Annotated in this window: 58 protein-coding genes and 2 tRNA genes; 31 read left to right on the forward strand and 29 right to left on the reverse strand. The window is 49.3% G+C overall.

The annotated features are described in order from the left end of the window. Positions 1–219: 219 nt before the first annotated feature. From RDO88_RS09970 to hisB, 7 genes are all read left to right on the forward strand, one after another. Complete coding sequence (locus RDO88_RS09970) at positions 220–591, forward strand: winged helix-turn-helix transcriptional regulator (RefSeq protein ID WP_307759225.1); 372 nt, start codon at positions 220–222, stop codon at positions 589–591. A 163-nt stretch (positions 592–754) separates the two neighbouring features. Further along, positions 755–1,372, forward strand: coding sequence for a DUF2490 domain-containing protein (locus tag RDO88_RS09975; protein ID WP_307759278.1), 618 nt, complete (start codon positions 755–757; stop codon positions 1,370–1,372). Between the two features lie 44 nt (positions 1,373–1,416). Then, a complete protein-coding gene (locus tag RDO88_RS09980; RefSeq protein WP_307759226.1) occupies positions 1,417–1,938 on the forward strand; it encodes a hotdog domain-containing protein in 522 nt (173 codons plus the stop codon). A 313-nt stretch (positions 1,939–2,251) separates the two neighbouring features. After that, on the forward strand, positions 2,252–3,103 hold the full coding sequence (hisG, locus tag RDO88_RS09985; protein WP_307759227.1) for an ATP phosphoribosyltransferase: 852 nt from the start codon (positions 2,252–2,254) through the stop codon (positions 3,101–3,103). A gap of 24 nt (positions 3,104–3,127) precedes the next feature. Next, on the forward strand, positions 3,128–4,420 hold the full coding sequence (gene hisD / locus RDO88_RS09990; RefSeq protein ID WP_307759228.1) for a histidinol dehydrogenase: 1,293 nt from the start codon (positions 3,128–3,130) through the stop codon (positions 4,418–4,420). Positions 4,421–4,452: 32 nt separating this feature from the next. Further along, positions 4,453–5,502 (forward strand): histidinol-phosphate transaminase, encoded by a 1,050-nt coding sequence (gene hisC / locus RDO88_RS09995; protein WP_307759279.1) that lies wholly within the window; start codon positions 4,453–4,455, stop codon positions 5,500–5,502. An 8-nt stretch (positions 5,503–5,510) separates the two neighbouring features. Next, positions 5,511–6,662 (forward strand): bifunctional histidinol-phosphatase/imidazoleglycerol-phosphate dehydratase HisB, encoded by a 1,152-nt coding sequence (hisB, locus tag RDO88_RS10000; RefSeq protein WP_307759229.1) that lies wholly within the window; start codon positions 5,511–5,513, stop codon positions 6,660–6,662. A gap of 16 nt (positions 6,663–6,678) precedes the next feature. Here hisB and RDO88_RS10005 read toward each other — a convergent pair whose 3' ends face one another. From RDO88_RS10005 to RDO88_RS10020, 4 genes are all read right to left on the reverse strand, one after another. Further along, positions 6,679–7,077, reverse strand: a complete 399-nt coding sequence (locus RDO88_RS10005) for an FKBP-type peptidyl-prolyl cis-trans isomerase (RefSeq protein WP_307759230.1) — start codon at positions 7,075–7,077, stop codon at positions 6,679–6,681. Positions 7,078–7,222: 145 nt separating this feature from the next. After that, positions 7,223–7,807, reverse strand: coding sequence for a hypothetical protein (locus tag RDO88_RS10010; protein ID WP_307759231.1), 585 nt, complete (start codon positions 7,805–7,807; stop codon positions 7,223–7,225). A gap of 12 nt (positions 7,808–7,819) precedes the next feature. Beyond that, positions 7,820–8,299, reverse strand: a complete 480-nt coding sequence (locus tag RDO88_RS10015) for a sigma-70 family RNA polymerase sigma factor (protein ID WP_307759232.1) — start codon at positions 8,297–8,299, stop codon at positions 7,820–7,822. 225 nt (positions 8,300–8,524) lie between these two features. Continuing rightward, the gene (locus tag RDO88_RS10020; protein WP_307759233.1) at positions 8,525–9,349 is read right to left on the reverse strand and encodes a DUF4377 domain-containing protein; all 825 of its coding nucleotides are present in this window, start codon (positions 9,347–9,349) and stop codon (positions 8,525–8,527) included. A 285-nt stretch (positions 9,350–9,634) separates the two neighbouring features. Here RDO88_RS10020 and RDO88_RS10025 point away from each other — a divergent pair, with 285 nt between their 5' ends. The 5 genes from RDO88_RS10025 (at position 9,635) to RDO88_RS10045 (ending at position 15,457) form a co-directional block, all read left to right on the forward strand. Beyond that, positions 9,635–10,414: a DUF5694 domain-containing protein gene (locus RDO88_RS10025; RefSeq protein ID WP_307759234.1), complete on the forward strand. Its 780-nt coding sequence runs from the start codon at positions 9,635–9,637 to the stop codon at positions 10,412–10,414. Positions 10,415–10,452: 38 nt separating this feature from the next. Continuing rightward, a complete protein-coding gene (locus RDO88_RS10030) occupies positions 10,453–11,778 on the forward strand; it encodes a DEAD/DEAH box helicase (protein ID WP_307759235.1) in 1,326 nt (441 codons plus the stop codon). A gap of 281 nt (positions 11,779–12,059) precedes the next feature. After that, positions 12,060–13,127 carry a 3-phosphoserine/phosphohydroxythreonine transaminase gene (gene serC / locus RDO88_RS10035; protein WP_307759236.1) on the forward strand — a complete coding sequence of 356 codons (1,068 nt, stop codon included), beginning with the start codon at positions 12,060–12,062 and terminating at the stop codon, positions 13,125–13,127. A gap of 129 nt (positions 13,128–13,256) precedes the next feature. Further along, positions 13,257–14,180, forward strand: a complete 924-nt coding sequence (locus RDO88_RS10040; RefSeq protein ID WP_307759237.1) for an NAD(P)-dependent oxidoreductase — start codon at positions 13,257–13,259, stop codon at positions 14,178–14,180. 29 nt (positions 14,181–14,209) lie between these two features. Then, positions 14,210–15,457: a DUF1015 family protein gene (locus tag RDO88_RS10045; protein ID WP_307759238.1), complete on the forward strand. Its 1,248-nt coding sequence runs from the start codon at positions 14,210–14,212 to the stop codon at positions 15,455–15,457. Positions 15,458–15,493: 36 nt separating this feature from the next. On the opposite strand, the gene RDO88_RS10050 is transcribed toward RDO88_RS10045, so the two are convergent. Both RDO88_RS10050 and RDO88_RS10055 read right to left on the reverse strand, forming a co-directional pair. After that, positions 15,494–15,991, reverse strand: a complete 498-nt coding sequence (locus RDO88_RS10050; protein WP_307759239.1) for a GNAT family N-acetyltransferase — start codon at positions 15,989–15,991, stop codon at positions 15,494–15,496. Between the two features lie 40 nt (positions 15,992–16,031). Next, positions 16,032–17,390, reverse strand: a complete 1,359-nt coding sequence (locus tag RDO88_RS10055) for a hypothetical protein (protein WP_307759280.1) — start codon at positions 17,388–17,390, stop codon at positions 16,032–16,034. A gap of 298 nt (positions 17,391–17,688) precedes the next feature. On the opposite strand from RDO88_RS10055, the gene RDO88_RS10060 reads away from it, so the two are divergent. Continuing rightward, positions 17,689–18,042, forward strand: coding sequence for a helix-turn-helix transcriptional regulator (locus RDO88_RS10060; RefSeq protein WP_307759240.1), 354 nt, complete (start codon positions 17,689–17,691; stop codon positions 18,040–18,042). A 13-nt stretch (positions 18,043–18,055) separates the two neighbouring features. Then, positions 18,056–19,168, forward strand: a complete 1,113-nt coding sequence (locus RDO88_RS10065) for a PspC domain-containing protein (RefSeq protein WP_307759241.1) — start codon at positions 18,056–18,058, stop codon at positions 19,166–19,168. 65 nt (positions 19,169–19,233) lie between these two features. Here RDO88_RS10065 and RDO88_RS10070 read toward each other — a convergent pair whose 3' ends face one another. From RDO88_RS10070 to RDO88_RS10090, 5 genes are all read right to left on the reverse strand, one after another. Next, positions 19,234–21,348: a prolyl oligopeptidase family serine peptidase gene (locus tag RDO88_RS10070; protein ID WP_307759242.1), complete on the reverse strand. Its 2,115-nt coding sequence runs from the start codon at positions 21,346–21,348 to the stop codon at positions 19,234–19,236. 78 nt (positions 21,349–21,426) lie between these two features. Next, positions 21,427–22,188 (reverse strand): LytTR family transcriptional regulator DNA-binding domain-containing protein, encoded by a 762-nt coding sequence (locus RDO88_RS10075; protein WP_307759243.1) that lies wholly within the window; start codon positions 22,186–22,188, stop codon positions 21,427–21,429. Continuing rightward, entirely contained in the window at positions 22,185–23,228 is a 1,044-nt protein-coding gene (locus tag RDO88_RS10080) for a histidine kinase (protein ID WP_307759244.1), read from the reverse strand. Before RDO88_RS10080 ends, RDO88_RS10075 begins: the two co-directional genes overlap by 4 nt. A 9-nt stretch (positions 23,229–23,237) precedes the next feature. Continuing rightward, entirely contained in the window at positions 23,238–24,161 is a 924-nt protein-coding gene (locus tag RDO88_RS10085) for an efflux RND transporter periplasmic adaptor subunit (RefSeq protein WP_307759245.1), read from the reverse strand. A gap of 37 nt (positions 24,162–24,198) precedes the next feature. After that, on the reverse strand, positions 24,199–28,533 hold the full coding sequence (locus RDO88_RS10090) for a CusA/CzcA family heavy metal efflux RND transporter (protein WP_307759246.1): 4,335 nt from the start codon (positions 28,531–28,533) through the stop codon (positions 24,199–24,201). Positions 28,534–28,718: 185 nt separating this feature from the next. On the opposite strand from RDO88_RS10090, the gene RDO88_RS10095 reads away from it, so the two are divergent. Beyond that, entirely contained in the window at positions 28,719–29,300 is a 582-nt protein-coding gene (locus tag RDO88_RS10095; RefSeq protein ID WP_307759247.1) for a hypothetical protein, read from the forward strand. After that, entirely contained in the window at positions 29,293–30,327 is a 1,035-nt protein-coding gene (locus RDO88_RS10100) for a protein kinase (protein ID WP_307759248.1), read from the forward strand. The genes RDO88_RS10095 and RDO88_RS10100 overlap by 8 nt, the downstream gene beginning before the upstream one ends. A 203-nt stretch (positions 30,328–30,530) precedes the next feature. Here RDO88_RS10100 and RDO88_RS10105 read toward each other — a convergent pair whose 3' ends face one another. Beyond that, positions 30,531–33,467: a response regulator gene (locus RDO88_RS10105; protein ID WP_307759249.1), complete on the reverse strand. Its 2,937-nt coding sequence runs from the start codon at positions 33,465–33,467 to the stop codon at positions 30,531–30,533. A gap of 1,274 nt (positions 33,468–34,741) precedes the next feature. On the opposite strand from RDO88_RS10105, the gene RDO88_RS10110 reads away from it, so the two are divergent. From RDO88_RS10110 to RDO88_RS10160, 11 genes are all read left to right on the forward strand, one after another. Further along, complete coding sequence (locus RDO88_RS10110; protein ID WP_307759250.1) at positions 34,742–37,420, forward strand: glycoside hydrolase family 2 TIM barrel-domain containing protein; 2,679 nt, start codon at positions 34,742–34,744, stop codon at positions 37,418–37,420. A gap of 9 nt (positions 37,421–37,429) precedes the next feature. Next, on the forward strand, positions 37,430–40,684 hold the full coding sequence (locus RDO88_RS10115; RefSeq protein WP_307759251.1) for a SusC/RagA family TonB-linked outer membrane protein: 3,255 nt from the start codon (positions 37,430–37,432) through the stop codon (positions 40,682–40,684). Between the two features lie 11 nt (positions 40,685–40,695). Continuing rightward, positions 40,696–42,747 carry a RagB/SusD family nutrient uptake outer membrane protein gene (locus RDO88_RS10120; protein WP_307759252.1) on the forward strand — a complete coding sequence of 684 codons (2,052 nt, stop codon included), beginning with the start codon at positions 40,696–40,698 and terminating at the stop codon, positions 42,745–42,747. Between the two features lie 266 nt (positions 42,748–43,013). Next, positions 43,014–44,582 carry an arylsulfatase gene (locus RDO88_RS10125; protein WP_374043936.1) on the forward strand — a complete coding sequence of 523 codons (1,569 nt, stop codon included), beginning with the start codon at positions 43,014–43,016 and terminating at the stop codon, positions 44,580–44,582. Between the two features lie 44 nt (positions 44,583–44,626). Further along, positions 44,627–46,189, forward strand: coding sequence for a sulfatase-like hydrolase/transferase (locus tag RDO88_RS10130; RefSeq protein ID WP_307759254.1), 1,563 nt, complete (start codon positions 44,627–44,629; stop codon positions 46,187–46,189). Between the two features lie 33 nt (positions 46,190–46,222). Next, on the forward strand, positions 46,223–48,790 hold the full coding sequence (locus RDO88_RS10135; RefSeq protein ID WP_374043935.1) for a beta-N-acetylglucosaminidase domain-containing protein: 2,568 nt from the start codon (positions 46,223–46,225) through the stop codon (positions 48,788–48,790). Positions 48,791–48,993: 203 nt separating this feature from the next. Beyond that, the gene (locus RDO88_RS10140) at positions 48,994–51,054 is read left to right on the forward strand and encodes a family 20 glycosylhydrolase (RefSeq protein WP_307759256.1); all 2,061 of its coding nucleotides are present in this window, start codon (positions 48,994–48,996) and stop codon (positions 51,052–51,054) included. Between the two features lie 98 nt (positions 51,055–51,152). After that, positions 51,153–52,553, forward strand: a complete 1,401-nt coding sequence (locus RDO88_RS10145) for a glycoside hydrolase family 125 protein (RefSeq protein ID WP_374043937.1) — start codon at positions 51,153–51,155, stop codon at positions 52,551–52,553. Between the two features lie 81 nt (positions 52,554–52,634). After that, entirely contained in the window at positions 52,635–54,851 is a 2,217-nt protein-coding gene (locus tag RDO88_RS10150) for a GH92 family glycosyl hydrolase (RefSeq protein ID WP_374043938.1), read from the forward strand. Between the two features lie 295 nt (positions 54,852–55,146). After that, positions 55,147–58,758: a sugar-binding domain-containing protein gene (locus tag RDO88_RS10155; RefSeq protein WP_307759257.1), complete on the forward strand. Its 3,612-nt coding sequence runs from the start codon at positions 55,147–55,149 to the stop codon at positions 58,756–58,758. Positions 58,759–58,762: 4 nt separating this feature from the next. Then, positions 58,763–60,070 (forward strand): anaerobic C4-dicarboxylate transporter family protein, encoded by a 1,308-nt coding sequence (locus RDO88_RS10160; protein ID WP_307759258.1) that lies wholly within the window; start codon positions 58,763–58,765, stop codon positions 60,068–60,070. Between the two features lie 14 nt (positions 60,071–60,084). Here the strand turns inward: RDO88_RS10160 and RDO88_RS10165 are convergent, their stop codons facing one another. From RDO88_RS10165 to RDO88_RS10195, 7 genes are all read right to left on the reverse strand, one after another. Beyond that, positions 60,085–61,728 (reverse strand): leucine-rich repeat protein, encoded by a 1,644-nt coding sequence (locus RDO88_RS10165; RefSeq protein WP_307759259.1) that lies wholly within the window; start codon positions 61,726–61,728, stop codon positions 60,085–60,087. Between the two features lie 12 nt (positions 61,729–61,740). Then, on the reverse strand, positions 61,741–62,730 hold the full coding sequence (locus RDO88_RS10170; protein ID WP_307759260.1) for a hypothetical protein: 990 nt from the start codon (positions 62,728–62,730) through the stop codon (positions 61,741–61,743). Then, a complete protein-coding gene (locus RDO88_RS10175; protein WP_307759261.1) occupies positions 62,727–64,568 on the reverse strand; it encodes a WG repeat-containing protein in 1,842 nt (613 codons plus the stop codon). Before RDO88_RS10175 ends, RDO88_RS10170 begins: the two co-directional genes overlap by 4 nt. A 300-nt stretch (positions 64,569–64,868) precedes the next feature. Further along, entirely contained in the window at positions 64,869–65,759 is an 891-nt protein-coding gene (locus tag RDO88_RS10180; RefSeq protein WP_307759262.1) for a fimbrillin family protein, read from the reverse strand. 25 nt (positions 65,760–65,784) lie between these two features. Then, complete coding sequence (locus RDO88_RS10185; RefSeq protein WP_307759263.1) at positions 65,785–69,285, reverse strand: leucine-rich repeat protein; 3,501 nt, start codon at positions 69,283–69,285, stop codon at positions 65,785–65,787. A 40-nt stretch (positions 69,286–69,325) separates the two neighbouring features. Then, on the reverse strand, positions 69,326–70,228 hold the full coding sequence (locus tag RDO88_RS10190) for a fimbrillin family protein (protein ID WP_307759264.1): 903 nt from the start codon (positions 70,226–70,228) through the stop codon (positions 69,326–69,328). A 254-nt stretch (positions 70,229–70,482) separates the two neighbouring features. Continuing rightward, positions 70,483–71,040, reverse strand: a complete 558-nt coding sequence (locus RDO88_RS10195; protein WP_307759265.1) for a DUF3332 family protein — start codon at positions 71,038–71,040, stop codon at positions 70,483–70,485. Between the two features lie 247 nt (positions 71,041–71,287). Between RDO88_RS10195 and RDO88_RS10200 the strand changes: the two genes are divergently transcribed. The 4 genes from RDO88_RS10200 (at position 71,288) to RDO88_RS10215 (ending at position 73,756) form a co-directional block, all read left to right on the forward strand. Further along, the gene (locus RDO88_RS10200) at positions 71,288–72,091 is read left to right on the forward strand and encodes an MBL fold metallo-hydrolase (protein WP_307759266.1); all 804 of its coding nucleotides are present in this window, start codon (positions 71,288–71,290) and stop codon (positions 72,089–72,091) included. 87 nt (positions 72,092–72,178) lie between these two features. Next, positions 72,179–72,251: transfer RNA gene (locus RDO88_RS10205), tRNA-Lys, on the forward strand. Positions 72,252–72,293: 42 nt separating this feature from the next. Beyond that, a tRNA-Pro gene (locus RDO88_RS10210) sits at positions 72,294–72,368 on the forward strand. Between the two features lie 143 nt (positions 72,369–72,511). Continuing rightward, positions 72,512–73,756: a phage integrase SAM-like domain-containing protein gene (locus tag RDO88_RS10215; RefSeq protein WP_307759267.1), complete on the forward strand. Its 1,245-nt coding sequence runs from the start codon at positions 72,512–72,514 to the stop codon at positions 73,754–73,756. Positions 73,757–74,144: 388 nt separating this feature from the next. Here the strand turns inward: RDO88_RS10215 and RDO88_RS10220 are convergent, their stop codons facing one another. From RDO88_RS10220 to RDO88_RS10265, 10 genes are all read right to left on the reverse strand, one after another. Then, positions 74,145–74,612, reverse strand: a complete 468-nt coding sequence (locus RDO88_RS10220; protein WP_307759268.1) for a hypothetical protein — start codon at positions 74,610–74,612, stop codon at positions 74,145–74,147. Then, positions 74,609–75,010, reverse strand: coding sequence for a D-Ala-D-Ala carboxypeptidase family metallohydrolase (locus tag RDO88_RS10225; protein WP_307759269.1), 402 nt, complete (start codon positions 75,008–75,010; stop codon positions 74,609–74,611). Before RDO88_RS10225 ends, RDO88_RS10220 begins: the two co-directional genes overlap by 4 nt. Positions 75,011–75,116: 106 nt before the next feature. After that, positions 75,117–75,488 (reverse strand): hypothetical protein, encoded by a 372-nt coding sequence (locus RDO88_RS10230; protein ID WP_307759270.1) that lies wholly within the window; start codon positions 75,486–75,488, stop codon positions 75,117–75,119. A gap of 1 nt (position 75,489) precedes the next feature. Continuing rightward, a complete protein-coding gene (locus tag RDO88_RS10235; RefSeq protein ID WP_307759271.1) occupies positions 75,490–75,999 on the reverse strand; it encodes a glycosyl transferase in 510 nt (169 codons plus the stop codon). Further along, a complete protein-coding gene (locus RDO88_RS10240) occupies positions 75,996–76,778 on the reverse strand; it encodes a DUF4376 domain-containing protein (RefSeq protein ID WP_307759272.1) in 783 nt (260 codons plus the stop codon). The genes RDO88_RS10235 and RDO88_RS10240 overlap by 4 nt, the downstream gene beginning before the upstream one ends. Further along, positions 76,775–78,133 carry a reverse transcriptase domain-containing protein gene (locus RDO88_RS10245; RefSeq protein ID WP_307759273.1) on the reverse strand — a complete coding sequence of 453 codons (1,359 nt, stop codon included), beginning with the start codon at positions 78,131–78,133 and terminating at the stop codon, positions 76,775–76,777. The genes RDO88_RS10240 and RDO88_RS10245 overlap by 4 nt, the downstream gene beginning before the upstream one ends. A gap of 371 nt (positions 78,134–78,504) precedes the next feature. Further along, positions 78,505–80,577 carry a hypothetical protein gene (locus RDO88_RS10250; RefSeq protein WP_307759274.1) on the reverse strand — a complete coding sequence of 691 codons (2,073 nt, stop codon included), beginning with the start codon at positions 80,575–80,577 and terminating at the stop codon, positions 78,505–78,507. A 210-nt stretch (positions 80,578–80,787) separates the two neighbouring features. Then, positions 80,788–81,081 (reverse strand): hypothetical protein, encoded by a 294-nt coding sequence (locus tag RDO88_RS10255; RefSeq protein WP_307759275.1) that lies wholly within the window; start codon positions 81,079–81,081, stop codon positions 80,788–80,790. Positions 81,082–81,496: 415 nt separating this feature from the next. Next, on the reverse strand, positions 81,497–81,619 hold the full coding sequence (locus tag RDO88_RS10260; RefSeq protein WP_307759276.1) for a hypothetical protein: 123 nt from the start codon (positions 81,617–81,619) through the stop codon (positions 81,497–81,499). A 326-nt stretch (positions 81,620–81,945) separates the two neighbouring features. Next, positions 81,946–83,112, reverse strand: coding sequence for a tyrosine-type recombinase/integrase (locus RDO88_RS10265; RefSeq protein ID WP_307759277.1), 1,167 nt, complete (start codon positions 83,110–83,112; stop codon positions 81,946–81,948). Positions 83,113–83,804: the final 692 nt, after the last annotated feature.

The following is an 83,804-nucleotide window of genomic DNA, read 5'->3' on the forward strand; positions in this document are numbered from 1 at the left end:
CCTTCAAAACCCTTGATGCAACCTATGGTTGCGTGAGCGTACTTTTCGCCCTTGTTCATAATTTTAATGTTACTCATATTTTCTGTTTTTATAAAGTTGATTAACTTTGCATCATAAACTTACTATTGTTTGGATAGTGCAAAGTTAATACTTTTTGTGCTGATAAACAATAAGTTACAAAAATGTAACCCACTTACTTTAAAGTAATTATTATTGGAAATGAATAGTTTGCAGTTACAAGAAAACCTCAAAAAATATACTCGTATAGAAGATTGTCCCATCCGTAATGTCTTGTCACGGTTTTCCAGCAAATGGGCCATGCTCATATTATGTGTTCTTTCTGAAAATGAAGCAACGCGCTTTAATACTATAAGTAAGGCAATTCCGGATATTTCCCCTAAAGTACTTACCGAGACATTAAAGAATCTTGAAGCTGACGGATTGATAAGAAGAAAGTTATACGCTGAAATACCTCCGAGGGTAGAATATTCTCTGACTGAGCTTGGTCAAAGCCTGATTCCTATACTAAACAATCTTATATCGTGGGCATTAGATAATGCTACATATATATTAAGATGTAAAAATAAGTAGGTCAATGGTGTATTATAAGTTGCTTAAAAAAGGATGCAAGAATACATGAGTAGATATACCTTTCCAGCTTTTTTCCAAAATTGGTTTGTATATTTGCAATTCTAATTAAATGGGCTGAATTATGGAGAGATTTCATTGGATACGAAAGTGGTTGGTAGCAGGCATGTACTTGTGGAGCATGGCAGGAGGACTGCAGGCACAGGAAGCAGACTATACCACTTGGCTGAGGCAGGGGGTAGAGTATGAAGTGAACAATCGGTTGGATCTGTCGGGTGGCTTGGAATGGCGTACGGAGAACAAGTTGCGGGCAACAGACCGCTGGGGGCTGGATGTCGGTGCCAAATATGCAGTTCTACCTTTTCTGAAAATGGGGGCCGGATACGAGATACATTACCGCAATAGAGGTGAGGACGGGTGGAAATTCCGGCACCGTTACCATGCCGACGGCGTATTGTCAGCTCGGTGGGGAAGGGTGAAGCTGGCTCTTCGGGAAAGGTTCCAGCATACGTGGGATGATGTAGAGAACGAACTTCGGTTACGTTCCCGCCTGAAACTGGCTTATGACATACGTCGTTGTAAGGTGGAACCCTATGTGTCGGTCGAGGTATACAACAGCCTGAACCGTGGAGACGGTTTCGACGTGGCCCGCATGCGTTATCGGGGTGGATTTTCGCTGCCGCTTTTTTCGGAGAACTGGAAGGCGGATGTGTTCTATTGTCGCCAGTGGGAGGAGGACGGCCGGAAAAACATCTTTGGCGTGGATTGTGTGTACAAGTTCTGAAATCTTTTGCTACATTTGTTGCGTATACTAAAATCGGTAAACTCATGAAGAAGATAATCAATCCTTGGAAAAAGCTGGAGGGTTACAACTGTTTTGGTTGTTCGCCCGACAATGAATATGGTGTAAAGATGGATTTTTACGAAGACGGCGATGAGGTGTTGAGCGTGTGGAAACCGGACGGACATTATCAGGGGTTTCTGCATACGTTGCACGGAGGTATACAGTCGGTGCTGCTTGATGAAATTTGTGGTTGGGCGGTGTTTCGCAAGCTGCAGACCGCAGGGATGACCAGCCGGATGGAAACCCGTTTCCGCAGAGCGGTTTCGACGGATGCCCGTTATCTGTTGCTCCGTGCTTCGATACGCGAACAGAAACGCAATCTGGCATTTGTGGAGGCGAAGCTTTACGATGACAAGGGAGAACTTTGTACGGAAGCTTCGTGCACATATTTCACTTTCCCGAAAGAGAAGGCGGAAAAGGAAATGTATTTCCGCAATTGCGAAGTGGAACCTACGGAAGTGTCCCTGCGTTCGCTTATTGATGCTGTAACCGGAACCGGTGAGTAGACTTTTTGTGCCGGTGGGGTGAAATATGTGAGAAAATGAAAGTCAAACACGTTTTTTTTCTGTTATATTTTTGGTAGTTTCGAATGAATGGTTTACATTTGTCACGTCTTAAAAACAAATGAAATGAAAATATTGGCTGTACATCATCATTGTCATCATCATTATCCTGGCGAGTAAGTTCGGTAGGCAGACAGATGTATGTACGTCACTTGAAGATACATGAATGAAAGAAGCTTGCCGGATGTGGGCAGGCTTCTTTTTTTATTGTCTCTTCCGGCAGGAAATTATAAACAGAAAAATATAGAAAGAAATTATGCTGAGAATTGCAGTACAGGCCAAAGGCCGTCTTTATGACGAAACGATGTCGTTTCTGGAGGAAGCGGACATCAAGTTGAATGCGACAAAACGCACCCTGTTGGTGCAGTCCACCAATTTCCCCCTCGAAGTGCTTTTTCTGCGCGATGATGACATCCCGCAGACGGTTGCAACAGGAGTGGCCGACATTGGTATTGTAGGTGAGAACGAGTTTGTAGAGCGGGCTGAAGATGCTGAGATTGTGAAGCGCCTGGGGTTCAGCAAATGCCGTTTGTCACTGGCCATGCCGAAGGATATTGATTATCCGGGAGTAACTTGGTTTGAAGGGCGGAAAATAGCTACGTCCTATCCGGGGATATTGTCACGTTACTTGAAGGAACAGCGGGTGAATGCGGAAATCCATGTGATAACCGGTTCGGTAGAGGTGTCGCCGGGTATCGGTTTGGCCGATGCCATCTTCGATATCGTCAGTTCGGGCTCCACGCTGGTGAGCAACCGCCTGAAAGAAGTGGAGGTCGTGATGCAGTCGGAGGCATTGCTCATCGGCAACAAGCATCTTTCTGACGAGAAGAAGGAAATTCTGAAAGAACTGCTTTTCCGAATGGATGCCGTGAAGACAGCTGAAGACAAGAAATATGTGTTGATGAATGCTCCCAAGGAGAAGTTGGACGAGATTGTGGCTGTATTGCCGGGCATGAAGAGTCCTACAGTGATGCCTTTGGCACAGGAAGGCTGGTGCTCGGTGCACACTGTACTCGATGAGAAATGTTTTTGGGAGATAATCGGTAAACTGAAACAGCTGGGTGCGGAAGGAATTCTGGTGCTCCCGATAGAAAAAATGATTCTGTAATGGTTAACTAATTCTGGTAGGCTTATGATACTGATTGATTATCCCGACAGGGCACAATGGCCGGTATTGCTGGAACGGCCGGTGATGAACACGGAAAGTCTGTTTGGCGTGGTACAGGAGATTATTGCCCGTGTGAAGAAGGGTGGTGATGAAGCTGTACTCCAATACGAGAAGCAGTTCGACAAGGTGGAACTTGCGTCGCTGGCTGTAACGGATGAAGAGTTTGATGAGGCCGAACGGCTGGTAGATGACGAACTGAAGGCTGCCATCCGCTTGGCCGCCGAAAATATTTCTACGTTCCACGCATCCCAGCGTTTCGAAGGCCGAAAGGTGGAAACCCGTCCGGGCGTTGTCTGCTGGCAGAAAGCGGTACCCATCGAAAAGGTGGGGCTTTATATTCCCGGTGGAACGGCACCTCTGTTTTCTACCGTGCTGATGCTGGCAGTACCTGCACGCATAGCCGGATGCCGGGAGATTGTGTTGTGTACACCTCCGGGACGCGACGGCAAGGTACATCCGGCCGTACTGTTTGCCGCTAAGGTGGCAGGTGTACGTCAGGTGTTCAAGGCTGGTGGCGTACAGGCGATAGCAGCGATGGCATACGGAACGCAGAGCATTCCCAAAGTATACAAAATCTTTGGTCCCGGCAATCAGTATGTCACGGCGGCCAAGCAATGGGTCGGTTTGCGTGACGTGGCTATCGACATGCCGGCAGGTCCGTCCGAGGTGGAAGTGCTGGCCGACGAGACTGCCAATCCGGTCTTTGTGGCGGCCGACTTGCTGAGTCAGGCGGAGCATGGGGTGGACAGCCAGGCGGTTCTGATAACGACTTCGAAGCGACTGCAGCAGGCTGTCAGGGAAGAGGTGGAACGGCAGCTGGAGGCATTGCCGCGTAAGGATATTGCAGCACGGTCGCTGGCCAACAGCAAACTGATTGTGGTGCGCGATATGGAAGAGGCCATTGAAATGACCAACGCTTATGCACCTGAACACCTGATTGTAGAGACGGCCGACTATCTGGCTGTGGCCGAGAGGGTAGTTCATGCAGGTTCCGTCTTTCTTGGTTCGCTGACGCCCGAGAGTGCCGGTGACTATGCATCGGGCACCAACCATACCTTGCCTACCAACGGTTATGCCAAGGCATACAGCGGCGTTTGTCTGGACAGCTTCATCCGCAAGATGACTTTCCAGGAAATCTCTCCCGAAGGAATCAGGCAGATAGGTCCGGCTATCGAGGTGATGGCAGCCAACGAGTCGCTGGACGGTCACAAGAATGCCGTTACCGTCCGTCTGAAAACCGTTCGTGAAGTTCAATGAAATTGTTTAAGCTTGAAATCTGAATGAATATGATGAAACCCTTACAGGAACTGGTTCGTCCGAATATCTGGAAACTGAAACCTTATTCGTCGGCCCGTGACGAGTACAACGGGGCAGACGCTTCGGTTTTTCTGGATGCCAACGAGAATCCGTATAACAATCCGAACAACCGTTATCCCGACCCTATGCAGCGTGAACTGAAATCCCATTTGTCGCGGATTAAGCGGGTGCCGGCTGCCAATATCTTTTTGGGTAATGGCAGTGACGAAGCGATTGATCTGCTGTTCCGTGCTTTTTGTGAACCGCGTATCGACAACGTTGTGGCTATCGATCCTACGTATGGCATGTATCAGGTCTGTGCCGATGTCAATGATGTGGAGTATCGCAAAGTGTTGCTGGACGAGCATTTTCAGTTTTCGGCCGATAAATTGCTGGCCGCAGCCGATGAACATACCAAACTGATGTTTCTCTGTTCTCCCAACAATCCGTCGGGCAACAACCTGTGTCGTGACGAAATCGTGAAGCTGCTCCAGGCCTTTGACGGTATTGTAGTGGTGGACGAGGCATATATTGATTTCTCGGAGGCCCGTTCTTTCCTGCTCGATCTGGCTTTGTATCCCAATGTTGTTGTCTTGCAGACATTCTCCAAGGCGTGGGGATGTGCGGCTATCCGCTTGGGCATGGCTTTTGCTTCGGAAGAGATCATTGCGATTTTCAATAAAATAAAGTATCCTTATAACGTCAATTTGCTGACCCAGAAACAGGCACTGGAGATGGTACTCCGCCCGTACGAAGTGGAACGTTGGGTGAAGGTGCTGAAAGAGGAACGGATCTGGCTGGAAGAAGCGTTCGGGGCATTGCCTTGTACGGTGGAGGTGTTCCCGTCGGACGCCAATTTCTTCCTGGCGCGTGTTACCGATGCGGTGGATGTCTATTGCTATCTGGTGGGAAAAGGAATCATCGTCCGTAATCGTCATACGGTTGCTCTTTGTGGCAACTGTCTGCGTGTCACGGTGGGTACACGGCCCGAAAACGAAAAATTGCTGGATGCCTTGCGGCAATATAATGGAAAAGATAAATGAGGGAGGGCATGAAAAAGAAAGTTTTGTTCATTGACAGAGACGGTACGCTGGTCATCGAACCGCCTGTCGACTACCAATTAGATGCTTTCGAGAAGCTGGAGTTCTATCCGGGAGTGATGCGGAACCTGGGATTCATCCGCAGCAAGCTCGATTTTGAGTTTGTCATGGTGACCAATCAGGATGGACTGGGGACGGACTCTTTCCCCGAAGAAACGTTCTGGCCGGTACATAACCTGATGATGAAGACGCTGGAAGGCGAAGGCATCACGTTCGATGACGTTTGCATAGACCGCAGCTTTCCCGAAGACCAGGCGCCTACCCGCAAGCCAAGGACAGGGATGCTGACCCGTTATCTGAACGATGAAGCTTACGATATGGCGGGCAGTTACGTCATCGGCGACCGGGCTACCGATGTGGAACTGGCCAAGAACCTTGGTTGCCGAGCCATTCTGCTGCAGGCCGACAAGTCGTTATTGAAACCGGTAGCAGAAGGCGGTACCGCTGCCTGTGGAGGACTGGAAGAGGTCTGTGTGCTGGCCACGACCGACTGGGCGCGGGTAGCCGACTTCCTTTTTGCCGGCGAACGTCGGGCGGAGGTCCATCGGGTGACTCATGAGACCGATGTGTATGTATCGGTCGATCTGGACGGCTCCGGGCAGTGCGACATTTCTACTGGCCTGGGTTTCTTCGACCACATGCTCGAGCAGATAGGACGGCATGGAAGCATCGACCTGACTGTCCGTGTCAAGGGTGACCTCTGCGTGGACGAACACCATACCATCGAAGATACGGCCCTGGCTTTAGGCGAATGTCTCTACAAGGCTTTGGGCGACAAGCGGGGCATCGAGCGTTATGGCTATTCGTTGCCCATGGACGACTGCCTGTGCCAGGTGTGCCTCGACTTCGGAGGACGCCCGTGGCTGGTGTGGCAGGCCGACTTCAGGCGCGAGCGCATTGGAGAGATGCCTACCGAGATGTTCCTGCATTTCTTCAAGTCGCTGAGCGACGCCGCGCGGATGAATCTGCATGTCAAGGCCGAGGGACAGAACGAACACCACAAGATAGAAGGCATCTTCAAGGCCTTGGCCCGTGCCCTGAAGATGGCCGTGAAGCGGGACATCTACCGCTACGAGCTTCCTTCTTCCAAAGGTGTACTTTAGGTTGTAAAACCGTGGCTCAGGCAATGCCCAGCAGTTCGATTTCAAAAATCAGGGTCGAGCCGCCGGGTATGCCGGGCTGCGAGAACTTGCCGTAGCCCATTTCGGCGGGCAGGTAGATTTCCCATTTGTCGCCTACGCACATCTGTTGCATGGCTATAATCCAGCCTTCAATCAGGTCACTCAGCCGGAAAGCGGTCGGTGTGCCTCCACGGCTGCTGTCGAACTTCTTGCCGTTGATGGTCCAACCCGTGTAGTGGGCGGTGACAATACTTCGCGGGGTGGGGTGCTTGCCGTCGTCGGTTCCTGAAGCCAGTACTTTGTAATAAATGCCTTTAGGCAGAGGCTTGACGCCTTCTTCTGCTGCTTTTGCAGCCAGCCAGTCTTTGTTGGCCTGGATGTAATCTTTCTTTGCCATATCAGTTCGGATTTTGGGGCAAAGATAAAAAAGGATTTCATAACTACCTACATTGGCTCCGTAAAGTCCCTCTTTAGCGCGCTAAAGTGCCACTTTACGGGTGCTGATGTAGGTGTTTAGGATGGGGCATGTAGCTAATGGATTTTTAATCTTCCCGGGTATATTCCTCGATGTCGCGGATGGCTTCCTTGGCTTTGCGGCGTTCATTCCTGAGGTACAGCAGGCCGAAGATGGCTCCGACCACAAACCCGACACCTCCTCCGGTGCAGATGGATTCTCCGTTTTCTTTGGGGTAGCTCTCAATGATGAACCAAACTATCCATAGCAGGGCGAACGGCAGTCCGAAACACAGCCATTTCAGCCCCAGACGGTTCATGCGTATCAGGGCTTTGCTGATATCCACCAGATTGTCAGTCGATATTTCTTGGATGTTTACGCCTTTGTGGCTGTGTATCTGATAAAGGCAGGCGGCAATCAGAAAGAGGGAAGTGAAGACACAGAACATCCATGAATAGTTCATCCAGATGAAGAACATGTTGCAATAGATCAGAGCGAACGGAATTCCTATATACATGAGTCTCTTATTGCGATTGATATAGGCCAGTTTTTCCCGGGTGGATTGCATCATCATTTTTTCGCTGATGATGGTTTCTTTGGCCAGCTTGTCTTTCAATAACCGGATTTGCTGTTTCATTTCTTCCAGTTCGAAGTTATCTTGATAATTTTCCATACTGATGCGTTTTTAGCGGTTCGACATTTTTTTCAACTCCTCTTTGATGCGATACAGACGCACGGATACGTTTTTGGTCGAGATGCCGACGATGGCACCTATCTCTTCGTAGCTCATGTTTTCCAGCCAAAGCAGGACGATGGCGCGGTCGAAGGGCTTGAGCCGGTGGATGCGGTCGTAAAGTTGGCGGATTTGCCGGGAGTCTTCGTCCTTGTCTTCAAACAGGTTGATGTCCATGGTCAGTGGGAGGGTGGTCCGCTTCTGCTTTTTCCGTTCACAGGAGATGCAGGTGTTGAAGCTCACTTTCCAGATCCAGGTGTCAACGCTGCTGCGGTTCTGGAAAGACGTGTAGCCTTTCCACAGATTGATGAGCACTTCCTGAAACAGGTCGCTGACTTCATCGGAATCTTTCGAGAACATGAAGCACACCGTGTAGATAGTGTTTTTATGCTCCCTGATCATTTGCGCAAATGTAGTGTCCAATGTTTCCATATCGAATTAAGTAGTTGTTTTTGTCCGTTAGACGCAGGTGTCGACGGAAAAACTACACAAAAATAGAACTTTTTGGGGAGGAATAGAAGAAAGTGTTGAAGAGTGACTGGCTGATTGTAGCATGAAGGCGCGGATTACGCGGAAGAGCACGGAAAAGAATAAAAAATAATCCGTGAATTTCCGCGTAATCCGCGCCTTAACGATGTTTAAGGATGACAATTCGTGTTACTGCTTCTTCAGCGTGAACTCCAATTTCTGCAATCCTAATTTGTAGACATTTGCAAGAATCAGGGCGTAATGCAGTTCTTCGCCTGCCTGCATGGAGCCGGTGATGTGATTGAACTCGTCCTCCGGAACTACATCCTTGAACATCGGTCCCGATGAACCGTTTCTGATCAGGCGGATTTCATCGGTAAGGGGTGACAGAACATAAACATAAGTTGCCATATAGGGGATGCGTTGGAGCTCTATCCAATTCGGGTCATCTTTAGGGAGAATGTTCTCTATCCAAAGCCGGGCCATATCATAGGAAGGTAACGGATCTCCGTTGTTATATCTTATATTACCTTCACTGTCGACCAACAGTTCTTTTCCCATAGCAATAGCATACTTGTTGATGGGGCATGATTCTTCATACTCGATATCTTCTTCCGATAGGATTTCTTTGTCATCCGGTGTCTCAGGCTCAGTGACAAGCCGGTCCTGAAGAATGGATACAAGCGAATAGGTTCGGTCTGGGGCATCCATCGGCGGATTGGCAAGAATGGTTCTTTTGACCCGAAGTTCATATTCATGCCCTCGTTCGTAAGTGAAGCCTTCGATGGCGTCGAAAGCAAGCGGTTGCCATTCTTTGGAATTGTCTTCAGTCTTGACGAGCATACATTCTATGGGGTATTCTTTATCGGCATCGAATAGAGCATACATGATGCCTGTTTCCGAAGATACCGACATGGCAATCTCTTTCACGATATCTGTCGGCTTGTCGTCGTTTTTACAAGCTGTCCAAAAGAGACAGATGAACATCAACAGAAAGGTGGTGAACTTGTTCATGGTTATACGAATTCTCTATTGGCTCAATAGAGGTTTTAGGTTTGAAATGCAGAAACGTGAGCCGGTTATGCCGTTTTCAAGTATGAGACAGGCATAGCGTTTCTTCTTGTTCTCTCTCATGTATAGGTTGGGAAAGATACCCATAGACCGATTACAAAGATAATAAACCTAATTATAAATTTCTATCATCGGACGTGATTTTTTCCTCTTTCGTTTGCTCAAAGCTGTTTGCTTTTGAAATGGAAGTGTTATCTTTGTGCCAAGGTGTACCATTATTGAGAGAATATGAAAAAAAGTCTGATACTTTGTCTGTTTGCTCTTTGTAGTCTCTGCCGGTTGCAGGGGCAGACCGAAGTTTGCCTGGTAGGGACGAAACATGAACCTTGTGCATACTTCAATAGCGATAGTGTTTATGCCATTTTGTTGCGAGTACATCCCGATGTGGTGTTGATGGAACTGGATTCTTCTTTCTTCGACAAAAATTTTCATTTCAACCTGGAAAAATATCCTGATTTGCTGTCGACTAATGAAAACATAGGAGCGCACCGCTACCAGCAGGAGCAGGGTGTGGATTTACGCCCTTTCGAAATCGTGGGCCGAAACGAATGGTATCGGGAACATCGGTATTTTGAACGGCAGGATAGCATGTGGCGCGATGTGTTGTCCTTGTATCGGGCGGATAAACTGAGCCGGAAGAATCGGGAGGACATGGAGCTGATCCTACAAGTGATGAACTATAATGATATGAAATTCGCTTCACCCCGTGACATGAATTCCAGCATGACGATGGGATACTTGTCGCTTCGTGAACATATCCTTTATCAGAAGCTGGTATCCATTGTAGAAACTGAGGAATTGCTCAGTCGTTGGCGAAACTTTGTTCGTCTTTGGTCGTCCCGTTGGTATGAACGCAACGAGGTGATGGCTGTCAATATCCGGCGGATGGCTGAAGTCTATCCTGGCAAGCGTCTGTTGGTATTGGTTGGCCTGGAGCATAAGCCCGGACTCTTGGAGTTGTTGAAGGAGTGCGAGGGGGTGAAACTTAAGGAGTACTGGGAATTTTAGACGTAAGAAAACGTGTAGATAAAATTTGTGATTGAATAATGAAAACGAACGATATTCTGGATAATCTCAAGATAGAACAGTTGAATCCTATGCAGGAGGCCGTAGGGCGTGTGTATGAATCGTGCAGAAGCCTGATTGTGCTTTCGCCCACCGGCTCGGGAAAGACGTTGGCTTTTCTTTTGCCGTTGGTGCAGGGGCTGTCGGCCTCGACGGAGGCGGTGCAGGCAATTGTGCTGGTACCTTCGCGCGAACTGGCCTTACAGATTGAGGGTGTGTTCAAGGCCATGAACACGGGCTTCAAGGTGATGAGCTGCTACGGAGGTCGTCCGGCCATGGACGAGCACAGGACAATGAAGAGCCTGAAGCCGGCAGTTATTGTGGGGACACCCGGACGCATGAACGACCATCTGCATAAAGGCAATTTCGGTGTGGAACAGATACGGACGCTGGTTATCGACGAGTTCGACAAGTGTCTGGAATTCGGCTTTCAGGAAGAGATGGCCGAGGTAGTAGGACAGCTTCCTGCCCTGAAAAAGCGGGTACTGCTTTCGGCAACCGATGCCGAAGAAATTCCTCAGTTTACAGGGGTGTCCGAAGGAGAGTCGGGCGTGCAGAAACTGGATTTCCTGACGGAGGGGGGAGTCTCTTCTCGACTGACTTTGCAACAGGTGCTTTCGCCTCAGAAAGACAAGCTCGAAACGCTTTATCGTCTGCTTTGTGCCGTAGCCCATCGTCCCACCTTGGTGTTCGTCAATTATCGGGAGAGTGTAGACCGTGTGGCTGGCTACCTGCAATCCAAGAAATTTCCCAGCGAGGCTTTTCATGGCGGCATGGAGCAACCCGACCGCGAACGGGCGCTTTACAAGTTCCGTAACGGAAGCTCGCCTGTGCTGGTGTCTACCGACCTGGCTGCCCGCGGGCTCGACATTCCTGGGGTGGAAAACATCGTGCACTATCATCTGCCGGTCAACGAAGAAGCTTTCACCCACCGCAACGGACGTACGGCCCGTTGGGAAGCTACCGGCTCGTCGTTCCTGTTGCTGCATGCTGAAGAAAGTCTGCCTGCATACATTCCTCAGGATATTCCTGTTTTCAATTTACCTGAGGAAACGCCCAAACCTGTCAAGGCCCGTTGGACTACCTTATATATAGGTAAGGGGAAAAAGGATAAGCTGAACAAGATAGACATTGTAGGCTTCCTGTATAAGAAAGGTGGTTTGTCGCGCGAAGATGTAGGGCAGGTGGATGTGAAAGACCATTATGCTTTTGTGGCCGTTCGGCGCAGTAAGTGCAAACAACTTTTAGCCTTGGTTCAGGGCGAGAAAATCAAGGGAATGAAGACGCTGATTGAGGAGGCCAGGTGAAATGGAATAGGCTTTTAACTTTCATTTTGTAAATGGATATGCCTTTTTATTTCTTCTTTTAGGCGGTGTCTCTTACATTTTGATAGATTTTTCTTGCTTAAATTGCTATCTCTACATAACAAAATAGCGTGATTTTGTACTGAAATGCAATAAAATGGAAGCATTTTGGCCATGAATGGCGAGAAAATGTATAGAAAAGTTTGGTTTATTGAATAAAATCCGTAAATTCGCCATGTCGAAAGACATAAATAACGCATCGTATAACCAAAATATTTGTTACAATGAAAAAGCATAATTTCAGTGCAGGACCCTCCATTCTTCCGCGTGAGGTCATCGAAGAAACAGCTAAAGGTGTATTGGATTTTAATGGCTCCGGTCTTTCGGTTATGGAAATCAGCCACCGTTCCAAAGATTTTCAGGCCGTGATGGACGAAGCCGTTGCCTTGTTCAAGGAATTGCTGAATATCCCCGACGGTTATTCCGTTCTGTTCCTTGGTGGTGGTGCCAGTACCCAGTTCTGCATGGTTCCCTATAATTTCCTCGAGAAGAAAGCCGCTTATCTGAATACGGGTGTATGGGCCAAGAAGGCACTGAAAGAAGCCAAAGGTTTTGGTGAGGCAGTCGAAGTGGCCAGTTCGGCTGAAGCCACTTATACTTATATTCCCAAGGATTATACCATTCCGACCGATGCCGACTATTTCCACATTACGACGAACAATACGATTTATGGTACGGAAATCCTGAAGGACATTGACTCTCCCGTGCCTTTGATTGCCGACATGTCGTCCGATATCTTCTCTCGTCCGATCGATGTATCCAAATATACTTGTATTTATGGCGGTGCCCAGAAGAATCTGGCTCCTGCCGGCGTGACGTTTGTCATCGTGAAGAACGAGGCTGTAGGTAAAGTATCGCGTTACATCCCCACTATGTTGAACTATCAGACGCATATCGACGGAGGTTCTATGTTCAATACGCCTCCCGTACTGCCCATCTATTCGGCCATGCTGACTCTCCGTTGGATTAAAGCCCAAGGTGGTGTGAAGGAAATGGAGCGTCGTGCCATCGAAAAGGCCAACATGCTGTATGCCGAAATCGACCGTAACAAGATGTTTGTGGGAACGGCTGCCAAGGAAGACCGTTCGCGTATGAACATCTGTTTCGTGATGGCTCCCGAATACAAGGAACTGGAAGCCGACTTCCTGAAGTTCGCTACCGAAAGAGGTATGGTAGGCATCAAGGGTCACCGCTCGGTAGGTGGTTTCCGTGCATCTTGCTACAACGCCATGCCGAAGGAAAGCGTACAGGCCTTGATAGACTGCATGCAGGAATTTGAGAAACTCCATTAATTCAAATAAACCAATTGTTTTTCACCACAGATTGCACAGATTACCACAGATACTCTTATGTAATGATGACTGTGATGATGGTGTGTTCTGTGGTGAATTCTTTTTTCAACCATTTAAAACACTATAGTTATGAAAGTATTGGTAGCAACTGATAAGCCGTTCGCCAAAGTGGCCGTCGACGGTATCCGTAAAGAAATAGAAGCAGCCGGTTACGAACTGGCCTTGTTGGAAAAATATGGTGAGAAGGTCAAATTGCTGGAGGCAGTGGCCGATGTCGACGCCATCATCATCCGTAGTGACATCATAGACGCCGAAGTGCTCGATGCCGCCAAGCAACTGAAAATTGTGGTACGTGCCGGTGCGGGATACGATAATGTGGATCTGGAAGCCGCTACAGCTCACAACGTATGCGTGATGAATACGCCGGGACAGAATTCCAATGCCGTGGCCGAACTGGCTTTCGGTATGATGGTGATGGCTGTGCGCAATATGTACAACGGCACGTCGGGTACGGAGCTGAAGGGAAAGAAGCTGGGTATCCACGCTTATGGTAACGTAGGTCGCAACGTGGCACGCATCGCCAAGGGATTTGGTATGGACATCTATGCTTACGATGCTTTCTGTCCGAAAGAAGTGATTGAGGCCGACGGTGTGAAGGCGGTTGCCAATGCTGAAGAACTTTATTCGACGTGTGATGTCGTTTCTCTGCACATCCCTGCTACGGCTGAGACGAAGAACTCTATCAACCATGCCCTCGTAGGCCGCATGCCGAAGGGTGGTTTGTTGGTGAACACAGCCCGTAAGGAAGTCATCAACGAAGCCGAACTCATCCAGCTGATGGAAGAACGTGCCGACCTGAAGTACATGACCGACATCATGCCGGCCGCCAACGAAGAGTTTGCTGCCAAATTCCCCGGCCGTTACTTCTCCACTCCCAAGAAGATGGGTGCACAGACCGCCGAAGCCAACATCAATGCCGGTATTGCTGCCGCCAAGCAGATTGTCGGCTTCCTGAAAGACGGTTGCGAGAAATTCCGCGTGAACAAGAAATAATATTCATTCAGATTTCAGAAACTCATATCATGGCAACAATCAAACCATTCAAAGGCATCCGTCCACCGCAAAACCTGGTGGAGAAAGTGGCTTCGCGCCCTTACGACGTATTGAACTCCGACGAAGCACGCGCCGAGGCCGAAGGTAACGAGATGTCTCTCTATCATATCATCAAGCCCGAGATTGATTTTCCTGTGGGTACCGACGAGCACGACCCACGCGTCTATCAGAAAGCTGCCGAAAACTTCCAGATGTTTCAGGATAAAGGCTGGCTGGTACAGGACGAGAAGGAAAACTATTATATTTATGCGCAGACGATGAACGGCAAGACGCAGTTCGGCCTCGTGGTGGGTGCTTACGTGCCCGACTACATGAACGGTGTCATCAAGAAGCACGAGCTGACCCGCCGCGATAAGGAGGAAGACCGCATGAAGCATGTCCGCGTGAACAACGCCAACATTGAGCCGGTATTTTTTGCCTATCCCGACAACAAGACACTTGATGCCATCATTGCCCGTTATACGGCACAGAAGCCTGTCTACGATTTCATCGCTCCTGGCGACGGCTTCGGCCATACGTTCTGGATTATCGACCAGCAGGAAGATATCGATGCCATTACGCGTGAGTTTGCCAAGATGCCCGCCCTTTACATAGCCGACGGGCATCACCGTAGTGCCGCTGCAGCCTTGGTAGGTGCCGAGAAGGCCAAGCAGAATCCCAACCATCGGGGAGATGAGGAATACAACTACTTCATGGCTGTCTGCTTCCCCGCCAATCAGCTGACTATTATCGACTACAACCGCGTGGTGAAAGACCTGAACGGACTGACGCCCGCACAGTTCCTCGAAGCGGTAGGCAAGAACTTCATCGTGGAAGAAAAAGGGACGGATATCTACAAACCTGTAGGCCTGCACAATTTCTCTCTCTATTTGGATGGCAAGTGGTATAGCCTGACGGCCAAGCCGGGAACTTACAATGACAACGATCCCATCGGTGTGCTGGATGTGACGATTTCATCCAATCTTATTTTGGATGAAATTCTGGGTATCAAGGACCTCCGTTCGGACAAACGCATTGATTTTGTGGGCGGAATCCGCGGACTGGGTGAGCTGAAGAAGCGTGTAGACAGCGGTGAAATGAAGGTGGCTTTGGCTCTCTATCCTGTCAGCATGAAGCAGTTGATGGATATTGCCGATACGGGTAATATCATGCCGCCCAAGACAACCTGGTTTGAACCCAAGCTTCGTTCGGGACTCATTATTCACAAGTTGGAATGATAACAGAATGACAGATAAAAAAGATGGGCATGGAGTTTATAACTCCATGCCCATAATGTAATCGTTCATGTAATAACCGTTCCCGATGGGAAAATCGCCCTCACGCACTTTTCGCATGCCCATGTGCTCGTAGAAGCCGAGGGCAGGATTATGCCGGTTGACGTTGAGCTCCATCCGACAGGGAGCGGGATGTACTTCCTTAATGTACTTGATGGCTTCTTGAAAAAGAAAACGGCCACAGTGGGCTTTCTGGAAGTAGGGGAGAACATAGATTTTCTGAAGGTGGAAGAGGTCTTCTCCTTCAGGCTGGACAGACACGTAACCTGCTGCCTCGCATTCTTCGTAGGCCAGCAGGTATACGTGTCCTTCTTTTTCCATCTGTTGGCGGATGTTTTCGGGGGAATACATCCATTCCATCATATACTCTATCTGATCCGGAGTGAGGATATCTTTGTAGGTTTCCGGAAAAACCTGCCATGCCAGCTTGTTGATGAGCTGGCAGTCGGCTGTATCTGCTTTTCTAATGGTAAACATTGTGCGTCGTATTGTTTGTTGGTTTGATGGGATTCTATTTTCAACGATTTTTTTCCAAAGTTGCCAGATCCACTTCAAGGGCAGCCGGATAGAGGCGTTGCGGGTCAAAGAAGGTGGCACAACTGTTCACAAGATGTTTTACGTCGGGTTTCACACGCCCCTGGAACACGGTATGTCCGTTCACGGTCAGCGTAACGGGTTTGCTTAAGTCCACCAGCTCGGGGCAGAGGTAGACTGTAACTTTTCCTCGTGAGGCCGGCGTATAGGTCTTGGCAAATTTCAATTCGATGCCCCATTTCGGGTCTTTTTCTATGGTCCGGTAAGTCACTTCGTCCACTTTCAGTGACACCTGATTGCCTTCGATATCCAGTTCGTATCGGGTACGTGTGTTCGTATCGGTGTTCGAGCGTTCGTCCACGCGCAGATTGTAGAATCCCGTCCGGTAACGTCCGTCCATCTCAAAGTTTTCCCAAATGAAATGTTTGGGATAAGGGTTGCGGATGTACTGCTTCAGCCAGGGCGTGGTGGGAGCATAGTCGATGTGGTGGCCGCGTCCCGGAATCAGTTCTACCCAATGGGTGTAGCGGTTGGGATAAAGCCGTTGCAGGCTGTCCAGTGCTGCGGCTGTATAACCGGTGAGCCGGTCGCGGTAGAATCCTTTGTCTTCGGCACCGGTACGGAGCGAGAAGGCTGTGTTGCCCAGATTTTCAGCCGGAGCGTTCTTCAGAGGTTCACCGCCTGCCATGGGGCCTGCGCCTGCCCAATAGTCGGCATAGAACGAGGCCAGTCGCTGACTGCCGTAACCGCCTTCCGAGATGCCGAACAGGTAAATTCGGTTGGGATTGATTTCATCGGACAACAATGCCTGGCGCAGCAGTTTCTCCCAGACATATTGTTTGGAGCGCTGGTACCAGCGGTAGTAGGCTCCTTCGTTGGGTATCTGCGGGATGAAGTAGTGCGAAGGTGCGTCGTCGAAACGGCTGCATATTTTCAGTCCGGTAGCCCATTCCTGTGCTTTGGGCCCTGAGCCGTGGAGGTAGAGGAACAGGGGCCATCCTTCAGCAGGTGCGGGCGTTCCGGCCTTTTCTTTCCGTCCCCAATAAAAATTGAGTACGGCCTTCGGTTCCAGTTCTTCGGGCAAGTTCCAGTGTCCGGCAGAAACTTCTGAAAGGGGAGCGGGTTGGGGCAGTTTGTCTTCTTTATAGGCTTCGTTGGCCTCTTTCCACAATTGCCATACCGCTTTTCGGTATGTTTCGGTTTCTTTCAGTTTCATGCGGATGGAGGAGGTGAAGACGGTTGTTTCATCGGTCATCCGCCGGTCGAAGAAAGAGGCTATTTCAGTACGCTTTTTTTCTTTCAGACTTCGGTCGGCGTGCTGTGCCAGAACCGGGAGAGCCATACAACAGGCCAGGCCGACCCACAAGCTGCGGGTATACTTCTTCTTGGGTAGCAGAGATTTTATCATTGTTTCAATCTATTGGTTAAATTTCCTCGCAAGGTATCAAGTTTTTCTGGGATGTGCAACTCTGTACCCCAAAATTATCTTTTCCCAATGTTTGTCTTATGCCGTCTTCCGTTGATTTCTCTTGTTAATTTGTGATAAAATATAGTATTATGCAATACAAGGTACTGATATAATACATATATTTGTGCCATACAAAATAAATGAGAGTATCAAACGTTTAACGGAAGGAGATATGAATGTAGATAATGTGAAGTCGCAGATGCGCAAAGGGATGCTGGAATATTGCATCATGCTGTTGCTGCACAAGGAGCCGGCCTACGCTTCCGACATCATTCAGAAACTGAAAGAAGCTCGGTTGATTGTAGTGGAAGGGACACTTTATCCGCTGCTGACTCGTCTGAAGAATGACGACTTGTTGGGCTATGAGTGGATTGAGTCTACCCAAGGACCTCCCCGCAAGTATTATCGGTTGACTGCGAAAGGAGAAGGTTTCCTGCAAGAATTGGAAACGGCCTGGCAGGAACTGAATGAAACGGTGGAACATATCCGCCGGAATGGGACAGAAGAAATGAATCAAGCAAACTAAAAAAAGACATACAATGAAAAAGACATTGACTGTAAACCTGGGCGGAACGGTATTCAATATCGATGAAGATGCCTACCGCCTGTTGGACAATTATCTGATGAATCTGAAGTCGCACTTCCGCAAGGAAGCCGGTGCGGACGAGATTGTAGACGATATCGAACGCCGCATTTCCGAATTGCTGGCCGAGAAGCTGGCAGGAAACCGCCAGGTGATTACGCTGGCCGACGTGGAAGAGGTAATAGCCCGTATGGGCAGACCCGAAGAGATGGACGATGCTGACGGTGAGGCTGGTCCGGCGTCGGGCAATAGAGGAGGATATGGTCCCGGTTCGTGGACCCGTGGTGAGGAAACGGCAAAGGTACGTCGCAGACTTTTCCGTAATCCCGATGACAAAATGTTGGGAGGCGTGTGCAGTGGATTGGCAGCTTATTTGGGATGGGATACCACATTGGTCCGTCTTTTGCTGTTTGTCATTCTGATATTCGGCTACGGTACGTTGATACCTATCTATATCATCTGCTGGTTGATTATTCCCGAAGCCCGTACAGCGGCCGAGAAACTGAGTATGTATGGCGAAGCAGTAACGGTGGAGAACATTGGCAAGACGGTGACCGGAGGTTTCGAACGGATGGCCGATGGGGTAAACAGCTATATGCGTTCCGACAAGCCCCGTACATTGTTGCAACGTATTGGTGACGTATTGGTGACGCTGGCCGGATGGATTCTGAAAGTGGGACTGATTGTTCTGATTATCATTTGCAGTCCGGTATTGTTTGCTTTGGGCATTGCGTTTGTCGCCTTGCTGTTTGCTGCCATCATGGTGGCTATCGGCGGCGGTGCGGCTCTGTTCTCACTTTTCCCAACGATGGATATCGTATTGCCCGCCTCGCCGTTCGAAGCCATTGCGATGTATATAGCGGGTATCCTGTTGGTAGCTATCCCATTGCTCAGCCTGTTGCATACGCTGTTCCGTAACCTGCTGAAGTGGCAACCCATGTCAGGAGGCTTGAAGTGGACATTGCTGATACTTTGGATTGTCAGTGCCATTGTGTTTGTATTGTGTTTCACATTGGGTGGTTTGTCCTTCTCCGATTTCTATATGGGACAGGAATATCTGTCGGTGTGACAGCGGCTGATTATACAAAAAAAGAGGCATCTTCCGGTGCCTCTTTTTTTGTATGTTTCCGTTTCTTATTTCTTCAGCCACTTGTCCAGCCATTCGAAGAATACACGCTGCCACAGCACGCCGTTCTGAGGCTTCAGTACCCAGTGGTTTTCGTCGGGATAGATCAGCAGTTCGGCCGGCACGCCACGCATCTTGGCGGCATCGAAGGCTGCCATGGCCTGGTTGGCCAGGATGCGGTAGTCTTTCTCGCCGTGGATGCAGAGGATGGGGGCATCCCACTTGTCCACGAACTTGTGAGGCGAGTTGGCGAAAGTACGTTGGGCAGTGGCGTTGTCTTTTTCCCAGTAGGCACCGCCCATGTCCCAGTTGGCAAACCATTTCTCTTCCGTTTCCAGGTATTGCATCTCCATGTTGAAGATGCCGTCGTGGGCGATGAAGGCCTTGAAGCGTTTGTCGTGATGTCCGGCCAACCAATAGACGGAGAAGCCTCCGAAGCTGGCACCTACACAACCCAAACGGTCCTTGTCGACAAACGGTTCCTTGGCCATTTCGTCGATAGCCGTGAAGTAGTCTTTCATGCACTGGCCTCCGTAGTCGCCGCTGATGGCTTCGTTCCATTCCACTCCGAAGCCCGGCAGGCCGCGGCGGTTGGGAGCCACGATGATGTAGTCGTTGGCCGCCATGATCTGGAAGTTCCAGCGGTAGCTCCAGAACTGGCTGACGGGGCTTTGCGGACCGCCTTCGCAGAAGAGCAGGGTAGGATATTTCTTGTTGGGATCGAACTGGGGCGGATAGATGACCCATGTCAGCATCTGCTTGCCGTCGGTGGTCTTCATCCAGCGGCCTTCCACGCGGCCCATGTCGAGCTGGTCGTAGATGTGCTTGTTCTCGGTTGTGAGCTGCGTGGCCTGTGCGAAGGCATCGCCTTTGCGCGTCTTGTCTACGGCATAGATTTCGTCGGCCATGCTCATGGAGTGGCGGGTAGTCATCAGCTTGTCACCACAGAGGGCGATGGAACCGTAGTCGTGCATGCCTTCGGTGAGCTGTACCACTTGTTCGGGCTGGTTGAGGGCGATGTAATAGATTTGTTCTTCGCCGTGCCATACGCCCAGAAAGTAGATACCTTTTGAGTCGTCGTTCCATACAAAGGAGTCAACGTTCGAGGGATAGGCCTGGCTGAGGAACTTCTTTTCGCCCGTCTGGCGGTCCATGATGAAAAGGCGGTTCCAGTCGGCTTCGTAACCGTCGCGCTCCATGCTCTGCCAGGCAATATACTTACCGTCGGGCGAGTATTGCGGATTGGTATCATACCCTTTGTTATCTTCGGTGATGTTGCGGGTTTGTTTGCTGGCTACGTCATAAATATAGATGTCCGAGTTGGTGGAGATGGCATATTCCAGTCCTGTCTTCTTGCGGCAGGTGTAGGCCACTTCCTTGCTGTCAGGACTCCAGGCCAGTTGCTCGATACCGCCGAAAGGCTTCATGGGGCTTTCGTAGGGTTCGCCTTCGAGGATGTCCTGCACGTTGCTGATGGCCGATCCGTCGAAGTCGGCTACAAACGGATGGGGGGCAGTCGTTACCCACTCGTCCCAGTGCTTGTACATCAGGTCGGTAACGATGATGCCTGTCGTTTTGTCTAGGTCGGGATATTTGTCCTGTGTGCTGGGCACAGTTTTCACCTGGGCGATGAAGAGCAGACGCTTCTCGTCGGGACTGAAGGCAAAGCCTTCGATGTCGCCTTCGTAGTCGGTCAGCTGACGGCGTTCCGTTCCGTCAGGGTTCATTTCCCACACCTGGCTGCTGCCGCTTTCACTGCTCAGGTAAGCCAACTTGGTGCCTCCCTTGATCCAGGTGGGCTGGCCTTCGTGCCACGTCGTACGGGTCAGCTGCGTATTGGCACTGCCGTCGGCGTTCATCACGAAAAGTTCGGTATTGCTCTTGTTCTGGGGAACACTATAGTAGCTCACGGTGTAAGCCACCTGTTTGGCGTCGGGCGAAGGGGTTACACTTCCGATGCGTCCCATGGCCCAGAGGGCCTCGGGCGTCATGCGGCGGTTCTCGATGCGGATATCCGAACGTCCGATGAGGTCTGCATCGCCTTCTTTAGTGGCTTCGGACGAGCTGCCGCACGAAGCCAGTGTCATCACTGCTGACATAAGTAAAAGGTTGGTTGGTTTCATATAAATGTTTTTTCGTTATGATTGTCTGTCTGCAAAGGTATGCATTCGTCCCGAAAAAACATTGTTTTCCTCCGATTATTAGAACCATTCCCTGAAAGCAGGGACACGTGCCTTGCTGATGAGGACCTTTTCGTCGGTAGGAGGGGTAAGCTGGAGCACCATGCGTCCGCCAAACCACAGGCTGACGCCGGTAACCGCCTTGTGGGCCACGATATACTGGCGGTTGGCGCGGAAGAACTGGCGGGGATTGAGCTGATCGGCCAGTTCGTCGAGCGTCTGCTGGAAGAGGAAAGTTTCGCCTGACAGGGTGACAGCCTTGACCGCTCCTCCATCAATGTAGAAATAGCTGATTTGCTCTACACCGACGGGCACGAAACGGTCACCCTTTACGGGGACAAGGAAATGGGTCTTGTAGCTTTCTTCCCGCTTCAGGGCGCGCATCACGGCTTGCAGGTCGGTAGCCGGTTGGCTGGACGTGCCGATGTTGCCGAGTATGTTCAGCTTGTCGACAGCCTTTTGCAGGTCGGCGCTGCCGATGGGCTTCAGCAGATAAGCGATGCTGTTCACTCGGAAGGCCTGCAGGGCATATTCGTCGTAGGCGGTGGTGAAGATGATGGGGCAGGTGATGTCCACATGTTCGAAGATGCCGAAAGCCGAGCCGTCGGCCAGATGGATGTCCATAAAGACCAGTTCGGGCATGGGGTGGGAGGCAAACCACTCCAGCGTACCGGTCACACTGTCTGTTTCGCCTACGATGTCAAAGTCGGCATCGACCTCCTTCATGGCAGCCTTCAGGTTACGGAGGGCGGCCTTTTCGTCTTCTATAATCAGTGTTTTCATATCAGCGGCAGGGTTACTTTAAACAGTTTTTCGTTTTCTTCGATGGTGATGTCCTGTCCGAAGAGCAGGCGGTAGCGTTTGGACAGGTTGGCCAGTCCGATGCACGTACTGCTGCTGTCCGTCAGTTTGGGTTGGATGCGGTTGCTTACGCAAAGCCCGTTTCCTTCGGCATGGATGCGGATGGTCAGCGGATTGCGGTTGCTGATTTCGTTGTGCTTTACCGCGTTCTCCACCAGCATCTGCACGGCCATTGGCGGTACCTGGCGTTGCAGGAGTTCCTGCGGGATGTCGATGTCAAAGTGCAGGTTGTCTTCGTAGCGCATTTGCAGCAGGTAGAGGTACGAATGTACGAAACTCATTTCTTCGTTCAGCGACACGGTGTGCGACAGGTTGTCGTGCAGCGTGTAGCGCATCACCCGCGACAGTTCCTGCAGATAGTTTTGAGCTTTGTCGGGCGATTCGCGTATCAGGGAATACAGCGTGTTGAGCGAGTTGAAGAGCATGTGCGGATTGAGCTGGCTTTTCAGGGCTTCGTACTGGTTGACGAGGTTTTCCGAACGCAGCTGCTCGTTTTCGAGCAACATGCGTCGGCTACACTGATTCTGGTAGTCCAGATAGCAGGTACCGGTGACGATGCAGGCTATCAGGATATCTCTCAGCGGATGCAGGTAGTGATGCAGCATGGCCGTGATGGCGGGCACTTCGAAATGCTGGTGGATGTAGACAAAACCTTTCCCCAGCAGGTTGCACACGACCAATGTGACCACGAATGTAAGGGCGACCCTCTTCCAGCCCAGTTCCCTGGCAGGGGTGCCGGGTATCATCATTCGGATGTTCAGTAAGAAGAGCAGCAGAATGGAAAAATAGGTGAACAGGATTTCGTAACTTACGTTGGCCCAATGGATGTCCGGGAACAGATGGCTGCCCGTTTCGGGGTCGGACAGCGCTATCAGTTCGGGCAGGTGCATGAGGAACGCCACCAGAATGGCGATGGCGTTCAGCATCAGCAGAAATCTTTTATGGATGTGAAACAACTTCATGCGGCAAAGTTAGTGTTTTTTATCCGTAATTTGGGCAGATACATACATTCCCGGCCTGAAATTCGGACATGCCTGTGTGATACGGGCGTACACTTTGATGGATCGGTTCATGTTGTCTACCATCTGGTCTACCGAAATCAGTTCGGCCGAGAAGGTACTGTCGGGCATACCGTTGACCTTGAACGTAAAGCAGCTGCCCGGCAGGAGTTTATCCAGATCTTTTTCGTAGGCGGTCAGTTGCAGCATGGGCGTACTCTTGTCGATGACGTCGCATACCGGTTCGCCTGCCGCATAATATTTGCCGGCGTTGATGTCCATGTTGGTCACGTAGCCGTTGCGTGGAGCCCGTACTTCAAGGTAAGTGCGGATGCCTTTTTGATTCAGGGTGGCGGTGTCGGTTCCCAGCAGGGTGAGTTGGGCAGCCGCGGCTTCCATGCGGCTCTTCATGGACAGATAGTCGGCCTTGCTCTGCTGCATGCGTTTCAGTGAAGCCGATTCGCCGGACACCAGTTTCTGCTGACGGTCGTATTCTTTGGCCAGGTATTCCGTTTGGGCGGCTGCATCGAGGTAAGACTGCTGGAGTTCAATGAAAGCCGGGTTGGCCAGTGTCAGGATAATTTCTCCCTTGCGTACGTATTCACCGGGCAGGATGCGGATGTTCTGTACGGAGCCTCCCATGCTCAGCGTGACGGTGACATGGTTTTGAGGCGGCATTACGATAACACCGTTGAACGACGGCGGATTGGCCACATTCGTGGCTCCGCTTACGCCGTCCACTTCAGGCGTCTGTGTGCTGTCTGCGTCGGATTGAGCCACTGTCTCTGCCGTGCCGGCAGAGGAGGCCGGTTGCTCCGAAGTACTTGAACACGATGTTGCCAGCAGGGCAAGCATCAGGTAAATCATGCGTTGTTTCATCAGGTTCATTCTATTCATTGTTCTTGTTTTTTTGAATTGGCAAAAAGTTTACGTTTCAGTTTGTTTGCTCCGTGTAGAGTTCCAGTTCGAGTAAAGTCACGTTGTAGGCATAAACTGTCTCTATATAGCTCCGTCTGATTTCACGGGCGGCATTCAGGCTTTGGATAAATTCGCTGATACCGGTTTCGTTGGCCTGGAATTTCTTCAGGGCGCTGTTCTGCAAGGCATCCGCTTCTTTTACGGCGGCCTGCTGGTAGTAGGTCAGGCGTTCGCGCTGGCGGGCCAGCTGGCTTTGCAGTTCGTTCACTTTGTTGGACAGTTGGCGGCGGTTGTCTTCGGCCTCCCAGCTGGCGGTCTGCAGGCTGATTCGTGCCTGCTTGGCACGGCTCCGTTGGGGGAAGAAGAGGATGGGGAAGGATACTCCCACCATCCACGAATCGAGTCCGGTGAGCGGAGCTATCTTCTGGCGGACATAGCCTACGGAAAACTCCGGGAAGAAACGGCTTCGTTCTATTTTCAGCAAGTCTTTTTTCTCCTGTACCTGCGTGTCGAAATAGGTTAGGTGACGGCTGGACAACGACAGACCGCCGGTAGGTATCTGCATCACCGTCAGCGTGGTGTCGGCGGGCAGCAGAGGCTGGTCGCTGTAGCAGGTCCAGGCAAACCGTCGTCCGGCCAGTGTCAGTTCCTCCGAGGCTTCCATCCAGCGGGTATACAGGTCGGCTGCCATGGCTGTTATCATGTTGCGTTCAGCCAGGTCAATATCCCCTTGGCTGTAACGTTCTTCGCCGCTCTTTTTCAGTCGTTCGGCCAGTTCCTTCTGTCCGTTGTATAGGGCGTTGAGCTGGTAGGCATACTGGTAATAGGCCCAGGCCCGTTTCACTTCGGCTATAATCTCCTTTTTTACCATGTCGCGATAGCTTTCTCCCTTGCTGATTTGCGTGTTGGACAATGCATTTTTGTAGAAGGGGGTGAGCAGGGAACCGAGCGACTGTTCCACGGCCAGTTCGTTGTCGTGGCGGTCGGTACCGTTCAGCTGCCCCCAGGAATAGCTGAAGGAGGTATTTCCTCCGTCCCAGGCTTCTCCTTTCGAGGCCCGTGCCCGTTCAATCTCCGATTCGGCCATCTTGAGGCGCGGGTGGTTGTTCAGGGCGGTTTCGACGGCCTGTTCCAGGGTGACGGTCTGTTGTGCCTGTACGGCAGGTGCCAGCATGGCTATTAGGGCGAAGCTCAGGGCGGCTCTGCGGACAGCAAGACGATTTTTTCTGCGCATGCGTCCGGCAGCAATGCTGTTCACCAGACGATAGAAGACGGGGATGATAATCAGCGTCAGGATGGTAGATACAATCAGGCCGCCTATCACGACGGTGGCCAACGGACGTTGTACCTCGGCTCCTGCCGAAGTGGCGATAGCCATCGGTACGAAGCCCAGCGAAGCCACCAGACCTGTCAGGAAGACGGGACGTAGTAGGTGCGGGCATCCCAGGGAAATGATACGGTCGGTACACATGTGGTAATTGTTCTTTTTACGTAAATCGTTGAAATGATTGATCATCAGGATACCGTTCAGCACGGCCACGCCGAAGAGGGCAATGAAGCCTACGCCGGCCGAGATGCTGAAGGGCAGGCCGCGCATCCACAGGGCTACGATACCACCGATGAGCGACAGCGGTACGGTGGAGAAGACCACCAGCGAATAGATGACACTGCGGAAGGCGAAGAACAGTAGCAACAGGATGAGCAGCAGGGCGATGGGGATGACCACCGTCAGGGTGCTGATGGCATTCTGCAGGTTTTCGAACTGGCCGCCGTATTCAAAGTAGTAACCGGGTTTCAGCTTCACGTTCTTGTCCAGCGACTCGCTGATTTGGCTGACCACCTGCTGGATGTCGGCATCGCGTACGTTCACGCCGATGACCACACGCCGCTTGGTGGCATCGCGGTTGATTTGCAGCGGACCGTTCACCAGCTCGATGCTGGCCACTTCGCTGACAGGCAGCTGGATGTTGTCTTTGGTACGGACAAACAGCTTGTCGATGTTCAGGTCACTCACTTTTTCCTTGTCCAGGCGGACTACAAGGTCGAAACGGCGTTCGTTCTCGAAGACCACTCCTGCCGTTTCGCCGGCATAGGCCGTGCGGATGACGGTATTCAGCTCTTCGATGTCGATGCCGTAGCGGGCTATCTTGGCACGGTCGAAGCGGACAAGCAGCTGGGGCAGGCCCATGGCCTGTTCTACCAGCACGTCGGCGGCTCCCGGTACCTGTTCTACGTAGCGGGCCGCTTCACGGGCCTTGGCATAGAGTTCGCCCATGTCTTCACCGTAGAGCTTGATGGCGATGTCGGCCTTGGCACCGGTCATCAGTTCGTTGAAGCGGAGCTGGATGGGCTGGCTGAAGTTGAATTCTGCCCCTTTGATGGATTCCAGACACTGCTTCATCTTCTCCACCATTTCCGCACGGCTCGAAGCGGATGTCCATTCGCTGAAGGGTTTCATGACAATCATCACGTCAGCGTCTTCTACGGCCATCGGGTCGGTGGGCACTTCTGCCGTACCGATTTTGGCCACGACGTGCTTGATTTCGGGAAAACTTTCCTTCAGTTTCTTTTCGGCTTCGAGCGAAAGCTCGATACTTTGGCTTAGCGAACTGCCTGCGGGCAGGGTCATTTGCATGGCAAAGTCGCCTTCGTCGAGGGTGGGGATGAATTCAGCTCCCAGTTTCGTGAAGAGCAGCAACGAGAGCAATAGGGCCACGAAGGAGACGGCAATGGTGCCCCATACATGCGACAGGCTGAAGCGGAGTATGCGTCCGTAGACTTTGTTCAGTCCGTCAAAGAAACGGTCGGCCAGTGTCGGTTTCACCGTTACGGTGCGTTTCAGGAAGAGCGAAGCCATCATGGGCACGTAGGTGACGGACAAAAGCAGGGCGCCGATAATGCAGAATACCAGTGTCTTGGCCATCGGTGTGAAATATTTGCCCTCGATACCGGTTAGGGTCAGGATAGGGAAGAAAACGATGAGGATGATGAGCACGGCAAATGTGGCACTCCGCACTACACGTCCGGCTCCTTTTTCCACTTCACGGTCCATTTCTTCACGACTCAAGGTGCGGCCCCGCAACTCCCGTCCGAAGAGATGGGCCAGGATACCTTCCAGGATGACGATGGAGCCGTCTACCACGATACCAAAGTCGATGGCACCGAGGCTCATCAGATTGGCCGATACGTTGAAGATACGCATCAGGATGAAGGCAAAGAGCATGGCCAGCGGAATAACCGAAGCCACAATCAGGCCGGCCCGCACATTGCCCAGGAAGATAATCAGCACCAGGAATACGATGATGGCTCCTTCCACCAGGTTGCGTATCACGGTCGATATGTTACGGTTCACCAGCTCCGAGCGGTTCAGGTAGGGTTCTACAGACACACCTTCGGGCAGCATCTGTTGTACCTTGGCCACCCGTTTTTCCAGTTCCTTGGTCACCACGTTGGCATTCGCGCCTTTGAGCATCATGGCAATGCCGCCCACGCACTCGCCTTCGCCGTCCTTGGTCATGGCACCGAAGCGTTTGGGCGCACCGAACTGCACGCGGCCGATGTCGCCGATGTGTACCGGTATGCCGCCGCGGTTGGTCACCACAATCTGCTCCACGTCGTGCAGGTCGTTGATCATGCCTTCCGAACGGATGTAGTAGGCACGGTCCACCTTTTCGATGTAGCTGCCGCCCGTGTTCTGGTTGTTGCGGCTCAGGGCTTCGAACACTTCACCGATGGTGATGTTCAGCGAATAGAGAGCATCGGGATCGACGGCTACTTCATATTGTTTCAGGTAACCTCCGAAACTGTTGATTTCCACGATGCCGGGAATGCCCGAAAGCTGTCTCTTCACAATCCAGTCCTGGATAGTGCGCAGTTCCATGGCGTCATATCGGTCTTCATATCCCGGAGCCACTTTGAGGACGTATTGATAGATTTCGCCCAAGCCGGTGGTGATGGGCATCAGCTCGGGCGTACCCAGTTCGGGTGGAATTTCGCCGGCCACCATCTGAATCTGTTCGTTGACCAGCTGGCGGGCATCCAGTGTAGGGACGCTTTCCTTGAACACAACCGTCACCAGTGACAGCCCGAAACGCGATACCGAACGGATTTCCTCGACGTTCATCACGTTGCTCATGGCTATCTCGATAGGAAAGGTGATGAGCTGTTCCACTTCCTGAGGGGCCAGGGTGGGCGAGACGGTAACAATCTGCACCTGATTGTTGGTGATGTCGGGCACAGCATCGATGGGCAGTGTAAGCATGGAATAGATGCCGCCCGCCAGAAGCAGCAAGGTGGTCAGCGCCACAAAGAGCTTCTTTCGGATTGAGAAATGTACGATTTTTGCAAACATAAATAGTAAAAACAGAATTTATAATGGTTACAAAGTTACTCCCTTTACAAGCTTTCGTTTCCGGTTGGAGGGTGAAACGTCCAAAATGGCAGTTGAAGTATTCGATTGGCAGGGTTGATTTTCTTGCTTTCACTTTGCTTTTCTCATGGTTTCCTTTATCTTTGCCTCACAAAACAACCGACCTTATGATGGATATCTATAAACCTGAAATAGCCGAACTTCTAGTATTGGTAGAGAAGGCATATCCCAAATCGCTGCACACTTCTACCGATTTCGACGAGTTTTCTCTCCATCTGAAGCGAGAGATGAACGAAAGTGTCTCTACCTCTACGTTGAAACGTTTGTGGGGATATGTGGGCGACAGCCATTTGCCGCGCATGCAGACGCTCGACGTATTGTCGCGTTACATCGGACATGCCGGTTTCAAGCAGTTCTGTGCCTGGCTGAAAACCAGTACGGCCTATAACTCTTCCTTCTTTTCTGCCCATCAGATTTCGGCACGCGAGCTGCAGCCCGGTTCGGAAGTGGAGATCGGATGGTCGCCCAACCGTTATTTGCGCCTCCGCTACGAAGGCAACGATTTCTTTCAGGTAGAAGAAGCGCGCCAGTCCAAGTTGCTTCAGGGCGACCGTTTCGAGGCGGTCTCGTTTCTCATGGGGCAGCCTCTGTTTCTTCCCTATGTGCTCCGCAACGGAGAACGTCTTTCGCCCTTCATTGCCGGGCGCAACGGTGGTCTTACTTTATTAAACAGTGTGGTTCATGGATGACAGCAGCGTTTCGTCGGGTTTCATTGATGTGGACAGTCAGTCGGGGCAGATGAGTTTCGCCGACTTGCAGGAAGTCTATGTGTCGGCTTCGGGTTACGGTCGTCTGTTCCGTTGCCAGCGTTACAACCGTCTGCACATGCTCAAGGCTCTCAAGCCTGCTTTTGTGGGCAATCCGTTTTATGAGCAGGCTTTGCGCAAGGAGTTCGACATCGGCTACCAGCTGGAGCATCCGCATGTGTGCCGTGCCTTGGGGTGGGAGACGCTGCCTGGGTTGGGCCACTGCATCGTCATGGAGTATATCGACGGACTGACATTGAGGGAGTTCATGGAACAGGGGAGATTGACGCCGGAACTGGCCCGGAAGTTCGTGCAGGAGCTTTGCAGTGCTTTGGGCTATCTGCACGGCAAGCAGATTGTGCACCGTGACCTGAAACCCGAAAATATTTTGGTGACCTATAACGGGAATAATATCAAGTTGATAGATTTCGGATTGTCCGACTGCGACGATTACGATGTTCTGAAACTGCCTGCCGGTACGCGTTACTACCTGGCGCCCGAGGCCTTGAAGCCCGGACAGCCGCTGGACCTGCGGGCCGATATCTATTCCCTGGGCATCATTCTTGGCGAGATGGCCGAACGGCTGAAGGACAAGCGTCTGGCAGCCGTATCGAGGCGGTGTACCCGCTGTCGGCCGGAAGACCGCTATCCGTCGGCTTCTGCTGTGGCACGTGATGTGGCAGGGGACCATTCGCATCTTCGTCTTTACCGTTGGTCGGCAGCTGTCGGAGCATTGTTGCTGGTTGTCGGTATCTATACCTATTATAATAGTCGCAAAACGATTCTTTCGCCTGTCGATTTTCCCGTGTATGGTAATTTATCCTTGCCGGTTGACAAGTGGGCGCAGCTGACCGACAGCATAGGAGTGGAAACGGCGGTCGTATCCGAATATCCGGTTTCGGCGCAACGTCAGTCGGTTGCCTTCGAGCTCTGTCGCGAAGCGTTGCACAGACAGCGCAAAGCCCGTTGAACTTTGGTACAAAGCCGTCTTACGGATATTTCAGCTTGTACACAAGCTGTTGCCAGCTTGTCTGTTTTCTCTGTCCGGCCTGTGCACTTTCTTTGCCCTGCTTATACACATCCTTTGCCCAGGTTAAAGCAGTTGTTTGCCCAGCTTAAACCGATGCTTTCCCCAGCTTAAACCGATGCTTTCCCCAGCTTAAACGAACGCTGTCATTCCTTTTTGAATTGGGTCGGCGTTTTTCCTGTGTACTGTTTGAAAGCCGTGCTGAAATATCTGGGGGATGCGAATCCTACTTTTTCCGATATTTCCGTGAAGTTCAGGTTGGTTTCCTTGATGAGCTTCATGGCCCGTTCGATGCGGATTTTATTGATATAGTCGTTGGCTCCCATACCGGCAATGGCCTTCAGTTTGTTGTAGAGCGAGGCACGGCTGATTCCTATCTGGTTGCAGAGGAAGGGGATATCCAGCTGGGCATTGTCCAGATTGTCGTTGATGGCCTGGTGTAATTTCTCCATGAAGAGGCTGTCGGCCTTGCTCAAGTCGTTTTCTTCGGGCACGGGATGGATACCAATCTGGTGGTAGTGCTTCTGGGTCTGAAGCCGGTTGTACAGCTTGTTCAGTATCTTTTCTACCAGCTGGTCCATTTCAAATGGTTTGTCCAGGTAGCTGTCCGCTCCCAGCATATAACCGTATTTACGGCTTTCATCGTCGTTTCTGGCCGAGAGGAGAATGATAGGAATATGGCTCACACTGATATCCTCTTTGATGGCCTTGCACAATTCATATCCGTTCATGCCGGGCATCATCACGTCGCTCACGATGATATCCGGATTTTCGTCGCAAGCTGTTTGATAGGCCGTTTGTCCGTCGTAGACGGTCAGTACCCGTTTGAAATGCTTGCGCAGCTCGTCGGCGATGTACTCTACCAGTTCCTCGTTGTCATCGGCCACGAGAACAGTATATTCCTTGGGATTCACGTGACTGAAGTCGGTCCGGTTGGGGACGTCGATGTCCTGTTCCGAGAAGGATGAAAGCAGTTCGTTCAGATAGGAAGACTGGTGTTCCGGTGTACTGTCAGTCTGTACTTGTTTTAGAGGAAGCTCGAAGTAGAAAGTAGCTCCTTCGTCGGGATTATTGCAGGCCCCGATTTGTCCATTGTGCAGTTCGACCAGAATCTTGGCGTATGACAATCCGATGCCGCTTCCGCTCTGTTCATTGTTACCCTGGTAGAAGCGGGTAAACAGTTTGTTGGGATCGATGTCTTTCAGCCCCGAACCTTGGTCGGAAATGGAAACTCTGACGTGTTGTCTGTCGGTTGTCAGCCGGGTACGTACTGTTATTTTTTTCCCTTGAGGAGTATGCTTGAGGGCATTGATCAACAGGTTGGAAAGGATTGTCCAGCATTTGTCTTTATCGAAAGGAACTTTTCCGATCTGCGGATCGAAGTCGTATTCAATCAGTCCTTCATCTTCATCGGCAAAGTCACTTCCTACTTCTTTGATCCAGTCGTTCAGCTGATGTTCCTGCAGGTTCAGTTTACCTTTGCCCACTTCTATCTTGCGTACATCCAGTACCATGTTGATCAGGTCTTTCATCCGTTGCGATTGTCTGAAAGCTGTAGTCAGCTGTTTGTAATTGGGATCATCGGGCCGGATGGAGCTGATAATCCTTTTGAGGGGTGAGTATATCAGGGTAAGGGGTGTACGTAACTCATGGCTGACGTTGATCAGGAAACGTATTTTCTCCTCGTTTACTTTATATTCGTGTTCGGAGAGCATCCATTTGAGGCGTTCTTCTTTCCGTTTCAGGAGGAATGTGATGAGAAAGTAAAAGAATAGGCCCAGCATGATAATCAGGAGGGCATTGAACCACCAGGACTTGTACCAGGGGGGCAGGATGACAAGTGTCAGTACCTGTTGGCGATTGGACCAGCTTCCGTCGTTTTGTGTGTAGCTCACGTAGATAGGATAAGTACCTTCCGCTAACGAAGGAATAGTCAGTTCGGCATCATGGTTGGTGGTGATGTCCGGACTGTTTTTCTCCAGACTGTAACGGAATAGTCGGGGACGTAGAATATCGTCACCGGCCACCATGAAGCTCATCTGGATATTCCGGCTGCCCCATGGCAACACAATTTTTCCGTCATTCAGTTCGGCCATACTGTTTGTTTCTCCTACCTGCAGGTCTGTAACGATAACCGGCAAGTTGTTCTCTTCTGCCGGTAGATTTCCTTCTGCATGTGAATCGATATTGAGCAGACCGTTAACGCCTCCCATGTAGACTTCTCCCTTCTGCGTCAGCAGAACCGGTTTGGAAAGGTATTCATTTTTCTGGGCTCCGTCGGCTTCCCCGTAAAGGGTGAATCTGTTTTCTTGTGGATTGTAGGAATATAAATCCTGTCCGCTACCGATCCATACGTGTCCTTCATGGTCGCATACGACCGAAGAGGCTGAGTGAAAAAGCGAGGTATTGATGAAATTCAGTTTCCCTTTATCGAGGTTGTCCAGCCCCTGGGTACTGGCAATCCAGAATACGCCTTGCTCGTCTCTATAGACCGCATTGATGAAATGAGGAATATTGCTGTGGTAGAGGGATAACAGTTCTTTACCGCCTTTTCCCAGTTTGTAAATGCTCTGGTTATCATAGAAATAGGTATATTGTTCGTCTCCTCCGATAGGGCAGACCATACCGATGATACCATGGTCAGGTATTTGGGTGATTTCTTCAAAACTTCTTTCGTGAATATAATACCTGCCTAATGGTTGGGCAAGTGCCAAAATGGTGTTTTCTGTTTCATTGTACAGATTGGCCGGTATTCCGCTGTATCGGATAAAACGATCCAAGGCTGGGGAGTGCACCAGGCAGGGACTTTTTTCCCCTGTTGTTTTATTGAACAAGAAGAAACCTTCTGCGAAGCTGGAAATGAGTAGTTTGTCAGGCGAGTAATTGCAGATGGATACTACTTTGTCACCCCAAGTTTTCGGATAGTGCCGGAAAGTTCGGCTTTTCATGTCGAACAGGTTTACACCACCTCCGTCTGTGCCTATCCATACAATGTCTTTTTCAGCTTCCAGGCAGAGAGACAATACGGTCTTTTCACTTAATCCTTGCTTATAACCCAAGGGAACACTTTGAAAAGTTCGCATATGGTTGCTTCGTATATTAATCAGGCCTCTTCGGGCTGTACTGGCCCATACACCATTTTTCTTTAAACTACCGTGAATGCAGAGAATCGTGTTGACTGGCAGAGAATGTGAATTGCCAGGTTCGTGTTTTAGTATCTGTATTTCATTGGTAACAGGGTCGATGATATTGATTCCGCCTCCATCGGTGCCGGCCCATATTTTCCCGTCGATGACAGTCATGCAAAGCACCAAATTGTTACTTAAATCAGAATTTTTCGTAGTGTAATGCGCCAGTGTATGTCCGTCTCTGGAAATTTTCCGGATCCCTTCATTGTATTCGCTTACCCATAGATTTCCGTCTGGATCAAAACATATATCAGACATTTTGTTGGATTGGTCGATTGGAAGAGAAAACTCTTTCTGTTCTTTCAAATCGTAGAACAGTACAGTTCTGTTGCGATTCGAACATACAAGAATATGAGAGTTCCAGAGTTTCAGCTGAAGGACTTGAAAGTTTTTTGTTTTCAGATGCTCGGATTTTGTAATCTCACCCTGTCCGTATGAATAATGGTAAAGAGTGTCTGTTCCGCCGAAAATAATACCGTCGTCTATTTTACAGGCGGAAGTGGCTTGTAGTAGTTGGTTTTTCCATGTGTATGGAGTGAATTTGTCGTGTTTTGCAGAATATAGGAATACTCCTTGGTTCGTCAATACCCATAATTGTTGCTTTTCATCTTCCATGATTTGCAGGATTTCGATATTGGATGCCATTTGATTGTTTCCTGAATCGAAATGATATGATTTCAACCTTTTTCCATCGTATCGCAATAACCCTTCGTAAGTACTCATCCAAATAAGGCTGTTGTTGTCTTCGTATACATAACTGACGCGTGAAGGGATACCCCGGTCAAAATTGATTTGTGTGAAATCATAGTCTGGATTTGCCGATATAGTTACCGGAATAAGCAGGGAAAATATTATTTCAAAAAACTGTAATATAAGTTTTCTCATTTTTTCTGTCTTTTGAATAAAGTTAAGCAAATGTAGAAAATTTATTTGAAACATTGATAATGGAATTAATTCAAATGTAGGGAAAAATATAGAGCTTCCAAAAATGATTTATAATGCTTCTAGTTTTAGCTATTAGTCAAAATTGAAAGTTTAATAGTTGTGAATGGAACTTCAATAATGTTGGTTCCTCTATTTTTGCATTGTCAAAAATGAGTCTGTATTTATGGACTGTTTTTGAGTAGGAGCCTGAGTCAACTGACGAATGATAATACTAAATATATAATATGAGAAATAAAATCACTATAATCAGATGGGCTGTTTGCCTCGCGCTGCTTTGGGCGTTTAACCCATTACATGCAGCTCATCAGCCTGAATTTTCCACAGCTGGCTTTTTTGAACTGCCTCATACGGGAAGGACTGTTTACAGTATGAATCCTGCCTGGCGTTTCTATAAGGGAAACGTTGATGGAGCTGAACAGAAAAATTTTGATGACAGTGAGTGGACATTGGTCTCATTACCCAATGGAATAGAGTATTTACCTACTGAAGCCAGCGGATGTGTCAATTATCAGGGTGGTGTTTGGTACCGCAAGCATTTCACACCGGAAGAAAGTTGGACCGGAAAACGCTTGTTTCTGCACTTCGAAGCGATTATGGGAAAATCGAAAGTGTGGGTTAACGGCACATTGGTCAAAGAGCATTTTGGTGGATATTTGCCTGTGATAGCCGACATTACTTCCCATTTGAAAGCTGGAGAAGACAATGTAATTGCCGTGTGGGCTGACAACAGTGACGACCCCATTTATCCTCCTGGAAAACCACAGGATATGTTGGATTTTGCTTATTTTGGAGGCATCTACCGAGATTGCTGGCTGGTGGCTCACAACAATGTGTTTATTACCGATCCCAATTATGAGAACGTAACGGCTGGTGGCGGTCTGTTTGTGTCTTTTGGTGCCATTGGCGAACAGGAAGCCGAAGTACGGCTGGATCTTCATGTACGCAATTTGTCAGACAAAGCTTTTACGGGTAAAGCCGTGTTCGAACTGTATAATAAGGAAAACAAACTGGTACAGATGGCTGAAAAATCTGTTTCAGTGGGCCGTGGAAAGGCGCGTAAGGCTTCTGCTTCCATGAAGGTTTCCCAACCTCATTTGTGGGAACCCGATTCCCCCTACTTGTATCAGTTGCATGTCAAGGTTGTGGACCGACAAGGTAAGGTGGTTGATGGTTATCGCCGCCGTGTGGGTATCCGCAGTGTGGAGTTCAAGGGAAAGGACGGTTTTTGGCTCAATGGGAAACCTTATCCGTTGATCGGTGCTAATCGTCATCAAGATTTTGCTGTCGTAGGTAATGCTCTTTCCAACAGTCTTCATTGGCGTGATGCCAAGAAGCTGCGCGATGCAGGCTTGCGAGTAATCCGTAATGCCCATTATCCGCAGGATCCCGCCTTTATGGATGCCTGCGACGAACTGGGATTGTTTGTCATTGTCAATACACCCGGATGGCAATTCTGGAACGACGAACCTATTTTTGCGGAGAGGGTTTATAATGACATCCGTAACATGGTAAGACGTGACCGCAATCATCCTTCTGTATGGATGTGGGAACCTATCTTGAACGAGACCTGGTATCCCGAGGATTTTGCCAGGAATGTGCTTGATGTTTTGCAGTCGGAATATCCTTATCCTTATTGTTATGCAGGTTGTGATGCAACGGCTCGTGGACATGAATATTTTCCGATACTTTTCAGCCATCCGCTGAATGGTGGAGGAGGGGCTTTTAACACAGAAGCGTTGGATCCCAATGTCGCTTATTTTACCCGTGAGTGGGGCGACAATGTGGATGACTGGAATTCACATAATTCTCCTAGTCGTGTGAACCGTGCATGGGGGGAAGTGCCTATGCTGGTACAGGCACAGGGGTATGCCAAGACCGATTATCAGCATACCAATTACGACTTGCTTTATCGCAATCCGCGTCAGCACATGGGTGGTTGTTTGTGGCATTCGTTTGACCATCAGCGCGGTTATCATCCCGATCCTTTCTATGGTGGTATCATGGATGCGTTCCGTCAGCCCAAGTTGTCTTATTATATGTTTTGTGCACAGCGCCCAGCTGAAGTGAACGATCAATTGGTTTCAGAAACCGGACCGATGGTTTATATCGCCAATGCCATGACACCTTTTTCACCTAAGGATATTACAGTATACAGTAATTGTGACGAAGTGCGTCTCACATATTGTAAAGATGGCAAGCAGTTTACTTACAAGAAACAGTCATCTGACGAAGGCATGCCTTCGCCGGTCATTACTTTCCCGAATGTCTGGAACGTGATGTATGACAAACAATTGTCTCGTAGCAGGAAGCAGGATGATTCCTATCTGTTGGCCGAAGGTTTGATAAACGGTCGGGTAGTAGCAACCCATAAGGTGACTCCTTCGCGTCGTCCGTCCAAACTTTTGTTGTGGGTTGACAATGAACAGGTCGAAATGACGGCTGATGGTTCTGATCTCGTGACGGTAGTGGCTGCTGTTGCCGATGACAAGGGTGTTATCAAACGGCTGAACAATTACCATATTCGGTTTGAAGTGGAAGGACCTGCTGAATTGGTGGGCGATGCGGAAACTTTTACAAATCCTCGCCCGGTACAATGGGGGACAGCACCGGTATTGTTGCGTTCCACTACGACTCCTGGTACAGTGAAAGTGAAGGCTTTTGTTACTTTACAGGGTAAGCACACGCCGCTGTCGGCCGAGTTGATCATTGATACTCACTCTGCTGTTCATCCTTTAGTTGCTGATAGTAATGGGCTGAACCAAATGAAGAAACAAGCTGCGAGTGACAAGAAAGGACGTCAGTCGGTCACCACCGATTGTGAGGAAACGGTCCGTAAGCTCCAGCAGGAACTGAATCAGTTGAAGTTGAAGGAAGTGGAAAAACAACAGAGTGATTTTGAATAGAAATTAAAGATGAACGTTCCCCGGCAAAACGGGGAAAATCTTAAATTTAATAACAATATGATTAGAAATTTTAGAAAAGTCAGCTTGCTGCTATGCCTGGGAATGGTATCTACAGGGATAGCGAATGCGGTACCTGCAGACAAGGTATCGGCTGCAAATGTAGTTTTACAGGGACAACCCTGTAAAGGTATGGTAAAAGATTCAAACGGTGAACCTGTAATCGGTGCATCTGTTGTAGTGAAAGGTACAAGTAATGGTGTCATAACCGACATCGACGGTAATTTTTCACTGCCCAATGTAGAAAGAGGTACCACAATTCAGATCTCTTTTGTAGGTTATCAGATGCAGGAAGTGGTATGGAACGGTACGCCTTTGAACATTACCCTTAAAGATGATACACAATTGCTCGACGAAGTGGTTGTCGTAGGTTTCGGTACCCAGAAGAAGGTGAACCTGACGGGATCTGTCTCGACCATGAACTCTGAGGAACTGACAGCACGTCCGGTTACAACCGTGGCTCAGGCCATGCAAGGTATGGTAGCCGGTATGAACTTCTCGTATAGCAACGGTGGTCGTCTGGACAGTAACCTGAATTTTGATATCCACGGTACGGGTACCATCGGCGACGGTTCGAATGCCAGTCCGTTGGTATTGATCGATGGTGCCGAGGGTAATCTCAATGCTATTAACCCTGCCGATATCGAGAACATTTCTGTACTGAAAGATGCTTCTGCTTCTTCCATTTACGGTTCAAGAGCAGCATTCGGTGTGGTATTGGTGACTACCAAGAAAGGTAAGGCAGGTAAGACATCTGTAAGTTATAACAACAACTTCCGTTTTACCCGTTCCATCAACATGCCCGATGTGGCCGATTCTTATACGTATGCACGTTACTTCAATCTGATGCGTGCTAATGATGGTTTGGCACCTCAATTCTCGGACGAACAGTTGGACAAATTCCAGCGGTATATGGCCGGTGACCCAACAGTAGCAACGGCCGATCCAGATCCTCAGAACCCGAACAACTGGTGGTGGATTGGAAATACTAATACCGATTGGTACGACGTGTTGTATGGAGATACTTCTTTCCAGCAGGAACACAATATCAGCGCCAGCGGTGGTTCAGAAAAAATTCAGTATTATTTGTCGGCAAATTATCTGTCACAGGAAGGTATCATTGCTATCAATCCGGATAAGATGAAACGTTATACTGTGACATCCAAAATTACAGCTGAATTATTCCCTTGGTTGAAAGCTACGTACAATGTGAAGTATATTCGTAAGGACTTTACAACCCCATCAGCTTTGGATGATGAGTCTAATGGATCGCTTTATTATAATATGGCGAAGCGTTGGCCGATGGAACCGGAATACAATCCGGACGGATCAATGGCTTCTAATACACTTACGGTGCCGTTGGCTTATGGCGGAAATAAGGACAGGCAGACCGATTATGTATACCAACAATTACAATTAGTGGCTACACCGTTGGAAAATTGGAATATATACGGAGAATTGAACTATAATATAACGGATGAATTCCAACATACAGAATGGTTTAAATTACCAAGAACCCATGTAGATGGTTCTACATCATGGCATACTAATCGTCCGACCAATTATGTAGGTGAAAATAGTTCTCGCAATAATTATTTCAATACTAATATTTATTCGGATTATTCTTTTACGTTGAAAGATGCTCATAATTTCAAGGTAATGGCTGGTTTCCAGGCTGAGTTGAATAAATATCGTTATATGTGGGGACGAAAAGATGATTTGATTACAGAAAATGTACCCAACATTGCAACTGCTACAGGTAAAGAATATGTGGATGCTGCTTTAACTCATTGGGCAACTGCCGGATTCTTTGGTCGTTTGAACTATGACTATAAAGGCCGTTATCTGTTTGAGGCGAATATTCGTTATGATGGAACATCTCGTTTTAACCGTAATCAACGTTGGAATTGGTTCCCCTCTTTCTCAGCCGGATGGAACTTGGCACAGGAGGCTTTTTGGGAACCGTTGCTTGACTATGTAAATACGTTTAAGGTGAAAGGATCATGGGGTGAATTGGGTAACCAGAACACTCAAGATTTGTATCCGTACATTTTACGTATGCCTTTTACTGCCAAAGGTAGTTCTTGGTTAATTAATAATGAAAAGCCAAATACTTCTTCTTATCCTGGTTTGGGTACTTCTCTGTTGGGATGGGAAACTATGCAGTCTTGGAACATCGGTTTCGAACTGGCTATGTTCAGAAACCGTCTGACAGTAGGATTTGACTGGTTCAACCGTACGACAAAGGATATGGTAGGACCTGCGCCTGAGCGTCCTGCAACGTTGGGTACGACACCTCCTAAGATGAATAATGCTGAGATGGTATCGAGAGGTTTTGATTTGGAAGTATCTTGGAGAGACCGTATTGGTGATTTTAGCTATGGTGCACGTTTCATTCTTTCGGATGCCCGTCAGAAGATTTTGGATTATCCGAATGTTGACGGTTCGTTGAGTACTTGGCGTGTAGGTCAGTACTTGAATGAAATCTGGGGATTGGAAACGTTGGGCATTGCCAAGACTCAGGAAGAAATGGATGCCTACCTGGCCAACCTGCCGAATGGTGGTGTGACTTGGGGTAACAACTGGAGTGCTGGTGATGTAATGTATGTAGATCGTAACGGAGACGGTAAGATTTCCTGGGGTTCAACCGAAAGTGATCCGGGTGATGCTTATGTTATAGGTAACTCGACTCCGCGTTTTAATTTCGGTTTGGACTTGAACGCTGAGTGGAAGGGTTTTGATTTGCGCATCTTCTTGCAAGGTACAGCCAAACGTGACTATTGGATTGGTGGAAACATGTACTTCGGTGCCTCGGGTGGTACTTGGAATTCCAGTTGCTTTGTTTCTCACTTGGACTTCTTTACAACAGGTAATGAAGTTACAAACGAAGATGGTTATTTCCCTGAAAACTTAGATGCTTTCTTCCCGCGTCCTTTGGAAGATTCCAGCAAGAATACGTATACTCAGACTCGTTATTTGTCCAATGCATCTTATTTGCGTGTGAAGAATTTGCAGTTGGGATATACCCTGCCAGAGGCATGGACTGCCAAGGTCGGAATTTCTCGTTGTCGTTTGTTTGTATCGGGTGAAAACCTCTTTACCATTACTGGATTGCCCGACGGATTTGATCCTGAAAGCTTGAATAACAGCGGTAAAAATTACCCCTTATCTAGAAATATTTCTTTCGGTCTGAATGTTAACTTTTAAAATGAAATGATATGAAACTGAATAAATTATACATAGGGCTTTTGTGCGGTGTGGCTGCTTTCTCGTCCTGTAACGATTTCCTGGACAGAGAGCCGCTTGACGAAATCACGCCCGAAAACTTTCTTTACACAGAAGCGGATTTGGCATCATATGCCGTTGCTTTGTATCCTTTCTCGACTCATAGTGGTTGGGATATCGTTGGCATCTGGGATAATGATAACAATACAGATAATTTGGTAGGTACTGGATATAGTACTATCTGGACTCCTGGACAATGGAGAACCCCGGAAACAGACGGTAATTGGGAATTTACGACTATTCGTAGTTGTAATTATTTCCTGAATATTGTACAGCCTCGTTATGATAACGGTGAACTTTCAGGTTCTAGTGCTGGGCATTACCTGGGTGAAGTTTATTTCCTTCGTGCTTACAATTACTTCGGTAAGTTACAAGCGTTGGGTGACTTCCCTATTATTACCGAAACGCTTGACAATGATAATGAAGTATTGATTGCTGCCAGCAAACGACAACCCCGTAATAAAGTAGCTCGTTTCATCTTGGAAGACTTGGATCGTGCTATTGCTTTGTTGTCCAACAGTCCTGATGGTGGTAAAAATCGTATTACCAAGAATGCAGCATTGTTGTTCAAGTCGAGAGTCGCTCTGTATGAAGCTTCTTGGGAAACTTACCACAAGGGTACAGCGTTTGTTCCCGGTGGTGAAGGTTGGCCGGGCGATCGGAATGATTTGGGAGATTTCAACATTGATACAGAAATCAGTTTCTTCCTGACCGAATGCAAGGAAGCTGCCAAGCAAGTGGCCGATGCTATTCCTTTGGCTAACAATACGGCTGCCAATGTTGACTTGTGGGATAATTCTGAAGGAGATGCTCAGTATAAGATGAACAATCCTTACTATGCTCAGTTCTGTGACCAAAGTTTGGAATCTTATCCTGAAATTTTGTTGTGGAGAGCTTATAATTATGATGAATATTCAATCGGGCATTCAGCAGTCTTTTATTTGTATAATGGTGGTAATACTGGTTTTAACCGTAATTATGTGGAAACTTTCCTTTTCAGAGATGGTAAACCTATTTATGCTCATCCGGAATATACGGACACTTCTATAAAGAATGTACGCAAGAATCGTGACAGCCGTCTGCAGTTGTTTATGATGACTCCCGGTGAAATGGTGGGATATCATGAAACAACAGGCGATCCTGTTTATTTGTCAACTCCTTTGAATTTGTTGGATGGAACGCGTAAGGCCAATACTGGTTATATGTTGCGTAAAGGATTGGGAAATGTTTATTATCGTGAAGGTAATTATGGAACGGAGGCTTGCCCTGTATTCCGTGCAACTGAAGCTTATCTGAACTATTTGGAGGCATCTTGTATTGAAAACGGTGGTAACAGCATTGATGCAACAGCTCAGGGTTATTGGAAACAACTGAGAAAACGTGCCGGTCTGCCCGAAGACTATATGATTACGGTCGATGCAACGGTATTCCCGAGCAGCATTCAGGAAGCTGTAGCTTATAAGGACGGCCCACAGACTTTTGAAACCGACTGGGCTGTATATTCAGCAGGAAAACAGGTTTCGAAACTGTTGTATAACATTCGTCGTGAACGCCGCTGTGAATTGATAGAGGAAGGTATGCGTATGGCTGATTTGAAGCGTTGGAGAGCACTTGATCAACTCGATTATGAAAACTTCCCTGGCGAAGCTTATCGTGTATCGGGTATGAATTTATGGGAGTCGGAAGAATTGGCTGATTTTGCTGAGGGAGCACTTAAGGGTGAAGGTGAAGTAGATGGTCCTAACATTTCCGGTAAAACTAACTCAGGTAAATACCTCTGTCCTTACAGAGCTAACTCTAATCACTATTTGTATAACCGTGGTTACAAATGGTGCGAAGCCCATTATCTGTCACCGATTGGTGTGAAGAACTTCAGACAGACAGCAAGCAATCTGGAAGACCTGAGCACTTCTGTTATCTATCAGAATCCAGGTTGGTCTACAGAAGTGGATACTCCTCCTATTGGTGTACCTGCTCAAAACTAAAAATAGATTTTTAAATTCATATAGCATCCTAAAGGTCCCGATGGATTTTTTGAATATTCTATCGGGACCATCTTAGGGTCTCAGTTTACAATAGGTATAGGTAAAAAGGCAAGGATTGTTTGCTGTAGTTCAAAAGAAATCTTGAAGAACTTCGCAAGCAATCCTTTTTAATTTCAGTCAGAAAGGACTGTTTGTTTTTTTGCAGGCCTTTTTGTGAGGATAAAATGGTTTATTTTTATTATATTTGGCAATTAAATTCAGAAATGATGAACAAACTTTTATTTTCTGCTTTTTTTTCGTGCGGTATCGTTCCGGTAGCGGCTCAACATACTACCACTCCTAACATTGTGCTTATTTTGTGTGATGACATGGGATTTTCGGATATAGGATGCTATGGTAGCGAAATCCAGACTCCCAATATTGATAAACTGGCTGCGGAAGGTGTCCGTTTCAGCCAATTCAAGAACACGGGACGTAGTTGTCCAAGCCGGGCTGCACTGCTCACTGGCCGATATCAGCATGAAGTGGGAATGGGCTGGATGGCCGAGGTGGACGAACATCGGCCGGGGTATCGCGGCCAGATTGACAAGGCTTATCCTACCATAGCCGAGGTAATGAAGGCTGGCGGATATCGTACGTATATGAGTGGAAAATGGCATGTGACGACTACCGGTGCTTACGATTCACCTAACGGTAGCTATCCTGTGCAGCGCGGATTTGACCGTTATTATGGTTGCCTGCATGGTGGTGGCAGCTATTATAAGCCTGAACCATTGTACAATGATCTGGAACGGATTACAACGGTTCCGGATGATTATTACTATACACGGGCCATTACCGATTCGGCCGTATGTTTTGTAAGCCGGCATGATCCTGCTCAACCCATGTTTCTTTATGTGGCCCATTATGCTCCGCATCTGCCTCTACAGGCTCCGGCTGAAGCTGTAGAGAAGTGTATGGATCGTTATAAAGTGGGGTATGACGTTTTGCGTCGTCGGCGTTTTGAAAAGCAGAAAGAAATGGGGTTGATTTCAGACAATATGGAATTGCCGATTTTCAATAAAGAATTTGGTGGCAGGCGACCGCGTTGGGAAGAACTTACTTCTGAACAACAGAAGCAATGGACGAAAGATATGGCTACCTATGCAGCCATGATAGAGATTATGGATGAGGGTATCGGCAAACTGGTGGAAGCCATCAAACGGAAAGGTATGTATGAGAATACGGTATTTCTGTTTCTCAGTGACAATGGCGCTACAGACGAGGGCGGTTATCTGGGACAATTGATGTCCGACTTGTCTAATACGCCGTATCGGAGTTACAAGAAGTGGGTCTTTCAAGGTGGTACCAGTACACCGTTTATTCTGACTTATGGTGATAAAGACAAAAATAAGATGAAAGGTCAGATTTGTCGGCAGCCGGCACATATTATTGACATTCTGCCTACCTGTATGGATTTGGGGGGAGCTGATTATCCTGAAAGTTTTCAGCATGCCGATTTGCCGGGATGTAGTCTGCTCCCGGCTGCGGAAGGAAAGCCGGTAGAAGCGAGGACACTCTATTTTGAACATCAGAGTTCGTGTGCTATTATTGATGGTAATTGGAAACTGGTGAAAGCCAACCGAAAAGAAGCCTGGGAACTGATAGATCTGGCTACTGATCCGTTTGAAACGAATGATTTGGCCGGTAAATATCCTGATAAAGTAGAAGAACTGGAAACAAAGTGGATAGAATGGGCCAATACGCATAAAGTTTTTCCTCTGGAAGATAAGACTTGGACGGAAAGACTGAATTTCTATAAACAGAAGAATCCCGATCAGAGTGGTGAGGATTAATGGAATAAATAAAAATGGATAAGTTTAAAGAAAGGATATTTTTTATGGAAAGATATTTTACACCTTTGTGCGCATGCGGGCTGATGGGAATACTTTCGGGGTGTACCCAACAGGCAGAACGCCCTAATATTATTATGTTTTTGGTAGATGACATGGGATGGCAGGATACTTCTGTACCTTTTTATGGTGACGAGGTCTCATTGCTGAACAAACGCTATCATACGCCGAATATGGAGCGGATGGCGCGGATGGGGGTCCGGTTTACGCAAGCTTATGCCTGTGCAATTTCTTCGCCAACCCGGTGCAGCCTGATGTCGGGAATGAATGCGGCACGCCATCGAGTTACCAATTGGACATTGGAACTGGATCAGAAAACCGACCAGACCAGTGAAGTGTTGGAGCTACCGGAGTGGAATTACAATGGTATACAACCGGCTGCGATGGAGGGGAAAATCAACAACATCGCGGCCATCACTCCACTGCCGCAGATTTTGAAGGACAACGGTTACTATACTATCCATTGTGGCAAGGCTCACTTCGGGGCTCGAACAACTCCGGGAGAAAATCCGAAAAACATGGGTTTTGATGTCAACATAGCTGGAGGTGCCAATGGGGCTCCGGGCAGTTACCTTGGTACTCGTAATTTTGGTGAAGGCTCCCGATTTGCTGTGTCGGGGCTGGAAAAATATCATGGCAAGGATATTTTTCTGACAGAAGCCCTGACGCAGGAAGCTATAGCCGAAATGAAGAAAGCGGTAGATGCCCGACAACCTTTCTATCTGTATATGTCGCACTATGCTGTACATACTCCCATCGAAGATGACAAACGCTTCAGCGACAATTATCGGGGAAAATATGATGAACAGCTGAAGGCTGCACTTGGCGAAAAGGAAGCCAAGTATGCGGCACTGGTCGAAGGCATGGACAAGAGCCTGGGGGATATCATGGACTATCTGGAAAGTGTACCGGGATTGGCGCAGAATACCATTATTCTTTTTATGTCGGACAACGGAGGGCAGGCATTGGGATATTGTCGGGAAGGAGTGCCCAATCGTGACCCGAACTATCCGGCCCGAGCAGGAAAGGGGTCAGCCCTGATGGGAGGTGTACGTGAACCGATGATGGTTTATTGGCCGGATGTGACAAAAGCGGGAAGCAGTTGTGAACAGAAGGTGATTATTGAAGATTTCTTTCCGACCATTCTCGAAATGGCGGGGATACAAAATTACGAGACTGTACAGACCGTGGATGGGAAGAGCTTTGTCGGATTGCTGAGAAATCCTGAAAAGGTGGATGCGGACAAAGCATTGGTGTGGCATTTCCCTAATTTGTGGGGCGAAACACAGGAGATTGCCGAAGGTTACGGAGCTTATTCGTCCATTCTGAAAGGAGATTATCATCTCATCTATCATTGGGAAAACGGACTTACGGAGCTTTACGACGTGAAGAATGATATTTCGGAACAGAACAACCTGGCAGGCGATATGCCGGAAAAGGTTCGTGAACTTTCGGGTGAACTGACCGATTATCTGAAGGCTAGAAATGCTCAACGGCCTTCGCTGAAAGCGACCCATGAGATGTTGCCCTATCCCGACGGTTCAAAATAGAATTATTCATGTTTAATTATTATATGTAATTTGATGCGTATGAAAAAAATCAAAAGAACTTTGCCCGTACTGCTGGCTTCGATGCTGATATGCGGAGGACTGGCAGCACAAGAAAATGATTTCGACCTGAGCTCACAACGGTCGGAGTCGCAGGAAGTCAATCGGGTACCGGGTCAGGCCTTGGATCATCATGGCCTGATTATCAATCCGACTCCTCATTCTCTGCAACGGATTGAAGGAAAGGTACTTGATATCAGCCGAGGATTCCGCCTGAAAGGGAAACAGAGCGGTATGGCCAGTGAAATGGACTTTCTCACCATTGGTAAGAAAGGGGCTGATTTGCGGATTGATTTCGGTATTGTACAGGCGAATAAGAAGGGGGTGAAACCGGTATCGGGTGCCTACGAGTTGGTGATTGACAGCAAAGGTGTTCGTATTACGGGTTATGATGAAAAGGGAGCTTTCTATGGCTTGCAGACCTTGCGGGCTGTTATGGAAAGCCCGGTCTCGGCCGATGGAAAGTTGCCTTGCCTCACGGTGAACGATTATCCCGACCTGCCTTATCGTGGTGTGGTAGAAGGATTTTATGGTACACCATGGTCGCATGAAGTTCGTTTGTCGCTCATCGATTTTTATGGAAAGTTCAAGATGAACTACTATCTGTACGGTCCGAAAGATGACCCGTATCACAGTTGCCCGAACTGGCGCCAGCCTTATCCGGAGAAAGAAGCGGCCAACATCCGTGAACTGGTGGAGGCCTGTAACCGTAACCGGGTGGACTTTGTATGGGCCATTCACCCGGGACAGGATATCAAATGGAATGAAGAAGATTACCAAAATCTGGTAAACAAGTTCAATTGGATGTACGATTTGGGTGTCCGTTTTTTTGCCATCTTCTTTGATGATATCTCCGGCGAAGGAACAAACCCGAACAAACAGACAGCTTTGTTGAACCGGCTGCATGAAGACTTTGTGAAGGTGAAGGAAGGGGTATCTCCGCTCATTGTCTGCCCCACCGATTATTCGAAGCTGTGGGCCAATCCTACTCCGAAGGGAAGTCTGGCCATTTATGGCAAGACACTCGATCCTTCCATCAATGTATTCTGGACGGGCGATGTGGTGTGCAGCGACCTGACTCGCGAGACAATGGACTGGGTAAATTCTCGCATCCGGCGTCCGGCACTTTACTGGTGGAATTTCCCGGTAACCGATTATGCCCGCCATATCATCATGCAGGGACCTACTTACGGATTGGACACTACGCTGACCGATAAGGAAGTGTGTGGACTTATCAGCAATCCGATGGAGCATGGTGAAGCCTCCAAGCTCGCTTTGTACAGTGTGGCCGATTATGGTTGGAACATTGCCGGTTACAATGCCATCGACAGCTGGGAACGCGGTTTGGCCGAGCTGGCTCCTGAAGTGAAGGATGCTTACCGGACGTTTGCCATCCATTCGTGTGACACCGAAACCGGTTACCGTCGTGCCGAATCGTGGGAAACGAAGACATTCCGTATGGGAGATACCTATACGCAGGCTGACTACGATGCCTTGCTGCGGGAGTTTGAGAAAGTGGAGAAAACGCCGGCAGTGATGGAGGCTGAATGTAAAAATCAGTTGCTTATGGACGAACTTCGACCCTGGCTGGTGGAATTCGGAAAATTGGGTACACGTGGAAAGAAAGCGTTGCAGTTGATGAATCTCTATAAGACTGGTAATTCGGTGGACTTTTGGGCTACCTATATTGACAACCTGATGACACCCGAGGATTTGAAGGCCTACAATGAACACAAGATGGGCACAATGAAGCTCCAGCCCTTCTATGAACATGCAATGGACGACTTGCTGGGAGCATTTTACATCCGCGAAGCCGGAAAGAAACCGGCTACCTGCCGGGCTATCGGTTCGTTTCCTACGCTGGCTACAACACAGAGCAAACTGATGTTCGACAATGATACGACGACCTATTATACTTCGGGCACCTCGCAGAACGACCAAAGTTGGATAGGAGTGGATTTGGGGCAGGTGAAGCCGGTATGGGAAGTGTTTATTCTGCAAGGACGAAATTCGAAGGACGATGTGGATTATTTTGACCGTGCCCTACTGGAGTATTCGGTGGACGGAAAGGCTTGGACAGCCCTGTCCGATACGCTGGAGAAACAATATATTGTCCGTTGGACCGGTACTCCTGTGGAGGCCCGTTACCTGCGTTTGAAGAAACTCCATACGTCCAAAACCAATTGGGCGGCTATCCGTTCGTTTGAGGTAAATCCGGTGCGCGAAGAAAAACTGGGCTTTACGGTAGAATCTGAACGAAAGCCGGATGCTTTGCTCGCATTCGACGAATTGCCGGCCACTTCGTTTGTCAACGAAGGTCTGCTGGCATTTACGTTGCCGGAAGGAACTACTGCTTGCACGCTACTGATGCGTCCTGTCAAAGGTGCTTCTTATGCGAAGCTTCGTCAGCTGGATGCCGATGGAAAGGTCCTTTCCGATTCGGTTTTGAGTGGTCCTTATGTCCGTATGGAGAGAGCGGAAGGATGTGTCCGGATAGAGATTGAAGGCCGCGTAGAATTGTTTGAAGTCATTTTCCTTAAGTAATATTTATTTAACGGAACACTTGTTCGAAAGAGAGTGTGTCAGCGTGGAAATCAGCTTGTTGTCTCTTTTCCCGTTTGGCTCACTCTCTCTTTGTGTGATAAAAACTGGTTTGATTTTACGCTGCTCTGATGGTGAAATTCAATTTTTTTTAGTAATTTAGGCCGCTAAAGAGTGAAGTGTATATTTATTTAATTATTATAACCATGAAAATACATCTGACTTTATTTTTGTCGTGCATTCTGGTGATGGGCTGCGGTCCGTCGGAGAAAAAAACTGTTGCTCTGATTCCCCAACCGCAAACGTTGGAAATTCAGGCTGGTACCTATTCTTTTACAACAGGAGGGACATTCTATACCAACCTTTCGGGAGGTGAGAAGGATGATCTGGCAGCTGTACTTCAATCTTCGCCTTTCCGTCTGACGGCGTCCGATGATGCCAAAGCCGCTTTTCATTTTGAGGTGGTGGATTCTTTGCCCGGTATTACTTCCGCCGAGGGCTATACGTTGACGGTGGGAGCTGACGGCGTACGGGCCGAAGCGACTACTCCGGCAGGCTTGTTCTATGCCTTCCAGTCGTTGCTTCAGATGGCCGAAACCGACGGCTCGGATGAGGCTTTTACCCTGCCTCGTGTCAACGTGAATGATTATCCCCGTTTCGGTTACCGTGGTCTCCATCTGGACGTGTCGCGCCACTTCCGTTCGAAGGAATTTGTAATGAAACAACTCGACGCCATGGCCCGTTACAAACTGAACCGTTTCCATTGGCACCTGACAGACGGGGCCGGTTGGCGTCTGGAAATCAAGCGTTATCCGCAGCTGACAGAAGAGACTGCCTACCGTCTGTATCCCAACTGGAAAGCCTGGTGGAAGGGCGACCGTAAGTACTGCCGTAAGGATGAAGCCGGTGCCGAGGGTGGATACTATACTCAGGATGATGTGCGTGAGATATTGGAACATGCCCGCAAACTGCATATAACCGTCATTCCCGAAATTGAGATGCCCGGCCATTCGGAAGAGGTGCTGGCCGTGTTTCCGCAATTGTCCTGTTCGGGAAAGCCTTATCAGAACGGAGAACTTTGCATCGGTAATGAAGAAACGTTCACTTTCCTGGAGAATGTGTTGCTGGAAGTGATGGATCTCTTCCCTTCGGAATATATTCACATTGGTGGTGACGAAGCTGCAAAGAGCAGTTGGGAAAAGTGTCCGAAGTGTCAGGCCCGTATCCGGAAGGAAGGGCTGAAGGACGAAAAGGAGCTGCAGAGTTATCTGATTCATCGAATTGAGAAATTCCTGAACGATCACGGCCGGAAGCTGATAGGCTGGGACGAAATACTGGAAGGCGGATTGGCACCCAGTGCGACGGTGATGTCGTGGAGGGGTGAGCAAGGTGGCATTACGGCAGCCAAGGCCGAACACGACGTTATCATGACTCCGGGAGGATTCTGTTATTTGGATGCCTATCAGGATGCACCCACTACACAACCCGAAGCTATCGGCGGTTATCTGACACTGGAGAAGGTTTACTCCTACGATCCGGTTCCTGCCGAGCTGACCGATGCTCAGAAGCCGTTCATCAAAGGTGTACAGGCTAACGTTTGGACAGAGTATATTCCTACTGAGGAGCATGCTGAATACATGATTTATCCGCGTCTGCTGGCATTGTCCGAGGTGGCTTGGACCGAGCCAGGTCGCAAGGACTGGCCTCTTTTCCGAGAAGCAGCCTTGAAGGAAGTGAAATGGTTGCAGTCGCAGGGCTATCATCCGTTTGACTTGAGCAAGGAGGTGGGCGAACGTCCCGAATCTCTCCAGCCCGTGGAGCATCTCGGACTGCATTGTCCGGTGAAGTATGCCCAGCCCTGGTCGTCGGCCTATCCGGCTTCGGGCGACTCGACACTGACCGATGGTGTACGCGGTGGCTGGACGTATGGCGACCGTCGCTGGCAGGGCTTCTTGTGCAAGGATGTGGATGTGACTATCGACTTGGGCAAAGTTACTGATGTCAAGCTTGTGGAGGCTGACTTCCTGCAACTGCGCGGTCCCGAGGTCTGGCTTCCGAAAGAAGTAGTCATCTCTTTGTCCGAAGACGGGCAGAATTTCACCGAAATGAAGCGCATCGCTACCGACGTTCCGGTGACTGAGGAGCGGCTGACTTTCCGTAACTACCGTTGGGAAGGTGAGGCAAAAGCCCGTTATGTCCACTTCCAGGGACTGCTGAACCGTGAAGTGATGGGCTGGATGTTTACCGATGAAATTGTAATCAAATAATACCTATTAAATATATGACCAACAAGAAACTATGGGCTGCTGTCCTGATTTTGTCGGGAATGACGTCGGGGACTGCTGCAGCCGAGGCTTGCCGCGGAATGTTTTCCGGTCTGGAACAGCTTCCGGAGGTTGCCTTTACGACGCCCAAAGACAACGTGGGCCGTTACATCAGCCAGCGTCCGTCGCAAGAAGACCGGCTGTTTCAGTCGGATATCATTGAGAAGAAGATTGCCGAGATAAAGGCTCTCCTGAAAAATCCTTATCTGGCCTGGATGTTCGAAAACTGTTTCCCGAACACACTGGACACGACGGTACATTTCCGTGTGCTGAACGGTAAGCCCGATACCTTTGTCTATACGGGTGACATTCATGCCATGTGGTTGCGCGATTCGGGTGCGCAGGTGTGGCCCTACGTTCAGTTTGCCAACGAGGACCCGAAACTGAAGCAGATGCTCGAAGGAGTAATCCGCCGTCAGTTCCTGTGCATCAATCTTGATCCGTATGCCAATGCCTTCAACGACGGGGCGAAGGGCAGTGAGTGGGAAACCGACCGTACGGCCATGAAGCCCGAATTGCACGAACGCAAATGGGAGATTGATTCCTTGTGCTATCCTTTACGCCTGGCCTATCATTACTGGAAGGTGACGGGCGATGCCAGTATTTTCGACGAAAACTGGCTGAAGGCGATTGAGAACGTACTGCGCACTTTCAAGGAGCAGCAGCGCAAGGAGAACAAAGGTCCTTACCGCTTCCAGCGCAAGACCGAGCGTGCCACCGATACTACCATCAACGACGGTTGGGGAGCGCCTGCCAGACCGGTGGGGCTGATTGTTTCTGCTTTCCGTCCGTCGGACGACGCCACGACGCTGCCTTTCCTTATCCCGTCCAACTTCTTTGCTGTGACTTCCCTGAGGAAAGCGGCCGAGATACTGACGGAGGTGAACAAGAAGCAGGATTTGGCCCGCCAGTGTACCGATCTGGCCGACGAAGTGGAGCAGGCATTGAAGAAATATGCGACCTGCGAACATCCGAAGTACGGTAAAATCTATGCGTTCGAGGTGGACGGCTACGGTGGACAGGTCCTGATGGACGATGCCAATGTTCCCAGTCTGCTGGCCATGCCTTATCTGGGTGATGTCGACCTTGATGACCCTGTCTATCAGAACACCCGCCGCTTTGTGTGGAGCGAGGACAATCCTTACTTCTTCAAGGGTAAGGCCGGCGAAGGTATCGGAGGTCCGCACATCGGTTACGACATGGTGTGGCCCATGAGTATCATGATGAAGGCTTTCACCAGCCGGAACGACGAAGAAATCAAGGAGTGCGTCCGTATGCTGATGGCGACCGATGCCGGAACGGGATTTATGCACGAGTCCTTCCACAAGGACAATCCCGAGAAGTTTACCCGCAAATGGTTTGCCTGGCAGAACACCCTGTTCGGCGAACTGATCATCAAACTGATCGACGACGGCAAATTGGATTTGCTGAACAGTCTCTAACGGATATTATCAACAAACAATTCTAACGATATGAAAATTCTTTCACTTACCACAGGAGTGGTGCTGTGCGGACTGCTGGCTATGATGCCGTCCGCATGTGTTTCACAAAAAGAAAACGGGGCGGCCGGCCAGGACTACCTTGCTTATGTAGATCCCTACATCGGTTCGGGCGAGCACGGACATGTCTTTGTAGGAGCCAGTGTTCCTCTGGGCATGGTACAGATTGGGCCGCAGAACATCCACAAGGGATGGGACTGGTGCTCGGGTTATCATTATTCGGACAGCGTGCTGATAGGCTTCAGCCATACGCACCTCAGCGGTACGGGATGTGCCGACCTGGGCGACGTGCTGCTGATGCCCTATGTAGGCGAGGTCCGTACGGCGCGCGGCGAACAGGACAACATCGAAGGCTCTTGCTCGACCTACTATTCGCACAAGAACGAGGAAGTGGCTCCCGGCTACTATTCGCTGCTGATGGACAACGGTGTGCGTGCCGAACTCTCGGCTACCGACCGTGTGGCCATTCACCGCTATACCTATCCCGAAGGAACGCCGCGTCTGCTGGTGAACCTGAAGGAGGGGAACGGAGACCGCGCTTTCGAGACCGGACTGAAACGTGTGGACGAATATACGGTGGAGGGCTACCGCTTCTCCAAGGGATGGAGCCCGCAGCACAAGGTATTCTTCGTACTGAAGTCCGAGCAGCCGATCGAGAGTGTGGCCGTATTCGACGACGATGCGCCCGCCGGCCAGGACACGCTGACAGGCAAGGCCGTGAAGGGTGTGCTCACCTTCAAGGGCAACCCGAAGAACGTGCAGCTCAAGGTGGCCCTGTCGTCCGTGAGCTGTGCCAACGCGCTGGCCAATATGGAGGCCGAGCAGCCCGGATGGGACTTCGAGAAGGTGCGTACGGATGCCGAAAAGCGCTGGAACGAAATGCTGTCGTGCATCAACGTGGAAAGTGCTGATGAGCGTGGAAAGAAGATTTTCTACACCAGCCTGTACCACATGTTCATTGCCCCGACACTCTATGCTGACGTGAACGGAGAGTTCCGCGGTCACGACGACAAGATTTACAAGGCAGACGGCTGGACCAACTATTCCACCTTCTCGTTGTGGGATACGTACCGTACCCTCCATCCGCTGCTCACCATCATCCAGCCGCAGCTGGTACCCGACATGGTGAACTCCATGCTGAGCATCTACGACCAGCAGGGCAAGCTGCCCATCTGGCCGCTGGTGGGAGGTGAAACCAACCAGATGCCGGGTTACAGCGCCATCCCTGTCATTGCCGACGCTTACCTGAAAGGCTTCCAGGGTTTCGACCCCGAACGTGCCTTGAACACGATGGTCGCTTCGGCCACGTACGAGAAGCAGCGCGGCGTGCCCTTCGTGCTGGAAAAGGGCTGGATTCCCTGCGACAAGATGCCCGAAGCCACTTCCATCGCCATGGAATATGCCGTAGGCGACTGGGGACTGGCCATGATGGCGAAGAAGATGGGCAAGCAGGACATCTACGACACTTTCCTGAAGCGTGGACATTACTATGAGAAGTATTTCGACAAGAGTATCAACTTCATCCGTCCGAAGATGGACGACGGCAGCTGGCGTACGCCCTACGACCCCTTCCAGTCTATTCACGGCTGGGGAGACTTCTGCGAGGGCAATGGCTGGCACTATACCTTCTTCGTGCCCCAGCATCCCGAAGATCTGATTGAACTGATGGGCGGCGACGAACGCTTTGTGGGCAAACTGGATTCGCTCTTTGTGGCCGAAGGCGACATGGGCGAACATGCTTCGGCCGACATCAGCGGCCTGATCGGTATGTATGCCCACGGCAACGAACCCAGCCACCACGTGGCCTATCTCTATGCCTATGCCGGACAGCAGTGGAAGACGGCAGAGAAAATCAGCTACATCCAGCACAACTTCTATACCGACCAGCCTGAAGGCATCATCGGTAACGAGGACTGCGGCCAGATGTCGGCCTGGCATGTACTCTCCGCCCTGGGCTTCTATCAGGTGAACCCGTCCAACGGAATCTTTGTCTTCGGAAGCCCGCTCTTCGAGAAGGTGACGGTCAACCTGCCGCAGGGCAAGACCTTTACCGTCGAGGCTCCGGCTGTGAGCAAGGACAACAAGTACATCCAGTCCGTCCGCCTGAACGGCCAGCCCTACACGAAGAGCTACATCAGCTACGAGGACATCATGAAAGGCGGTACGCTGACCTTCGAGATGGGTAGCGAGCCGAACAAGGCCTTCGGTGCCGATGCAGCAGACCGTCCGCGTTCGTTGTAGGAACAAACATTCGCGAGAGAGAAAAAAAGTCGGATTTTCCTTGGTTGAATCTGCTTTTTCAGGCAGATTCAGCCATCCAAATTTAACAGACGATTAAACGCCCATTTAACAGCCCGTTAAGTATCCGATTAATGGGGTATTAAATAGTCGTTTAACGGGTCATTAGATACTCGGCTAACAGGGTATTAAATAGGCGGTTAATCGTCTGTTAAATAATTGCCCTTCCGACTGTAAGCGGGAGTCTTAGGAAAAGGCCCCGCTTTGCATGTTTTAATATATTAATAATCTGTTGTTTATGAATAAAAAGAATACCCAACTTCTCGTTTGGAGCGGAGTAGGGGCACTGGCATTCCTGTCCGGCTGTTCCGATGTGCGTACAGCTTCGAAAGACTCGTTCCTCCGTTCCGACTACTATACCCGAGGCATCGGCGTCTATCCGGGCTCTCCGCAGGAAGACTTCTCGCCCGAGCTGTTGCCCGACCGCAACCAGTATCGCAACCTGGCCCTTCTGCGTGCCACGTACCAGTCGTCGGCCTACGACTATAACCTGACTTCGCAGTTGCTGACCGACGGCATCGTGACCGATCAGGCTCCCCAGTATTTCGACCTCCTGACTGCCGGAGGAAGTGCCCCCAAGCGGGAGCGGGAGTGGATGATAGACGGAGGCCCCTATTCGCGCAATACCGTGCGCGGCGAGGAGGCCTTTTTCGTGTTCGACATGCACAATTACAGCAAGACCATCGGCCGTGCGGTGGTGACCGGTACCCTGATTTACGACGACAAGGCGGCTCAGGGCGGTTACGAAATGACGTGGGAGGCCTCGAACGACGGCAAGAACTGGACCGTGCTGGCCGTGAACAAGGGAGCCGGACTGCCCGGCAAGGCCCGTTCCGGACGGGTGGAGGTGAACGACCCCAACAAGCAGACCGGTACCGTATCCATGCCGATGCGCCGGCTGCAGGAAACGTTCGACTTTACCAACACGGCGGCCTATGCTTCCTACCGCATCCGCCTGCGGATGAAAGGTGCCTATGAGTGGACCTTCCACGAAGTGGACTTCTCCAATGCCGACGGAGCGGTGGACCTGAAACCCTCGCAATTCTTCACCAGTACCTGGATGAGTGCCACGGCAGGCGAGGAGTGGGTCAGTGTGGACCTGGGGTCGCATTCGGAGTTCGACAAGGTCATCCTTCACTGGGTGAACAAGGCCGTCAAGGGACGTATCCAGACTTCGGATGATGCCCAGACCTGGACCGACGCGGCTCCGCTGCCCGGCGGTGAAGGGCTGACGGACGAGATAGCCGTTCAGGGCAAGGCCCGCTACGTGCGTGTCTGTATGGAGCAGTCGGCCGACGGCGGACGCTACATCCTGAGCGAACTGGAGGTGATGGGACGTGGCGGACTGCTGCCTTATGCGGTGAACAAGTCTGAAATCAAGGATAACAGAATGACGCTTTCGGGTGGCGACTGGAAGTTGCAGCGCGCTTCCGAGGTACAGGCCGGTGGCGAGGAGATTGCTTCGGTTTTCTACATCCCCGAAGGATGGGTGACGGCTACGGTACCGGGCACGGTGCTCACCTCGTACAAGAACGTAGGAGCCTTGGCCGACCCCAATTATGCCGATAACCAGCTGATGATATCCGAGTCCTTCTTCAACTCCAACTTCTGGTACCGCAACGAGTTCCATGTGCCGGCCTCGTTCAAGCGCGACCGTGTATTCCTGAACTTCGACGGCATCAACTGGAAGGCCAATGTCTATCTGAACGGAAAGCAGGTAGGCCGTCTGGAGGGAGCCTTCATCCGTGGCAAGTTCGACGTGACGGACTGCGTGAAGGAAGGTACGAACGTGCTGGCTGTAGAAATCGTCAAGAACGCGCACATCGGTGCCATCAAGGAAAAGAACAAGCAGAGCACGGACTTCAACGGCGGTATCCTCGGTGCGGACAACCCCACGTTCCATGCCACCATCGGCTGGGACTGGATACCTACCATGCGCGGACGTAACATCGGTATCTGGAACGACGTCTTCCTGACAACAACCGGCAAGGTGACCGTGCAGGATCCCTACGTACAGACCCAGCTTGCTCTGCCCGATACCACACAGGCCCGTCTGACAGCCGAAGTGGTGGTGAAGAACCATGACGGCAAGGACGTGAGCGGTGTTCTGCAGGGCAGGGTAGGCGACGTCACCTTCGAGCAGCCCGTGCAGCTGAAGGCCGGCGAAGAACGGACTGTTGTATTCGATGCCGACCGCTTCCCCCAGCTTCAGGTGAAGAATCCTCGTCTGTGGTGGCCCAACGGTTACGGTACACCTTATTTATATGATGCAAACTTTACGTTCAAGGTGGGCGAAGAAGTATCCGATGCCCGTGACTTCAAGGTGGGTATCCGCCAGATGACGTTCAACGAAGACGGCGGTGTACTGAACCTTTACGTCAACGGACGCCGTTTCATCGGCCGTGGCGGTAACTGGGGCTTCAGCGAATCGAACCTCAACTACCGCGGACGCGAATACGAGACGGCTGTGGCCTACCATGCCGACATGAATTTCACCATGTTGCGCAACTGGGTGGGCATGATTGGCGACGAAGAACTGTATGACGCCTGCGACAAGTACGGCATCATGATCTGGCAGGACTTCTGGCTGGCCAATCCTGCCGACGGTCCCGATCCTTACTATCCCGACATGTTCATCGCGAATGCCGAAGACTATGTGAAGCGCATCCGTAGCCATGCCTCCATCGGCCTGTACTGCGGCCGCAATGAGGGTTTCCCGCCCGAGACCATCGACAAGGCCCTGCGTCGCATTGTGAAGGAAGAACATCCGGGGATGCACTACATCTCCAGTTCGGCCGACGATGTAGTGAGCGGTCACGGTCCTTATCGCATGTTGCCTGCCAAGACCTACTTCACGCTGGAAACCGGCAACGACAAGTTCCACAGCGAACGCGGCATGCCCAATGTGCTGACCTACGAAAGCTTCCTGCGCACCTATTCGCCCGAAGGCATCTGGCCGCAGTCCGACCAGTGGGGCATGCACGACTATACGCTGGAGGGAGCTCAGGGTGCTACGTCGTTCAACGAGATTATCGCTACCGGTTACGGACAGCCCGAAAGCGCGAAAGAATTTGCCGACCTGGCCCAGTGGGTGAACTACGATGGCCACCGCAGCCTCTTCGAGTCGCGCAGCAAGAACCGCATGGGGTTGCTGATGTGGATGAGCCATTCGTGCTGGCCTTCGATGGTATGGCAGACGTACGACTACTATTTCGAACCGACAGCTGCCTATTTCGCCATCAAGAAGGCTTCCGAGCCGTTGCATATCCAGTGGAATCCGGCTACCGACGAAGTGGAAGTGGTGAACTATCATGCCGGACTGCGTCCTGGCCTGAAAGCCCGTGTACAGGTGCTCAACATGGATGCCACCGTAGCTTGGGAAAAGGAAGCCTCGGTAGACAGCCGGGAAGACACGACCGAGAAATGTATCAAGCTGGAATTCCCCGACGGGTTGAGCCAGGTTCATTTCATCAGGCTGACGCTGGAAGAGAATGGAAAGACTGTATCGGAAAACTTCTACCATCGTAGCAAGGTGGAGAACAACTATCAGGAACTGAAACAGCTTCCGAAGATTTCCTTGCGTGCACAAACTCAATATGAGAAGGGAGATGACGGTGAGTGGAAGGCTGAAATAACGGTAGAGAACCGTTCTCAGACTCCGGCTCTGATGGTTCGTCTGAATATTGTAGGCGACAAGGACGGCAAGCAATTCCTTCCCATCTTCTATTCCGACAACTACTTTGCGTTGTTGCCGGGCGAGACGAAGGTGGTACGTGTACACTGGAAAGATGTGGATACGCGTGGAAACGCGCCTTTGCTGAAGGTGTCAGGCTATAATGTAGTAGAATAAAGATATGTGGTTACAACTGATTGTCGTATTGGCAGCCATCATCATCGGTGCCCGTCTGGGCGGCATCGGACTGGGAGTGATGGGCGGTTTGGGACTGGCTTTGCTCTGTTTTGTTTTCGGGCTTCAGCCCACCGCCCCGCCCATCGATGTGATGCTGATGATTGTGGCCGTCATTTCGGCAGCCTCGTGTATGCAGGCCGCCGGAGGGCTCGACTATATGGTGAAGCTGGCCGAGCGGATGCTGCGCAAGCATCCGTCTCGTGTCACGCTGCTTAGTCCGCTTGTCACCTATCTGTTTACTTTTGTGGCTGGGACGGGGCATATAGCCTATTCCGTACTGCCTGTGATAGCCGAAGTGGCACGCGAGACGAAAATCCGTCCCGAGCGTCCGCTGGGTATTGCGGTCATCGCTTCGCAGCAGGCCATCACAGCCAGCCCCATCTCAGCGGCTACGGTAGCTTTGCTGGGGATGCTGGCCGGCTTCGATATCTCTTTGTTCGACATCCTGAAGATTTCCGTCCCCGCTACCCTGATAGGAGTGTTGGTGGGAGCTTTCTGTTCGATGAAAGTGGGTAAGGAACTGGAGGACGATCCCGAATACCAGCGTCGTCTGAAGGAGGGTGTGATAGAAAACCGGCTGGTGGAAACTGCTTCATCGTTCGACGTCCGGAAAGCCCGCATATCGGTGGGAATATTCCTGCTGGCCACTTTCCTGATTGTGCTGTTCGGTTCGGTCGATGCCCTGAGGCCGGTATTTCAGTCGGACGGGAAAAATGTGCCGCTCGACATGCCCTCCATCATCGAAATCATCATGCTCAGCACGTCGGCTCTCATTCTGCTTGTCTGCCGTATCGACGGTATCAAGGCTGTGCAGGGGAGCATCTTTTCAGCGGGCATGCAGGCGGTGATTGCCATCTTCGGCATTGCCTGGATGGGCGATACATTTATCGCCGGTAACCTGGCTTCGCTGACTGCTTCCATCGAACACGTTGTCCAGTCGATGCCCTGGCTGTTCGGAGTGGCCTTGTTCGTCATGTCCATCCTGCTTTACAGTCAGGCGGCTACCATCCGCGCGGTGGTTCCTTTAGGCATTGCCCTGAGTATATCTCCCTGGATGTTGATTGCTCTGTTCCCGGCGGTGAACGGTTATTTTTTCATACCCAATTATCCGACGGTTGTGGCAGCCATCAATTTTGACCGTACAGGAACGACCCGTATCGGGAAATACATCCTCAACCATTCCTTCATGATGCCGGGGTTGGTTTGTACCGTCGTAAGTATTTTGGTAGGACTGTTGCTGATATGGTTGTAGAATAAGTGATGAAACTAAAAATTATCTTCGACGATTGTCTTGAATTGTCCCCACACCCGATGATTGCGGTAGATGGACTTGCATCCGTAGGGTACATGCAGGATGCACGATTCGAACAGCGGTTCAGCCCCGACAAAGGCTTCTGCATGACAGACAGGAGGAAAATCGGGTGCCTTGACATACAGCTGTTGCAGGGAGCTGCAACCATCCAGCCAATATTCGGACAGGTAGGATGTCGATTTACCTAAAGTCAGGGAAACCAGTTGTTCGCATCGTTGGAAACATCCGTTCGGGATGAGGCTTACAGCATCGGGCAGGACCACGCTTTCCAGAGTGGAGGCGGTAAAGGCTCCCTGCCCGATTTCTTTTATGGAAGCCGGCAGGTCAATACCTTGCAAACGGCTGTTGCGGAAAGCATATTCGCCGATGGCCGTAACGGTGGAAGGAAGCTGGCAACTCTTATCGGGCTTGCCTTCAGGATACCATATCAGTGTGGTCATTTCTTTGTTGTATAAGATTCCATTGGCACTGCTGAAAGTAGGGTTGGCTGTGGGGACTTCGAAAGCGGTCAGTCCACTACATCCGGATGAAGGGGCAAATTCCACCAGCTGTGGTGAGAGGTGGAGAATGGAGAGAGCCTGGCAATTCTCGAATGCGTTTTCCTCAACGGCGGTTGTAGCGGCAGGCAGGGTCAGCTCCTGCAACCAGCTGCAACGGGCAAACATCCCCCGACTAACAATATTGTCTGCCGTATATCGCTGCCCGTCGTAGCTGATGCCTCCCGATACAATAGATGCGTCGTTCAGATTCAGTACCTGTAGTCTGCCGGGTGTTTCGTTTCCATTTACATCAATGCCCATAATTTCGCGCAGGTAGCGGATGTCGGTTCCATTCAGCGGACCGGCTATGTTGAGGCTGGGAAATTGGTATTTTTCTTGCTCGTCCATGGCTTCGGACAAAGTACCGGCTTGTGTCAGAATAACAGCCTGACCGGTACGGAAACGGTAAATCTCGCTCCGTGTCTCACCGATGGAATTGGCGGCGTATGCCTGGATGCAGTAGTCTGTTTCCCGTTCCAGACCGCTGATGCGGGCGCGCAGCCGATCGGCTCCTGTGGGTTGCAGGCTGATTTGTTGTTCATCGCTCTCGCCCTGCTTGTAATAATAGAAACCGGTAGCGGTGATGTCTTCTCCTCCATTGTCTTGTATGGTGTATTCCAACGTGATGCTGAGCGGGCCTTGGTTGAGCATGGTCAGTGTGCCGAGAGTTGGAACAACGTTGGGTTGTGTCGTGAAGGTCAGTACTTCACTCCGCACCTGGCTTTGCCCATTTCCGGCTTCAAGGCAGTAATGGTAGGTTGTTCCCGGTTTCAGTCCGTTCAGGCTGGCTGTCGCTTTCAGCTCTTCTGCCGGACAGTCCTTTTCCTCTTCCATTTCGGACGTGGTGCCATAACGGAAACGAATCCATCGGACACTACCATCGCCGTTGGGGGTTACTTCTCCGTTCAGCAAGGCGCTGGTCCGTGTAATTGCTTCCGCTTCGTTTAGGATGAGCGTAGGAGGCAGGCTGGTAGGAGTCTCTTCTTCACGGCACGAGGAGGCCAGTACCAATACCAGCAGGAGAATAATCCGATTGTATATTTGCCAACGTAAAATCATAATTCCATCGTTTTAGAAGTTAATGCCCAGACCGACGGCGGCTTCCCAATATCGGCCTTGGATGGTCATGACACCTGCTGAAACTGCCGTGCGATAGAAACGGTAAAGGCAACCGGCCTCTGCACTGAATCCGCGTCGGGAGTAATCTTTGTTACGTAACAGAACTCCGTTGTCCCGTTCCCAGGCTATATCCCGTTGTCCGTATCCTATACCCTCGTATAGGCAGAAGTCGCCTATAATGCGGTGAATCCCACCTGCCATCAGCATCCATCGGCCGTTTTCTGTCCGTCCCGTGTAGTAGGGAGCTTCGGTTGCTCCCGTGGGGATACCGTTGCGGTCGCATTCGCCTTCAGTGCGGGGCATGGTGTGGAAATCTTTTTGAACCATGAGGTAAGCTCCGTGACGTCTCATGAGGGCTATACGGAGTCCGGCCGAAGGACCGTCGCCCTGCAGACCTACATTGACCAGCAGCAAGCGTCGCCAGGGCTCGCGAGGCCGGCGGGGTCGCTCTGCGGGTGGCATAGACAGAGTGTCTGCCCGATGTCGGGCGGTATCGAGTGGCAGGGGATGTTCCTCCAGTGCCGGCAATTCGACGGGATGCTGGTAGCCGAGCGGTGGATTCAGCGTCAGTTCGTATGTCATGCGTGATTCCAGCGGGCTGGGGAAACGATAGTCGCGCAAGACGCCCCATTGCGGATGTTTGATGGTAATCATGACACTTCCTTTGGGCAGATAAATCCAGATTTCACCGACATCATTCTTCCGTTTTACGATGCCCAGTGGTGATGAGAATACGAAATCCTTGTCGCCCACAACCTTCAGCAGTGCGCAAGCCTCGTCATTCAGGTCGCGGACGGGTTCGATGTAGGCCGTAATGTCGTTGGGCAACATGCGGAAGGACCGTACGATGAATTCCTGAGCATAGGCTTTGCCAGCTGCCCAGAGGCACAGGGTGATGGCCAGCAGGCGGAAGAGCGGGATGGATGAAGAATGACGTTTCATTGCAGGTTGAAGTTTCGGATGTTGAATATTTCGTTTTCAGGAAGTGGCGTGTGGTCAGCCTGCATGCGGGGCTGCCAGGTACGAACGTGTATTTTAGGTGCCGTTTCGTCGCGGAAGTCCCAAAGAAGGAAGAGGTAACCGTCGTCCGAGTAGATGTCCGACTTGTATCCTTGCCGCAGGCTGACACCATAGATACCTTTCAACGTGGGGTGGCGCATGATGTGGAAATCGCTGAACTGCACGTCGATGGTACGGTTGGCCTGGAACACCTGTTTCAGACGGTCCAGGTATTGTCGTTTGCTCTTGATGTTGTAAACCACCTGTGCGGGCGACAGATAGCCCGTTTCCTTTTGGGAGGAATGGACGACCGTCCCCACCACGATGAGGGCGTTCTCACTGAACAGCTGCTCCAGGAAGTCGATGTCCTTGGTGGTGTATGAAGTACGCAGATGTTCCACGTAGTTCAGAATCATCTGCCGGTTATCGGCATCTTTCTCATCCAGATTTCCCGATACGACTTTGATTGCTTCCTGGTAGAAGGGATGTGCTTGGCTGACCTTCCGCCAGTCTGTCCGTTCGATTGAACTGGGCTTATGTTCTGTTTGCCCTGCTTTTTCCATTGCTTTTCCCTCGGTAAATGTATCGTTTTCCTTCGTTAAACGGTTGCTTTGCTCTGGGGTTTCCGACGGGATGTTTCCTTGAGTCGGATAAGATTGTGTCATGAAGCGTTGCGGGCACAGGCGAGAGGCGGTTGAGTCTTCAACAATACACGCATAGGCTGTTCCGCCTGCCGGATTTCCCTGTCGGTCGATGAAGAGGCTGCGTCCCTGTTGTCGGGCAACGGCATATCCTCCTGTATAGTAGTGGCCGATGCTATCGTATTGGAAACGGCAGATAGCATGTGCCTTGGCGTCGGTCATCCCCCACAAGCCATTCTTTTTGACGGCAAGCATGTTCTTACCGGCCATGTGGGCAGCTGTATAAGTGGCGGGGACAAGCAGATTCCCTTGGGTATCAATCAATCCATACCCGCCATCGGTCTGTACGATTGCATTTGTCCATGTGTAACGCGAAGCTTGTCGGATAGGGTCGGGCAGGTAGACCGCTACATTGCCCTGCTTGTCCCAATAACCGATGTGGCCTGAATTTATCTCCTTGAAAAGCAGCTTTCCGTCGGACAGGCGGGTGTCGAGCAGTGCATGTGACAAGCGGATACAGGCCTTTACCTTTCCATCGGTATCGATCATCAGATACCCGGTTTGTCCCTGGCTGTTGGCATTGCCCACCAGAGCGAGCCCTTCGTGAAAGTCGTATGCACGGTCGTAGATGGGCGGGATGATGATGGAGCCGTGTGTATCCAGGTAGCCATATTTCCCTTCTGCGGTAGCAAACAGAGCCCTGCCTTCACTGAAGTTGTGCATCAGAACAATATCGTATTGCGGATATTGGGCAGTGGAAATCACCTCATTTCCCTGCTTGTCAATCAATAGAATGGGGGAGTCCTGCTTTTCTTGTGCAGGTGCCACCTCTTCGAAGAAATGGCCGATACGGGCAAATTTTCTTCGTCCGACAGGTTGTGAAGGATTATCCATGCGGTACAGCATGTAGCGTCCGTCCTCATCGGCCAGCGTAAACATGCCTCCAACAGCGGAAGAGGGGCGTCGGGCGAAGCTGCCGGCCGGATGAACCACAGTACCGTCGGTAGCTACCAGGCCCCACGACTTGCCATCGTTGCTGAAGGGCAGTGCTTCGGTAGGGTCATCTGCAGGGCGGTGGCAACTGGACAGACAAATAGCCGTCATGGCCAGACTCCATTTGAATATATGGATTGTTTGCATGTATCTATTTAAATAAAACGTGTCTACAAAGATACAGAAAGTCGAAAGCAGAAAAACAAGCAGGCTTGATTTTTTTGCCGAAAGGCTTCTTATCCTTTCTAAAGTTAATCTAAAATGAAATGCCTGTCCTTCTTTTCCTCAGAAAAATTGAAGAAAAAGAAGGAAGGCATTTCCCCACCAGTTAAATTATTTCTCTTGACAGTATGATTTGGTTTGTTAGAGTAAATGTCATACTGCTGCCGAGGGGCTTCAGTTTAGTTCGTTTGTCAAGCACTTATTCGTTTTTGTCGGGCATTTCCATCATTCATCCCAGTCCTCCAGTTCACCGCCAATCTCAATCTTAATTTGCTCCGGATTTTTGGATATGACCAGTTGTACGGAGTGTTGTATGCCAGGTTTGAATACAAACTTGCTCTCATACAGATAGGACACACCTTTCATGATGACCTCTACCAGCGGTTGCCGGTTGTCCAGTCGTTGGGGCACGATGATGGCGGCATACGTATGATTGCCCAAGCTTTGTGCACGTATGCTCTGACGGGTACCGTAGTCGTTGCGGGTCACGATACCGACACTCAGGTCGATGGTTGCCTCGGGAACGGTGTTGTGGATGTAGACTTCGGCATCGGCGGGCAGTTCGCCTTCATAGTCTTCCCCCTTTACAAGGCGGATGAGCATGCGGCTCATGCGATGGGCGAATTGCAGATTGACCGGCGTATTGCTGGCACTGGCATTCATTTGCGTAGCCCACAGGAAGTCGCTGTTTTCATAGCCTCCTGCTGCATTCTGGTCGGTTGACACCCTGAAAGGCATGTCATCGACCGAAGCTACAGGACTGGTCTGCGGATAGTAGGCATAAATGTTGTACGTACCTCCATCCCAGTAGACAGGTTTTTCGGTGGTCCATTGGCTGCCGTCGAAGGTCAGAGCCGCATTGTTTACGTAGTTACCCGAAACTTCGAGCGGAGCATCCTGCTGGGTGATGAAGAGACCTACCTGGTCACCGCTCTCAAAGGCAGTAGACGTTACTTTGGTACCGGTCGCAGCCTGTCGTGGGTGCAGGACATTGAAAGTCATCTGGTCACAGTTTTCCGATTCGTTGACAGGCGATGCATCTTCACTGCATCCGCTTCCCATTGCCAGCAGGACTGCCATCAGTCCTGCTTTCAGAATATGTAGTTTCTTGTTCATGGTCGTTCCTTTTTTCAGTTAAACCTTATTTGTCCAGTGGGCTTCCTTTATGTATGGTCGGCGGAAGCTGGAAGTTGTGTACGCTGCTTCCACTATAGCGCAGGTCGTTGAAACTGCGTGTCGTAGCATCGTTGTTCACCACGTCGTTGGCCTTGAAGTCTTCGTAAGTGAAGGTTTCGCCGGCATATTGCTTGATGCGTTTCACGATGGCCATGCGGCTGATGGTGCTGTAGTAGGGGATGTCGTTGTTCATGCAGCTGTTCTGTTCAGATCGGAACACTCCGCGGCTGTGCATGTATCCGCCTTCGAAGATATCGACAAAGTCGCTATACTTCTCATCGAAGATAAGCTGACTCCAGGGTACTTCGTGCATCTTGCCGGTGAGCGACAGGTTCTCGTACCAACCCAACGATTTGGCGATGTTGAACTCATAGACATGTCCGCAGCAGCCGCATCCACAGAAGTCAATGAATTCGTTGTGGTAGATGTATTCGTCGCCCAACTTGCCGAATCCGTGTCCACCCGCTTCGTGCTGGATGACGCCGCGTGTGTCGAGCGGATAGCCATAAGTGCTCAGCGGACAGAAGGCGATGGCCGAACCGTCTTCCCACATCTGGCAGATACCACCATAGTCGGTACTGTTGGGCACCATGATGATGAGTGATTCCTTCAGGTTGTCTTTTGTGACGGTCGGAACCTTTTGGGCGTAGTCGAATACGGCATCGTAGTCGCATCGCAGCCCCACGCCGCCGGTATATGTTGTTTCAAACTTGGCGTAACGGATGGTATTGATGGTTCCGATGCCCGTTTCGGGCGATACGGCGATGCCAGTATAGACGTTGAAGTAGTTGCGGTAGGTCTTGTAGGGTTCGATTCCGAAGAAGTTCTCTACCTGATCCTGCATATCCTTCATATACTTGCCTTCAGAGATGTCTTTGGCATCATATCCATCACCCAGGAAAACGAGGTTGATACCTCCATGATTGCCTTTGGTAGCAGTTTGTAGTGTGATGACTTCGTCCTCTGCATACGCATAGTCGTATTGCGATACGGTACATTTGTGGCGGTAATCTTGGTCCTTCAATTTGAAAACGATTTCCCCCGTACGCATCGGGCTTCCGGCTGACATTTCGTGGATGGTCAGTGTCACTTCCGTTTTCTTGCTACCCTCATTTTGCGACAGAGAACACCATTCCGGCATGCTTTCTACCGTCCAGTCGCCTTCGGCATCGATGACGAGCGTACGGGTACATTGCGTGTTGATGGCATTGGCAATGCTGGGGCGGCACACCAGTTCGCGATGGGCGGCAATGCGCTTGAAGTCGCTCCAACCCACAGCAGCCTGGTATTGCTGGATAGCGCTTTCGGGCACTTCGAGGGTGAAGTTGTCTTTGGCTACGCCGTCGAAGGCTCCTACTTGTACATGTGGCGGTATGGCTCCTTTGCAGACAATGCTGCCGATACCATAACATTGGTAGAAAGCTTCGTTTTGAATACTTTCCAAACTTTCAGGCAGGATGATACCCTCCAACCCCCAACAATTATAGAAAGCACCTTGACCAATACTTAACACACCTTCCGGTATTTCAAGGGTACCCATCAGACGCCAATTGGATCCACTAGAATAACTACCAAAAACATTCGAACCAATGGTTCTTAGTCCTTGGGGAAGTTTAAGTTTTCCGGAAAAGTCGCAACCGCAAAAAACACTGTTGCTGAGTACAACTAAATCTTTAGGCAATGTCAGTTCTCCTTTGAAGTGAGTATCCTGAAAAGCAGCTTCACCGATGGTGACAATACCGTCATGTAAGGTCAGTGTTCCATCAAAGCCGCATGATGCGAAAGCTGTTTCCGGAATGGCTGTCACTTCTTGCGGAATAGTCAGGTTTCCAGTTAGATTCCTGCAATTGTGGAAAGCTCCGGCTTCGATGGTTTTCAGTTTGTCAGGTAGGTGTAGTGAACCGTACAGATTGGTACATTCTGCAAAACAAGTAGTGCCTATGTATTCCAGATTAGTGGGCAATATCAGTTCGCAAGTGAAACCACAATATCCGAATGTACCGCCATACCACCAGCGATCCCAACCATCTCCAATAGATGTTACGGTATTGGGTAATGATAAAGTTCCGGTTAATGACTTACAATTATAGAATGCTCCGGCTTCAATTTTAGTTACACCATCTGGAATAATTAAAGAACCTGTTAGATTTTTACATTCTGTAAATGCTGCGACATTGATAATTTTTAATTTGTCTGGTAAAATGAGCTGAAGTAACGATGTCTTATTTGACATTGCTCCTTCTGGAATTTCATCTTCTAGATAAGTACGTGGTTGGCAAGAGCCGCTACCGAAATGAAGAAGTGTATCAGTACGAGCAATTTTAACAGGTTTGAGATTTAAAGCTTTCAATAGAGTCATTGAATCGCGCATAAAATAGAAATCGAGAGCGTTGATTTCTCCTGTAATTTTTAGATTTTGCAGTTCCCGATAGTCCTTTCCAGCAGCTGTGATAGAGTCCTTCAGATGCCCAGGAGTAGAGTTGATGACGATGTATTCTTTCATCGTGGCGTCATGCGAAACGTCATCGTTTTCCCATGCCGTAATACTTTCTCCCACCAGGGTAAAGGTGAATTCTCCTGTCGGTTCTTTTTTGTTTACTTGGATGGTAAAGTTGTGCATCTTGCCGCTGACGTATGTGAAATCTTCCGGCTTGCTGAAGTTGTAGACCACACCATCGACGGTAATCGTAAAGAGTATGGTGTTGGCCGACACCGTCTGCGGCACAACAATGGCACGGAATACATTGTCTTTCACATACGGAATGGTTCCTGTCTGCTGCACTTCGCCGGTGGCGGTAATGCTACCGTCTGCCAGGTTGATGAGGGCATTGCGTTTCACGTTTCTGACCAGTACCTGCTTTTCCAGTCCGGCCCATTCGCCGTCGGCAAAACCTTCACCTTCGGCCAGAGTGATACGTGGGCTGCTCATGCGGTGGCGCATGGGCAGGCGGATTACTTTCTCAGTAGGAGCTACATCGGCAGCCTTTCCCCACAGGAAGTCACTGGCTTCGTAGCCGCCCATTTCGTTATTGGTGGTAGTTGTCGACTGGTCTTTCTGTACTTCAAAGGGATAGGCATTTACATCTTCGGGTGCTCCAAAGGGGTAATAGCCATAGATGTCGATGTGAGTATGTTCGTCTTTCCAGTAGACATCATAAGCCGAGTTCCATTTGTAGGCAGCCTCGTCGAAGGTATGTTTCACGTTGTTACCCCGGTTTCCGTTGTTCTGCAGCGTTCCGGGAGTGTCGCCCTGATAGTCTACGATGTAGACGCCCATGGCGTCACCGTCGCAGAAGCCGTTATCGTTGACGCGGGTTACGGCCACCTGTTCTATTTCGCCAGACAGGGTGATGAGACGTCCGCTGTTTCCTTCCGGACCGTTCGGACCGAAGGTGTCGTCGTTACATGCGGCCGTAGTAAAGAGGGCCAGCATAGCCAGACTCCTGATAATGTCTCTTCTTCTCATATAAAGATGGTTTTATAAATTTGACTTGTTGTTGGTTGTTTTATTCGGCTACTCCGCCGTTGTCTACATCGTCGTCCTCCCATCCGCCGATATCCACATTGATGCCGTTACTGGTCTTTTTCACGGTTACGGTAAAGGTGTGGCGTTTGCCTCCAACAAAGGTAAATTCCTTTTCCATGTTGAAGTCACGACCGTCGATGGTTACTGTCAGAAAGTTTTCGGCCCATGGAACGGTTTGTGGAACTATCAGTGCCTTGAATTCATTGTTTGTTCCCCGCAGGAATGTGATGCTCTGTGCATCTGTCCCCGGTGTGACTTGCCCGTTATTCAGGTTGATGTTGGCCTGGCAGGTAGCCTTGTTCAGCTTTACCTGAATGTCTGCTTCGGCCAAACTTTCTGTTGTGAATCCGTTGCCTGCAGCAACTTTTACCACAGCACAACTGAACAGGTGATTTAGGGTAATACCTACAGCTTTCTCCGTTGGAGCGACTTGTAGTGTCTTGCCCCATAGAAAATCGCTTGCTTTATAGTTGGTCTCGCTGCTTTGGTCGGCCATTACGTTGAATGGCATTGCTTCGATGTCGGCCAGAGAAGCGGTGTATGGATAATAACCGTAAAAATCGGCCGGAGTTGTTTCGTCTTTCCAGTAAATGGGAGTTGCTGGTGTCCATGTACCATCGTAGGTGAATTGCATGTTGTCTACATGATTGCCTGTTGGCAATAGGGTACCGGCGATATCGCCGTTGTAGTTTACTACATAGAGTCCGATACGATCGCCTGTTTCAAAGCCGGTGTCGGTAGCTCGGGCAGAAGCGGAGTTCATTCCACAATTCAGTGAGATGGGAATCTTTGTTTGGGCTGGAGTTTCGTTGGAGTCGGACGAACAGCCGGATACAGCCCATGCCAGCAATACTGTCCATACCAGATGTTTGATGGTTCTCATAATTTTAGGTTTGCTTGTTTTTTTCACAAAGGTAGGAAGTTCGCAAATGCTTGTCAAGTTCATAATGGTTCATAGTGTGAAATATGTATTTTTCCTGTTTTATTCAGCAGTTTCCTGACTATAGAAGTATTGGCATTCAGGTTTAACTAAAGAACGTATCTTGTGTATAAGATGATAAAAGGGGCTGCCGCATAATAAAAATAAGGTGCCTGATTGGGGCACCTTATTTTTGTGTATTAATTTATTATACAGGTTTAATTGAGGGCATAATAAGTATTGGTCATTGTTGCCTGACGGGCTGCGGCCAGACCCTGTGCATCCAATGTTACAGTCAGATCCTCACCATTGGGAAGCGTTATCTGTGCTGTACCGTCGTTATTCATTTGAATCAATTCAGTGCTGACGCCGTTGGCTACTACATTCCATGTGTTCTGGCTCTTGTCATAAATCAGTTCCATAGAAGCCGTTTCATCTCCTTCTTTGGTGATGGAATAGCCGTTTTCGAGGGTTTCAACCAGATAATTGCCGTTTTCGCCCTGAACCTTCTTTACATCACCTATGCTGGCCAATGGGTTGCTTCCACTCCAGAATTCGATGGAGTTGATAACCAATGCATCAGCCATGTAACATACTCCGTATACCGGAATGATGTTGAAAGCCAGGAATACCAGTTCGTTTACAAATTTGTTGCTGAGACTTTGGTTCCAGTTCACCAGTTTACTATGCAGTCCGAAAGAGCCAATACATGAACTGAACATGAAAGCGCCACAGATCATGACGGTGGCAGCCATTTTAAGATTAAACTTTTTCATAATTTCCTCCTTACTTTTTATTAAAATAGAGTGTTATTTTCGTTTATCACTATGCAAATATACACTTTTATATATAAAAAGCTACCGAATCGTTAAAAAACTTATTGTTTTTTTGAAGTTTTTCTTGAGATATGGCTACAATTTTATTTTGTAGGACCTTGGGAGCCTACAATATCCTTTTTTTAGTATATTTGCGCCACTTTTGCAGAAACGTCGTTGTATCCGACAAACAAATGAGAATATTAGAATGAAAATACGATTTATAAGTCTGGCCAGTGGTAGCAGTGGAAACTGTTATTATTTGGGTACGGAAAAATACGGGATATTGATTGATGCTGGAATTGCCGCACGCAGCATCAAGAAAATATTGAAAGATTTTGGAATCGGGTTGGAGACTATTCGGGCCGTGTTTGTAACGCACGATCATGCCGATCATATAAAAGCTGTCGGTGGGTTGGGTGAGAAGTTGAATATTCCTATTCACACTACTGCGGCTATTCATCAGGGTATCAACAGAAGTTACTGTATGACCGAGAAGTTGCATAGCTCTGTCCGATATCTGGAAAAAGGGCAACCGATGCAGCTGGCTGATTTTCTGATTGAATCATTTGAAGTCCCTCATGACGGAACGGATAATGTAGGCTATTTTATTGAAATCGGAGGAAAGACATTTGTTTTCTTGACAGACTTGGGAGAAATAACTCCGACAGCAGCCGAATACATCCGAAAAGCCAATTATCTGATTATAGAAGCCAATTATGATGAGGAAATGTTACAGATGGGTACTTATCCGCCTTATCTGAAAGAACGCATCAAAAGTCGGACAGGTCATATGAGTAATGCGGACACGGCGCGTTTCTTGGCAGAGAACTTCAACGATGGCTTACGTTATATCTGGTTGTGTCATTTGAGCAAAGATAATAATCATCCGGAACTGGCCTACAAGACTGTGGAATTGAAGTTGCATGAACATGGAATCATTGTGGGAAGAGATGTACACCTCTATGCTTTGAAACGTACAACGCCTTCTGAACTTTTTGAATTTGAATAAAAACGCGATTTCGTCGAAAAAAAACAGCGATTTTTTTGGCGGTTCAAATAAAATCAGTACCTTTGCACCCGCAAACGAAAAAGCAATGCACTCTTAGCTCAGTTGGTAGAGCAACTGACTCTTAATCAGTGGGTCCAGGGTTCGAATCCCTGAGGGTGTACTTCAGAATGAAGCAGAACGACCTTTCTTTTTGAAAGGTATTCGGGGTGTAGCGCAGTCCGGTTAGCGCACCTGCTTTGGGAGCAGGGGGTCGTGGGTTCGAATCCCGCTACCCCGACAAAGAATTAAAAGCCTATCCTCTTGATAATTAATAATTAAGATGGTAGGCGTTTTCTATTTTGTAGATTAAAAAAAAGGAAAAACATCTCACTTTTGAGATAAAAAACTTATCCTTTACGTATCCTTAATTTTTTAATCTATATGGCTACTCTAAAACTTACGATCTTCAAAGCTAAAGTTCTCAAGGATGGCAAACATAAAATCAGAGTCGCCGTTTGCCATAAGACAGAGACTTCTTACATCGTTACCAATGTGATCATTGATAATGAATCCCAGTTTAAAAACGGTCAGATAGTGAAACGACCGGATGCTTCTCTTCTTAATACAAAATTAAGAAACCTTCTTAACGAGTATCAGGAAAAGCTCGATTCCATCAAAAATCAATCATTGTATTCTTCTTCGCAACTAAAGAATATATTGGTAAGAGGAAATGCAATTAAAGAGAATAGCTCATTCCAATCAGTATGCAATGGTTATGAAGAAGAATTGAGGGAAAACGGGAGCTACAAATATGCTGAAATGCTTGAAAGGAACAAACGGTACTTTACTGAATTTACTAAAGGCGAGTTTTTGCTTGAAGATATTACGCCTGATGTAATTGAAGGGTATTCAAAATTCCTAAGAATTAAAAAGAGAGTAGGGGAAACAACAAACGGAATAATGATGAGGAATACTAAAACTATCATTAACCGTGCAATAAGAAAACGTCTTGTAAGGTATGACGTGCATCCGTTCATTGATTTTCAAATTTCATCTGCGCCTGTTAGGGAACTTGACATTCCTGTTGAGTCCTTTAATAAGATAAGATTATCCGCCCCTAAAGAAAGAAGGCTCAGAATTGCCAGAGATTTGTTTTGTTTGTCATTTTATTTAGGTGGTATAAATTTGATTGATTTACTGCAAGTAGATTTCCGTAAACCTGATTTGGAGTACATAAGAACAAAAGTTAAGAATACGACCAATGGAACCATGATAATAAGATTGAGTATTCCTCAACCAGCGAGAGATATTGCTGAACAATGGGTGGATAAAAGTACAGGCCTTTTGGATTTTGGGTATAAATTCTCATACGAGAACTTCATCCGGTATATTACGCGTCTTTTACGACATTTGGCCAAGGAGTTGGGGATTACTGAGAAGGTAGTCTATTACTCGGCTCGGAAGTCTTTCGCCCAATATGCTTCTGAAATAGGCATCCCGGACGGGATAATAGACTACTGTTTGGGTCACTCTGATAAATCTAAAGGGGTGATAAGGTATTACACGAAAGTCCGTCAGAAACAGGCGGACATGGCCATAGCCCGTGTGATTGATTATGTCAATAACCCGGAGAAGTACAAGGAGTACATTGAACTGAGGTCTGATATAATGCTGATGAGAGGATAATTTGTCCGACACTTCTTTACTTGTTTAGTGTATGCGGCAATGAAGCCCATACATTAAAACCTATATTATGGTACAAATAATGAAAAATTGTCCATGCTCATTGCAAGCATGGATTGGAGCAGATGAACCTGTTCTGGAAGAGTCGGATCTTTACTTCTCCCGCAAGGATGAAGTAAGGGAGTATTTAAACAGGAAACTCCAAAAGTTCAAAGGTGAGATGGTGGAGTGCTACGTTTATCAATTCTACAATGGTAAACCGCGTGAGATACCAGTGTGCTTTAGGGTGAAGTAGACTGAGATTAAAATGAAATCCCCGACTACCATTAAGCAGCCGGGGATACATTTGTTAGTTTTTAGCCATAACCTCTGTTATTGCACGACGAAGATACTACTTTTTTCGCGACTTGCACACAAGCCAGCCGACAATTACCAGTGCGGCTGTGATAATGATCCCGAAAGCCCATCCGCCCAGCTCCAGCTTCATCTGCTGCCAGCGGGTGAGTTCCTTTTCAACTGGATACGGTACCTTTACCTCCTTTGTGACCGTCACTTCCTTAGATGGCAGATATACCGTGTCCGGCTGCGTACGCATCTTTGCCAGCAGGTTTCCGAGGCTGTCGATAGTCAGATGGGCCTGTGCGTTCCTGCTGTTGGCGATGTCAAGCCAAGACAGAACCACTCTGCCGTTTTCATCACACTCCAGTAGAGCACGGATGGTTGTGCTATCAGGAGGTAGTTGTACCTCTACCAGTTTCTCAATTACCACGCTGTCTGCGCTACTTTCGACAGGTACATACTTCACACTCCGGCATGACCAGAGGGCGAAAATCAAAAGGAAACAATGAACCCATTTCATAGCTTCAGCACCTGCTTTCGGTTCTCCTTCTCGCTCCGGTAGCTTACATGTACCCAAGCGAAGTTCTTCTCGTCAATGAGCTGGTCAAAAGGTAGGCACAGCGACTGCACTAAGTTGAACAGCTTCTTGTTCTCCGCCGGGCTTCCGCCGGTGATGTCCGCAGCCCGACCTTGCATGTGGTCACTGGTGGCAGAACCACCCACTGCCTTATTGAGGGCTGGAGAGCGGAAACCGCTGTTAACCGTGATAGGTTTTCCGTAAGCCTCTCTCAATGGGTCAAGCACATTATCTACTAAAGCCGTTAGGTTGGTCACATGCTCTTTCTTGCAACGGTTGTCGATACCTTTTCTGTCAGCGGTATCAGACTTGCATAATTCTGCGATGGTAAAGTATTTCATAAATCATTTATTTTGATTAAATTCGTGCGTGTTTTTCATAGTATTAGAAATAGAAACCATAAGGTTTTCGTTTAAGGAGTTCACCGGGAGGTGCGCTCCTTATTTCTCAATAGTCACTCGGCGGCTTTCTCTCGCCACACCCGCGAACGTCGCACCTTCTGGCCTGCAGTTTGATGTTATCAATTTCGAGGGTGGTGTTCTTCTCCATCAGCTCACGGATGCGCTTCCTGTCTTCGTTCTTCTCTGCATAGAGCTGGTCGATCTTCGCGTCCTGCTCAATTACCTTCTTCTCCTTCTTTTCATAAAGCTCCTTCCACTCGGCGGCGTAGCTCGTGATGGTATCGGCCTCTGCCTTGTCCGCAATGGCGGCTTCCCGCTTGACTTCGTGCCTGCGGCTCAGCCACCACTTTACCAGGCTCTTTATCCCCTCTATGCCGCCGAGGGCGGTTATCAGTATGACCCAATCGTTCAGTTCCATATTACAACAAGATGAATAGTGTTACATACGTGGCTAACAGCGCCATTATCTCCACCCAGAACATCGGCTTCGTCAGAAGGTATGCCGAGATGAAGTTCCCTTTCCAATACTTCTTCATTCCCCAGGCGGTATAAGCAAGATAGCCAAACCATACCAGCAGCACCCATGGACACGTCAGCAATACCCAGACCTGTGAGAACAGGATACAGAGATTAGCACCGGTAATGTGGACGGGTCTGTCCAAGCCTTCACGAAAATTGGGAACCACTCCGACAAACATCATACCTATACATGCCAGAAATGCAGTAAACTGATAGCAGCCGGGGGTAGACTCGAGAATGGCCGGCATCAACAACCCAGCCGTCAGCCACATGGTAGCGCCGAACCATAGCTTGTGTTCTAAACTATAGAATGTGGCCGATATGGAACTTGGCACACCCTTGAATTTGATGCATACTACAGCCGTATAAGCTGCGATGCACAGAGCGGATAAGATAATCAATGTCGTCATGATTCTTTTGTTTGAAGGTTCAACTTATCTGGATACCCAGCTGTAATGTCATACGCCTCCAGTTCCTCAACGGTAGAAAGCCGGTTAACGTTGTTAATATGCCTCTGTGTCTGGTCAAAGCATTTGTCAGCATACGAAGACACCATCTTGACGAGAACGAGTGCGTCAGCAGGAGCAAGCGGTATGGCTTCTCCGCCATAGAACAGATTGGTTTGTTCTACTCCTTCTTCCATCTCTCGTCCAAAGCGGTCCATCAACGACAACCTTTCTTCCTTTGACAGCCACATGGATTTTCCGTTATAGGTAAATCCGTTTACTTTTTCAGACTTGTCGTAGGACTCTATCTGGGACAAGACACGCGCTCTCACTTCGTCCACACGGTTTTTATATGTGCCGTCCAAACAGCCGCGTATCCAATCAACAAACATGTCATAGTCACTCACTTCGTGATTGCTTTCGTCAATGCGTCTCTTTTGAGCAATGTCTTCAATAAAAGCTGTATAATCTGATTGCGTGAATAGACCATAAGCGCTCATAACTCCTGCCATTACAGCCTTATCGATGCTGTACGGCTTCTGTACTCGCACGGGAAAGGCTTCGGTAACGTCCACCTCCGAACCATCTTCGTTAACACTCTTCACGGCCTTGTGTCCAATGAACACAGTCACGTATCTACCCTCGTCCATGGATTGGATTTTACCTCCATTCCAAACGGTTCTGCTGCTGTTGTAGTCTTCTTCTATGGTAGAAGGAACTACCTGATAATTGATTGATTTCATGTTTCAATATACGTTAATTGGTTTGTTGAGTTCTTGAAGATATAACCGCACTGGTTCTCGATTTCCACTTCTTCCAGCGGCAGGACAGCCTGCTTGCCATACTCGCGTTCGCAGGCCATCATGAACTGGATGATGCCTTGGTAATTGCCGTGAAATTCACGGGCAAGTATCTTTCCTGTCCGTTCTCCGTCAACAACCTCTTCCATGCCTACCAGGCACTTGATCCAGTTGACTTCACGCTGCGAATTGTACCTTAGCTCGTAGTCGTAAATTGTGATTGACATGCCTAAAAGGTCTTTGATTTCGACGTGTCTGGCATCCATCTTACGGTCTATCCGTATCTTCTGTGTCAATGCGGGTAACTTCATCTTGTTTTCTATGTATCGCATCAGCGCATAGTTGTCGGCGTGCTTCATCAGGCCGTAATAGGAGGTCCACGACTTGTCGGAACGGCATTTCCTCGCCCGTCGCAGGGTAGCTTTCCGAACGGACACGTAGCCTTTGTCATGTCCGCAAACCGTTCTGTCTTGGTTCCGATGAAAGACGTAGCCGCAGAAGTCGCACGGTACGGATAAAGGCCGTACCTGTGCACTTCCTCTCTTGGCACGCATCCCCAATCTGTACCACCACCAGTTCTTTATTCTCCATTTTGCCATCTGCGCTTCCTCTTTCGTGGCAAATGCCAGAAAATTGTCGTCTGCATAGCGGACGCTGGCGGACGAAAGCGACTTGACAAAGTAGTCGAACTCCAACATGACGACATGGTGGACGAATGGACTGGCAGGCGTACCGATTGGAAGTTTCCCATCAACAAAACATACATCGACAGCAAAGTCAATCAGCCAATGGTCGGCTACTATATGCTTCAAGGCTTTACGGAACGCCTTTGGTGTGATATGCTCATAGCATTTCCGCTGGTCGATGACGAGGCAGTAATGAAGGTCTCTCCTGTCATAATATATATGCTTCAGACGGCGGATGATGGAATGCGAGGGTATGCTTGATGTTATCCCGCATGTAGGCTTACAATTCAGTCCGTTCAGATTGTCCTTCCGGGAGTAATGCTCTTCCAGCAGATTCAGAAGAAGGTGCTGGTAAATGCGTGTATCCAGCGACGGACAAAGGATGTGTCGTACTTTACCGTTGTTGTTCGCCTTCACGAGGCTACGGTAGGATATGCGGTCTTTCCAGCTCCCGTCCTTCAAGGCAAGAAACAGGCGCATGCAGCGGTTGTCAAAGTCCTGTTTGAAGGATTTGACATCCCGCTTGGAGCTGTGCCCGCGGAAGGCTCTGTAAGCTGCTGACTGCATATCGCTGATGCTTAGGTTAATATTAATGTTGTCTAATCTCTTCATATTGTTTGCAAGCCGGGCTTGCATGGCGGTGTTGGTACCACCGCCGCCCGCACTCCTTATTGCAGGCTTGTCTTATATATTCGTCATTCCAAGACACGGCAAAGCGGCTCTCGTAGTTTTTCTTTTCCTGTTTGGGCAGACCCGCCATTGTTGCGATTGGCATTCGTAACGGCATTATTCGCATTCAAGTTACGAGGCGAGCAATTGCTGTTGTTCGCATTACCGCGGGCACGGCAGGCCGTCCGCTTCACCGTTTTTTCAACCCTCCTTTCCCGTTTCGGAGGTCTCGGTCCTCATGCCGGACTTGACGGGAGACGAAAGTATTTCTGCGGGGCTTGCAGCCCCTTTATTCCGCTTGCAGCGGGCTGCGCCTACTCAATCAAGGCTTGGGCAGACCCGCCATAGTAGCGAGAGGCATTCGTAACGGCAGAATGCGCATTCAAGTAACGAGGCGAGCAATTGCTGTGGTTCGCATTACCGCGGGCACGGCAGGCCAGGCGAACACGCTGGTTAAGTGTCGTACTCCAATAGTTGTTGTCCCATACATACAGACATTCCCCGGTGGATATGCTTCCGCCTTTCTCTATCTTCCATGGTGCATAAGGCAACCTGCGAAGAGCGTAACCGTCACCAAGATTGGTTCCTTCTCCTATCATCAGGTATTGGCTTTCAAAATCAAAGACACCAAGTTCAGTTTTGGATGAACTTTTTTCGGTGTGCCATTGCAGCTGGTCGGGTTGCAGATAGAACTTGATAGGATTGCCCTGACTGGCACTGGTAGGATAAAGGCAGGTACCAACCTGCTCGTAACCTCCGCCACAATACATAAAAATATCTCCAGCAAGATTTACTCCAGAATAAAGCGACATGCGTAGGTTGACTTCCACATCCCAGCTTTGTTCTGTGCCATCGGAAGTATAGGCCGTAAAGGTCTGTGACATGACTTTATATACACGCACATTCATGCTGGCCGTACCGTCCGTACCGGGAACACTGGCATAACGGTACTTGTATCCGTAAAACTCAAATTCAGTGTCTTCTGGAACGCCAGTCTCCACGGCAAAACTGAAGGCCATCTGGCTCTCCATGCAGGCTTCTTTGGGGTATTCGCTGTTAATGAGTGCACTGAAATGTGTTCGACTCCCTGTTGCGTTGTAATAAATATCTTTCTGATCGCTCCATTTGGCGTACGCCCATGTTTCAGATCCTGTCTTTTTGTATCTGACACCACCGTTCACAAGCCAGTTTTCTTCATTGGCACAAGAGTCGTTGGACGATATTCCGCTTCCGAACATGTTTGCGTTATGCAGGTATTTTGTCCCGTAAAGCACCTCAAGCTCCGTAACAAGTGTATTCAAGGCATGATAGCCGCCTTCTGCAAACGGATAAGGAGCGTCTGTGTCCGCATTGTTCGAGCGGGCGTAGGTCATGTTGTTAATCTGTTGCATGTCGTTGACACGAGGATAGGTCTTGTCCTGGTCGTAGAACATGGTACACAGGTTGTCCTGGCCTTTCCCCGACTGGCAGTTGCCTTCACCCTTATACAGATACAGGAAGTTTCGTGTCTTCTTGTTCACCGTACATGCAGGGCCGGGGCCGATGGCGGTCGGTACAAGAGGGTACTTGCTGACGTCAATTCCGTCCCACACAACTGGATTGGTGAATATGCCTTTCCATGCCTTGCCGCTCTCGCCGATTACGTTGTCAAGCAGATACACGGTGTCAGTACGGGCAATACCGATGGTGTATTTGGTTTCGGTGGTTTCCCACGGGCGGAGCACGCGAACCTCGGCACCCTCCGAATTGTAGAGCTTGGCCATGCCGTGCTCATTGTAGAATGCCTCTGCGTCAAATGCACCTGCATCACAATATTTTTGTTGCTGAGCTTCGTCAAGATACAGCTCTACATCACACTCTGCACGCTGCACCTCGGTAATTCCGACGGTCGGTGCAAAGCTGCCGTCCGCAAACCGCAGCAGGTTGTTTCGCATCAGCTTGCCGACAGGCTTCGTGGTCTGACGGGTGTTGTCGGTGGTATCAAGCAGGTAGAAGTCATACTTCATCAGGATGTCTTTAGTACCACGGAAGAACGACGCGCTTTCGGGTGCAAGCTCGTCGGGGTTCCAGCCTGCCACGGCATAAGGGGACTGGGACAGCTTCAACTGCTCCACATCTCCGGATATTTCTTCAAGGCTATGCTTCGTGGCGTAGGTTCCAGCCGCATCGGTCTTGGTGAGCTGGTCTTGGGTTGCCTGTGTGATTGCTTGTGATAGTTCTTCTTGGGTCGCAAGGTGGGTGATGTCGGGTAGATCATCCTTCTTGGCGAACTTGGCAGATTTGACCTTCTTGTTTTTTCCTGTGCTATCCACGACCGGGATATATTCGTTGCCGGTGACTTCATTCAATTCGGTCATCTGGCTGATTTTCGTTCCTGTTATTGCCATATAAATATTCATGATTTAAGTTAGTTCACATTGTTTTCCAAACACATGTACGATGAACCGTTTTCCATTACGAGCGCATCCCCGTTCTCGGCAAGAATAGCATCGTATATGGAATTATCGATACTGGGAATATTGCCGATACTCGGCAGCCGTAGCTCCTTCATCGATACTTCTGGCAGGCGTATGCCTGACAACTCAACACGCTCCATATCAGCCCTCAGTGATGATGTTTGCATTGATAACGCTACACAAGCTGACGATTTCTATCGTCACTCCAGAAGGTATGTCTATTTGGAAAATCATATTCCTTGATGCTTCGTAACTTGTCCAGTTTCTCACGGGTACTGGGTTCATACCGTCGATGTATGCGTACACGGTAAGCTGGCCGATATTATTCTCGGCTTTGTATTCTCTCTCCAGCTGGACAACCGTTGTCCCGGCAGATACAAAGCTGGCCTTGTATTTGCTGCCTTCCTGCGTGAAATTTAATTTTTGATTTGCCATAACTATAACATTTTTGTTGATTATATTTTAATAAATAACCCAACTTCGAAAATTATTCGGTATTGACCTACTGACAATACAATGATCATCCGTGCAAGTTGCGATGCAGGTCATTGGAACTAAGATTAAAATTGTTGTTTTCATATTCAATATTTTATTTTGCAAGGATTATTCCGTTTCGGATACATTAAATCCGTATTTGTTGCATGAAAATGTGTTGCTTTCGGTATAATATGATATAATAAGATAAGCAGCTGAAAAAAAGCAAAGTAAGACTCACCTTGAACACCAGATATAGATATATTATATCCTGTACTATTTTTACTAATAATAACGGATAATTGCATTCTTCCAGCAATCTCATCAGAGTTAATAACACTATTATCTACATCAGCATAAATGGTATTTCCATCTTCTACTGCTTTTTTAAAGCTAATATACCGTCTAGCCCTCCTATTGCAGAGGATATTTCGTCACTTGTTCGCTGGATTACATTGAACATCCCCATCTTGCGGATCATTTCTTGATTGGTTTTCATATATCACCTCCTTTTTTAAATTTATTTCTGTTTCAAGCGTTGTTTTGTCCGACACATACCATTTGTTATCATAATTTTTGAAGGAACAAAACAAAAAAGCCCATGAACTTCACCCGTATTTGGATGAAGCTCATGGGCTTTCACAATTTCTACACGGGCAAAGATAGTAATTCTTCTTCTAAGGACAATGATACCCGTACAGAATTTTGAAAGGTTGCGATTTCGCCATATTCCACTGACATCGCTTGTCAGTGGGTAGATTGTGGGTATATTTCTATAGGATATACCAGGAATGTACCGTTTTTTGTTGTCAAAAAGAAAAATACCTACAACCGCTTACGCTTACGTATGCTCTTCAGGTCGCGGACGATGGTGTCGGAAAGCACCTCGGAGTATATCTGCGTCGTTTTGACCGACGTATGGCCAAGCACCTTCTGCACCGTGGTAATTGCTACACCTTGATGCACCAACAGGGTCGCGCAGGTATGCCTGGCCGTGTGGTAGGTGAAGTGTTTCTTCACACCGGCCATCTTGCCGACCTCGGCCAGCAGCTTGTTTGTTTCGCAGTTGCTTGGGATGGCTGCCAGTTCTTCAACGGACGGATAGCGGTCGATGACCTCGAGGGCCTTGCCATCGAAGAGCAGGGCCAACGGAAGCTTTATTTCGATGTTGGTCTTTTGCATCTTCAGGCACAGCCAGCGGGTACGGTTAATCGGTACCACATTCATAGTCGATAGCGCACAAAAATCGGAGTAGCGCAGGCCGGTGTAGCAGCAGAACAGGAAGGCATCGAGTACATGACGGTGGCGCTGATCAGCGAGCTGCACCGCCTCCAGCCGGCGCAGTTCGTCGGGGGTGAGAAACTCGTGCTTCCCTTTCTCCTGCCGGATTTTGAACTTGCGAAACGGATAGGCATCGGCCGGCATGTAGCCGTCGTTGATGGCCTCGTTGATAAGGGTGCGCAGCTGGCGCAGGTGCTTGGCCACGGTATTCACACCTTTGCCCTGCTCCCGCAGCCAAGCCTCGAAGTCCTTCAGCATGGTGTAGGTCAGGTCGGCGAAGTCCAAGCCTGGCCGGAACTGCTCGAGCTGGCCGACGGTGGACAGCAGGTTCTCTTTCGTATTGGGCCGCTTGTCGGAGGTTTCAATGGCCGAGCGTGCGAATGCCGGAAAGGTGATGGTGGCCGGTGCCTTCTTCTTCACAGCATCCCGCAGAAGGGCCAGTGTCGGCTGGATGCCACGCTTCCAAAATCCAAGTTCGACGGCCTGCAGGTGGATGATGAATTCGAAGAGTAGCGCATTGAGTTCGATGGCCTGCGGGTGGTTGACTACTTGCGAGCTATTCTTATCCCAGTGCTCCGGCTGGAGGTAGATGTTGGTAGTGAGGTAGATGTTACGCTGGTTCAGCTTTGCTTCTACCTGCACAAGGGCTGTGCCCTGGTTGTTGAGCTGGTTCTTTCGATTATAAACTAGCCGATATCGTATCTTCTGCATAAGTTGTATAGTTTTGCGGCAAAGGTAGGAAATGGTGAGGAATAGAGCTTTCAGCGGGCGACGTGGGAGGACTTCTTCCAACAAGTGGAATAGCATTAACAACTTCTTATCCTGACCTAACGGTTGACAATCCAATAAATATAGAGATAAAACATGGAAAGTGTTACATCATATCAATAGACTACCCTTATGAAAAGCAAGGAGCAATCATATATATCAAAGCCTATAGTGATTTTGTTCTTTTGAATAACACATTACCAACCGCGATAACCTTTAAAATAGAAAATTCAATCTTTGTAGTTAGGGCAATCAGTGGTAAAAGAGGAATGTATGTAAGATGTTTAAGTTTTTAGGAGGCTTGAAGAATCCTTAAATTGTTACCCATTCCGACCATTTCGTGGAGGTTCTCGTCGACAAATACTTCACCTTATTGATAACATCATTGACTTCCATAAATGCGTAGCCATAATTAGTCGAAATTCTTGTCATAACGCCATAATCGCATGGGCTGTTGGTAATCGGTGATATGACCATGTTTATGGAATAATAACCGTCTGACATCTCACTGAATAAATCGCCAGATGCTGCCCCTCTATTCATATACGGATATAGCTTCCCGATTTTTAGCAGTTCTCCCACCCGTAGAAGTTACCGGACAGATTGTCTGACTTTCGTCACGGGTGGGAGGAACT

This window comes from uncultured Mediterranea sp., from assembly GCF_902493215.1.
Taxonomy (GTDB): domain Bacteria; phylum Bacteroidota; class Bacteroidia; order Bacteroidales; family Bacteroidaceae; genus Bacteroides.

What these genes read in the sequence shown, in the direction of transcription:
- RDO88_RS09970 (WP_307759225.1), top strand. Translation starts at nt 220, where the DNA reads ATGAATAGTTTGCAGTTACAAGAAAACCTCAAAAAATATACTCGTATA.
- RDO88_RS09975 (WP_307759278.1), top strand. Translation starts at nt 755, where the DNA reads ATGTACTTGTGGAGCATGGCAGGAGGACTGCAGGCACAGGAAGCAGAC.
- RDO88_RS09980 (WP_307759226.1), top strand. Translation starts at nt 1,417, where the DNA reads ATGAAGAAGATAATCAATCCTTGGAAAAAGCTGGAGGGTTACAACTGT.
- hisG (WP_307759227.1), top strand. Translation starts at nt 2,252, where the DNA reads ATGCTGAGAATTGCAGTACAGGCCAAAGGCCGTCTTTATGACGAAACG.
- hisD (WP_307759228.1), top strand. Translation starts at nt 3,128, where the DNA reads ATGATACTGATTGATTATCCCGACAGGGCACAATGGCCGGTATTGCTG.
- hisC (WP_307759279.1), top strand. Translation starts at nt 4,453, where the DNA reads ATGAAACCCTTACAGGAACTGGTTCGTCCGAATATCTGGAAACTGAAA.
- hisB (WP_307759229.1), top strand. Translation starts at nt 5,511, where the DNA reads ATGAAAAAGAAAGTTTTGTTCATTGACAGAGACGGTACGCTGGTCATC.
- RDO88_RS10005 (WP_307759230.1), bottom strand. Translation starts at nt 7,077, where the DNA reads ATGGCAAAGAAAGATTACATCCAGGCCAACAAAGACTGGCTGGCTGCA.
- RDO88_RS10010 (WP_307759231.1), bottom strand. Translation starts at nt 7,807, where the DNA reads ATGGAAAATTATCAAGATAACTTCGAACTGGAAGAAATGAAACAGCAA.
- RDO88_RS10015 (WP_307759232.1), bottom strand. Translation starts at nt 8,299, where the DNA reads ATGGAAACATTGGACACTACATTTGCGCAAATGATCAGGGAGCATAAA.
- RDO88_RS10020 (WP_307759233.1), bottom strand. Translation starts at nt 9,349, where the DNA reads ATGAACAAGTTCACCACCTTTCTGTTGATGTTCATCTGTCTCTTTTGG.
- RDO88_RS10025 (WP_307759234.1), top strand. Translation starts at nt 9,635, where the DNA reads ATGAAAAAAAGTCTGATACTTTGTCTGTTTGCTCTTTGTAGTCTCTGC.
- RDO88_RS10030 (WP_307759235.1), top strand. Translation starts at nt 10,453, where the DNA reads ATGAAAACGAACGATATTCTGGATAATCTCAAGATAGAACAGTTGAAT.
- serC (WP_307759236.1), top strand. Translation starts at nt 12,060, where the DNA reads ATGAAAAAGCATAATTTCAGTGCAGGACCCTCCATTCTTCCGCGTGAG.
- RDO88_RS10040 (WP_307759237.1), top strand. Translation starts at nt 13,257, where the DNA reads ATGAAAGTATTGGTAGCAACTGATAAGCCGTTCGCCAAAGTGGCCGTC.
- RDO88_RS10045 (WP_307759238.1), top strand. Translation starts at nt 14,210, where the DNA reads ATGGCAACAATCAAACCATTCAAAGGCATCCGTCCACCGCAAAACCTG.
- RDO88_RS10050 (WP_307759239.1), bottom strand. Translation starts at nt 15,991, where the DNA reads ATGTTTACCATTAGAAAAGCAGATACAGCCGACTGCCAGCTCATCAAC.
- RDO88_RS10055 (WP_307759280.1), bottom strand. Translation starts at nt 17,390, where the DNA reads ATGGCTCTCCCGGTTCTGGCACAGCACGCCGACCGAAGTCTGAAAGAA.
- RDO88_RS10060 (WP_307759240.1), top strand. Translation starts at nt 17,689, where the DNA reads ATGAATGTAGATAATGTGAAGTCGCAGATGCGCAAAGGGATGCTGGAA.
- RDO88_RS10065 (WP_307759241.1), top strand. Translation starts at nt 18,056, where the DNA reads ATGAAAAAGACATTGACTGTAAACCTGGGCGGAACGGTATTCAATATC.
- RDO88_RS10070 (WP_307759242.1), bottom strand. Translation starts at nt 21,348, where the DNA reads ATGAAACCAACCAACCTTTTACTTATGTCAGCAGTGATGACACTGGCT.
- RDO88_RS10075 (WP_307759243.1), bottom strand. Translation starts at nt 22,188, where the DNA reads ATGAAAACACTGATTATAGAAGACGAAAAGGCCGCCCTCCGTAACCTG.
- RDO88_RS10080 (WP_307759244.1), bottom strand. Translation starts at nt 23,228, where the DNA reads ATGAAGTTGTTTCACATCCATAAAAGATTTCTGCTGATGCTGAACGCC.
- RDO88_RS10085 (WP_307759245.1), bottom strand. Translation starts at nt 24,161, where the DNA reads ATGAATAGAATGAACCTGATGAAACAACGCATGATTTACCTGATGCTT.
- RDO88_RS10090 (WP_307759246.1), bottom strand. Translation starts at nt 28,533, where the DNA reads ATGTTTGCAAAAATCGTACATTTCTCAATCCGAAAGAAGCTCTTTGTG.
- RDO88_RS10095 (WP_307759247.1), top strand. Translation starts at nt 28,719, where the DNA reads ATGATGGATATCTATAAACCTGAAATAGCCGAACTTCTAGTATTGGTA.
- RDO88_RS10100 (WP_307759248.1), top strand. Translation starts at nt 29,293, where the DNA reads ATGGATGACAGCAGCGTTTCGTCGGGTTTCATTGATGTGGACAGTCAG.
- RDO88_RS10105 (WP_307759249.1), bottom strand. Translation starts at nt 33,467, where the DNA reads ATGCGAACTTTTCAAAGTGTTCCCTTGGGTTATAAGCAAGGATTAAGT.
- RDO88_RS10110 (WP_307759250.1), top strand. Translation starts at nt 34,742, where the DNA reads ATGAGAAATAAAATCACTATAATCAGATGGGCTGTTTGCCTCGCGCTG.
- RDO88_RS10115 (WP_307759251.1), top strand. Translation starts at nt 37,430, where the DNA reads ATGAACGTTCCCCGGCAAAACGGGGAAAATCTTAAATTTAATAACAAT.
- RDO88_RS10120 (WP_307759252.1), top strand. Translation starts at nt 40,696, where the DNA reads ATGAAACTGAATAAATTATACATAGGGCTTTTGTGCGGTGTGGCTGCT.
- RDO88_RS10125 (WP_374043936.1), top strand. Translation starts at nt 43,014, where the DNA reads ATGAACAAACTTTTATTTTCTGCTTTTTTTTCGTGCGGTATCGTTCCG.
- RDO88_RS10130 (WP_307759254.1), top strand. Translation starts at nt 44,627, where the DNA reads ATGGAAAGATATTTTACACCTTTGTGCGCATGCGGGCTGATGGGAATA.
- RDO88_RS10135 (WP_374043935.1), top strand. Translation starts at nt 46,223, where the DNA reads ATGCGTATGAAAAAAATCAAAAGAACTTTGCCCGTACTGCTGGCTTCG.
- RDO88_RS10140 (WP_307759256.1), top strand. Translation starts at nt 48,994, where the DNA reads ATGAAAATACATCTGACTTTATTTTTGTCGTGCATTCTGGTGATGGGC.
- RDO88_RS10145 (WP_374043937.1), top strand. Translation starts at nt 51,153, where the DNA reads ATGTTTTCCGGTCTGGAACAGCTTCCGGAGGTTGCCTTTACGACGCCC.
- RDO88_RS10150 (WP_374043938.1), top strand. Translation starts at nt 52,635, where the DNA reads ATGATGCCGTCCGCATGTGTTTCACAAAAAGAAAACGGGGCGGCCGGC.
- RDO88_RS10155 (WP_307759257.1), top strand. Translation starts at nt 55,147, where the DNA reads ATGAATAAAAAGAATACCCAACTTCTCGTTTGGAGCGGAGTAGGGGCA.
- RDO88_RS10160 (WP_307759258.1), top strand. Translation starts at nt 58,763, where the DNA reads ATGTGGTTACAACTGATTGTCGTATTGGCAGCCATCATCATCGGTGCC.
- RDO88_RS10165 (WP_307759259.1), bottom strand. Translation starts at nt 61,728, where the DNA reads ATGATTTTACGTTGGCAAATATACAATCGGATTATTCTCCTGCTGGTA.
- RDO88_RS10170 (WP_307759260.1), bottom strand. Translation starts at nt 62,730, where the DNA reads ATGAAACGTCATTCTTCATCCATCCCGCTCTTCCGCCTGCTGGCCATC.
- RDO88_RS10175 (WP_307759261.1), bottom strand. Translation starts at nt 64,568, where the DNA reads ATGCAAACAATCCATATATTCAAATGGAGTCTGGCCATGACGGCTATT.
- RDO88_RS10180 (WP_307759262.1), bottom strand. Translation starts at nt 65,759, where the DNA reads ATGAACAAGAAACTACATATTCTGAAAGCAGGACTGATGGCAGTCCTG.
- RDO88_RS10185 (WP_307759263.1), bottom strand. Translation starts at nt 69,285, where the DNA reads ATGAGAAGAAGAGACATTATCAGGAGTCTGGCTATGCTGGCCCTCTTT.
- RDO88_RS10190 (WP_307759264.1), bottom strand. Translation starts at nt 70,228, where the DNA reads ATGAGAACCATCAAACATCTGGTATGGACAGTATTGCTGGCATGGGCT.
- RDO88_RS10195 (WP_307759265.1), bottom strand. Translation starts at nt 71,040, where the DNA reads ATGAAAAAGTTTAATCTTAAAATGGCTGCCACCGTCATGATCTGTGGC.
- RDO88_RS10200 (WP_307759266.1), top strand. Translation starts at nt 71,288, where the DNA reads ATGAAAATACGATTTATAAGTCTGGCCAGTGGTAGCAGTGGAAACTGT.
- RDO88_RS10215 (WP_307759267.1), top strand. Translation starts at nt 72,512, where the DNA reads ATGGCTACTCTAAAACTTACGATCTTCAAAGCTAAAGTTCTCAAGGAT.
- RDO88_RS10220 (WP_307759268.1), bottom strand. Translation starts at nt 74,612, where the DNA reads ATGAAATGGGTTCATTGTTTCCTTTTGATTTTCGCCCTCTGGTCATGC.
- RDO88_RS10225 (WP_307759269.1), bottom strand. Translation starts at nt 75,010, where the DNA reads ATGAAATACTTTACCATCGCAGAATTATGCAAGTCTGATACCGCTGAC.
- RDO88_RS10230 (WP_307759270.1), bottom strand. Translation starts at nt 75,488, where the DNA reads ATGGAACTGAACGATTGGGTCATACTGATAACCGCCCTCGGCGGCATA.
- RDO88_RS10235 (WP_307759271.1), bottom strand. Translation starts at nt 75,999, where the DNA reads ATGACGACATTGATTATCTTATCCGCTCTGTGCATCGCAGCTTATACG.
- RDO88_RS10240 (WP_307759272.1), bottom strand. Translation starts at nt 76,778, where the DNA reads ATGAAATCAATCAATTATCAGGTAGTTCCTTCTACCATAGAAGAAGAC.
- RDO88_RS10245 (WP_307759273.1), bottom strand. Translation starts at nt 78,133, where the DNA reads ATGAAGAGATTAGACAACATTAATATTAACCTAAGCATCAGCGATATG.
- RDO88_RS10250 (WP_307759274.1), bottom strand. Translation starts at nt 80,577, where the DNA reads ATGGCAATAACAGGAACGAAAATCAGCCAGATGACCGAATTGAATGAA.
- RDO88_RS10255 (WP_307759275.1), bottom strand. Translation starts at nt 81,081, where the DNA reads ATGGCAAATCAAAAATTAAATTTCACGCAGGAAGGCAGCAAATACAAG.
- RDO88_RS10260 (WP_307759276.1), bottom strand. Translation starts at nt 81,619, where the DNA reads ATGAAAACCAATCAAGAAATGATCCGCAAGATGGGGATGTTCAATGTA.
- RDO88_RS10265 (WP_307759277.1), bottom strand. Translation starts at nt 83,112, where the DNA reads ATGCAGAAGATACGATATCGGCTAGTTTATAATCGAAAGAACCAGCTC.